The 115,343-nt window shown below is 47.7% G+C and carries 77 protein-coding genes, 1 tRNA gene and 1 pseudogene (2 of these 79 only partly in view); 36 read left to right on the top strand and 43 right to left on the bottom strand.

The window, feature by feature from the left end; all coding sequences use genetic code 11:
• Both S7335_RS13780 and S7335_RS27805 read left to right on the top strand, forming a co-directional pair.
• Window positions 1-780, top strand: partial view of a LysR family transcriptional regulator gene (locus S7335_RS13780; RefSeq protein WP_006455944.1) — the 3' portion only. It extends 90 nt beyond the left edge of the window; the window shows 780 of its 870 coding nt (coding positions 91-870); its start codon lies beyond the left edge, outside the window; its stop codon occupies window positions 778-780.
• Window positions 781-1,282: 502 nt separating this feature from the next.
• Window positions 1,283-1,453 carry a hypothetical protein gene (locus S7335_RS27805; protein WP_006454868.1) on the top strand — a complete coding sequence of 57 codons (171 nt, stop codon included), beginning with the start codon at window positions 1,283-1,285 and terminating at the stop codon, window positions 1,451-1,453.
• Window positions 1,454-1,621: 168 nt separating this feature from the next.
• Here the strand turns inward: S7335_RS27805 and S7335_RS13775 are convergent, their stop codons facing one another.
• The 4 genes from S7335_RS13775 to S7335_RS13760 form a co-directional block, all read right to left on the bottom strand.
• Window positions 1,622-1,975 (bottom strand): VOC family protein, encoded by a 354-nt coding sequence (locus tag S7335_RS13775; RefSeq protein WP_006456376.1) that lies wholly within the window; start codon window positions 1,973-1,975, stop codon window positions 1,622-1,624.
• Between the two features lie 12 nt (window positions 1,976-1,987).
• Window positions 1,988-3,400, bottom strand: a complete 1,413-nt coding sequence (locus S7335_RS13770) for an aldehyde dehydrogenase (RefSeq protein WP_006456928.1) — start codon at window positions 3,398-3,400, stop codon at window positions 1,988-1,990.
• Window positions 3,401-3,480: 80 nt separating this feature from the next.
• Window positions 3,481-3,912: a dUTP diphosphatase gene (dut, locus tag S7335_RS13765; protein WP_369791681.1), complete on the bottom strand. Its 432-nt coding sequence runs from the start codon at window positions 3,910-3,912 to the stop codon at window positions 3,481-3,483.
• 1,403 nt (window positions 3,913-5,315) lie between these two features.
• Entirely contained in the window at window positions 5,316-5,945 is a 630-nt protein-coding gene (locus S7335_RS13760; RefSeq protein ID WP_006456595.1) for an NAD(P)-dependent oxidoreductase, read from the bottom strand.
• A 330-nt stretch (window positions 5,946-6,275) separates the two neighbouring features.
• Between S7335_RS13760 and S7335_RS13755 the strand changes: the two genes are divergently transcribed.
• On the top strand, window positions 6,276-7,112 hold the full coding sequence (locus S7335_RS13755) for a helix-turn-helix domain-containing protein (RefSeq protein ID WP_006456421.1): 837 nt from the start codon (window positions 6,276-6,278) through the stop codon (window positions 7,110-7,112).
• Window positions 7,113-7,323: 211 nt separating this feature from the next.
• Here S7335_RS13755 and S7335_RS13750 read toward each other — a convergent pair whose 3' ends face one another.
• The 8 genes from S7335_RS13750 to S7335_RS13715 form a co-directional block, all read right to left on the bottom strand.
• Complete coding sequence (locus tag S7335_RS13750) at window positions 7,324-10,572, bottom strand: calcium-binding protein (RefSeq protein ID WP_006455114.1); 3,249 nt, start codon at window positions 10,570-10,572, stop codon at window positions 7,324-7,326.
• An 88-nt stretch (window positions 10,573-10,660) separates the two neighbouring features.
• Window positions 10,661-11,176, bottom strand: coding sequence for a toxin-activating lysine-acyltransferase (locus S7335_RS13745; protein ID WP_006454424.1), 516 nt, complete (start codon window positions 11,174-11,176; stop codon window positions 10,661-10,663).
• A 37-nt stretch (window positions 11,177-11,213) separates the two neighbouring features.
• The gene (locus S7335_RS13740; RefSeq protein WP_038016234.1) at window positions 11,214-11,396 is read right to left on the bottom strand and encodes a hypothetical protein; all 183 of its coding nucleotides are present in this window, start codon (window positions 11,394-11,396) and stop codon (window positions 11,214-11,216) included.
• 37 nt (window positions 11,397-11,433) lie between these two features.
• The gene (locus tag S7335_RS13735; RefSeq protein WP_006453831.1) at window positions 11,434-12,114 is read right to left on the bottom strand and encodes an SH3 domain-containing protein; all 681 of its coding nucleotides are present in this window, start codon (window positions 12,112-12,114) and stop codon (window positions 11,434-11,436) included.
• Between the two features lie 413 nt (window positions 12,115-12,527).
• A complete protein-coding gene (locus tag S7335_RS26015) occupies window positions 12,528-13,214 on the bottom strand; it encodes a hypothetical protein (RefSeq protein WP_006453448.1) in 687 nt (228 codons plus the stop codon).
• A gap of 143 nt (window positions 13,215-13,357) precedes the next feature.
• Window positions 13,358-15,484, bottom strand: a complete 2,127-nt coding sequence (locus tag S7335_RS13725; RefSeq protein ID WP_006453514.1) for a WD40 repeat domain-containing protein — start codon at window positions 15,482-15,484, stop codon at window positions 13,358-13,360.
• 69 nt (window positions 15,485-15,553) lie between these two features.
• On the bottom strand, window positions 15,554-17,158 hold the full coding sequence (locus S7335_RS13720; RefSeq protein ID WP_006457686.1) for an AAA-like domain-containing protein: 1,605 nt from the start codon (window positions 17,156-17,158) through the stop codon (window positions 15,554-15,556).
• Window positions 17,151-19,058, bottom strand: coding sequence for an AAA-like domain-containing protein (locus S7335_RS13715; protein ID WP_198011373.1), 1,908 nt, complete (start codon window positions 19,056-19,058; stop codon window positions 17,151-17,153). Before S7335_RS13715 ends, S7335_RS13720 begins: the two co-directional genes overlap by 8 nt.
• Window positions 19,059-20,019: 961 nt before the next feature.
• Here S7335_RS13715 and S7335_RS13705 point away from each other — a divergent pair.
• Complete coding sequence (locus S7335_RS13705) at window positions 20,020-23,091, top strand: response regulator (RefSeq protein ID WP_006454619.1); 3,072 nt, start codon at window positions 20,020-20,022, stop codon at window positions 23,089-23,091.
• A gap of 117 nt (window positions 23,092-23,208) precedes the next feature.
• Here the strand turns inward: S7335_RS13705 and S7335_RS13700 are convergent, their stop codons facing one another.
• Complete coding sequence (locus S7335_RS13700) at window positions 23,209-23,739, bottom strand: thioredoxin domain-containing protein (protein ID WP_006453475.1); 531 nt, start codon at window positions 23,737-23,739, stop codon at window positions 23,209-23,211.
• A gap of 758 nt (window positions 23,740-24,497) precedes the next feature.
• Here S7335_RS13700 and S7335_RS13695 point away from each other — a divergent pair.
• Window positions 24,498-25,472 (top strand): GGDEF domain-containing protein, encoded by a 975-nt coding sequence (locus S7335_RS13695; RefSeq protein ID WP_038016232.1) that lies wholly within the window; start codon window positions 24,498-24,500, stop codon window positions 25,470-25,472.
• Between the two features lie 266 nt (window positions 25,473-25,738).
• Here the strand turns inward: S7335_RS13695 and S7335_RS13690 are convergent, their stop codons facing one another.
• Complete coding sequence (locus S7335_RS13690) at window positions 25,739-28,168, bottom strand: response regulator (protein ID WP_050765880.1); 2,430 nt, start codon at window positions 28,166-28,168, stop codon at window positions 25,739-25,741.
• Between the two features lie 924 nt (window positions 28,169-29,092).
• On the opposite strand from S7335_RS13690, the gene S7335_RS13685 reads away from it, so the two are divergent.
• The 4 genes from S7335_RS13685 (at window position 29,093) to S7335_RS13670 (ending at window position 38,850) form a co-directional block, all read left to right on the top strand.
• Complete coding sequence (locus tag S7335_RS13685; protein WP_006454372.1) at window positions 29,093-31,102, top strand: FG-GAP repeat protein; 2,010 nt, start codon at window positions 29,093-29,095, stop codon at window positions 31,100-31,102.
• A 674-nt stretch (window positions 31,103-31,776) separates the two neighbouring features.
• The gene (locus S7335_RS26010) at window positions 31,777-34,116 is read left to right on the top strand and encodes a S8 family serine peptidase (RefSeq protein ID WP_006455951.1); all 2,340 of its coding nucleotides are present in this window, start codon (window positions 31,777-31,779) and stop codon (window positions 34,114-34,116) included.
• Window positions 34,117-34,228: 112 nt separating this feature from the next.
• Window positions 34,229-35,584: an efflux RND transporter periplasmic adaptor subunit gene (locus S7335_RS13675; RefSeq protein ID WP_157620233.1), complete on the top strand. Its 1,356-nt coding sequence runs from the start codon at window positions 34,229-34,231 to the stop codon at window positions 35,582-35,584.
• A complete protein-coding gene (locus S7335_RS13670; RefSeq protein ID WP_006455835.1) occupies window positions 35,581-38,850 on the top strand; it encodes an efflux RND transporter permease subunit in 3,270 nt (1,089 codons plus the stop codon). Before S7335_RS13675 ends, S7335_RS13670 begins: the two co-directional genes overlap by 4 nt.
• A 97-nt stretch (window positions 38,851-38,947) precedes the next feature.
• Here S7335_RS13670 and S7335_RS13665 read toward each other — a convergent pair whose 3' ends face one another.
• The 4 genes from S7335_RS13665 to S7335_RS13650 form a co-directional block, all read right to left on the bottom strand.
• Complete coding sequence (locus S7335_RS13665; protein ID WP_006456594.1) at window positions 38,948-39,844, bottom strand: sulfotransferase; 897 nt, start codon at window positions 39,842-39,844, stop codon at window positions 38,948-38,950.
• Between the two features lie 110 nt (window positions 39,845-39,954).
• Window positions 39,955-41,013: a glycosyltransferase family 4 protein gene (locus S7335_RS26005; RefSeq protein ID WP_006456976.1), complete on the bottom strand. Its 1,059-nt coding sequence runs from the start codon at window positions 41,011-41,013 to the stop codon at window positions 39,955-39,957.
• Between the two features lie 26 nt (window positions 41,014-41,039).
• A complete protein-coding gene (locus S7335_RS27800) occupies window positions 41,040-43,238 on the bottom strand; it encodes a glycosyltransferase (RefSeq protein ID WP_006454614.1) in 2,199 nt (732 codons plus the stop codon).
• Window positions 43,239-43,472: 234 nt separating this feature from the next.
• Window positions 43,473-44,414: a glycosyltransferase gene (locus S7335_RS13650; protein ID WP_006453913.1), complete on the bottom strand. Its 942-nt coding sequence runs from the start codon at window positions 44,412-44,414 to the stop codon at window positions 43,473-43,475.
• 581 nt (window positions 44,415-44,995) lie between these two features.
• On the opposite strand from S7335_RS13650, the gene S7335_RS13645 reads away from it, so the two are divergent.
• The 6 genes from S7335_RS13645 to S7335_RS13620 all read left to right on the top strand — a co-directional run bounded on the left by S7335_RS13645 (window position 44,996) and on the right by S7335_RS13620 (window position 52,609).
• Window positions 44,996-45,691, top strand: a complete 696-nt coding sequence (locus S7335_RS13645) for a cytidylyltransferase domain-containing protein (RefSeq protein ID WP_006455902.1) — start codon at window positions 44,996-44,998, stop codon at window positions 45,689-45,691.
• A gap of 17 nt (window positions 45,692-45,708) precedes the next feature.
• Window positions 45,709-47,958 (top strand): N-acetylneuraminate synthase family protein, encoded by a 2,250-nt coding sequence (locus S7335_RS13640; protein ID WP_006453572.1) that lies wholly within the window; start codon window positions 45,709-45,711, stop codon window positions 47,956-47,958.
• A gap of 35 nt (window positions 47,959-47,993) precedes the next feature.
• Window positions 47,994-49,466 carry a glycosyltransferase gene (locus S7335_RS13635; RefSeq protein WP_006454681.1) on the top strand — a complete coding sequence of 491 codons (1,473 nt, stop codon included), beginning with the start codon at window positions 47,994-47,996 and terminating at the stop codon, window positions 49,464-49,466.
• 16 nt (window positions 49,467-49,482) lie between these two features.
• Window positions 49,483-50,625, top strand: coding sequence for a glycosyltransferase family 4 protein (locus tag S7335_RS13630; protein WP_006454223.1), 1,143 nt, complete (start codon window positions 49,483-49,485; stop codon window positions 50,623-50,625).
• A 10-nt stretch (window positions 50,626-50,635) separates the two neighbouring features.
• Window positions 50,636-51,742, top strand: a complete 1,107-nt coding sequence (locus S7335_RS25995) for a glycosyltransferase family 4 protein (protein WP_050765875.1) — start codon at window positions 50,636-50,638, stop codon at window positions 51,740-51,742.
• A 135-nt stretch (window positions 51,743-51,877) separates the two neighbouring features.
• Entirely contained in the window at window positions 51,878-52,609 is a 732-nt protein-coding gene (locus S7335_RS13620) for a hypothetical protein (RefSeq protein WP_157620229.1), read from the top strand.
• Between the two features lie 88 nt (window positions 52,610-52,697).
• Here S7335_RS13620 and S7335_RS13615 read toward each other — a convergent pair whose 3' ends face one another.
• The 5 genes from S7335_RS13615 to S7335_RS13595 form a co-directional block, all read right to left on the bottom strand.
• Complete coding sequence (locus S7335_RS13615; RefSeq protein ID WP_006455699.1) at window positions 52,698-56,282, bottom strand: CHAT domain-containing protein; 3,585 nt, start codon at window positions 56,280-56,282, stop codon at window positions 52,698-52,700.
• A gap of 169 nt (window positions 56,283-56,451) precedes the next feature.
• Entirely contained in the window at window positions 56,452-56,985 is a 534-nt protein-coding gene (locus tag S7335_RS13610) for a universal stress protein (RefSeq protein WP_006457486.1), read from the bottom strand.
• Between the two features lie 152 nt (window positions 56,986-57,137).
• A complete protein-coding gene (locus tag S7335_RS13605) occupies window positions 57,138-60,260 on the bottom strand; it encodes a CHAT domain-containing tetratricopeptide repeat protein (protein ID WP_006454116.1) in 3,123 nt (1,040 codons plus the stop codon).
• A 519-nt stretch (window positions 60,261-60,779) separates the two neighbouring features.
• A complete protein-coding gene (locus S7335_RS13600) occupies window positions 60,780-61,598 on the bottom strand; it encodes a sulfotransferase domain-containing protein (protein WP_006457701.1) in 819 nt (272 codons plus the stop codon).
• Window positions 61,599-61,621: 23 nt separating this feature from the next.
• The gene (locus S7335_RS13595) at window positions 61,622-62,803 is read right to left on the bottom strand and encodes a zinc-dependent alcohol dehydrogenase (RefSeq protein WP_006453788.1); all 1,182 of its coding nucleotides are present in this window, start codon (window positions 62,801-62,803) and stop codon (window positions 61,622-61,624) included.
• A 294-nt stretch (window positions 62,804-63,097) separates the two neighbouring features.
• Here S7335_RS13595 and thrC point away from each other — a divergent pair, with 294 nt between their 5' ends.
• Entirely contained in the window at window positions 63,098-64,426 is a 1,329-nt protein-coding gene (gene thrC / locus S7335_RS13590; RefSeq protein ID WP_006457630.1) for a threonine synthase, read from the top strand.
• A gap of 43 nt (window positions 64,427-64,469) precedes the next feature.
• On the top strand, window positions 64,470-64,745 hold the full coding sequence (locus tag S7335_RS13585) for a MoaD/ThiS family protein (protein ID WP_006453408.1): 276 nt from the start codon (window positions 64,470-64,472) through the stop codon (window positions 64,743-64,745).
• Between the two features lie 238 nt (window positions 64,746-64,983).
• Here the strand turns inward: S7335_RS13585 and S7335_RS13580 are convergent, their stop codons facing one another.
• A complete protein-coding gene (locus S7335_RS13580) occupies window positions 64,984-66,060 on the bottom strand; it encodes a homocysteine S-methyltransferase family protein (RefSeq protein WP_006456765.1) in 1,077 nt (358 codons plus the stop codon).
• A gap of 576 nt (window positions 66,061-66,636) precedes the next feature.
• Between S7335_RS13580 and S7335_RS28880 the strand changes: the two genes are divergently transcribed.
• Complete coding sequence (locus S7335_RS28880; RefSeq protein ID WP_050765873.1) at window positions 66,637-68,595, top strand: cache domain-containing protein; 1,959 nt, start codon at window positions 66,637-66,639, stop codon at window positions 68,593-68,595.
• Window positions 68,596-68,601: 6 nt separating this feature from the next.
• Here the strand turns inward: S7335_RS28880 and S7335_RS13570 are convergent, their stop codons facing one another.
• Window positions 68,602-69,069 carry an ASCH domain-containing protein gene (locus S7335_RS13570; RefSeq protein ID WP_006457503.1) on the bottom strand — a complete coding sequence of 156 codons (468 nt, stop codon included), beginning with the start codon at window positions 69,067-69,069 and terminating at the stop codon, window positions 68,602-68,604.
• Between the two features lie 499 nt (window positions 69,070-69,568).
• Between S7335_RS13570 and S7335_RS13565 the strand changes: the two genes are divergently transcribed.
• From S7335_RS13565 to S7335_RS13540, 6 genes are all read left to right on the top strand, one after another.
• Window positions 69,569-69,994: a hypothetical protein gene (locus S7335_RS13565; protein ID WP_006455999.1), complete on the top strand. Its 426-nt coding sequence runs from the start codon at window positions 69,569-69,571 to the stop codon at window positions 69,992-69,994.
• Window positions 69,995-70,203: 209 nt separating this feature from the next.
• Complete coding sequence (locus S7335_RS13560; protein WP_006455637.1) at window positions 70,204-70,725, top strand: hypothetical protein; 522 nt, start codon at window positions 70,204-70,206, stop codon at window positions 70,723-70,725.
• Between the two features lie 150 nt (window positions 70,726-70,875).
• A complete protein-coding gene (locus tag S7335_RS13555; protein WP_006453909.1) occupies window positions 70,876-71,817 on the top strand; it encodes an alpha/beta hydrolase in 942 nt (313 codons plus the stop codon).
• Window positions 71,818-71,826: 9 nt separating this feature from the next.
• A complete protein-coding gene (locus S7335_RS13550) occupies window positions 71,827-72,438 on the top strand; it encodes a hypothetical protein (RefSeq protein WP_006456370.1) in 612 nt (203 codons plus the stop codon).
• Between the two features lie 404 nt (window positions 72,439-72,842).
• Window positions 72,843-73,973, top strand: a complete 1,131-nt coding sequence (locus tag S7335_RS13545; RefSeq protein WP_006455893.1) for a metallophosphoesterase — start codon at window positions 72,843-72,845, stop codon at window positions 73,971-73,973.
• A gap of 223 nt (window positions 73,974-74,196) precedes the next feature.
• Entirely contained in the window at window positions 74,197-76,002 is a 1,806-nt protein-coding gene (locus S7335_RS13540; protein WP_006454637.1) for a tetratricopeptide repeat protein, read from the top strand.
• 29 nt (window positions 76,003-76,031) lie between these two features.
• Here the strand turns inward: S7335_RS13540 and leuA are convergent, their stop codons facing one another.
• Window positions 76,032-77,753, bottom strand: coding sequence for a 2-isopropylmalate synthase (gene leuA / locus S7335_RS13535; RefSeq protein ID WP_006454091.1), 1,722 nt, complete (start codon window positions 77,751-77,753; stop codon window positions 76,032-76,034).
• A 1,209-nt stretch (window positions 77,754-78,962) separates the two neighbouring features.
• On the opposite strand from leuA, the gene S7335_RS13530 reads away from it, so the two are divergent.
• Window positions 78,963-79,685 carry a fasciclin domain-containing protein gene (locus S7335_RS13530; RefSeq protein ID WP_006454387.1) on the top strand — a complete coding sequence of 241 codons (723 nt, stop codon included), beginning with the start codon at window positions 78,963-78,965 and terminating at the stop codon, window positions 79,683-79,685.
• A gap of 345 nt (window positions 79,686-80,030) precedes the next feature.
• Here the strand turns inward: S7335_RS13530 and S7335_RS25990 are convergent, their stop codons facing one another.
• The gene (locus tag S7335_RS25990; protein ID WP_006454516.1) at window positions 80,031-82,994 is read right to left on the bottom strand and encodes a tetratricopeptide repeat protein; all 2,964 of its coding nucleotides are present in this window, start codon (window positions 82,992-82,994) and stop codon (window positions 80,031-80,033) included.
• Window positions 82,995-83,204: 210 nt separating this feature from the next.
• On the opposite strand from S7335_RS25990, the gene S7335_RS28435 reads away from it, so the two are divergent.
• A complete protein-coding gene (locus tag S7335_RS28435; RefSeq protein ID WP_006454821.1) occupies window positions 83,205-84,926 on the top strand; it encodes a SagB/ThcOx family dehydrogenase in 1,722 nt (573 codons plus the stop codon).
• A gap of 57 nt (window positions 84,927-84,983) precedes the next feature.
• Here S7335_RS28435 and S7335_RS13515 read toward each other — a convergent pair whose 3' ends face one another.
• The 4 genes from S7335_RS13515 to S7335_RS13500 all read right to left on the bottom strand — a co-directional run bounded on the left by S7335_RS13515 (window position 84,984) and on the right by S7335_RS13500 (window position 88,044).
• Window positions 84,984-85,859: an NAD(P)-dependent oxidoreductase gene (locus S7335_RS13515; protein WP_038018289.1), complete on the bottom strand. Its 876-nt coding sequence runs from the start codon at window positions 85,857-85,859 to the stop codon at window positions 84,984-84,986.
• Between the two features lie 544 nt (window positions 85,860-86,403).
• A complete protein-coding gene (locus tag S7335_RS13510; RefSeq protein WP_006455732.1) occupies window positions 86,404-86,595 on the bottom strand; it encodes a hypothetical protein in 192 nt (63 codons plus the stop codon).
• A 258-nt stretch (window positions 86,596-86,853) separates the two neighbouring features.
• Window positions 86,854-87,138, bottom strand: a complete 285-nt coding sequence (locus tag S7335_RS13505; protein ID WP_006455815.1) for a hypothetical protein — start codon at window positions 87,136-87,138, stop codon at window positions 86,854-86,856.
• 372 nt (window positions 87,139-87,510) lie between these two features.
• Complete coding sequence (locus tag S7335_RS13500; RefSeq protein ID WP_006453480.1) at window positions 87,511-88,044, bottom strand: metal-binding protein; 534 nt, start codon at window positions 88,042-88,044, stop codon at window positions 87,511-87,513.
• A 408-nt stretch (window positions 88,045-88,452) separates the two neighbouring features.
• Between S7335_RS13500 and S7335_RS13495 the strand changes: the two genes are divergently transcribed.
• Both S7335_RS13495 and S7335_RS13490 read left to right on the top strand, forming a co-directional pair.
• A tRNA-Val gene (locus S7335_RS13495) sits at window positions 88,453-88,525 on the top strand.
• 18 nt (window positions 88,526-88,543) lie between these two features.
• Window positions 88,544-89,842, top strand: a complete 1,299-nt coding sequence (locus S7335_RS13490) for an MFS transporter (protein WP_006457017.1) — start codon at window positions 88,544-88,546, stop codon at window positions 89,840-89,842.
• A 54-nt stretch (window positions 89,843-89,896) separates the two neighbouring features.
• Here S7335_RS13490 and S7335_RS13485 read toward each other — a convergent pair whose 3' ends face one another.
• Window positions 89,897-91,006 carry a CHAD domain-containing protein gene (locus S7335_RS13485; RefSeq protein WP_006456712.1) on the bottom strand — a complete coding sequence of 370 codons (1,110 nt, stop codon included), beginning with the start codon at window positions 91,004-91,006 and terminating at the stop codon, window positions 89,897-89,899.
• A 512-nt stretch (window positions 91,007-91,518) separates the two neighbouring features.
• Here S7335_RS13485 and S7335_RS13480 point away from each other — a divergent pair.
• Window positions 91,519-93,030, top strand: coding sequence for a UbiD family decarboxylase (locus S7335_RS13480; RefSeq protein ID WP_006455820.1), 1,512 nt, complete (start codon window positions 91,519-91,521; stop codon window positions 93,028-93,030).
• Window positions 93,031-93,075: 45 nt separating this feature from the next.
• Here the strand turns inward: S7335_RS13480 and S7335_RS13475 are convergent, their stop codons facing one another.
• Together S7335_RS13475 and S7335_RS13470 are read right to left on the bottom strand one after the other, a co-directional pair.
• Window positions 93,076-93,426 carry a hypothetical protein gene (locus tag S7335_RS13475; RefSeq protein WP_227499998.1) on the bottom strand — a complete coding sequence of 117 codons (351 nt, stop codon included), beginning with the start codon at window positions 93,424-93,426 and terminating at the stop codon, window positions 93,076-93,078.
• A gap of 186 nt (window positions 93,427-93,612) precedes the next feature.
• Window positions 93,613-95,370, bottom strand: a complete 1,758-nt coding sequence (locus S7335_RS13470) for an AarF/ABC1/UbiB kinase family protein (protein WP_006454145.1) — start codon at window positions 95,368-95,370, stop codon at window positions 93,613-93,615.
• A 141-nt stretch (window positions 95,371-95,511) separates the two neighbouring features.
• Between S7335_RS13470 and fetB the strand changes: the two genes are divergently transcribed.
• Window positions 95,512-96,288, top strand: coding sequence for an iron export ABC transporter permease subunit FetB (fetB, locus tag S7335_RS13465; RefSeq protein ID WP_006457327.1), 777 nt, complete (start codon window positions 95,512-95,514; stop codon window positions 96,286-96,288).
• Here fetB and S7335_RS13460 read toward each other — a convergent pair.
• The 3 genes and pseudogenes from S7335_RS13460 to S7335_RS13450 all read right to left on the bottom strand — a co-directional run.
• On the bottom strand, window positions 96,285-97,271 hold the full coding sequence (locus S7335_RS13460) for a glutathione S-transferase family protein (RefSeq protein ID WP_006456328.1): 987 nt from the start codon (window positions 97,269-97,271) through the stop codon (window positions 96,285-96,287). The two genes, fetB and S7335_RS13460, sit on opposite strands and share 4 nt — an antisense overlap.
• 146 nt (window positions 97,272-97,417) lie before the next feature.
• Window positions 97,418-97,777, bottom strand: coding sequence for a response regulator transcription factor (locus tag S7335_RS13455; protein ID WP_038018282.1), 360 nt, complete (start codon window positions 97,775-97,777; stop codon window positions 97,418-97,420).
• Window positions 97,778-97,971: 194 nt separating this feature from the next.
• Window positions 97,972-99,177 (bottom strand): annotated as a pseudogene (locus S7335_RS13450) (DUF790 family protein); the annotation flags it as partial.
• Window positions 99,178-99,368: 191 nt separating this feature from the next.
• On the opposite strand from S7335_RS13450, the gene S7335_RS13445 reads away from it, so the two are divergent.
• Both S7335_RS13445 and S7335_RS13440 read left to right on the top strand, forming a co-directional pair.
• On the top strand, window positions 99,369-101,765 hold the full coding sequence (locus tag S7335_RS13445; RefSeq protein WP_006457388.1) for an endonuclease MutS2: 2,397 nt from the start codon (window positions 99,369-99,371) through the stop codon (window positions 101,763-101,765).
• Between the two features lie 57 nt (window positions 101,766-101,822).
• Complete coding sequence (locus S7335_RS13440; RefSeq protein WP_006457110.1) at window positions 101,823-102,134, top strand: hypothetical protein; 312 nt, start codon at window positions 101,823-101,825, stop codon at window positions 102,132-102,134.
• Window positions 102,135-102,257: 123 nt separating this feature from the next.
• Here the strand turns inward: S7335_RS13440 and S7335_RS13435 are convergent, their stop codons facing one another.
• The 3 genes from S7335_RS13435 to S7335_RS13425 all read right to left on the bottom strand — a co-directional run bounded on the left by S7335_RS13435 (window position 102,258) and on the right by S7335_RS13425 (window position 104,469).
• Window positions 102,258-103,703, bottom strand: a complete 1,446-nt coding sequence (locus tag S7335_RS13435) for an NCS2 family permease (RefSeq protein ID WP_038018279.1) — start codon at window positions 103,701-103,703, stop codon at window positions 102,258-102,260.
• A gap of 193 nt (window positions 103,704-103,896) precedes the next feature.
• Window positions 103,897-104,151: a DUF1816 domain-containing protein gene (locus S7335_RS13430; RefSeq protein WP_006453799.1), complete on the bottom strand. Its 255-nt coding sequence runs from the start codon at window positions 104,149-104,151 to the stop codon at window positions 103,897-103,899.
• A 93-nt stretch (window positions 104,152-104,244) separates the two neighbouring features.
• On the bottom strand, window positions 104,245-104,469 hold the full coding sequence (locus S7335_RS13425) for a DUF2949 domain-containing protein (protein WP_006456433.1): 225 nt from the start codon (window positions 104,467-104,469) through the stop codon (window positions 104,245-104,247).
• A gap of 205 nt (window positions 104,470-104,674) precedes the next feature.
• On the opposite strand from S7335_RS13425, the gene S7335_RS13420 reads away from it, so the two are divergent.
• From S7335_RS13420 to S7335_RS13405, 4 genes are all read left to right on the top strand, one after another.
• Complete coding sequence (locus S7335_RS13420; protein ID WP_050765871.1) at window positions 104,675-107,128, top strand: PAS domain S-box protein; 2,454 nt, start codon at window positions 104,675-104,677, stop codon at window positions 107,126-107,128.
• Between the two features lie 619 nt (window positions 107,129-107,747).
• Window positions 107,748-110,378 carry a response regulator gene (locus tag S7335_RS13415; RefSeq protein ID WP_038016226.1) on the top strand — a complete coding sequence of 877 codons (2,631 nt, stop codon included), beginning with the start codon at window positions 107,748-107,750 and terminating at the stop codon, window positions 110,376-110,378.
• A 122-nt stretch (window positions 110,379-110,500) separates the two neighbouring features.
• Window positions 110,501-111,895, top strand: a complete 1,395-nt coding sequence (locus tag S7335_RS25985; protein WP_006456035.1) for an ATP-binding protein — start codon at window positions 110,501-110,503, stop codon at window positions 111,893-111,895.
• Window positions 111,861-112,331, top strand: coding sequence for a response regulator (locus S7335_RS13405; protein ID WP_006457691.1), 471 nt, complete (start codon window positions 111,861-111,863; stop codon window positions 112,329-112,331). The genes S7335_RS25985 and S7335_RS13405 overlap by 35 nt, the downstream gene beginning before the upstream one ends.
• 100 nt (window positions 112,332-112,431) lie before the next feature.
• Here the strand turns inward: S7335_RS13405 and S7335_RS13400 are convergent, their stop codons facing one another.
• The 3 genes from S7335_RS13400 to hisH all read right to left on the bottom strand — a co-directional run.
• The gene (locus S7335_RS13400; protein WP_006453986.1) at window positions 112,432-113,880 is read right to left on the bottom strand and encodes a glycoside hydrolase family 13 protein; all 1,449 of its coding nucleotides are present in this window, start codon (window positions 113,878-113,880) and stop codon (window positions 112,432-112,434) included.
• Between the two features lie 266 nt (window positions 113,881-114,146).
• Window positions 114,147-114,848: a M15 family metallopeptidase gene (locus S7335_RS13395; protein ID WP_006456710.1), complete on the bottom strand. Its 702-nt coding sequence runs from the start codon at window positions 114,846-114,848 to the stop codon at window positions 114,147-114,149.
• 19 nt (window positions 114,849-114,867) lie between these two features.
• Window positions 114,868-115,343: the 3' portion of an imidazole glycerol phosphate synthase subunit HisH gene (gene hisH, locus S7335_RS13390; protein ID WP_006457214.1), read on the bottom strand. Its footprint extends 169 nt past the window's final position; the window shows 476 of its 645 coding nt (coding positions 170-645); its start codon lies off the right edge, out of view — the gene reads right to left on this strand; the stop codon is at window positions 114,868-114,870.

Raw genomic sequence — 115,343 nt, 5'->3', positions numbered from 1 at the left:
CCGCTAAGTATGCAAATTAAACAGTTAGAATCTGATCTCGATGTGCAACTGTTTGAAAGAACACAAAGAAAGGTCAGCTTAACAGCCGCAGGTGAAGTTTTAAAGAAAGAAGCCGAACAAATACTTGAACGAATTGAAGTTGCTCGCCGAAAGACTCAGCAGGCGGATCGAGGAGAGACTGGGCAGATGGCGATCGCCTTTGTTAGCTCTGCCATGTACAGCATTCTACCGCCGTGGATTAGCGCCTTTCGCCAAAGCTATCCGCAAGTAGCGCTTACCTTTCAAGAGGCTACGGGCCTAGAGCAAATTTCGGGGCTGCTTTCACACCAAATCGACATTGGCTTTGTCAGGCCCCCAATTGAAGATGTTAGTATTTCAGACAAGGTTGTTTGGCGCGAGCCGTTGGTCGTAGCCCTGCCAGAAGGCCATCGTCTGAGCACTCACAAAGCAATTTCGATTAGCAGCCTTGAGCAAGAGCCTTTTATTCTCATTCAAAGACCGCTAGCGAGCGAGATGTACGACAAGATCATCAGCTTTTGCCAGCAGGCTTCATTTAGCCCTAACATTACCCAAACTGCGCAACAGCTACAAACTATTTTGGGCTTGGTTGCTGCGAATCTTGGCATCGCTATCCTACCAACTGCTGCTCAGAAGCTTCAGCGAGCAGGCATCTGCTACCGTCCTTTTATAGAAACTACCCCAGCCGTTGAATTAGTGATGATATGGAGAAAAGACGAAACTTCTCGGTTAAGAGAGAACTTCTTGAAATCTCGACCCTAAAATAAAATTTTGGGTTCTTACTGATTTCCTATAGCAGTCCTCGCCCTTTTCTAACTATATCTTCTAAAACAATAGAGAAAATAGACAAACAACTTTGTTCTTCGCTTTCTTGTCGATTCTCGTATATTTTGTTAGGCCTAAAATGATGAGCGATCGCATCAACCATTTCTAGTGATGTGTCGATACAAGTAATACCTGTTCTGTAAGACGATACTTACAGACGCCCTTAGATGAGTAGCACCATCTATCAAACCCGCACTGGCTCACATCCATAGACTCAAATCAATCTAAGTTAGATAATCAATAGAAATATAGACAAATAGCACTTATACCTATTGACTTTTTATTTTCTAATCGAGACGCAAATGTGTTACATTGCTTTACATAAGGACGAAGCGCTGCTCACTTATGGCCTTCAGTAGGTTTTAGGTTCTACCAGTAGCAGCAAAACGGCATTTTTGTCTTAGCGTCCGATACACATCCACGTAAGGAAATTCTAAAAATGGCTGTTGTTATAGCGCTCGTAATTGCTGGTTGGTTGGTTGCATTCGCACTTGGCGCACAAGCTGGGTTTGACAACGAGGCCGCCTCTGAACCGACACTGATTACTGAGCCTGTGAATACTGAGCTTGTTACCCCCGTATCTGCATCACGAAGTGTCTCTTTAGGTTAAGGAACGCTCTTCTCCTCGTACCTTATAATCTTATTGCTTCCTAAGGTCTCATAATACTCATTCGGATATCTAGATTCCTTTCCTACTAGATATCCGAATGAAGGTATTTGCAACGTCGTCAGGCTAGAACAGACGCTTATAGTTCGATTGCCAGGTTCAAATTACCAGTTAAGTGTCTGACCAAACACCGTATTCGTTACCACTAGGGTCGCTGAAATGGAACCGGCGCCCACCGGGAAAAGAAAAGATGGGCTTGGTAACCTTTCCACCTGCTTCCTCTATCTGAGACTGAGTCTCTTCTAAGGTCTCACTATAGAGAACAATCAGTACGCTGCCGCTTTCAGTAGAAACACTTTTGTCAGACTGAAAGAATCCACCCTCAACGCCAGCGTTGGAAAAGACTGTATAGTCAGAGCCAAAATCCTTAAACTTCCAATCAAATATTTGAGTGAAGAACGCTTTAGTCTTCTCTATGTCTTTGGTTGGCAATTTGAGGTAGTTGATCTTTCCATAGGTGTTCATAATTTCTCTTTATTAGGATAGGCTAACGATCTTCTTGAAGAAATCTAGTTTTTTAGCATAAGGTGGGTAGCGCCAATCGATGTCTAGCCAGAAAGGTTTCCTCAAGATGCTTTTCATATGTGAGAAGGTGTCAAAGCTGGTTTTTCCGTGGTAGGCGCCAATGCCGCTGTCACCGACACCACCAAAGGGCATCCCCCAAATAGCGACGTGCAAAAAGACATCGTTGATGCAAACACCGCCTGAAGAGGTCGAGGCAAGGACTTTTTCTTGCAGAGATCGACTATTTGAAAATAGATAAAGCGCCAGCGGTTTAGGTCTAGCAGCAATTTGCGCGATCGCCTCTTCAACATTTTGGTATTCCAGGATAGGCAAAATAGGACCAAAGATCTCTTCTTGCATCACAGGCGCGTCCCAGCTCACGTTGTTTAGCAAGGTAGGGGCCACGAACTTTTCGTTCCTATCAGTCTGCCCACCGATAACGATTTCTTCACCCTCTATTAAGCTAGCTACTCGATCGAATTGGCGATCGCTCACCAGCCTAGAGAAATCTTGACTCTGCAATGGATCATCGCCATAGAACTCAGACACAACCTGTCGCAACGCTTCCACAAACTCTGTTTTGATATCGCTATGAACTAGCAGATAGTCTGGAGCGACACAGGTTTGTCCGGCGTTGAGATACTTCCCCCAAGCAATCCGCTTAGCAGCGACCTTTACGTTGACATCTTTATCGATAATGCAGGGGCTCTTCCCACCTAGCTCCAAAGTGACGGGTGTCAGCTGCTTGGCGGCTGCTTCCATCACAATTTGACCAACACGGGTGCCGCCAGTAAAAAAGATATGATCGAACTTTTCAGCTAGCAGCGCCTGGGACGTTTCAACGCCGCCTTCTTTGACTGCGACATAGTTGGGCTCGAAAGTAGATGAGATCAGCTCAGCAACAACTTTTGAGGTAGCTGGCGCGATTTCGGAAGGTTTAATGATGGCACAGTTGCCAGCGGCGATCGCCCCAATCAAAGGTGAGATAACCAGCTGAAACGGATAGTTCCAAGGCCCAATAATCAATACGCAGCCTAAAGGCTCCGGCTGCACCCACGCCGAACCAGGAAGCTGAGAAATGGGCAAGCTAGCTTTTTGTGGCTTTACCCAAGACTTCAGCCGCTTGAGTACATAGCTCAACTCAGCGGTTACCCCAATCTCAAAGTATCCTTCGAACTCAGGACGCCCTAAATCTTCTTTCGCCGCTTGAATAATTGCATCTTGACGCGCAGTGATTGCTTCTCGTAATTTATTGAGCTGCTCTAATCGGTAGTCTAAGGGCTTCGTTTTTCCGGTCGCAAAAAAAGCCCGCTGATCCCGGACGAGATCTTGAAGCGATCGCTCCGAATTTTGAGCAGAATCAGGGCGTGCAGAAAGGGCTGTCATAAAAAGAAAAGATAGCAGTTACCCTCACTCTAATGAAACATCTGGGTGAATTCAACTGTCCATGCTTTACCAGCTCGTCTTCATAGGCCAGAAGAACCAAAGCCACCTCTGTCTCTAGCCGAGTTCGACAGATAGGCTACTTCCTCCAACTCTGCTCGAATCACAGGCATAATCACCATCTGAGCAATTCTCATTCCTGCTTCTACCTTAAAAGGGCGTTTAGCGTGGTTGATTAAAATAACTCGAATCTCTCCTCTATAGCCTGCGTCAATAGTGCCGGGCGTGTTGAGAACAGTGATGCCATGATTGAGCGCAAGACCACTACGAGGACGAATCTGAGCTTCAGTGCTAGGGGGAAGTTCGATGGCAATACCTGTCGGAACAAGGGCGGTTTCGCTAGGCTCTATAGTTTGAGGGGCGATCGCATACAAATCCATACCGGCATCGTCGTCATGCTCATACCTAGGTAGTTTAGCGTTCTGCGCTAATCGCAAGATTTTTACTCTCATCATGCTCGTTGTTTAGAAAATAGCTACGTTATAACGAACTAACACGAACGTCAGTTTGGGACAAGCAAAGTACTGCAATCCCTATCAGAGCAGGGGATTAGAAATTACCCATCCTCATCGATACCTATTAGTTCTCAATAAGCCTCACCAAACGAGGACATTTTCAATTTTTAGGGCTGATTAATCGAGCTTCAGATAGGCGGTTTGGCTAGAAGCCTATCACGTCAACTGATGCTAGCAATTCCTCATCTTGAACTCAGACTGACTTATGAACAATCGATTGGGCATTCGTTGGGCATTATTAGATTGAAAGCTTACACTACTGTCTGAGTCAGGGAAATAATTTTCCTTAGGTCAAAACCTGTTCGATATAGCGGCGAATAATCAGCAGTTGCTGATCGACGCTAAGTCCATTCGCCTGAATCAGCGAATCAAAACTCACACCATTACTCAAAGCCAGCAAAGCATTAGATTCTATTATCCTTTGTGGCTATTCACCTTTTCCATATCGGTTTAGTTGCCCTGTTGTTTCGCAATGGCGATTGGCTGTTCTTCAGCAGCGTGGCTGCTTATTTGCTAACAGCGGCATGTCTAATTCTATAGGTGCCGCTTTATTTACAGCGTCCGGTCGCGTTAGGATTGTATGGGTTGGCTCTGGTAGGCAATCACTATCTGTTGATACCCACACCAGGATTAGAGTGGCTTCTACCTTTATTCTTCCTGAAGCTCTTGGTCAGTCACTTACTGAATGAAACAGCTTATCTACCAGGCGATCGCTGATAGAACAATTCATTTTCTTCTGATCCGGCTAGAGGACTTATCAAAACGGCAATAGCAATCAACAAAACAATCTAGGCAGTACTCTCACCATTGACAATGGTAGTACATTTGAAAACCAGGATACTGGACTCTTTGCAGCCGTTACGATTGCTGTACTGCTAGGTATAGGCGTTATCGTTTTTGCCACACGTTCTGCTATGGCTCTATAAAATATGTCTGAGCGAGCCATTTCTTGCTGAAGGCCCATGGTTATGTATAGCAAGGTGCGGATGCATTCGTGCATTGCGAGTCACTTAGCCTATTGAAACACAAGGGTTATAGCCAATGACCATGCCGTAAGCTAAGTGACCAAAGCTATAGCTCCAACTCATGCTTTCAGGCCAAGCTCAAGACTAAACAAGGTCCCTGTCTGTTTCCAATTACGCAGTGCCGCTACTGCTAGCAACAGACAGACCACTACTGGACCAAAGGAAGCTGAGTAAAACCAGGGAGCGCACTGCTAATGACTGCGAAATGGATCAAGGAGAATTGAAGGTTGTGAAGAATCATTCCAAAGTTTCCTATGAATTGTTGCAGTGAGCTTTTGAAGTACTTCTGAAAAGAATGTTTGTGACGCTCAAAGAGTGCTAGTAAGACAGGCTAGGTGTTTTTCCTAAGTATGTATCTGTCGTCAGCTGTTTTAAGAGAAAATCTGCTACATCAGCTCGTGCGATTTTAAGCTGTGACGTTTTGTCATCGCCTGGAAATCCATGACGGTATGCACCTGTTTGAGGCCCATCAATAAAGGCACTCGGTCGCACAATCGTCCAATCTAGATGGCTCTGCTTCACGTAGCGCTCTTGTCTTTGATGGTCGGCAAATACCTTTCGCAAAATGAACCCAAACATGATGTACTTCCAGTAGAAGTCTAGATTGCCCCAGCTATCCCCTGCGCCTAGAGTCGACTGGCAGATCAACCGTCGAACGTCAGTTTGTTCCATAGCCCGAATGATTTGTTTAGTGCCTTCTGAGCGGATAGTACTCGTCAGGCTCTTGCCAGAGCCTAGAACACAGACAACGGCGTCTTGCCCTTCAACAGCTTGCTCTACGGATGAGAGGTTCATGACATCTCCCTGAAACAGTCTTAGGTTAGGGTGTTGGGTCTCTAGCTTAGCCGGGTCGCGGACAAAGGCAGTGACGGTGTGCTCCTGCGCAAGTGCCTGATCTACGACCTGCTGACCAATGCTTCCGGTTGCTCCAAAAATTACAAGTTTCATGCTGTTAGGCTCCGAAGTGTTGACGCTATTAGCTTAAAGAGACTGCAGCTCTTGAGCTTTCAACTTCTTGCGGAACTATCAAAATCTTGCGGTGTGTTTGCGAATTTTGCTCAAGGCTCATTTATGGCAATCTGCTGGTGCAACTGTGGATTGCTACACACTTAGCGCTTTGTAGAATAAGGATTTATCACTTCTAGTGATGGTTTAAGCCTAGTGATGGTTTAAGCTAAGTGCGGATTGCTATAGGTGCCCCTTCAAGCGATCCGTACTTAGAAAACATCGATATATTGAAAGTGAGATACATCGAACTGACCTGTGGAAAGAATCGCGGTGAAAACGACTCAAAATCAAACACCAGTTCAAAAAGCGCCGATCCAAATTCAGCAACTGCACAATCCCGCTGGGGAAGGGAGCTGCCATTTTAAGGGCAAGCACACGCTCTTTATGTCATTGTCTTCTCGTCCGGTGCATTACTTGCAAGCGCAGGATGGAAAGACTCATACGGGCTTGTACAGGCGAGGAGATATTTTGATTACACCGGCTGATACGCCGCTGTTTGTACGGTGGGAAGGAGATGAAGATTGTTTGCAAATTCAGCTAACAGATGAGTTTGTGAAAGAAGTTGCCAGGGAAACAGTAATTGGAGATAGCGATCACCTTTCGCTAATGCCCACCTTTCAAGCCCACAACCCGCAGCTAGAGTCTATCAGCCAGATGCTACTGAACGAATACCAACAGGGTAGTTTAGCCAATCAGCTATACCTAGATTCACTCACAAATGTTCTGACCGTCACTCTGCTAAGGGAACATACAATCACTCAACCCCAGCTGGCTGTTTATGAAGGAGGACTTCCTCAGTATCAGCTGCGTCGAATTTTAGAATATATTGACGCTCACTTGGATCAGGACATAAAGCTTGTAGATTTAGCAGGTTTGCTTGACATGAGCCAATTTCACTTCAGTCGCTTATTCAAGCAGTCTGTTGGTATCTCCCCATACCAGTATTTAATTCAGCAGCGGGTAGAAAGAGCAAAGCAGTTACTAAAGCAGACCGATCGGCTAATTACAGACATTGCTTTAGACTGTGGCTTCAGCAGTCATAGCCACTTGAGCAAACAGTTCCGTCAACTCACGGGGGTAACGCCAAAAGCCTTCAGATCGAGATAAGAGCGTAGAGGGCTACACCTATTTCGAAGGCACTAGCTTTATCCAAACGAATTACCTATTACGTCTTTCTTGCATATCAAGCTTTGGTCTACATAAGACTTGTCTTGCAAATCGCTGTAGCTAAAGAATTCAACGCTTGTTCTGCGGTTGTCGATGGCAGTCCATACCATCGGATATGGGTGATACCAACAGCCCTGAACTTAAACTAGCACTAGGCCCAAGTTAACTGAATCGTGTTGTGTAAAGCGGATTTGCTGCGATCGCCCTCACGAAACTCTGCCCAGGCATCGACAAGTCCCTCTACCTTAGACTGCTGTAAGCTAAAATCGCTGCCGAGTCGAATCTGGTCAATTCTCTCCGTGGCGCTGCTGCTGTACCAATCTTGCAAGATAAGATGCCGATTGGTGCCAAATAGCCCAATCTTTAAATCGCCATCTCCAGACCGTTGAAAGCTTACATCAGTAGCATCAATGTCGCCGCCGAATAGAAGTGTATCTGTCGTATCGGTATCACCCTCATTGTTAATATAGGTAGCTTGGTAGAGCGTCGAAGTCTGGAAAAAGGCTGCGTCAATCTTGTAGATATCGCTACCGCCTCCCCCGCTGAGCGTACTCAAGAGTCCACCCTTAGCGCCGCTGACTCTGATTAGGTCGTCGCCAGCACCACCACTCACCACGCTGCCAATGCCTTTCACCACGATAGTATCGTCACCTACGCCCGCATGAATCAAGTCAAGGTAGCCCGAGCTTTCAATTATGTCGTTGCCTGTCCCACCGCTGATCAGATTTCCTTTACCTGACGCTGAAATATCATCTGCACCATTACCGCCAAACAACACATTTCCTTTTCCCCTAGCTTGAAGCGTATCGTCACCGTCACCACCAACCAAAAGATTCATGTTGCTAGAGTCAACAACTGTTCTTTTTTGGAAGCCTTTTTTCTTGAGATTAGAAGGGGTGATTTTGCCGGCATGAAGCACATCATCACCCACGCCGCCGAATAAAATATTGTAGCTACCTAGTCCGACAGCGACGTCGTCACCATTGCCTGAGAAAGAAATATTCCAGCTGCCTGCCTTCTTATCACCTGTGCCAACGGCAACCGATAGATCATTACCATCACCGCTGGTCAAGACATTTTTGCTGCCGACGCTCAGCAGCATATCGTCGAAGTCGGCGCTGATGTCAAAGCCAAGGTTTGAGAAGTCTAAATCGGGTAGCTCGAAATTGAAATTTAGGTCGGGAAGGGAAAAGTGTGCATTTAAACCCGAGAGGTCTAAATCAGGAATAGCAAAGTCGAAACCGAGCCAGGAAAAGTCGAGGATTAGCGGATCGATCTCTAGGTCAAGAGCGGAAAGGTCGAGGGCGGGCAGTTCAAAGTCAAAGTCGAACATTGAAAAGTCAAATACAAGATTACTCAAGTCAGGAAGGGTAAAGCCATCTGTAAGTAGCTCATCGCCTATCACTAGATTGTTTTTACCCAGAGTGACAACAGTATCTGTACCCTCTCCGGCAAGCACAATATTGTTTTTACCAACGGTGATAATTAGGTCATCATCTTCGCCACCATGAACGAAGTTGTTTTGACCCACCGCGTAAGCTTGATCATTTCCACTATTGCCAAATAAGACGTTGTTTTTTCCGAGGCTCACAAGCGTATCAGAATTCGCATCCGAAAAGTCTAAGTTGAGCCTTGATAGGTCAGTATTCCACTCAGGCAGAGTGATACTAGGCCAGAAGGAGTCGAAGCTGAAGGTTGGAATTAAATCTTCAGGAGAGAAGTCTATTGTCCACTTTGGCCAAATAATTTCGGGTGTAAAGTCAAAGTTCCATTCAGGGAGAAGAATCTCAACACCCAAATCAATATCAAATTTAGGTGGAATAATATCAAGAGAGAAATCAAAATTCCAGCTAGGTAAAATCGCTTTTGCTCCAATGTTTGAGAGGCTAGACAAGTCCACCGAAAAGTTGGAGATGATGTCTGTCAGATTGTCACCAACGGCTACATTGTTCTGGCCTAGCGTTACAACCGTATCAGCGCCTCTCCCAGCAACAACGCCATTGTGTATGCCAGCGGTTACAATCAAGTCGTCGCCAGTAACATCCAGGGTAGCATCAAGCTTATCTACCATCGCTTGCCAGTTTGTATTGACGCTGACTTTCTCAGTTTTAGCCTGGCTACCGGCATTGCGAGTACTACTTTGCTTGAAAGCCTCTAAAGAGATTCCAAGAGAATCACCGAAAGCAAGATTGCCCTTGCCTACCATAAACACTTTGTCATCGCCAGCGCCCGCAACTGCCGCATTCAGAACTCCGACAGAGACTACTATATCCTGACTTTCTCCCCAGTTCGTAGCGATATTGTAGCTGCCGCCACTTAGCATGAGTGACTCTCCATCTCCCACTCTTGTGAGCAGGTTGCCTTTGCCAATACTCATAAGAACATCACGGCCATCACCTACCTTAGTCAGCGCGTTGAAAGCGCCGCCCGCTATCATGGTGGTGTCGCCATCACCGATCTTAGTCAGAGCGTTGAGACCACCAGCTGCGTACATCTTGTCGATACCGTTTCCGGTCTTAATCAAAATGTTGTTGCCACCGAAGCCCATCATTACGTTATCGCCGCCAGAACTGTAGAGGATGTTGGCTTTGCCTGCTGCATAAAGCTTGTCGTTCCCAGTACCTGAGGCAACGACATTCAGACCACCGCCAACGTGAATTGAATCGTCGCCAGAGCCAGTCGTTACAACGTTTAGTCCGCCAAGTGCGTGAATTATGTTATTGCCAGTGCCAGCAGTGATAACGTTTGCTACGCCCGCTGCAATAATGTTGTCGTTTCCAGCACCTGTTGTAACTACGTTAGCACCTAGATAACTGCGAACGGTGTTATTTCCGTAGAGGTCATAAACAACGTTGCCAGCTGCAAAGGCATAGAGGCTATCGTCTCCCTGTCCGCCTTGAATGTTGTTACCAGCGCCCCAAGCTTTGATTGTGTCGTCGCCCGCATCACCTCGGATTTGGTTATAGCCACCGTAGGCTTCTACATAGTCATTATCTCTACCGGCATAAATCTTGTTGTAACCGCCGAGCGCTTTGATATTATCGTTGCCGGACCCGCCGTATACGGTATTCTTCGCAGCAGTTACGTTGATGCGATCGCTGCCTGAACCCCCATCTACATAATTTGAAAGTCCAACCGCGTAGATATAGTCGCTACCGCTGCCGCCATAAAGCTTGCTCCGGCCAGAATAGGAATAAAGCTTGTCGTTACCGCTACCGCCGCTAAGCTTGACATACAGGGCGTAGGCTCTGAGCGTATCATGGCCGCCGTTGCCGTAAGCTGATCCTGCGCCATAGATCGTGTAATTGTCATTTCCGTTTCCTCCTTTTTTATAAAACGGATTTACGGAAGCGACTGTCTTTCTGACTGTTCTTTTGACGGACTTAACTGCCTTACCCATGGAATGAATGCCTCAAAATAAATGACGATAGGAATGATGAATCGGATAGATGGACTGCATCCTGGAATGGATCTGTTGTCAGAGATTATTAGAGTCGGTACTGACTGACTCCTTTGAAGTCACCTTCTGGTGAGATTCTGAGTGCTTTAGCAGGGGTGCCTTTTTCAAAAACATGAGTTCGCAAATCTCTGACGATTGCGTTTGTGTGGCCAAAGGGCGCAATGAATTCCGGGAACCAAAGCTGTGAACCGCCTTGCCACTCGTTCAGAGCTATCGTGTACTCTCCGGTAGAATATTTCTCGGCTAGCTCGTCTGTCAGCCAGGCCCAGTTGACGAAGCCCACCGGAGAGCCAGCGACTTCGTAGTAACGAAACTGACCGTGTATGAGACTAGCCACAAACTGTTCTTCTAACTCGTTTAGCGTATATCGACGATGTAGGGGGGAGTGCATTGCTAAATGAAGGAGCGAGCCCAGCAGGTGGATGCGGTTTTGTACATCGATAATGCTGTTCGGTAGGTTATCTGGAATAGTCACAGATGAAGGTGACTGCGCTTTAGTCATCTCGCTAACAATAGTGGATGCTGTGTTGTGAGTTGTTGTCATTTTCTTGTTGTTGATTTATATTTTTCTTTCAAGTTGCTTAGTAAGAAAGCAAGGACTGAATGGCTTCGGTTACGACATATTCAACAATCTGTGGTGCAAAGGTATAGACTATTTGGCGAGTCATCAGAGCTGTTGATAGGCTGAAGATGAAAAGAGCGATCGCACCAGTCATCATTCGCTTTGCGTTTGAGGGTAAAGCAGGCGTCAGTAGAGATTTCATAGTTGAAGCTTTGGAGGGGGTTAACTTTTTGAGGGCTTTAATCTAGTGAATTTGATGAATTCAATGAATTCGAAGATGGAGACAGACACCCTATGTCCACCCTGCCAGTCATCAACGGCATGTACACCCATCCTGTTTGTTCCGTGCCATTGAGCGTGATTTGGCACCAATCGAGGTCTACGTTGCAGGTCTGAATGTAGCCGCCTTCGTTAGGCGCAAGTGTCGTTTGAATAGTCGAGGTTAAAAAGGGCGCATTGCGTACGTTAATAGCGCCATGTGTGTTGTTGACGTAGTACGCTTCTGGCGAGTAGCGAGACATCCAATCGGGCTGATCTGCGAAGCCAGCGAAGAAGCTCATTTTTACCCAGCCGTTCGTGCCGTCGCCAAACCCTAAAAGACACCAATCAAGCGTTGTGTTGCAGCCTTCGATGATGCCACCTTCTCTATGTGCTAGCTGACGAATGACGGGTCGATCAGTCCCTGGGCCAGTGCGAACGTTCACTGGGCCGTCTGAAATATTACTGAACGGGACCTCACCTGCGTATCGTGTTGTCCAATCAACGGCGGCGGGCTCTTCAATGGGTGTATAGAGAGCCAGATGGTGGTTCGCTGATGCGGCAGGTGCAGAGCCAACTAGGGTTGTAGCGGCTAGAAGTAGGCCAGCAGAGACTGCTTTTAGACGGTGAGCGTTTGCGAATAGGTTTTGCTTGAAAGTCATGGTGAAATCCCTCTGTAGTGCTGTTTGAGTGAAGGTCAAATGCGCTGTGTTCAACGCTGTGACTTCAGTAAAACAGGCGCATGCTGAGGTTCTGCCGCGGTTAGAAGGCAGCTAGCTGGTAGAAAGCACTGACTTTGGCAGCTTTAAAGCAGAAGTTTGGCGGAAGCTGATATTCCGCGGACTTTTGTACGGTGATGACAACCAAAAAAAATGTGATCGCAACCTTCCAGTAGAGGAGTTATGCGATCGCATAAAGCTTTGAGTAGGGTTGTATAGCAATGCGCGGATGCATACTCAAAGGGAAAGCTGCGCCTACGTGCAATTGCTATGCACTTTGCGTTGTATGACAAGGGCTGTAGGCTTTCTTGGTGTAGTAAGAAAGTGCGAAAAGCGATAGAAGGGTAGCTGAAGCCTCAAAAATCATCTAAGCAGCTTCTGTCAGTCACCCAAACTGACTGAATCGTAGCCCCCCCGCGATATGACTGGGTCTGAAAATAAGGTCCTTCTTGAGGAGAATACACACCTGCCTCGTCGCCACTACCCGTACGAAAACCAATGTTTTCTGGCCCATTCTCAAAGGTGACAAACTCACGACTTTCAGCCTCATGGTGGTAGCTTAGGCTAGCCGGGCCATATGCGCGTTCGGCCTCTTCAATTAAGGTTCCAGGCCCAATCCCTTTTGCCGTTTGATAGTCTGGATTGGTTGTAACAAACAAGAGTAGCTTTTCATCCGGTTGAACGTCTCCATAGCTAGGTGCATAAAATGCAAGCTCTCCTGCCGCGTTGAGAACGACCACACCTGAAGCATCCGCTAGTAGCCCATCGTCTTGCCCGACGACGGTTGCTGTCATCATTGAGAGATCACGCTGAAGTTCTTCAAGCGACATACAGGTCTTCGCCTCACCTATGGAAGTTGGTGTTATTAGTGTCGCTTCATCAACAGTGACATCCTCAGTCATATGTGACGGCGACGGCGATGTAGGTTCTTGGGCAGTAGTCTGACCTATTGTGCAACTGCCTAATATAAACAGCACACCCATAGCTAGTAAGCCAGTGGTCCGGTAGTGAGGAGCAATGCGAACCTTATCATGGAAAGCCATCGTAAAACTCTTTATCAGATCGTAGATAGAACAGTATTGAACACTTGTCAAAGCATTACTGAGATCTTAGACCGTTGCGAAGAAAGATATTCTCTATTTAGCGAATTAGAACATAGTTTTTACACTTTTATGAAAACTATGTTCTAACGCTCTGCCACTGTGCTTAAAAAGCGAATGGTTCTAGACACCATGCTTAAGACACCTGAGTCTGTGGCGTTGCTAGTCGCGTCAAGCTCTTCAGCACACAGCCCCTTATCTGCTTCAGGAGTGGTTGGGTTAGTCATGTAGTCTCGCAGCCAATAGCAGGTTTTGTTCATAAGATCGTCTACGTCAAAATTCCAGATAATTACTCTACTGTTACCTTCTTCAATGTCTCCGTCTACTGAGACTAGGGCCTTTCCATTTGGTGAGAATCTGACGCTGCTGACCCGCCCCGAACCATCTACCAGCGTCTGTAATTCTTGACCTTCTAGATTCCATAGCTTCACCCTGCCATCTTTACTCGCTGAAGCTATCACCTCTCCATCTGGCGAAAAACTTACGTCATTAACGCCATCCGAGTGACCGATCAAGGTTTGCAGCGACTGACCACTTAGATTCCACAACTTTACTGTCCCGTCCTCACTCGCTGAAGCTATCACCTCTCCATCTGGCGAAAAACTCACGCCGTTGACGCCTCCAGAATGACCAGCGAAGGTTTTTAGTTCTTGGCCGTTCACATTCCACAACTTTACTGTGCCATCTTCGCTCGCTGAAGCTAGCATCTTTCCATTGGGTGAAAAACTCACGTCATAAACGTAATTTGAGTGACCAGCGAAGGTTTGTAGTTCTTGGCCGTTCACATTCCACAACTTTACTGTGCCGTTCAAGCTCGCAGTCGCTAAGGTCTCTCCATCTGGCGAAAAACTCACGCTCCTAATAGAAGTAGAATGCTTAATGACCGTTCGAGCTTGGCTATCCAGATTCCGGAGCTCTGCTGTACCGTCAGAGTACAGCAAAGCTAGCATCTCTCCATTTGGCGAAGCGCTCACGCTTTTAAGCCCATTGATATAACCAATTAAGTTCTGTAGCACCTCACCATTCAGATTCCAGAGCTTTACTGTATGGTTCTGCCCCAGGGAGACTATACTCTCTCCATCCGGCCAAAAACTCACATCGCTAGCCCATCTAGAGTGACCTGCCAGTGTTGGTAGTTCTTGTCGTTGTCGATGCCATAGCTTTATTGTATGGTTCTGCCCGACAGCCGCGATAGTCTCCCCGTCTGGCGAAAATCTTACAGTGCCACTACCGTCTAAGGTTTGTAGTTCTTGCCCACGCTTATCCCATAGCCTTACAGTGCCGTTCTGACTGACTGCAACAATGGTCTGTCCATTCGGTGAAAAGCTTGCGTCGAGAATGCTATCTGAACGTTCCCTGCTATCAAGATCGCCTACTAGACTTAGCACTTGCTGACCGTTTCTATCCCACAGCTTGACTAACCCATCCCCACCAGCTGAGATTAGCGTTTCTCCGTCTGCCGAAAAGCCCATGCTCTCAATATTTTGAAAATGCGCCGCAAATGTTGTCAATAGCTGTCCGCTTTTGTTCAGCAGCATAACTTCGTGGCCCTGAGCAATGGCTAGTGTTTCTCCATTGGGTGAAATGCTCACATCACGGATGTAAGCACCATCATATTCGAGCGTGCGAATTTCTTGGCCGTCTCTATTCCAGAGTTTCACCGTATTGTTCTGACTAACAGTAATCAGCATCTCTCCGTCTGGGAAAAAGTCCACGTTCGTGACCCGGCCATCATGCTCAAGCGTTTGGATATTACGACCGCTTCTATCCCACAGCTTTACTGTTTTATCTTCGCCTGCAGCGGCAATAGTTTCTCCATTTGGCGAAAAACTTACGCTGTGGACTCGGCCAGAGTGTTCGAGCGTGCGAATTTCTTGGCCGCGTTTGTCCCATAGCTTTACCGTGCCGTCTTCACTAGCAGAAACCAGTATCTCTCCATCTGGTGAAAAGCTCATACTAGTCACTCGGCTAGAGTGACCAATCAGGCGGTTGCTAAACAGGTAGCCGTCTAGATAGCCATCTAGATAGTAGAGCTTTTGCAAAGTAGAGATTGCTTGCAATCGAACGCTTTCGCTTAGAGACTTTTGTTGTTGATTTTGATGCTGTCCATTAATTTTTACAGAAGCGTACGGTTCGCTAGATAAGGTTTTTACTTGCTTGCCTAATGCTAAAGCAGCCCTGATTGCAGGCCAGGTAAGGTCAGCTGCTATCAAATTCTCTACCGTAAGACTGCCTGCTTGAATTTCTGCGTTTAAGGCCTGGATTTCCGCTTGCCTACGCGATCACGCTTCTGCAATCGTTGCCTCTTCTGCCAATCGCTGCTGCTGCCTGGCTACCTCAGCCTGACGATTCGCTTCTGCTTCTCCGGCTTCTGCTCGCTGCCGTTGCTCAGATTCCCCTTGCTGGGCGATCACGGCCTGCTGACGCTGTTCTTCTACCTGTGCTCTTGCCTGTTCGACTTCTCTAAGTCTATCTTCTGCGATCGCCTGCTGTTCTTTCGCATCATCTTCCGCGCTTCGTGCTCGGTTTCTCTCCGCTTCTGCCGCTGCCCTTTGTTCTTCTACCTGAACCAACCGCTCTTCCGCCAAACTCCTTTGAGTCTCCGCTTCCTGCTGCTCTACCTGCGCCGCTTCCTGTGCTGCTCTAGCCAATCGGGCCTGATTCTCAGCACGAACAAACAGGACACCCATCACAATCGCAGCACCCAGGGTTGCGGCAATGGGAACCATCGCCGGCTTCAGCTTCACCCACCAGCTCTCTTCTGGCCATTTTTCTTTTACCCACTGCCGATCAAACACAGTTTGATAGATAAGATTGCGGACAACCAGCTGCGACCCGGCTTGCTTCACCACACCTGAAAGCTTTAGTTGTGATTTAATGGTGGAATAGTCTTCATCGAGTACGGCTGTACGCGCTTTCCAAATCTCGCGGTAAGTGCCCAAAACCGCCATCTGATACTTCGGATCATTCGCATTTATACCCGTCAGTCGCTCTTGAACAAACTTCAAATGCCCATCTTTGTTGCGCCTATCGCCAAAGAACAACCCAGCGACCACATCTTCAACATCTGTCTCAGTCCACTCAGCGGCTGGCTGCCGGGCAATCTCTATACATACCCGCTGAGTCAGGTAAGGATGTCCCTCGGTCCAATCGAGCACCCATTGCAGTACTGCGCTCTGTTGTTCTTTCGCAACCTCCAACCCCAAGGCAAGCGGCAGCGCCTCTTCAAACGTAAAATCCGTCAAATCGATCTGATGACCAATATTAAAAGGTGTTCGCCGACTATCTTTAATTAAATCACTAGGTGTCGCTACTCCGACCAGTACAAAAGAGAGTCGATTTAACGCTGGATTTTCACTACGCTCTGTATAAAGCGAGCGAATAGCAATAAAGAAATCGTCCGTAAAATCTAGCTTCAACGTTGTGTCAATTTCATCGACAAAGACCACCACCTGCGATTCGATACGCTCTAGTACCACCGTCTCAAAAAATAGACCTAGCCGCTGAGTCGGCCCCAAGTGAGCCTGAGACTGCCACCAGTCAGATACCTTCATCCGCAGGCGCAGCTTTCTCACCAGCAGCTCCAAAAATCCCTGGTACCACGCTTCTGCAGTTGGTGTATCGCTGCCTAGCCGCTGCAGATCGACAACCGCCGCCCTGAGGCCACTTTGTTTGAGCTGATTGGCCGTCTCTCGCATCAGGCTAGACTTACCCATTTGCCGTGAGGTCAGCACATAGGCATACTCTCCTCGCCGACACAGCGCCAGTAGCTCTGCATCTGCCGTCCTCGTGATATAAGTTCCACCAGAAGCCTGAACATCTCCGCCCACCGTGAACACAATGGGCTTGCTTTTAGACTCGCTTCCGGGCTCGATAGGCTCATGCACGCAAGTGCTCTCCAAAGTACTCTGCATATAGCCTACAGCGAGGTATGACCTGACGTCCCTCCCTTCGCTGTACCAGCCCAGCCCCCTCTAGTCGCCGTAGTACCTGCTCATCTTTACAGCTTTGATCGTCAATGACTTGTAACATTCCCTCTACAAGAGAAGACTTGTTCTCCATTCGTAACAGGTGATAGCGCAGATGTCCCCCAAAAGGTCCTCGACTTTGCACCGCTTGGCCAAACACCTCTGCTGCGCTCATCTGTCCGCTCGCAACTAAATACAGAGACTTACGTGTCAGGTAGGGATGGCCATTTACCCACTCCATTAGAGCGGCTAGCTGGGCCTCTGATAGCGGTGCTCCATGTCGTTGATTTAGCTCTACGGTTTCGGCAAAGGTAAAGTCTCGTAGTCCAACAGAAGTTCCCACATTAAACGGAGACTGATCCATGTCTTGAATCAGCTGGTACGGCTCTGTAGAGGTAACCATCACTAGGTCAAACTGTCTCCAGGGTGAGTCAAAGTCAGCTCGGTCATTGTGCCAACTGCGCAGCATAGAGAAGAAGCTATCTCGAAAGGGTGACTTGATTAGGCGATCAACTTCATCCATTGCGAGAAAGATAGGCTGACTGATTTCTGGCAAAAGATAATCTTCTAAGTAGCAGGTGCATTGCATAGGATTATCTAGGCCTTCATTGTCTTGCCAAAATGCTTCTACACGATTTTTGAGGCGCACCTTCCGCGTCAGCCAGCTGCAAAATCGCTGAAAGAAACGATCTGCATTCTCCAATGTTGTAGATTCAAACTGTTGAAAATCGAGGAAGATAACTTTTTTGTTTTGTTCTCGGGCGATCGCTATTGTGCGAAACAGCAGCGAACTTTTCCCCATCTGACGTGGCCCTAGAATAGTGACGGTACCACCGCCTTGCTGCTGAAGTGCAGATATAGCAACCACATCTGAGCTTCTTTGAATATAAAATTGAGAGTTCGGATCCATCGTGCCTTCTGGCCGTTCTAGCGTGATCGCATCACTTTGTTCGATCGGCGGCTGCGCCATCGGATCTGGAGGCAGCATTGGTGGCTGATCAGACTGCGACCGAACTGTAAACGACTGACTAAGCAGCTTGCGCTTAGCCGTCTCAGTTTCAATCGGTAAGGATTTTCCGACGAGTGCGTTCTGAATTTCTGCAATCAATCTAGGGGTGTCTTCTTCGCTATTCCAAAAAGCCCACTGCAACGGGTCGAGTGCTTCGTTTAGCGGATAGCGAAAGGGCGCGGTATAGCGCAGTCGTACGGGTAGAATCAGTGGTAGTCCTTGCCGGAGCGCAGCTGATTCTCTAGCCAGCTCAATTTCCTGCTGAACCATTTCGCTTTGTGCTGATTGTTCTGATAGCAGCACGATCAGCGCATCCGCCTGAAAAATCTCTTTTCTAATAGTTTCTGCCCACGGCGTGCCAATTGGCATTTCCTGATCGATAAAAATATTGTGTTGCTTACGCAACGCGTTATGTAGATCCAACGCCACCAGCTCATCGGGGCGAATATTGCGGTTGTAGCTTAAGAAGATACGACAATTCGCGCTCTGATTGCTATCAGCAGATTGTTTTGATCTATCGGCACCTTCAAGGGGCGCCGTCTCCGAAGCCTGCGTAGTGACAGAACTGTCATCAGCAAAAGCCATTTCACACCAGTCAAGCTCTAACCCTTCACATAGGTCTTGAAAGTTGCTGCGAGAGATGGCCTTCCCTTTTAGAAATTTTCGCACTGTGTCTACAGAAACTCCCATCGCTTCAGCAAAGCCTCTCTGAGTGCCAGCGACTTTATGCATAAAAGTCTGATTTACCCAGCTGATTTTGTTCGGATGGACCTTGAGCGATCGCGACAATCTAGAAGGGAAAGAACCCATAACAAGAAAAACTGATGACGAGAAAGAGGCAATATAGAAGTACTCTATACAATGAATGGAACTAAGCGATTATAGAACTAGCTTCCTGAAGGTTTTACAAAGCTTCATTACGAATGAGTCGCCTTACGCAGTTCTTCGCTATTGATCAAGATACCGACTATTCAACCTGAACAAAGCAAAATACCCACTTTCATATTGAGAATTTATCCACATCTTTACCAGGTCTTAACGATTAAAAGCCGCTCGCGATAACCTAGATGGCGCTGACTAACAATTTAGCAGCTAGAAAGTTCAGGCTGCTGCTGTCCCTGTCTTCGTCAAGACTAAGTCAGTCAAAGATCTTTTTAAGATTACTTCATTGCCTAACCTTATTGCTTTTACCCTATGACGATTTCCAAGTAGAAATTTTCGATCGATACGGAAACTCTGAATCTATCGCTTTCAGTCAAGATTAGTGTGATAGATATCTTCCTGAAACTACCAGTGTGAACAGGTTTTAGAGCTTGGATCACATCGTTGACAACAGTGCAATCACTTATTTCCGCTTATATAAGGATTGAGTATGAAGCAAGAGATTCGTAGATTGTTCGGAAAGTAACAGACGTTATGTAGCCTCTTTGTTGGATACAATTTGGATACAAGAAGAAAAGACTTAAATATGTTGATATCTCTAGAAAGAGCGTTTGCTTCCCAAACTGAAGGGCGTAGATTCGAACGCTATCAGCCATCTATGTTTGCTCAGACTAGATTGGCAGCAGGTGAGTCTGAGCTACTGTCTTGGAAAGTGTTCAAAGTGGGTAACCTATTACCAGTATACATTCGTAGAAGCTATAGATGAGATATAGAAAAATGTGGCTCTAACTGCAATTAGTCCTTACGTACACTATTATCCTCCTCGTCTACTAGCCCTCTCGTACTTCTAGCTATCAGGTCGGTTACTGACCTCTCGTATATTTAGGTTATGCAATCGATTGACAACCCATTCTCGCTACTCAAAGACCTAACCGTAAAGGTAGATACTTCTCCAGATTTGGCCTCGGCTCTTCACATCGTTGTTCAAACAATTTGTCAACGGTGTCATTGGAGCTATGGCGAGGCTTGGCAACTAGATCCTCAAACCAATTGTCTCGTTAATCAAGCAACGTTTTGCAATATCAATGGTGAACTTGGTACTAGCGATATAGCGACCAATTGTAAGTCCTTTGAACAGCTTAGTCAGGGGTGTACCTTTGCCCCAGGAGAAGGCATCCCAGGACGAGTATGGGCCTCTCAGCAATGGGAGTGGCATACCAATGTCTCAACCGTCGATGAGGCGGTCTTTCTGCGAACTGAAGCTGCGATCGCCTACGGCTTTAAAGCAGCGTTCTGTGTACCCTTGGTAGCGAAAGATCAGACACTAGCAGTCTTACTATTTTCTAGTACCAAAGCCTTACCAGAAAGTCCGCAGCTTATCGAGATTATTGAGATCTTCTCTATCATCCTAGGAAGACTACTTCAGCGCCGTCAAAGTGAAGAGCGTCTGCGAGATAGCGAAGCTCGATTTCGAGCTTTTATGAATAATACCGACGCGATGGTCTTTATGAAAGACTCGCAAGGCTGCTTTACTTATGTTAATCGCCCCCTAGAAGCTGAGTTTAAACTCCAGCCAGATGAGTTAGTGGGGAAAGACGACTTTTATCTATCGTCCGAAGAGGTAGCAAAGCAGGTACGTGAAAATGATGCCAGAGTGCTATCGAACAACCAATCTCAATCTCTTGTCGAAGTAGTACCCACCCCAGATGGGATCAGCAGATATTGGAAAGTAAACAAGTTTCCTTTTACTGACCATTCAGGACAAAAACATGTGGGTGGTACGGCATTTGATATCACTCAACAAAAGCAACTAGAGAAGCGGCTGACTCTAGAAAAACTAGAACAACAGCGTATTAATGAGTCGTTAGCGATCGCGATCAAAGCTGCTGAAGCTGCTAGTCAGGCCAAAAGCAGCTTCTTAGCGATGATGAGTCACGAGATTCGCACGCCAATGAACGCAATGCTTGGTATGGCAGAGCTGCTAGATGGCACCGAGCTTAGCCCTCAGCAACAAGATTTCATTAACATCATCCGCACAGGCGGTAATACATTACTGACTGTTATTAACGACATTCTTGATTTCTCTAAGATTGAATCAAACAATCTAGAGCTAGAAATTAGTCGCTTCGACCTATATGAGTGCATAGAACAAGTTCTGACATTATTTTCAAATCAAGCAGAGGAAAAGCAGCTGTCGCTGACTTCCATTGTTGAACCCATTGAATTAGACCGTATTCCTACGTACTTCAAAGGCGATGTAACTCGCCTTCAACAAATCCTATCTAATCTAGTTAGCAATAGCATAAAGTTTACTCAGGAAGGCGAGGTCAGCTTGCAAGTTAAAGTCGGAGCTGTTGCTAGCGAAGAACGAGCTGAAGAACCATCATCTAACTACGAACTTCAGTTTCTGGTCACAGATACAGGGATTGGCATTGCCGAAGAGAAGATACCGTATCTTTTCCAGCCATTTTCTCAGGTGGACGCCTCTATGACGCGTCGATATGGTGGAACAGGATTAGGATTAGCTATCAGTAAGCAACTGGTTGAACTGATGGGTGGCGAGATGGGTATGGTGAGCAAGGTAGGAAGCGGATCTACTTTTCACTTCTGTATCAGGCTTAAAGCTTGTAATGAAACATACCAAGGCAGCTCCGCTGGTGATCAAATTAATCTAGCAAGCAAGCGTGTGTTGATAGTAGATAGTAATGCTACTAGGTGTAAGTCGCTCATGCTACAGGCCCGGTCATGGTCTTTGAAAGTAGAGGTAGCAGCATCGGCAGAAGCTGCACTTATCAAGCTATTCCGCAGCGAACGGTTTGATGTGATCGTTATTAGTGGGCTAATTAGTGATCTAAGTAGCTCCTACCTGGTGTCTCAGATCCGAAACTTTCCTGACTACTTATCAGTACCTTTGATTCTGCTACAGGCCCGTGGAGAGAGTTCACTACCATCTTCGTATCTTCAAGATAGCAAGATGAAGTTGCTGCATACCCCTGTTAGACGCTCTCAGTTCTACAATACGCTAGTACAGCTTCTGCAGCCTGATTCAGTCAGCCTCAAAGAAACGACTAACACTCAATCAAATGACATTCAATTAAAAACCGAAAACACTTCGAAGATAGCTGCAGATTACAATCTCCCGCAGGAAAAGCCCTTACGCATCTTGCTAACAGAAGATATTCTGCTAAATCAAACCGTAGCCTTACAAATGCTATCTTCTTACGGCTATCAAGCTGATGTTGCGAACAACGGCAAAGAAGCGGTTGCCGCTCTGAAAGAACAGCCGTACGATCTAGTGCTTATGGATGTACAAATGCCAGAAATGGACGGGTTAGAAGCCACTCGAACTATCCGAGCTGAGACAACTATAGAACAACCCTATATTGTTGCGATGACGGCACATGCAATGCAAGGCGATCGCGAACGATGTCTCGGCGCAGGAATGAATGATTACGTTAGAAAGCCCATTCGCAGACGAGATGTTGCGGCGGTTCTACAACAGTGTCCGTCTAGTAGAGACGCCAAGCAGAAACAGGTTCCAAAAGAGCCCTCCTTACCCTCATTGGCTAAAATACCAGCAAAAACGCATAGTGAGCCTCGAATGCCAGACACTGCAGACACGCCGACGCTAGACACTACGAGCATGGAAAGCCTCAGTACAGATAGAGAGTTCTTAGAGGAGATCTGCAACAGCTTTTTAGACGACGCGCCAGGGCGAGTAAGGGAGCTGCGAATGGCGGTTGACACAGCAGATGCTCCAACTATAGCAACCACTGCTCACGCGCTAAAGTCACTCAGCGGCTGTATTGGAGCAATGTCCCTCTTCCAACTTTGTCAATCTATAGAAGCCAATGCCAAGAGCAACTACGTTGAGCCTGTAGCATCCTCGCTAGCTCAAGTCATTACCGAATATGACAAGGTTCAACTGGCTGTAGAAGCCTACAAATCAACACTTTCATAGCTATAGCAAGGTGCGGATGCATTCGCGCATTGCGAGTCACTTAGCCTGTTGAAACACAAGGGTTATAGCCAATGACTATCCCGTAAGCTAAGTGACCAAAGTTATATAATTCAAATTCTAACCAGCGTTTTTAAGTGCCACGGTTAAGATCTGCTGAACTAACGTCTCTAGTTTTTCGGTGCCCTGATGACGAACGCTAATAAAAAAGGTTGGAGACTTTTTAACACCATATTGCTTGGCGCTATCGATGTCAGACTGAATTCGCGAGGCATGAAGGTGATAGCCTAGCTCGTGTAGAAATTGAGGAACATCTAGACCAAGCTCATCTGCATACTCAACCAGAGAAGCATCGTCTAACTTATCTGTGTTGTCGAATAGTTTGTCGTGCATCTCCCAGAATTTTCCTTGGCTACCTGCAGCTTCAGCCGTCTCAGCGGCCTTGCGCGATTGAGGATAGATATCGGGCTGCGGAAAATGACGAAAGACAAAGCAGAATTGATCGCCTAGGGATTGACACAGCTTTTGAGTTGTCTTGTGTGCCTGCTCTGAGTAAGGGCATTGATAAGTTCCGTAGGTCATCATTAGCAGCGCTGCAGACAGCGAACCCCTAGTGTGGTCGGTTTCCTTCAAAATGGGCATTGCGTCCATACTTTGTTGTCTAGAACCTCCGACGAAAATGATGTATGTAGTCAGCCTGTCTGTCTATTGTGGAACTAATCGAGATAAAAAACGACTAACTAGTCTATGGGCTGTTTGCTAGCTATCGATCGAGTGACTTCCCCTACCGATCAGATAGGTATTGATAAATAGATATTGTCTTTTAAGTAGAAACTCAATGTTGAAGCTGAGTGCTGAAGAGCTATACAACCGCTAAAGGTTTAATTTTTCTTCTCGAACGACATCTTTCTAACTTGATTAACTACGCTCTAGTCAAAGTCTTTTGAGACTAGCGTTTTGGGTATACTCTATCCAGATAGAGCCTTCTTGGAATTGGTTAGTTTGGTAGCAACTCTTGACTCTTTGAAGGTAATTAAGTGGCTTAATTTTTTAAAAAGCTTTTTTTATAGAATCTAATCCCGCCAGGGCAAATCCCGACAATTGTTCGAGCTTTAAAATGACGACCGTTAGTATGATTTGTCTTATCGATTTAACAAAGCTTCCTAGAGATCGCTTGTTCCTGCTTGTCAAATAAGTGATTTTGCGGAGTAGATATCAGCGGATTTGAGAAGTCACCTATCAGATCTCGTCCTTTTGACTGCTAGAGCAGAATCTTCTATAGCGTTGACAAAAGTTGGCTTGATAGCGCTGTACATCGCGATAGAGATTACCGAAGTTTTAACAACACCTCTTCAACTGTCAAGTGAGTGAACAAGACCTACTAACAGTTCTATAAAAAACAACTAAAGATGGAAAGAAGATTCACAGGCAAGTTATCCTTCGACTGCTTTGAAAGCGCTAGTCGAACTATTCTAAGGTTTCTGCATAAGCGCTTTGACTTTGATCTTTGGCTAGTGACCCGCAAGCAAGGAGACTTCTGGTTTCTTCTTCACACTGAAGGCGATGGATATCAGGAAACAGCATCAAAGCAGGTCTTCAGGTGGGCCGACTCATTCTGCTCTGAAATGGTGAAGGGTAACGGTCCGAACATTGCTCTTCAATCGGATCTAGTCGAGGCTTATCGAACCACGACCCTAGCACGTCATCTGAAGATAAAAGCATACGTCGGATTTCCTATATATCACACAGATGGAACCCTTTTTGGAACACTCTGTGGTCTCGATCCGTTGCCGAAATCAACCGAACTGCTAGCTGAGCATGACCTATTCGAAATGCTCTCATCCGTACTGACGACAGTACTTCAAACTGAGCTTAGGGTGGTAGCCTCTAGCCGTCGCTTAGAGCGTCTACAGCTAGAGGCACTAACCGATTCGCTCACCCAATTGTTTAACCGGCGCGCGTGGGATGAGTTTCTAGCTGCTGAGGAAATTCGCTGCCGTCGCTATGGTGGTGTGGTAACTGTGCTAATCCTTGACCTTAATGGGCTTAAGCAAGAGAATGATACCAAAGGACATGCCGCTGGTGACGCACTGCTCCAGCGTACAGGTCGCGTTTTGCGTCAGGTAGCGAGAGAGAATGATATGGTAGCTCGGCTAGGCGGTGATGAGTTTGGCATTATTGCGGTAGAGTGCAGTCTTGCAGATGGAGGTCAAGAATTACTCAAGCGGGTCCGTAACGCGCTCGCCGCAGAAGGCATTAAAGCCTCTGTAGGCATTGCAGAAGGAACGTCTTCGACGGGACTAAAGAAGACCTGGGAAAAAGCCGACCAGCGGATGTATGAAGAGAAGCAATCTCTTTATACCGAGAACGCGCTGGTCAGCTAATACACTCTACGATTCTCACTTTTTGTTGTAGCCTTTCTAAAAGGCACACTCATAGAGAAGGCTACGCCTACTAGGGATGCAATTTGCTTATTCTGTTGTTTTTTCTAAGGCTTTTAGCCATACAACTATACTTAGCCAAGTAGAAAAAACTCGTTATTTACTCATTAGAGAGGTTTTCTTCAGAAGTATAATCTCTGATAGCGTTCTAGCCCCGGTGGTCTAAGCATAGTGGTCTATGCACAGTGTTCTAGGCCACTTCACTAAAGCTATTGAAGCGGTGATGCTAGGTCTCTGGATGAAAGAGTTTCAAGCGTCTTGTCTAATTGTGGACATTGCTGCAGCGTTTTAAGTAATTCATCCTTAGTGATAGGTTTCCTAATGTAGCCATTCATTCCAGCAGAAAGGCATTCTTCGCGATCTCCTTGCAGCGCATGGGCAGTCATTGCCACAATATGAGGCTGAACAATATTTGAATTGGCGCGAATTATTCGGGTCGCTTCTAATCCATCCATCTCTGGCATTTGAACATCCATCAATACCAAATCATAAGCGTGGGATTGTAGTGCTTCGACCGCTTCTTTTCCATTGTTGGCGACATCAGCCTGATAACCGAAGGAAGTGATCATGTAGAGTGCCACTTTTTGGTTGAGAGCAATATCTTCCGCAAGCAGAATGCGTAGGGGATTTTGAATGCTGATAGTAGATTCTGTTTTAGGCTGTTCCGGTAGCGTAGTAGAGTCAGTAGCAAAGGGCTTTTTATCAACTAGTAGTCTTACAAGTGCGTTGTAAAATTGAGAGCGCCTAACCGGCTTTCTCAATACGGCTACATTGCCTTTGAGCGAGTCTACAGGCGTTGTATGGGTGTGCTTTCGAGACTTCATAACAATCAACGGCACTATTTGATACCCCGGTAGTTCTCGAATTCGTAGAGCCATTTCCATCAGCCCTAAGCCGTGCAGTGGTTTTTGAATGGCTACGATATCAAACCGCGGCTTGGCCCTGAGTTCGACTAAGGCCGCTTCTGGCGAGGCTGCCTGACTTACGTTAAGTCCCCACGATTCAGCTTGTAGAGCAAGATGTGCTAGGTTCGTCTGGTTACTAGTAATAATCAACAAATTCTTTTGGCTTAAGCCATGAGCTTGCAGATTCGGAGTTTGGCAAGCATTTTCATAGGCTGGCAACTGAATTGAAAAATGGAATGTAGAACTGCAGCCTAGTTCGCTCTCAACCCACATTTGCCCTCCCATTAGCTCAACCAGGCGTTTACAAATAGATAGCCCAAGTCCAGTGCCACCGTGTTTGCGGGTTACTGAAGAGTCAACCTGGCTAAATGGCTTGAAGAGCTTATCAAGCTTGTGTTTGGGGATACCGATGCCGGTATCTTTGACCGCAAACTGAAGCTGATAGTATGAACGCTTCTCGGATAATGCCTCAGCTTCTATGGGGCTAATCGTTACGTGAATGCTTATCTCTCCCTTTTTAGTAAACTTAATACTATTGCTAATTAAATTGCTTAAAATTTGTCGCATGCGTACCGGATCGCCTGTGAAAACGGTCGGCATCGTCGCTGGCTCAACCAGAGAAGAGAGCATTAATGATTTCTCGTCTGCTTGGTTTGAAAATAGAATGAGCACATCCTCTATGCACTCGTATAAATCTAGATATCCTTCTTCGAGTACTAAATTACCGGACTCAACCTTAGAGAAATCAAGAATATCATTAATAATCGTTAGAAGGGTTTTGCCGCTAGAGCGGATGATACTAACGAACTCTTTCTGCTGAACGGTGAGAGCAGTACTCTCTAGTAGCTCCGCCATACCGAGCAAGGCGTTCATTGGGGTGCGAATTTCATGGCTCATCATCGCTAGGAAACTGCTCTTAGATTTGCTTGCGACTTCAGCCTCTTGCTGCGCTGCTTTTAGAGCAGCATTGACTCGATGCTGCTCTGATACATCTTCAATGTGAGCAACGAAAAATTGTGGATCGCCATTAGCATCTCTTAAAAGGGAGACGCTGATTCGTACGTAGACAATATGGCCTGACTTATGGAAGTATCTTTTTTCGAGCTGGTATAATCGACGCGAGCCCTGCATCAGCTGATCAACAAGGTCAAGGTCTTCCTGCAAGTCGTCTGGGTGCGTAATAGATTGAAAATCGACTGCGCATAACTCCTCTTCAGAGTAGCCTGTAATTTGAGCCGTACTTTTGTTGACTTTCAGAAATTTCCCAACAAGGGAAACTAACGCCACGCCGATAGGAGCATCATGAAAGGCATCTCTGAAAACCTGTCGACTTTTTTCTAGCGCTTTTTGAGCAGCCGCTTCTTTCTTCTGCGACTCCCTAAGTGCCAAGAACTGCGGAAGTAATACAACCAACTCCATCGCAGTGTAACAAGAGACTAAAGCTGTTAACGCCTTAACGATGCCGGAAATCCAGTAGATCGGAAACCATAGCGTTGCAATATCAATCAAATGGCCAAATCCGCAAAGAAAAATGAAGCTCCCAAATAACAGAGTTAGAGAAGTTGGGAAGTCCTGCTGACGTTGACGAATGAAATAGATAAGTGTTAGGGGAATAGAAAAGTAGGCCACAGCAATTAATAAATCGCTGATAACATGCAGTCCTACTAAAGGCGTTTGCCAAAGGTAACAATGTCCATGAGGGATATACTGTGCTAAAAATAAATCTGGAAGCATTTTATAAGACTTGAAGAAGAACCCTTACAGACAACTTTCGAAAACGGACAATATTAGTCGGCAGGCAAGTTGATACTGTCAGAAGATACTGCGGTTGAAAACAGACTATTAGCCTTGAGTCAGGCCTGGTTACCAGCCTAATTAGTGGTCAAATTTAATTGTTTTTGTTGGATTTAGGCTAGATAGGGTTGTACTGTTTGTCTTATTCTATGTAGCCCAACACGGTGCAAAAACGCTCAGCAAAGGCTAGATTGATCTATGGTAACGATGGCAATGATCGGCCAGCTCTCTATTAGCGCTAACGATAGTGATGTGTTGGTCACTGCCGGTGATGAACCCTAGACATTCGAAATGTAACCGTTGATGTCTTCACTAGGCCGATATTCGCTTCCATTTAGTTCTGTTGTTTAATAGTATCTTCTCTATCCTTACTCTTTGAATGATGCTGTAAGTAGAAGATTCTTGCTGTAGGTAGAAGAAAGTAAAGCTTGTCACCTCAGATAATGCTCTATCGAAGTATTACAGTCACCTACATTCATCAAAGAAATCACGCATCACTCAAAGAGAACTTGTAGCTGCTATCAACGAAGTAGTTGAGTCTGAAAGTATTGTCAGTGCATTTCCTGAACTACAGTATATCTTCGATCCAGGTATTGTTGTCCTGGTTACTCTGGTGATAGCAGGTTGGCAGTGCGGGGTACACAGTAGTAAGCAACTAGAGTAGACATCTACAGCGATCGCCACTTTGCTCCACACACTCTCTTATGTGAAACCCTAGTCATAGAAGACCAAAGTGGTCAGCCGGCGTACGGGTGCATCCGACGCCGGCTATACATGCTTCGTTTAGGTGATGACAAAACCGGCCTACGTTCATAAACCGCTGTAGTTGTCACGCAACAGGACGACAACTAACAGGACAACAGTATGGCTTTCTCAGCACAGTTTGACTTAGATTCACTCGATGGTGGTAATGGTTTCGCACTTATTGGGGCTGATTCATTTGAATTCTTCGGTCGTTCAGTAAGCGGTGCGGGAGATATCAATGGCGACGGTTTTGATGATTTGATTATTGGCACTTCAGTCAACAGCTACGTGGTGTTTGGCAGCGATACGGGCTTTGATGCGGTGCTCGATCTATCTAACCTAAATGGTAATAGTGGCTTCGCCATCAATCGCTCCGGCTATTCGGTGAGCGGCGCAGGAGATATTAACGGCGATGGCTACGATGATTTGGTTATGGGAGCACCCTTTACTAGCCCAAATGGCCGCCATTCAGGTGAGAGCTACGTAGTATTTGGCAGCGGTGCGGACTTTGATGCAGCGCTCGATCTATCTAGCCTAGACGGGCGTAACGGCTTTGTTATCAACGGTATTGATGAGTTTGATAGATCTGGTTATTCAGTCAGCGGTGCGGGAGATATCAATGGCGACGGCTTCGATGATCTGATTGTCGGCGCATCCTATGCTGATCCTAACGGCATCTATTCGGGTGAAAGCTATGTGGTGTTCGGTAGCGATGCGGGCTTTAACCCTACGGTTGAGCTTTCTAGCTTGGATGGTAGCAACGGCTTTGTGCTAAGGGGTATGAATGCCTACGAGGAATCCGGGTATTCAGTCAGCGGTGCAGGGGATATCAATAGCGATGGCTTCGATGATCTGATTATTAGTGCACCCTATTCCAACTCTAACGGCGTCTACTCAGGTAAGACCTATGTAGTGTTTGGCAGCAATGCGGACTTTGGCACTGCTTTAGAGCTTTCTACTCTAGATGGCAGCAACGGCTTCGTTATAACTTCTACTGTTGAGCATGATTTTTCTATTTCTGTGAGTGGTGCAGGGGATATCAACGGCGATGGCTTCGATGATCTGATTATTGGTGCACCTACTGCTGATCCGAATGGTGACAATTCAGGTCAAAGCTATGTAGTGTTTGGCAGTGGTGTGGGCTTTGGTGCGGCGCTCGATCTATCTAGCCTAGATGGCAGCAACGGCTTCGTCATCAATGGCAATGACGGCGATGATGGTTTTGGTCGTTCGGTAAGCGGTGCGGGTGATGTCAACGGCGATGGGATCGACGACCTAATCATTGGCGCATATCATGATCAGCCTAGAAGCCAATCCTCAGGTCAGAGCTATGTGGTGTTTGGCAGCAATGCGGGCTTTGGTGCTGTGCTCGATCTATCTAGCCTAGATGGCAGCAGCGGCTTCGTCATCAATGGCAATGACGGCGATGATGGTTTTGGTCGTTCGGTGAGCGGGACAGGTGATGTCAACGGTGATGAAATCGACGACCTAATTATTGGCGCACCCGCTGCCGCACCCACTGGCGAACGTTCGGGCAAAAGCTACGTGATATTTGGTGCTGCTATGGGTGAACTTCTCATAGGTACCCAGGGCAAAGATACCCTTATTGGTGGTAAGGGGGATGACTTGCTTGATGGTAGAGACAGCAACGATTTCCTTGATGGTAATGAAGGCGACGACTTTCTCCTCGGCGGAGACGATCGAGACATTCTTATCGGCGGAGATGATAATGACATTCTCCTTGGTGAGCAGGGCTTTGATACGCTCTATGGTGGTAACGGTGAAGACACGCTCTTCGGCGACAACGGTAAAGACACGCTCTTCGGCGGGGATGGTAACGACAGTCTTGATGGCGGGGTCGGCAAAGATACGCTGATTGGCGGTAGGGGTAACGATACGCTCACGGGTGGTGGCGGCAAAGATACCTTTGTCTTGGCAGTTGGAAACGGTACAGACACTATTACTGACTTTAGTGGCCAAGACCTGATTGGTTTGGCGAGTGGACTAGGTATCGGTGAGCTTTCCTTCGTCGGTAATAACATCATCTTTACGGATACAAACGAGGTACTGGCTACCCTTACTAATGTAGATACCACTAGCTTAAATAAGACTCAGTTCGTGCTGGTCTAGGAAGAGAATAAACAGTTCTTTGGGCTGCTACATATACGTCCAAAAGCTGCAACTTTCACTAGAAAAGCAGCCCGATTCGCAAATCCTCAAAGGCATCAGGGCTGTTATCTACACATACGAGCAAAGAACACTTCTCTACAGCTTCAGCAGGTCTTAAAAAATTTGCGTAACCTTTCTTCTATGCTTTCAACCGAGACTATTGATTATAAAAACATCAAACGCACTTTAATCACGTCTTACTAGTCTCTTAACTTTCAGCCAGAGACAATATGACATAGATACTGATAGTTCACACATCAGTGTATCTCCGTAGTTAATCACTGTACATCTTCAACTGAGTTGGTCTTTATCAGCATCAGAGGCATTAGAGAAAGGCCATAGTTCCTGGCTGTAACGAAATTAAACAACAAGTTTCTTTAGTCCAAGACTTAGACCGTGGCGGTTAGCGAGTCTTGGGCTTTTTTATGCTACGTTTTGATCCAATTGCCTGAATAGGGTGGGCCTACCTAGAAGAAGGTATGACTAGCGAGTGGATGCATACTCAAAGAGACTATCCGCGCTAGTTAGCCACTTTTCCTTTGAACACAAGGGTTTTGCCCTTTTTACCCTTTGGAAAAGGCCCAAAGAAAAGTGGCGACTGCTGTACATATAAACATGTGAGGAACTTTTGCTCAATGCTAAAGCGACTATTACCCTTCGTCTTGTTAATGACCGGCGGCTTCTGGGGAGCGACTAATCTATCAGCGGCGCTAAAATTAAATCTAGCTGCCAATGCTCAAGCTGATGTGCAAGAGATAACAGGCGAAAGCGATGAGCCAGAAGGTCTTTACTACACCTTCTTTGACGAGCGTATCTTGCTAGACGAGCGCACCGATCAAATCGCCGTCCAGTTCACCGAAGAATCAGCTACTAGAGGTGGAATCGATGGCCTCACGCCTGCCTACTTGCAGCTGCGCCAAGACGTTGAAGCCGCTCTAGCCGAGACTAGAGACATCTCACAGACACCTGTGGATATAGACATCAGCCCATTGGGCAATAGTTATGCGCTGATCACTTTGCCAGAAAGTGGCACCCGCAGCCTCACGAACAACATTACGCGGCAGCTAGATCAACCCTATGTAGCAGCGACCCTACCTGTGGTCACTCGCCAAGGCAGCAATGAGTCAATTGTGATCACCCCTGAAGTCGTTGTCAGTTTTGCCCCCGAAACGACCCAGGCTGAGGCTGAAGAGATGGTTAGCGAATACGGGATGGAAATGGTTCGCCCGCTGCAGTTTAGTCCTGGCCGATTTCTCATGAGGGCAACCGCCGCAACGGGCACGGCTATTCTAGCAACCGCTAACCAGCTAGACAGCGTACCGGGTGTTCAATCTGCGACCCCCAACTTTGTTCAGTCAGTAGCCTATCAAAGAGATGTAAACCTTGGCGAGATGGACTTTGGCGCACCTGAGCGGGGTGAAGAGAATGCTTCAGAAGATGAACCAGACAACGACATAGATGAGCAGCTCTCAGAAGAGAAGCTTGAAGAGACTCTAAACGAGGGACTAGAGGAGACTTCAAATGAAGCGGCAGACGAGACGACGGACGAAGCGGTAGACGAAGCATCTACGACATCTGAGGAAGTTCCTGATGCGACAGAAGCCGATGAGTCATCGACTAGAGCCTTTGCTTTCCCGAACTCCCTACTGCCTTGGCAGTGGCTGCTTAATAGTTTTCCAATGCGCCCTAACGCAGATAGGACGGATATCTATGCGCTAGAGGCCTGGCTTAAAAGTGATAGTGGTGAGGGCGTTACTGTTGCTGTGGTCGATAGCCTATTGCAATGGGATCATCCCGATCTTATCAACAGTGTCTATAGGCTGCCATCGACCGTTTCTAATCCTTTACCAGGTGAAGTCAGCGGCTGGGATTTTTCTAGCGATGTGGTTACCTGCGAGGTTACAAACAGCAACAACTGCGCATATGGCGATCCAGACACCCGGATCAGTAATGAGGAAGTCGCTGTCTACAAACAAGAATTTCAGGACTCTGTTGCACTTTCTGACGAAGAATTGCTATCGACCTACGCTGATTTTGACGAATATCTACAATATCAGGCTCCTGAATCTACGCCTACGGAGAGAGCTAACTATATGCGGTTTGTTTTCCAAAGCACGCCCTCCGGTGAATTCCACGGAACCTGGTCTGCAGGTGTTATCACCGCTCGCCCTCAGACCAATATTGGCCTAGTTGGGGTAGCACCCAATGCTCAGTTTCTGCCGGTTAGAGTCTTTGGTCTCAATGGCAAGATTACGCCGAGTGCTCTGATTGAAGCCTCCGGCTATGCGGCAGCTAGAGGGGTCGATGTGATCAATTTTAGTTTGAGCAGCTCAGCGCCAGTTGAAGAATTCGAGACGATGCTCAACGATATTATGCGAGCCGACCCAAATTTGGTGATTGTTGCTTCTGCAGGTAATCTCAACGTCAACCGAGCTTCGTTCCCGGCGGGCGGACCAAATGTTATTGCTGTAGGTTCTACAAATATCTACGGTGGCCGTTCCTTTTATAGCAGCTATGGTCAAGGCTTAGATGTTGTAGCACCTGGTGGAGACGTCAGTAATTCTTTGGTCGAAGGGATTCTGACTACTGGAGGGGCTTGGGTCTCCGGCTTCTGGGAAGGGCTGAGCAGCGGCAATCTAGAAGCGAGCTATTCAGCTATAGATGATAGAGGTCAGTACGTAGGCGTACAGGGGACTTCTTTTTCTGCGCCTGCTGTTTCCGGTATTGTCGCGCTAATGAAGGATGCAGACGATAATGATGTTCTTACCCGTGATCAAATCACCGAACTATTGATCCGCTCCGCAGACTATAACGAGCTACAGATTAGCACTGAGGAAATGGCAGAGTATCAGCAGTTTCAAGAACAGACTGGCAGCACTATCTCGGCACAAGAGTATTTCTTTGGCCGGGGATTGGTTAACGCTGAAGTAGCGGTTGATGGAGTGAGAAACGCTGTACGCTCGGTGGCTCCGTGAAACTGACTACTTAGAAGCAAGTCTACTGACAACAAAACAGCAGCGCCAACGAGTTATTTGTGCTTTCCTATTACTACAAAAGTACGAAAGCATAAGCTCGTTGGCGAATACTATGCGCATCAGAATGCGATCGCCCCAGAGGCAACTTAGAGTAAGCGCAACTCAGTTTGGACTATGGCTGCCCTTGCTACTGACGGTAACCGGCTGTGGTCTGCTACCAGCTAGTGAGGCCCAGCCAGAACAAGGGCATGGTCAGCCGACCAGGTCCGAAGAGGCGATCGCCGTCCAGACGAGGCTAGCAGAAACTGGATCGATTGCGGGTCTGTTGACCTATACAGGAACGACTCGTCCGATTCAGCAAGTGGCGCTACGGGCTCAGGTTTCTGGAGAAGTCATTAATCTGTTAGTCGACGTAGGTGATGTGGTTGCGCAAGACATGCTGCTAGCTCAGCTTGATAGTGATCTGCAGACCACAACAGTTAACCAGGCCCAAGCAGAACTTTCTGCTAGGCAAGCGGAGACCGCTCAAGCGGCAGTGTCAATCAGCGAAGCAAGGGCTGCTGTCGTTCAGGCTGAGGCGACGCTATCACAGGCTCAAACGGACGCTCAACGACTGCGACAGCTGGCAAACAAAGGGGCGATCGCACTCCAGGCAGCCGAGGCTGCCGAACTAGCCGTCACCAACGCACAGCAAGCCCTTCGCTCTGCTCAAGCGAGAGTAGACGCCCAGGCGCAAGCTGCTGCCTCAGCCGCCGATCGAATTGATGCCCAGCAGGCGATCGTCACCCAAACACAAAAACAGCTTTCATATGCCGACTTACGCTCACCCCTAACTGGCATTGTCCTTTCCAAACAAGTGGATATTGGCAGCTTTGTCGAATCGGGTGCCACAATCCTAGAATTAGGAGACATCAGTAGCCTAGAAGTCACCATTCAAGTCTCCGAGTTAGACATCAGTCGGTTAAGCATCGGTCAATCGGCCAGTGTTACGCTAGATGCCTTTCCTGAAGAAGGCGCTATCTCGGGCCGCATCACGCAGATTGCGCCATTAGCCGATGAGGTCTCGCGGCTGGTTCCTGTTCAGGTCACTATTCCCAATCTTAGCGGTTCAAATTCTCAGAAAATGGGGAGCGGTTTACTTGCTCGTGTGCAATTTTCGCCCACCCAACAGAGCCGAGTGGTTGTGCCTGCGACTGCCTTGACGCTGAGTAAATCTGGTAAAGATAGCACGCTCTTTGTGATTGAAGAGCAAAGCGAGCAGACAGTCGCGATCGCTCGCTCAGTCAAAACCGGTGATCGCGCTCAAGACCAGATAGAGATTGTCTCGGGTCTAGCCCCTGGAGAAGCGTTTATCACGCAGAGCGATCACCCGCTCACTTCCGGTCAAGCCGTTAGACTCAGCATACTATCCGAGTCAGACCCTGAGCTGATAACCGAACCCGCCGAAGCAGGAGAGAGCCACCAATGACACTGCCTTCTTCGTCTTCAAAAGCTTCGTCACCAAAATCAGCCGCCGATCCAACAATATCGAACAGAAGATCAAACATAGCGACGGACTCTACGGCTGGCTTCAGCCTTAGCAGGCTTGCCATTCGACGACATATCGCTACGCTGATGCTAACGGTTGCAGTGATCGTCCTGGGAGTATTCTTTGTGCGATCGCTTCCGGTTGATTTACTGCCTTCTATCACCTATCCCCGCATCGGTGTGAGAGCCGACGCACCCGGCGTTTCCCCCGAAGTCGCGGTTGACGAGGTGACTCGCCCGTTAGAACAAGCACTAGCGGCAACTGAAGGCGTCGTCCAAATTGTCTCTCAAACTAGAGAAGGTAGAATCAGCTTAGACCTGTACTTTCAGCCCGGTGGCAATATTGATCAGGCACTCAACGATGCAACCGCTGCGCTCAACCGGGCTCGTAGTAGTCTACCTGAAACCATTGGCCAACCAAGACTGTTCAAGTTTGACCCGTCACAGCTACCCGTCTATGAAATTGCGCTCATCTCAGACTCGCTTCAAGGCGTGGACCTAAGAGTCTTTGCAGAACAAGAGCTATCGCGTGAACTCAATACCCTACCGGGCGTAGCTAGCGCTGATGTCTCTGGTGGTATAAATGAGGAGATTCGAATCAACCTTGACCCAGCCAGATTGCAGTCGTTAGGTTTGGGCATCAACGAAGTCTTAGACGCACTGTCAGAACGGAACCAAGATACCTCTGGCGGGCGGATAGAAGGGCCTAATGATGAGCCGCTAACTCGCGTGGCCGGACGATTTGAAAATGCAGACGAAATTCGTAATTTGATCTTTGAAGTAGGAGAATCAGCGGCGCAGCAGCAGGTTTATCTACGAGACTTCGCCGAAGTAATTGATGGCATTGAAGAGCAGCGCATCTTTGTGAACCTCAACGGCCAGCCTGCAGTCAAAGTGAGTATTCAGAAGCAGCCTACGGCGAATACGATCACAGTTGTGAATGGGATCAAGCAAAAGCTAGCGGAATTAGAAGCATCCGGGCTAGTGCCAGAAGATTTGATGATCAATACCACACTAGACGAATCGATCTTTGTTCAAAACGCGGTTCGTAATGTCGCTATCTCTGGGCTAACTGGGGCAGGGTTGGCGGCGATCGCAGTTCTCCTTTTTCTAGGTTCGCTTCGGCAAACCTTCATCATCGTGATCGCCATTCCACTAGCAGCGTTGGTGGCGATTCTAACAATGGGAATATTCGGCCTTTCTCTAAACGTGTTTAGTCTGGGGGGTCTAGCACTCGGGGTTGGCATCGTTGTAGATAACGCAATTGTGATGCTAGAAAACATCACTAAGGGCGTCGCGGCCAGCAACAAAAACAGCAATAGAAAAGATGGCGGAAAAGGAAACCACAGATCTGTCATTCGCCAAGCAGAAGTCAGCAGCCGCGAACTAGAGTCGGCGCTGCTCGCCTCAACCACAACAAACCTAGTTGCCGTCCTGCCTTTTCTCCTCATTGGCGGCTTTATCTCTTTACTATTTAGTGAACTGATACTGACCGTCAGCTTTGCTGTTGCCGCCTCCCTAGTCGTCGCCCTGACGATCGTACCGACCTTGGCCGCTAGGCTACTCGCGGTGCCTCAATCGAGCGGCGTTAGTGAATTTTGGCTAATTCGCCAGTTTGATCTGTGCTTGCAGTTCGCAACTTGGCGCTATGCCCAGTGGCTAGGCTGGGTGCTACAGCGACGGATTTTGGTGATTGCGATCGCCTTTTCTATTCTCGGTGGCGGCAGTTTGCTAACCGTACAACAAATTCCTCAAGAGATCCTACCGAGTATTGCCACTGGCCAGGCTGACTTATGGGCGCAGTTTCCACCTGGCACGACGCTAGAAGAAAACCGCCGAGTGATGAACGCGATTGACGAATTGCTCCTCGCTCAACCAGAAACCAAATATGTCTTTAGTACGGCTGGTGGCTTTCTATTTGGCAACAGCAGTAGTGAAAATGCCCTGCGTGGCACTAGCAAACTCACGCTCGTACCTGGGACTCATGTAGAAGCTTTTTGCGATCGCCTCAACCAAGAATTTCAGCAGTTTAACCTTGTTAATACCCGATTGCGACTTTTCCCGGGTAGAGTGCGCGGTTTGATTTTAGGCAATTCTCCGGTACGCAGTGATGTGGATGTCATTCTTCAAGGGACCAATACCGATGACCTAAACGCCGCCGGACAGCAGGTGCTAGCCGCTTTAGATGCGCAGGCAGCCCTTGCTAGCTACTCTCCTGATGCCGACCCTTCTCAGCCAGAAGTTCAAATTCGCCCTAACTGGGAGCGAGCCGCTGATCTAGACTTGTCTGCTGAAGCGATTGGGCGCACCGTGCAGACGGTGCTTTCTGGCTCAGTTCCTACCCAACTCCAGCGGGGCGATCGCCTGGTGGACGTGCGCGTACAGACGCCCAACACGCTGGTTCGTAATCTAGGCGAGCTTGCCCAGCTACCGCTTTTGAATGGCGATGGTCAGGCCGTTAGACTTGGCAATGTTGCCCAAATTGAAGAAGGTCAAGCCCCCGGAGAAATTCAGCGGATCAGCCAGCGCCAGGTCTTTATCATCGAAGGCGACCTAGCCGAAAATGTCAGTTTAGGAGATGCCCTAGCAGAACTCGATCAGATTATGGCAACCGTGAGTCTACCTGAGGGGGTCACCCGTCTACCTAGCTTCAGCGCTCAAAGCAACGCTGATATTCAAGATGGGCTGGGCATTCTAGGTGGCCTTGCTGCCTTCTTGGTATTTACCGTGATGGCCGTACAGTACAACTCACTGGTCGATCCGCTGATCATCATGCTAACTGTACCGCTGGCCCTAGCAGGGGGTATCTTTGGTCTGTTCATCACACAGACGGCTATCGGCGCAACGGTCGTTGTCGGTGCTGTGCTACTAGTTGGCATCGTGGTAAACAATGCCATCATCTTGGTAGAGCTAGCCAACCAAATCTACGCCGAAGAGAAATTCGTTGGTGAAGCTTCTCCGGCAGAGAATCGCGTAACAGCCATTTGCAAAGCGGCCCCTCAGCGCCTGCGACCGATCCTGATGACGACAATCACCACTGTATTGGGAATGTTCCCGCTCGCACTCGGCATCGGTCAAGGCTCAGAGTTTTTGCAGCCGCTAGGCGTTGTCGTTTTTTCAGGTCTCTCTCTAGCTACGCTGCTGACGCTGTTCATCATTCCCTGTTTCTACACGTTGTTTCACGGGCAATGGAAAACTGCGAAGTAAACTCCATCGTATGCCTAAAACCAGTCTTGGATAAGCGATCAGGTAAAAAAGAGCATATCTGTAATGCTGATTTGAAACGGTGATCTGTCGCCATTTCTTAGGATGTGTTTTCGAGCACAAGGCGGGCTTGGTCCAGCCAATTCGAGGTTACGCCACCAAAACGTTCAGCTAACAGCTGAAGTTCTTCTAGATAGATGTTGGAGAATATTGCTTCGATATCGGAGGGGATCGCTAACTGAATCGGTTTTTGGTTGTACCGGGTCTCTAGATTGATCTGATTGCCCAAAGACCCTCTCACCTGCAAGAACGTACAAATTTCTTCTAGAAATCGTCGAGGATTCTGTTTAAGGTCATCGTAAAAGCCGACAAAGATTTGCTCAGGGGGAAAGTACTTTTCCCATCGACTCAGATTTTTGGTGTAGTGTCCGTTTGAAAATAGCCACTGGTCATCTAAATCGCGATCAAACACGGTCTTGCGAACCAGTTCCTCAGTTAGGTTTTCGGGCTGCCAGTCCACTAAGCTGATGCACCTAAGCAGAATGTGGGACCAGGTGCGATCAATGGGATTACGCAGCATATATATAATTTTGAGATCTGGGAAATCCTTCTGGATAGCCGCAATCTGGCTCTCGTCCATAGGAGCGTATAAAGGGGTGACATCTCCAGTTACCTGGTCCTTACCTGGTGCAAATAGAGACTCGTACCATTGGGCACTGCGAGGGAGCAAAAAATAATTTAGATGCCATCTGAAATAGCCAGGACGTAGCCAGGCTCTTTTATGATGCAGAAAATTTCTAACTTGTATTCGCCAGTATTCGTAGCGTTTTTTATCTTTGCCAAACAGCCGCTCTCTCAGGTTGTATTCGGGTTCGTTGAAATAGCGTAATTCTTTAAGCGGTGGCAACCAAACGCCGGGATGCTGCTGAAGATTGTAGTGCAGCCAGGTTGTACCGCTCTTGATAGCGCCAATACAGATAAAGGTAGGACCAGCCATTTGCTCACGTGAGTAGAGGTGTTGTTAAAGTAGATAAATTGTGAAACACGAACGGTTGTAGCGATCAGATACCTGGGATATCTGGGCTACTAACTAGGAACTCTGGGCTACTAACTAGGAACTTTGTGGTTCCACCAGTCAACTGCCTTCGCAAATCGATGGCCAAATGCTTCGGGTGTATAGCGCTGCAGGTACCACTGGCGACGCCTGTTCTGTTCGTCGGCGCTGATAGGAGGGGCTTGTTGATGTCGGCGCAAGGCTTGAACAAATGCGGACACATCACCGGGGGGAATGCTCACGCCAAGCTGCCCCAAAAGATCAGCGACGCCCCCAACGTCAAACGCAATGCAAGATTTTCCTAGGGCTAGTGCCTCCATCAAAACTTTGGGAAGTGGATCATCACGGCTGGTGAGCAAAAAGGCACTGGCTTTAGCAAGAATCGGGGTAGGGTCTTGCTGTTCACCCGTAAATGTGACGGCATGTTCGAGTCCTTGGTCACGGATTGACGCCGCGATCGCCGCCTCTGAAAATTGACCGCTGCGCTCAAAAGAGCCAATCCAAACAAATTTTGCTTTGGGATTATAGGCGAGTGTTTGCTTAGCAATCTCTAGAAATAAATCGGGTCCCTTTCGGGCTTTCACACGGCCACAGGCGACGTATAGGTAGGGCTCGCTCGGCAGAGGTAAGGAATAGCGAAGCAATCGGCTAGAGTCTGAAATGTTTGGGAGCAGATAGAGGTTGTCCGGCTTTACCGCATATTGCTTTGCAAGCGTGTCTAAGCCCGCTTGGCAAACGTGAAAATGCCTAACATGCGGGTCTTTTAGCGCATATCGTACAGACGGATAGCGACGCGAGCACTTTGCAATTCCAGCTTCAATTTCCCATTCTGTTTCATGCCAGTAAACGGCTATCTTTTTACCTGAGAACTTGGCTAGAGCATGGAGCTTGGGGCCATACCAAAAGGCTAACGCGCCGATACTATCAAAAACAACCCACCGAGCAGGTAGGAGTTTCCTCAGGCTGTTAGCCTTGCCATTCCACACAAACTTGAGCTGAAGACCGTGCTGAAGACAGGCTGCTTGTGAAAACCAAAGCGAGTCTAGCGGCTTGCCGCCAGCAGCCCAGTGATGGGACACCACGTAAATCGATTTCAGGCTAGGCTTAGGCACGAATTTTGCTTCTCCTGCAAACGCAGCTAATGGAAAATTAGAATCTTCAAAATGACTAGAGTTCGATAGATCAAGGAGTGGTGCGCTCGCTCCATCTGCTGTAGTTGGCTGTTTGCAAACCTGAGGATCCGGCGCGATCGCTTTTCCCAGGTATACCGCTGAACATCTTGAGCGGCGCGGATAACAATCTGCTCACTCAGCGCCGGATCGGCCAATAGTTTAGCGATCGCCTCTTTAAACGAGTGCGGATTGTCGGGTTCAGCTAGCAGGGCGTTGTCATGATCTCGCAGTACGGTGACAATATTAGGTAGCGCTGAGGCCACAATCGGCCGCCTGATTGCCATGTACTCAAATAGTTTAAGCGGACTAGTAGTGGTGGCCAATCTCCAACTACGGCTGTTAGGAATGACTAAGACATCGGCAGCATAAAGATAAGTAGCCAGCTGCGAGTGCTCCACATGACCCATCAAGGAAACGTTATCGACGGCTTTAGCCTGACAAAATGTCCGAGTGCGCTCAACATCTGCCTCCCAACCGCCGACTAAAACGAACCGATGTTGAGGCAACAGCTGAGCAGTTTCGATCAGTGTTGGGATACCTTTATACTCATACAAATGCCCGGCGTAGAGAACGATTTTCTCATCTTGAGGTAGCCCTAGTTTCTGCCGAGCAACTGACTTTTCCTGATTGGGGCGAAAGCTCTCTAAATCAACGCCGCTATGAGCAATCATCACCTTTTCAGGACTTAGTCCGGCTTCGATATACCCTTGGGCGATGTCTTTAGAAAGGGTCACAAAGCCAACAAGATCTTTGTGAGTTAAGCGATCAGTTAAGTGCTTCGGAAAAGGCGGTGTCAGCAGCTCATGCTCTTCCCACAAAACAGGCACCTGTAGTGCCAGCATGAAGTCCACCACTTTGGGCGATCGCGTATAGACAAGCTCGGGGGACCTCCAGTAGGTATACAGCGACGCTACCCTACAGAAAAAGGGGTTGACATGATCAATTGGAAAAGGGTAGTCGAATTTTCGGTACAGAGGTAGGCGCACCAGTCTATATGGTGAGTGTATCCCGTACCATTCTCGAAACGCCTCATCCATTCCTCTTAAGAATGAAGCAATATCACCTGCAGTAACAAGTTCAAAGGAGTTGACGCATTTAGACAATGCCTGAGACATCTTGGCCACCTGAATGTTGTGGGCCATTTTAGAGGGCAGGTTGCCGTTAGAGACGTAGATCAGACTCTCTAAGTCAGGATCAGGCGCGCTCTTAGCTCGAGAGACATCTACTGTAACCTTGTCACTGGGTTGAGCCTTGTTACTGACTTCGCTCAGGCTATCCTGGCTGCCTTTTAACAGCGTATCCACCTCATACTGGTATCCCAGCTTGGCAGCAACTGCAGCAACTGCTGACTCAAACTCAGCAATTTCTGTTGGGTTCCACATATCAACTGTAAAAGCAGCGCGCGGCCCTGTACCGGAAGCTTGAGCAATTTTTTCCTGATATGACGTGTGACTAGTGGCATTAGGACGACGGGTGGCAAGCTGCTGATACTCGCCCTCAGAAACATGTGAGGGGAAGCCAATGAACTGAGCAATCTCTAGATACTGTGTATAGGAGAGATCTTCTAGCTTCTGGATGCGCCAGTGGGACTGGGGAATCGCTGAAAATTGCTGTAGAACCTGACGGTTCAGCTCATTCCAATACCAAGCTAGTTTCCCTACCTGGGTCATTTTACGCCAGCGCTCAAATACCTCACCAGAGGGGAAAATGCGCCCTAAAAAGTGATGCGATTCATGGCTACTCTGATAGCTTGGCGGTAAATGAATATCGCTTCGGACAACAGGCTGACTGTACCACCCCTTATAGCGATAGGAATTCACAACTTGGTCAGGGCGGCGAACTAACAAAACGAACTTAGCGTTGAAGCGCTCATAAAGCTCTTTGATCGAAAGCGACAAATGAGCGCTAGATTCGACTGAAAAGGCATAGCGCTCAAAGTCGGCTTGAATCTCTTGCTCTTTAGTCTGCAAGAATCCTTCGTGATCGATGGGTATCCCATACCACTTGCAATATCGATGAAAGGTTTCATTGAACGGATTACGCTCATGGACCGATGCAACCTTTGGTTCTAGGCTTAAAATCCTCGATAGGAACTGAGTGCCGCAACGGCCCGTACCCACCGTGAAGGCAACATTCTGATAGCTGGTTTGAAACTTGGTTTCCATTCACTTAGATCGCAGACTGAGGGCAGTGTTGATATCTTCATACCTTTAGCTAGCTCAAAGATTAATGCATAGGCTTTATGTCTTCGCCACTAATGATGGTATCGAAGATGCTACCCTCAGCGTCTTCAAACCAAACCGATTTCAAATCTAGCCCTAAGCTATCATTCGATGAAGTGGTCGAACAGTCTAGATATGATGCAGCTTAGACACCCAGAATCACTCGACCAACTGAATCTAGCCTCTAAGCTGGTCGATTAACTGCTGCGACTGGCGCGGTAGCAGTAGAGCAGCTAGAATTTTCAGGAAGAGGACTGAGGTCAGGCGCGGCTGCTGTATCGCTATTTGAGGGCTGTGAGCTAGCGATTGCCAAAGATAATGCAATGCTGATGCCCCCTTTGGTCGATGGAGTGATCCATGCATCGCTTTGAAGCTTAGATACTGATAAAGCTGGCCAAGACTCCGCTGCTTAAGCGGCTGCAGGGCGGGCGGTGCCTGTTCATACGCACGGTCGAGCACCGTAAGACACTCTTTCTCTTGAATGGCAAGGTTGGCAGACATCGAGCTGCTCAAAAGTCGATAAAGGACGCCCAGATGAGGTACCGCAACGAAGGAATAGTGCTTTGCTAGGCGCAGAAAGAAGTCCCAGTCAGCAGCCCCTGTCAGAGATAGGTCAAACCCACCAAACTCCAGAAACACCTGATGGCGGATGGTCACGTTTGAAGCACTTTCCAAAAAGTCGCGAAGCAGTAGCTCAGCATAGACATCTCCACTGAAGTCGACCCGCTGGGCTTTGTCAATAAAGCGACCCTCTTGATCGATGTAGTTCGTCCAACTGTAGGCTACCGCGGCCTCAGGTGTACTTTCTAATGCTTCGAGTTGAAGCGCGAGTTTCTTCGGTGTCCAAAGATCGTCTGCATCTATGAACGAGATGTACTTACCCGAGGCATGATCAACTCCGCGATTGCGAGATGTAGCGACGCCTGCATTGCAATAGGAAAAGACTCTAAGTCGGGGATCATCAAACTTGGAAACAACTTCCAACGTCGAATCAGTAGAGCCATCATCAATAACAATTAGCTCAAAATCTTGGGCAGTCTGTTGAAAAACTGATTCAAGTGTTGCATGAATTGTTTGTGCACCATTGTACACAGGGACAATTACTGAAGCTAAAGGCATAGCCTTATCAATTCCTACGTAGTTCCTACATGAGGCTGGTTAATATTCTTAACCCTATTTCCTAGTTACACTCAGTATGAGTAGTTGCGTGAGCCGTATTTTTACCAAATGATGAATTTCTCAGAAACCCAGTGGAAATAGACATGTACAGAGATGGTTCATGGTGTCAGATACTATCAGCAATGTCGCTAGTCCACATACCTCGAATGTTAGACGAATGCTTGTAATAGGCTGCTGTGGTGAAGTGTTAGCCTATGTCGTATCGATTTATACCTTTTCGATCTATACCTATTAGTTCTATGCCTAATTAGTCCATACAGTATTAGTCCATACAGTGCGCTTCTTCGTAGCTAATACTTTTAGCTACGATTCTAAAATAGGTTTCACAAGGTAGATATGCATTTGGAGCGCTTGAGGCAAAACTTACCTGTAATTATGAAGTGCTATATAGGCCAGTTGAGGCGATCGCGTCATTTGATTCAAGGGATACTGACAGATTGACTAGCCTCACAAGAACTCGCATGGTGATTGCTGATTTGCAATCCAAGTAGCCCAATATCGCCAGCCCCTAACATACTTACGTGGATAATCAATCATCTTCTCTAAACATCGCTGCAGTGATTCCGGCTAGGGGTAATTCTAAAGGAATTCCTCGTAAGAATGTGCGACCTATTGCTGGCTTGCCTCTGGTAGCTCATTCCATTTTGGACTGCCGCGAGTCGCAGCTAGTAGATCGGGCATTTGTCTCAACCGATGACCTTGAGATCAAGCAGGTTGCTGAGCAGTATGGGGCAACGGTCATTCAACGCCCAGCGGCGATCGCAGGCGATAACGCTTCTTCTGAATCTGCTCTTATTCATGCGCTTAAGGAAATCGAAGCCAGGTACTTTCAGCCCGATTTGATTGTATTTTTGCAGTGTACTTCGCCTGTTCGAAGTGGGGACGATATTGATCAGGCCATTCACCAATTGCAAACTACGGACGCAGATTCTCTGCTATCAGTATCGCCATCGCATCGTTTTCTGTGGCAAGCGAAGGAAGGTGAGGTAGTCTCAATTAATTATGACTATCGGCAAAGGCAGCGCCGTCAAGATCTAGCACCTCAGTATGTTGAAAACGGCTCAATTTATATCTTTAAGCCTTGGGTATTGAAAACTTTGAAAAATCGATTAGGAGGCAAAATTTCTCTCTTTTGTATGGATGAAAAGGCAGCTTGGGAGATCGATTCTCTGCTGGATTGGAAAATTTTGGAATTGCTATTGACGAGTGACAATTAGCGGAGATTCTTAGAAGCATGATCATCGATAAAGATATCAAGAAGTACATTGTTTTTTCAGAAGACAGCATTGTCAACGGACTGCAAAAGATCAGCGACAACAAAAGCAGAATTATCTTTTCGGTCACTGAATCCGGCATCCTTGAAGGTATTGTCACAGATGGCGATTTTCGCCGCTGGCTGGTGAACCAAACGGTGATTGATCTCAATCAGCCTATCGCTAACGTCTCGAATAAGTATTTCAAGTATTGTTTTGCCGACGAAGCGCGTGACAAGATTCAAGCGGGTTTCTCCGATCAAGTCGAGTTCATTCCCCTTCTAGATCGAAATCACCGCCTAGTGGCGATCGCCCGTAGCCGTCCGGGAGGCATTCAGATTGGTAAGTTTGTGATCAACGCTCAGTCACCTGCGTTTGTGATTGCTGAAATTGGGAACAACCACAATGGCAGTTTGGATAGAGCTAAGGTTCTCATTGATGCAGCGGTTGCGGCAGGGGCTGACTGTGCCAAGTTTCAGATGCGGCACTTGGCCTCGCTCTATCGCAATGGGGGCAATCCTGAGGACGCTAGTGAAGATCTCGGATCGCAGTACACGCTAGATCTGTTAAACCGATTCCAGCTGAGTACTGAGGAGATGTTCGAGGCATTTGACTACTGCAAGCAGCAGGGTATTCTACCGCTTTGTACGCCCTGGGATTCCGAAAGCTTGAAGCTGCTGGAGGGATACGGCATGCCAGCTTATAAGGTCGCTTCGGCCGATCTGACCAACCACGACCTGCTCACTGCGATCGTCAAAACGGGCAAGCCGCTCATTTGTTCGACTGGAATGTCTACTGAGACAGAGATTAGGGAAACAGTCAGCTTGCTCAAGTCGCTAGGAGGTCTGTATGTACTGCTGCACTGCAACTCTACCTATCCAACCCCCTTCAAAGACGTTCAGCTCAACTATCTAGATCGATTAAAAGAGCTCGGAGACTGTCCGGTAGGATATTCCGGTCATGAGCGAGGGGTGCATGTGGCGATCGCAGCGGTTGCCAAAGGTGCAAAGGTCATTGAAAAACACCTAACCGACGATAAAACATCCGAGGGGAACGACCACAAGGTCAGTTTGTTGCCAGAAGAATTCAAGGATCTGATGACAGGAATTCGCCAGGTTGAATCGGCCCTTGGGTCGGCCGACACGCGTCAGATGACTCAAGGTGAAAGCATGAATCGCGAAACCTTGGCTAAGAGTCTGGTGACTAAGTGCGACTTAGCACCAGGGGATGTGATCACAGCTGAGATGATCGATGTCAGAAGTCCTGGTCAGGGGCTACAGCCCAATCGCAAGGCTGAACTCATCGGTCTACGGATTAAGCGATCAATACAGGCAGGAGACTTTTTCTTTCCGAGCGACTTGCACTCTGAGCAGGTTCAGGCTCGGTCTTATCGCTTTCAACGGCCCTGGGGTATTCCCGTGCGCTATCACGATTTTGGTGCGATCGCGACGAAAACTAATCCATCCTTACTGGAGTTTCACCTCAGCTATAAGGATATGGAGGAGGAACTGAGTCAGTACTTCAGCCACACCTACGATTTAGGGCTGGTAGTTCACAGCCCCGAGCTGTTTGCTAATGACCATGTCTTAGACCTGTGCTCAGAACAGGAACCCTACCGCCGCCAGTCGGTGGCATACCTGCAGCAGGTGGTCGACATCACCCAGCAGATCAAGCCGTTCTTTAAGTCAGAACGACCGCTGATCGTGACTAACGTCGGCGGATTCACCACTGATGCGCCTCTATCAGAAGCGCAACGCCAAAAGCGCTACGACACTCTGGTTCAGAGCCTATCCGAGGTGAATGCAGCCGGGGTCGAAATCATCCCCCAAACTATGCCGCCTTTTCCATGGCACTTTGGCGGACAGCAGTATCACAATCTCTTTCTTAACCCGCAAGATATTGCCGATTTCTGCAGGGCAAACGGCTACCGCATCTGCTTCGATGTGTCCCATTCAAAGCTCGCCTGCAACCATCACGACTGGTCATTTCAGGCGTTTGTCGAGCAGGTCGTCCCTTACACTGCTCACATGCACATCGCTGATGCCAAGGACGTTGATGGCGAAGGGCTGCCCATTGGAGAGGGTGAAATCGACTTTTTTGCTTTATCGAGAACCCTCAACCAAATGGACTCAACCGCCTCGTTCATCCCCGAGATCTGGCAGGGACACAAGAATCAAGGTGAAGGTTTTTGGGTCGCCCTAGAAAAACTAGAGGCCCAATCTGAACTTTGATGTGAATCTTTAGAGCGAGTGGAGTCTTTGCGACCGTGCTAGCCAACTTTAATTTTCCTAATCGAGGTGTTGCCGAAGCCTTTGCTAAGGCGCAGATTGTGCTATATCAAGCTTCCCCTCATTTTCAACACTATTTCTACAGTCTTCAGAAGCACGTTAGCTTCGATACAAGTCCCCAAGCTGAAGTCCTAGCATCACCATGGACGCCAATAGCGACGTTAGCTCGCACCGCTCAATCGCTGAGCGAACTGGCGCCTAGGCGCCATTACCGAGTTGATGTGTTGTTTTGCGGCATTTGGCTATGGACGCGGCGGCAAGAAGACAAGCTGGTGGTGCGCCTGCTGCAGAACCTACTGGAGCAAGGCGCTAGTGTCCTCTGTTTGCTACACAAGGGAACAAGCGATCGCATCAAGCAGCAATTACAATCAGTCGTTGAGCCAGTCGCTCTAGATAGGCTTCATTTTCTTGATCCCGCTGGGCGCCTTGGCCGCTTGGATGCGCGCTTTGAACTAGGAACGTCGCGCCACCGGGCTCACGCTGATTTTAACCACGCCCAACAGCTGCTAGCACCGCATGGTATCCAGATCCAGGCCAGTGCCCTGCCAGAGTTTGAATGGGCAGCAGCGCGGCTAATCGAGTGGGAGGCGTGGGCTCCTTTTATTGAGTTTGAGACTGCTCTAGTGCGGTGTCACTGGCTGCCGCTGTGTAGTGCTGTTGCCCATACCGCCTTAGCGCGGCAGAAGAAAGCGGTGACGCTACAGCAGGGAGTCATCGGACATAGCTTAGATGTGCCAATTATCGCTCATCAGTACCTTTGCTTTGGGAGCAGCTCCAAACGAATGTCCAGCGAGATGGATTCGGCTTTTGCTGAAGCAACTGGGCGAAGCCCTGTCTGTGAAGACTATGTGCCTGTAGGATCACTTTTCGACCCCATACTGGACTTATCCGATAATTTCAGTCGGCGGACCGTGTTGGTGTTGGATCAGTCTACGCGCTGGGCCAACCACTTATATGGACTAGAAGAGCAGACAGCGGCCCTAATTGAGCTAGTCACACTGCTGTGTGAGGCAAGTGCGCTACACAAGGTTATCATTCGGCCTCATCCTGCCTCGACGGATAGTCGGCAGTGGCAGCAGCTAGCAGCTCGGTTTCCCAAACGATGTGAAATCTCGCCGACGAACCAGAGCTTAGCCGATGATTTTGGTCGAGCCGCGATCGCCGTCAGCCTTTTCAGTGGCGCATCGGTGACTGCGGCAGCAAGTGGGCTGCCTTCCTTTTTTCTCAAAACGGCTAACGGCTATTACACCAGAGATCTAGCTTGCTGCAATGATCAGTTTCTCGATGTCGAGTCGCTGCGCCGCACCATAGAGCAACTATGCACTGATAAGGAAACCTATCGGTCATGGCAGCGCCGCTGCCGTCAGAACGCAAGCGCCTACTATGATAAAAACCAAGTTTGCCAGTTTGAACCTGAGCTAATGCGAAAAATTCTAGCCAAGGCGGGCTGACAATGAGATTAGACATATGAGATTAGGCATCTATTCAACCGTCGATGGTCTACCCTGGGGAGCTTCCGAATATCTCTGGTCACAGACAGCTTTGGTGCTACAGCAGCAGGGTCACACTATTGGTGTCAACTACCAGTGGTTTCCTAGAACCCCACCGCGGCTAGCTGAGATCCAGGAGCGGGGCGGTTCTATATTTTGGCGTAATCAGCCCGGCCCAGAACTGCTCCGGCTGCCTAGGCGATTTACCGACAAGGTGCTGCAGTTTGGGCAGCGCTATCACGATCTGTGGTTGCGGCAGTTCAGGCCAGATTTTGTGCTGATCTCAATTAGCTATCACACAGATGATGTCAGTATCGCCAATGCCTGCTTGCGCTACGGTATTCCGTTTGCTACGTTGCTACACTGTGCTAGCACCTACGATTGGATCACCATTCACCACCTCGAGACCTATCGCAATGCCTACACCCGGGGTAACCGTAGCTTTTTTGTCTCAGAGGCCAATCACACCATCATGGAACTGCTGCTAGCAGCCAAAATTCCACAGGCTAAGACAGTCCACAATCCCCTCAAAGTGGCAGCGGCACCCCTACCTTGGACTGAGCCCGACCCGGTCTGGCAGCTCGCTTGCGTCGGCAGAATTCACTTTCGTTCTAAGGGGCAGGATCTAATCCTACAGGTGCTGCGTCGCGAGCAGTGGCGCGATCGCCCTATCAAAATTGTCTTTTGGGGTAAGGATCAAGGCAATCAACGCCAGCTTGAAGACCTTGCTGACTGGTATGGCGTTCGTAACAAGATCCAGTTGGGGGGGTATGCTCACTCGCCCGCCGATATCTGGGCACAAAGTCACGGTCTGCTTTTGCCGTCGCGTTTTGAAGGCATGCCAATGGTCACAGCTGAGGCGATGCTATGTGGCCGCATCGCGATTGTGACCGACTGTGGTCGCAATTCAGAGTGGGTCGATGAGGGCGAAACCGGATTTTTAGCGGCGGCACCTACGGTAGATGATTTAGAGGCTACGCTAGAGCGAGCTTGGCAGCATCGACAGGACTGGCAGGCTATGGGAAGGCTGGCAGCTGAGCGGCTGCAGCAGCGCTATAGCGCCGATCCTATCGCCGAGTTCATGACTGAGCTAGACAAACTCTATCCCCTAAAGCCATAATCCTAAAACTATGAGAATCGGATTTTACTCAGCGATGACGGGCATTCCTTGGGGGGCCAGCGAATATCTCTGGTCCGAGGCGGCTCAGCTGCTTCAGCGAAGAGGTCATACTATCGGCATCAACTTTCAGCGGCAGTGGCGGTGCCCTGCGCCACTAGCAGACTTGCGATCGCGTGGCAGTAACATCTTTTGGCGCTACGGTCCCATCGATCAGGTTCGCAACAAGCTAACGGGCGAACTACCCTGGCAAAAGCGCCATCAGCAGTGGCTACAGAAATTTTCACCTGACTTCTTTTTAATCTCTGCAGGCTCTCACACCGACGATGTCAGTATCGGCAGCGTTGCTCATCAAATGGGCATTCCGTTCGCCACCCTGGTTCATTCTGCCAGTACGCGCAACTGGATCGAGGGCGAGGCCTTGGAGCGCTACCGGCAGACCTATCAACACGCTCAGCAATGCTATTTCGTCTCGCAAGAAAATTGCGACATCCTAGAAGTTCACTTGGCCGCTGCCCTACCGCAGGCCCAGGTTGTAGAAAATCCTCTCAAGGTTAGCCTAACTGAGCCGCTACCTTGGCCTGACTCGTCTCAGCCTTGGCGTTTGGCCTGCGTTGCTCGGCTCGGCTGCTGGCAAAAAGGACAGGATCTCATCTTGGAAGTGTTAAAACAACCTCAGTGGCGCGATCGCGCTGTTGAAGTTACCTTTTGGGGTCAAGATCACGGCAATCAACGCCAGCTAGAGGATCTCATTACGCTGTACGGACTACAGTCTCAGGTTCGCTTTGGTGGCTTTTCATCGCCCCTCGATATCTGGCGTCACAGCCATGCGCTGCTGCTGCCATCTCGCTATGAGGGAATGCCAATGGTAACCGCTGAAGCCATGATGTGTGGACGCATTGCGATTGTGACCAACTGTGGTCGTAACCCCGAATGGGTCGATGAGGGAGACACTGGATTTTTGGCAACTCCAACAGTTGCCTCGCTTGCTGAGGCTCTAGAGAGAGCTTGGTCTTGTCGCCACGATTGGCAGGCAATGGGTGTGCTAGCAGCTCAGCGCATTCGTGAACGCTATAGCCCTGACCCGGTAACCGCATTTGCTGAAAAGCTTGAGGGTTAAACTCGTTGTTTAATAGGTTCGACTTTTGAAAGATTTTAGAGGTAGAAAATTGGCAGCATGTTAGCCCTCTTTCAAGGTTCTCTCGAAACTCTCTTAACACTTCCTAGGTTTCAACCATCGCTAGGCCAAGTCGCGATGCTGCATTACGGGCGCTGCGGTAGCTCGGTCCTTTGTGATTTGCTTGGACAGCACCCCGATATCTTCTGGGATGAGGAAGTTTTTGAGCGCATGTTTCGCAAACAATTGCGCGAGGCCCGCTTTATTCGCGACCCAATGCTGCTACTGCGCCTACGGATGGCACTTGCAGGTAACCGCTACTATGGTTTCGAAACTAAATGTCATTCGGCATATCACCTAAGTGCCCCGGTACTAGACACAAGTAGTTCGAGCTATATCGCTAGCCTGAAGCAAATGGGCTACAGCTACTTCATTATTCTCAAACGGCAAAACTATCTCAGGCAGCAGGTTTCCGAAGAGGTGGGGCGACAAAAAGGGGGGGTATGGCACCAGGCGGCAGGCGCTGCGGCATCGCTACAGCAGGTCACGATTGACGTAGACTGCGTCCGTTTTGGTGGATATCGCGTTGCTTTGCTAGATAGCTTCGTTGAGCGCGATCAAGGGTATGCCGACCTAGCTTCTTTGCTCGCTGATGCTCAGACGCTCTGGTTGACCTATGAGGATCATATACTCCCTGACCCTGTCAAAGGCTATCAGCAGGCATGCAAATTTATCGGAATCGTGCCTCACGAAGTCACCATTGAACGCAGTCGAACAAACCCCTTTCCTCTAAAGGACATGATCCAAAATTTTGCCGAAGTTGAAGCCCATCTTCAGAACACCAAATACGAGTGGATGTTACACAGCTAAGCGATTAAAAAACTGGTTGCAAACTATCGCGCTTGAATGGCTTTGGGAATTAAAGCGTTCTAAGTCACCCCCCTGACAACCGCGCCGGTTATTCTATCGGGCGCCAATCGCCTGAGAAAATAAAGGAAGACCAGTAGTAAGGGTGTGCGTAGGTGCCCGTGCTCATCAACGCCAACTGTGCGTTTCGTAATGCTTCGCTGCGGCCTTGGCCTTCGTTTATTAAATTCTCGTAGTAGACTTGCATCAGTTCGCTGGTGCCATAGTCATCTACCTGCCACAAGCTCATCAGCTGACTTTCGGCTCCGGCAATGGCAAAAGCTCGTCGCAAGCCGTGTACGCCATCGCCATCGCTGGTGGCGCCGAGCCCGGTTTCGCAGGCACTGAGAACGACTAGCTGAGTGCCTTCGAGGTTAAGGTTAGACGCTTCGAGGGCGGTGAAAACGCCGTCTTCGGTTAGATTGCCGCCGCCGCTGCGGCGAGCGTTTACGCCCGCCAACGCCAGACCAGAGCGCAGTAAAGGGTTCTCGATTTCGTAATCGTTGGGGATAAGTGCTGCTTCGAGTTCAGTATCGACAACCTCTAGGCTAGCACCGAGCTTGCCGCGGCTGTCGGCATCGCTGGTGGCGTCGTATGTTGTATCTGGAAGGAAAAAGCCGTGAGTAGCGATATGAAGAATGCTAGGAGCTACTAACTGCTTGAGCCGGCTTTCGGTGGCTTGACGCTGCGTCAGAATAGTGGGATTAGGAAGCAGCGGGGCGATCGCATTGGCCTCTTCAGCCGTTCCGGGTAGCGCAGAAAAACTCAACCCCTCTACATCTGCTGAGCGCTGGTTAACAGATTGCGTAGTGGCTGTGTTGGCTATGCTGGCTTCTGTTGTGCTATTCACAGCGCCAGCGTAGTCTGGGTTGGCAATGATGACAGACGAATGAGCGCTAGCTGTTGAGGATTGCAGCTTTAGCAAGTCACGGCCCGAAGTAAGATAGCTAATTTGATAAGATTCGATTAGATAGCGGTCTTGCTCGTCGATTAACGCATCGAAAGGCATGACGTTGAGCTGTCCATCAGGAGATATGAGTAAGTGCGTTTTCTCTCCTAATAGGGGTCTAATCGGAGCCATTAAGGTCTCATCTAGTTCTCTCGAGATAGTTTGAAGCTGAGAGGATTGCGTTCTTAGCGCTTGCCTGTATTTAGCAACTTGCTGGTCGATAGCTGCTCGCTCACCTAGGTCCACAGCCTGTATTGTTCCAGAGCGCGTCAGGATATAAGCCGCGTAGCGAACCGGATCTTGATCGCGTCTGAGGAATCCCTCTAGATGATAAGGCTGGTAGCTAACTAGCTCTATCAGAGCTGCATCGGTAGGAATCAGCCTACGAACGGCATCAATCGAGCTGACTTTCATCTGGGCGACGGCTTGAGCCTGCGCGGAATTGTTTTCTATTCTGCTGAGACTGACATTTAAGTTTGTCAGCCTAGATTCTAGCGTTCGCTTATCTTCCTCATAGGCGTCTGTTTGACCGCTGGCAGCGGCTTCATAATAGAGATTAGCAAGCTGGGTATTGATCTCTTTAATCTCCGCGAGGGTTGCTAAATCCGTCTCGGTCTCAGCATCTGACGTACCTCTAGCCGAATGCAGAACTAAACCGTCCAATACTCGACCTTTTCGCCGCAGAATATTTAAAAGCGAGAGTCTAGCTGCTGTATCGTTCTCAGGTAGTTTGTTTAAATGAGCAGTGATAGCAGCGTTCGTCTGGTTTGCACTTATGGCTAGATCGAGTCTTAATAGCGTTTCTACCTGTCCGAACGAATAGAGGAGGTCAGAGGTTTCTTCTTCTCTAAGCGTACTGAGCTGCTCTAGGTAGTAAACTGCTCGGTCAATATCACCTTTGTTCCAGTTCAGCTGAAACAGTCTGTTGGTAATATTTTCTAAGTTATCAATGAAGTATGAATCTTCTTCTGCTTTAATGTCTACTTCCGCGCTGTTATGCAAGAAAAGAGCATCTTCGTGTGCTGAGATGATTGCACTTATATCTACTTCTGTCTGTTCTTGATAGGTTCCTCTCGCCTGTTTGAGCGTATTGTTGACAGAATAGAGTAAGTCTCTCTTTCCGGCATTGTCTTTTAGGTCTGCGCTTTGACGATAATAGCGTAGCGCCTGATCGTATGCGCCGCGATCGCCATACGATATCCCTAGTAGCATCAGCACGTACGATTCATGGACCGGATCAGACAGTCTTTGGTTGAGATCTAGACTCTGCTGATAAGCGTCCGTAGCTTTCTCGTAATTTTGAATAGTGTTGTACGTAAAGCCCATTCTTCTGTGCAAACGCTCTGCGCTGTGCAGATCTGCTAGTGCTCGTGCGATCGCCAAACTCTGTTCAAAGTAATCAAGCGCTGCCGAATAATCCTCTAGCGCTCGATAAGCTACCCCGATATACTCTAGGCTAAGTGCCTGTTCTTCTCTATTTCCAAGTGTTTTCTCTATTGCCAAACTCTGTTGATAATAGTCTATTGCTTCCTGGTATTTCTCTAGTGATTCAGATGAAAGACCAATATTTCTAAGTGCGATCGCCTCACTGCTTTTCCTGTCGATTTCGCGGTAGATAGATAGACTCTGTAAATAAGAGTCAATAGCGCCGTTATGCTTACCTAAAGCCGCTTGAATGTTTCCAATAGATAGATTGAAGTCGGCTTCTAACGGCTTATCACCTAAGCGCTTGGCTTTGTTCAATCCCCATGTATAGTAGGTGATTGCGTCTTCGTAGCGATTTGCAGACTTACTCGTATCGCCCATGAGCCAGAGTATGTCTAATTCCTTGTCAGAATCGTTCAGGCTTTTGGCGATCGCTAGTCCTTTCTCATAACTTTCAATTGCCTCTTCGTAGCGCTCTAGCTGAGAGTAGGCAGCTCCTACTCGCTTGGTCGCTGTAAACACAGTGACTGGATTACCTAGCGATTCTCTAATCGCTAACTCGCGCTGATAGGTGTCTAATGCCTGCGTGTAGTCTTCTCGCTGATACTGTACGTATCCTATGTTTCCTAGCGATCTAGCCTGGCCTATTTTGTAGTCGATATCCTGACTGAGCGCTAGGCTTTGGGTGTAATACGAGAGCGCCTCTGACAGATTGTCCTGGGTCACTTGCAGACTGCCCAAGTGGTCTAGGTTGTCAGCTTCGCCCTGGTGATTAGCAATGCTGCGGTTGATAGAAAGACTCTCTTCTAACGTCGCAAGCGCTTCTACAGGTTTGTTCTGAAAGGCATAGGTAATACCGATACCATCTAGGGCGTTAGCAATCTCTTCTTGCTGATTAAGGCGACGGGCGATGGTAAGGCTTTCTTCATGCCGCCGGATAGCTTCGGGATATTGACGCAGATAACTATGGGCAAGTGCAATCCGATTTAGAACAACGGCTTCCTTTTCTTGATCTCCGCTGGCCCGATACGCTGCTAGCGCCGCCTCCCAGCTTTGAATGCTCGCTTCATATTGACCTAGGGCTAGCGCGTCTTCTCCTGCCTGAAACTGCGCGTTTACACCACCGTGCGACTGGCTAATCAGCGCTGCGCTAACAGTTGAACTGCCTTTACTAGGGTCACTGAGTTCAGCGGCTACAGGCGTTGCGCAGAGCGCTAATGTGAGCGAGGCAGCAAATAAAAAAACTAGCTTTTGATTCGACATGGTCACGCAAGGGGCTGTCGCAGAATATCTTTCTTCTGCATGTGCGCCTATTCTATAGCGTTGGCCACTTGAAGAAGCGTTAGCCACTTGAAGAATAGATCACTTGGCTAGGCTACAGCTCTCTTACTGAAAGCTTTGTGTAGTAGCATGCCAAGTGACTAGCGTTTCTCTACGCAACAGCAGCAACTCGGGAGTCGCTAGAGGGAAGCGCTGTTTCCGAGTGAGTCTTGGGATGGACGACTGTGACTGAACAAGGAGCATGGTGAACTAGGTAGTTGCTGACGCTGCCATTATCTAGCTCTCTTTGGTTAGTGCGATCGCGATTGCCTACCAAAATGAGATCAATATCCTCTGTTCTGGCAATTTCACAGACTTTGAGCCCTGGAACGCCCTGGGTTTGTATGCAGGTCGTTGCGACGCCGGCAGCTTCAGCCTCTGACTGTCTCTGCCTGAGCAAAGCGCTATGGCGATCTACAAACTGCTGCCACTCTTGTTCATAGGCTTTTTGGGCAGAATCTCCTAGATCTGTTGAGAAGGTCTCAACCAAAACACAAGGGTGCTTGGGGCTATTCGTTGAGAAAGCATCTAGCACGTGAACTAAAACCAACTCAGCATTAAGTGGCTTAGCCATCGCTAAAGCCGTGTCAAAGGCCCACTCACTAGAAGCCGACTCATCGATAGCAACCAAGATCTTATCAAGCATTTTAGAACTCCTAACGCGCAATTTTTTCTGTATACTACGCTACTAAATTACAATAACGATGTAGTAATCAGGGAATATAATGTAGAGAACCTAACAATTCGTTATCGTTCTATAGCTTTGGTTACTTTGCCTGCTGTCAGTCTTGTCTGCTGTCAGTCTAGAGGTCGCCAATCACCCGACAAGATAAACGACGACCAGTAGTAAGGATGTCGATAGGTGCCCGTATTTAACAGTTCTAGCTGCGCGTTTCGTAGCGCCTCGCTGCGACCCTGTTTCTTCTCTATCAAATTTTTGTAATACAGCTCCATCAGCTCACTAGTGCCAATATCGCCCACTTGCCACAGGCTCATTAGCTGACTTTGTGCGCCTGCTATGGCAAAGGTCCTTCTTAACCCATATACGCCTTCACCGTTACTAACCGCGCCTACTCCTGTCTCGCAGGCGCTAAGCACCACGAGCTGAGTACCATTGAGTTTGAGGCTAGAGGCTTCTAGCGCGGTGAAGATGCCGTCCTCCGCTCCGCTACTTCGCCTGTTCGCCCCTGCTAGGGCAAGTCCCGATCTCAAAAGCGGATTTTCTAAATTACTAGGGGTTGTTTGTGAGGCTTTTGTTTCGACTAGGCTAAAGCTTGCACCTAGACCACTGCGACTGTCACGACGACGCTCGGAGCTGGCAGGGGGAATGAACTCTACGTCTGGAAGAAAGAAGCCATGCGTAGCAATGTGGAGAATGCTAGGCGCATTGACTTGTTTGAGACTCGCTTCTGTTGCTCGTGCCTGAGTAAGGGTAGTCGCTTCTGGTAAGAGAGTAGCGATCGCTTCTGCTTCTTGAGCAGTTCCTGGCAGAGGAGAAAATACTAGACCGCTAGCGTCTACCGAGCGCCGAGAGCGATCGATGTTTTGTTCTAAGCTATTTTGTGGCTTACTAGCTGATGCATAGTCTGGGTTCGCGAGGATGAGCGGTGGCTGTTGGCTGGGTGGCTGTTCGGTTTGCAGCTTGAGTAAATCCCTACCGGAGGAGAGATAGCTAATTTGGTAAGTTTCGATCAGATAGCTATCTTCGTTGTCAATCAGCGCATCAAACGGAATCAGATTGAGCTGGCTGTCTGGGGAGAGCAGTAGCTGCTCCTTGTTGTTTAGAAAAGGGCGCAGCGGCGCGATCAGCTTTTCGTCTAGCTGACGAGCGATCGCACTAGCCTTGGCGGAGCGGCTACTAAGTGCAGCTCGAAATGCTAGGACTAATGGATCGATATCTGCGATCACGCCTAGATCTACCGCGTTTATCTCATCTTGAGTCAGCACGTACGCTGCATAGCGAGGAGCCTGCCAGCGGTCTTTTATTTTGGGCTCTGCAGCATAGGGAGAATAGCGCACAAATTCTACTAGAGCCGCATTCTGGGGAATCAGCGGTTGGATGGCGTCTACAGAAACAGGCAATGTCTCTAGTCTAAAGGCAGCACTACTGCGAGCGAGCTGATCTTCTAGAATCTCTGCTCTGTCAGTTAGCCTATCAAGTTCGCTTTGATAGGCTAACTGACTGCGGTTGCCTAACCCTTCAAACCTTAGCTTCGCGATCTCAGTGCGAACATCGCTCAGCTCGTCTAGTCGCTGCTGGTTTTCTGCGGTTAGATTTGCTCGTATCTGCTCAAATCTAACCGCAGCAGCCTCTAGAACTCTGCCTTTTCGCTGAAGAACGTTCGTCAGTGCTAGTTTGAGCGTATCTGCCTGATCTGATTTACCTGCTGCATTAAAATCTTCTAGGCTAAAGGAGACTCTAAGGTTCGTTGTTGCTAATAGCTGCTTTATGTACTGTTGGATTCTGATTTCAGATGCACCTAAAAACAGATCGCTAAGGTTTTGTTCTTCTATTTGAAGGGTCTGCCTGTAGAGCGATCGCGCTGCTTCGTGATTGCCTTGAATGAACTGTAAGGAGGCAATATTGTTGAGGTTGATAGCAACGTCAGGGTGATTCTCACCTAGAATAGCTTTGTAAATTCCTGTAGATTGCTCGTACAGATCCAACGCTGTCGCAGTCTCTCCTTGATCGTTGTATAGAACGCCTATGCGATTCAAACTGTCTGCAACAGCAGGATGATCTTCGCCAAAGGTAATTCTATTAATGGATAGCGCCCTTTCATATAGCGGCAGGGCTAACTCATAGTCTCCCTGATCTTGATACAGCGTACCTAAACTGTTCAAAGTCACGGCAACATGAGGATGGTTTTCACCCAAAGTCAGCTCTCTAATCTCTAGCGCTCGTTCGTATAGCAGCCTAGAAACTTGATAGAGTTCCTGTTCTCTGTACACAGAAGCAGCGTTACTCAAACCAGCCGCTACTATAGGATGGTTCTCACCCAAAGCGACTTTGAATATTTCTATGGCGCGAACGAACAGCGGAGCAGCGTCGTCATAGTTGTATTGTTTGTAGTACAGCACCGCTAGGTTGTGCAAGCTATTACCCACTTCAAAATGGTCTTCATCTAGCGATTTTTCTCTGATCGCTAAGGCACGCTTATGTAGCTGTAGCGATTTCTCGTAGTCTCCCTTATCTTGATAGAGCAGAGCTAGACTGTTAAGCGTGGTAGCAACTGCCAGATGGTCTGGTCCTAGAGCGGCTTCCTTTATAGCTAGAGCACGGTCGTATAGCGGTAGGGCGATCTCATACTTTCCTAGGGCTCGATGAACTGCGCCTAGCCCGTTCAAGACATCGGCTACGTCAGGATGATTACCTCCAAGCAGGGTTTCTCTAATCGCTAGTGCCCTTTCATATAAAGGAATCGCTTCTAGATAGCTGCCTTGATACCAGTAGAGAGTAGCTAGGTTGTCTAGACTAATAGCTGTATCAAGATGATTTTCTTCTAAGATCTCTTCGCGTATACTTAGCGCTTGCTCATAGCGTGACTGTGCTTTGGCATAGTTGCCAGAGTCTGTGTATAGATTTCCTAATATATTCAGCTTCTCAGCGATCGTAGGATCTTTTTCTCCTAAAGCTGTTTCGTAGATAGTTAAGGCCCGTTCGTAGGCTGTGATCGCCTCCGCATAGTTATTTAAGGCATCGTGCAGCGCTCCCAAATTACTGAGACTATCTGCAACAAAACGATGATCATCGCCAATCGCTCTTTCTCTGATTGCGATGACTTCTTCAGCAAATGGAATGGCTTCCTCGTAGCGTTCCTCTTGATAGAGCGCAACTACTTGGTTACTTAGCTCATCTGCGCGCGCTAGCTCGTCACTATTAAGTTCTGATATGTCTACTTTAAGATCTAGCAGTTGCATAGACGTAACTACTTGTGCGTTTACCGAGACGGACCTGGTTCCTAGAGATATCAAGCAGCTCCCTAGAAGCGAAAAGAGCCGTAATTTGTTCACTCTCTTGCTGTTCTGCGTCGCACTCATTAACAACCCTCTCTATCTCTCTACTTTAAGAGTTGCCAATTACCAGAAAAGATAAACAAAGACCAGTAGTAAGGGTGCTGCTATGTCGGATCTCTAGCAATACTGGCCGCGCGTTCCTAACCGCCTCGCTGCGACCTTGCTTTTTCTCTATCGCTCTTCAATGACTCTCGTAGAATAATGATTGGAACGACGTGGACTGTTTACTCAACAACCAATGCTTATACCAGGCTCTCAGCGATTATAGCGCTTGAATTTCCCCTGATCATACGGCAGTAGACGCGGCTCGTCAGATGAACGATGACGGCTTTGGTGCCTACAAGTGCCTATGATCAAGGGGTTATCAATATAGACTATTACTTTTGGTCTTTACCACTTGAGGAGAGGTCAGTAGATCATGAACTATAGACTAGGGTCTAGGAAGCGACTAAACGCTATTTCGAGCAACCCTTCCTCTCGCAGCTGCGCCTCGAATTCTGGCCAATTAGAGATCTTATTCTTCACTGACTGATTTTTATCTTGCTTCCGAATCTTTAGCTCGATATCTGAATCGAACGCATCTAGCTCAATGCCTGTAGCAGCATTGAGCTTTTTACAAACGAAGTTGAGATTTTCTACATTCGTGCCGCAGGTGAATTCCTCGTATTCGATCACCTCTACCCTTTTATGATGAGTTACTAGGTATTGACTGGCGCAGGTCTGATAGTAATCATAGCGATCGCAATACCAAGCAACAAAATCGTCAATATGCAGCCTCGGTTTGATTTGAGTTGTATCTAACCTCAGCCAATCGTCCGTTTCTATTGCCTTCACAAAAGAGATATACGTGTCAATTATTCTGCGGGTAACAACGATTACGTCATAGTCGACAATTGATTGATTCAGCGCTTTCGGCGGTAAGTGATTCTGAAATAGTTTGAACGAACAGATCTTCTTTTCAGCTGAAAACCTTTGCACGATAAGCTCTACGATTCGAGCATGGTTATCTTCAAACTGTTTAATTAGTTTTGGATGGCTTCTATCTACAAAAGGCAAACTTTGGATTTTACACAAAGTCTCTACTTCCGCATCGCTCATCATGACAGCAACATTAGAGAAAATCTCATAGTAAGCCGCTATCTGAGGATGCTGACTTAGCAGCGCACATAGGTAGTTCGTGCCTGTTCGTTCAGTAGCAACAATCACCAAAGGTCTAGCTAGTGCATGATTGCGTTGAGACATCGTGCGGGGGGCGGCCAAAGTAGCTATGGCGTCATCACAACTTTGACGCAGTTGTCTCTCTTCTCCTGAAAGATTTTGTAACCTTCTGGCGCATCATCTAAGGAAAGTCGGTGGGTAATAATAGCTGTTAGATCGATATCCCCCTGCTCAACTTTTTCCATTAAAGGCTGCATGTACTTCTGCATATGAGTTTGTCCCATTTTCCAGTTCAGGCCTTTGTTCATCGCTGGCCCCATGGGGAACATGTTCAAAAATCCGGTATAGACGCCCGGTACAGAAATATTTCCGCCTTTACGACAGCACTTGACTATCTGCTGCAAGACGTAAGGATGCTGAAGCTGTTTATCTAGTTTCGCGCTGCTCTTGATGCTATCGAGAATGCCTGTCATCGCTCCACTGCCATGCGCTTCCATACCCACCGCGTCAATACAAGCTGCTGGCCCCATACCGTCGGTCATCTCCATCAGCTGCTCATACACCTGATCAGCATCGAAGCTATCAATCGTTTCAACGTTTGCATAGCTTCTAGCTAGACGCAGTCGTTCAGGCACATGATCAATGGCAATTACTCGACCAGCGCCCAGCATCCACGCGCTCTTCATAGCAAACAAACCAACCGGACCACATCCCCAGATAGCAACCGTATCGCCTTCTTTTATATTCGCGTTTTCCGCACCCATGTAGCCGGTCGGAAAGATATCAGAAAGAAAAAGGACCTTCTCATCAGGTAGATGACTCGGAACTTTAACCGGGCCGACGTCTGCATAGGGAACCCGTACATATTCTGCCTGCCCACCAGCAAAGCCCCCGGTAATATGGCCATAGCCAAAGATTCCAGCCGGAGCATGACCCATCTCACTTCTGGCGATGTCTTCATTTGGGTTTGAGACGTCGCAGAGCGAATAGAGGTCCTGATTGCAAAAGAAGCAGTTGCCGCAAGAGATAGTAAAGGGAACAACAACGCGATCACCTTTCTTCAGATTCGAGACAGCCGAGCCGGTCTCCACCACCTCGCCCATGAACTCATGACCCAGTATGTCACCTTCCTTAAGTGTCGCTACCTTGCCACCGTACAGGTGCAGATCCGAGCCACAGATAGCGGTAGCTGTCACTCGGACAATGGCATCTCCAGTCGCCTCAATTTTTGGATCAGGCACGTTGTCTACTCGTACATCTTCCTTTCCATGCCAACGCAGTGCCTTCATACTCGGTTAGTCCTTATCTATTGCTATTCATCAGCTTCGGGCTATAGAACAAATTGAGCATCTTCCTTGAGCAGTACATCTTCAAATAGGGCTAAGACAACCCTAGAGTAGAGCACCAAGACAAATTACTCTTATAAATGCTCCCATGCAAATAGATGTCTATCCATACCCGACTAATAAAGTCGGGATTGTTTGCGACCGGATTACCTCCGTGTTACTATCAGTCCACTTCACTGGAAATAGGCTCGTAGACCTGTTTCACTTCTTTCCGCTCTTACCGTAGGGAAACGCATTATGACACAGGCTATTGATCGGCTCGCTGGTTCTCAAGGTCTTTCTGAAGGACTTTCTAAGAAAACATTTACTACATTGCGATGTAAGGAATGCGGAGAAGAGTATGGTTTAGGCGCAAAGCATGTCTGCGAAGACGTGTGCTTTGGTCCATTAGAGATTGCCTACGACTACGCAGCTATCAAGCGCCAAGTCTCCAGAGAAACTATCGCCGCTGGGCCTCACTCTATCTGGCGCTACAAGGCCTTTTTACCTGTTGAAACGGATACGCCGATTGATGTTGGTACGGGGATGACTCCGCTGGTCAAAGCCAATCGCCTCGCCCGTCAGCTAGGGCTTAAAGAGCTTTATATCAAGAATGACGCGGTGAATATGCCGACATTGAGCTTCAAAGATCGGGTGGTTTCCGTAGCACTCACTCGTGCTAAAGAGCTGGGATTTACCACTGTTTCTTGTGCTAGTACTGGCAACTTAGCGAACTCTACAGCGGCGATCGCGGCCCACGCAGGCTTAGAGTGCTGCGTTTTCATTCCTGCTGATCTTGAAGCAGGCAAGATCCTCGGCACTTTGATTTACGATCCTACCTTGATGGCGGTCAAGGGCAACTATGACCAGGTTAATCGCCTTTGCTCTGAAGTCGCTAATACCCACGGATGGGGCTTCGTCAACATTAACCTACGTCCTTACTATTCTGAAGGCTCAAAAACGCTAGGTTTTGAAGTTGCTGAACAGCTTGGCTGGGAATTGCCAGACCATATTGTTGCCCCTTTAGCCTCTGGTTCTCTCTTCACTAAAATCTACAAAGGTTTCCAAGAGTTCATCAAAACCGATCTAGTAAAAGCTAAAGATGTGCGCTTTAGCGGCGCCCAGGCAGAAGGATGCTCTCCTATCTCTCAAGCTTTCAAAGAAGGTCGTGACTTCATCACGCCTGTGAAACCCAACACTATTGCCAAATCTATTGCTATTGGGAATCCTGCCGATGGTATGTACGCTCTCGATGTTGCTCGCAAAACGAACGGTAATATTGAAGATGTGACTGACGAAGAAGTTATTGCAGGGATGAAGCTACTCGCTGAAACTGAAGGCATCTTCACCGAGACTGCTGGTGGTACTACGATTGCAGTTCTAAAGAAGCTAGTCGAAGCTGGTAAAATCAATCCTGATGAGAAAACAGTTGTCTTCATCACCGGCAACGGATTGAAGACACAAGAGGCCGTTCACGGGTATATTGGTGAGCCTCACACTATCGAGCCTAAGTTAGAAAGCTTCGAGCGAGCTTGGGAGCGAGCCAACACCTTGAATCGTCTAGAGTGGCAGCAAACTCAGGTTTAGACCCACTTTTTTGTTTAACTACTTCAGCAACTTATCAACACACATGTCTGTCAAAGTTCTCATTCCTACCCCCTTACAGAAGTTCACTAAAGACGAAGCCGCCGTAGAATGCGAGGGCAGCAACATTAGCGAATTGATGGATACCCTAGAAGCTAAATTTCCTGGTATCAAAAAGCGTCTTTGCGACGATCAAGGTGAGCTCCGTCGATTCATCAATTTCTATGTCAACAGTGAAGATATTCGGTTTCTAGACAACAAAAACACCGCTTTAAAAGATGGCGATGAAGTGAGCATCGTTCCTGCGGTTGCGGGCGGTTAGTTCAAATTTTCCATGACAAATTCGATGGTCGAATTTGCCGTCTACGAGTTCCTACAAAAGAACGATAAAAGGCTCAGTTGCTCTGAGCCTTTTTCTATGTTCATTCAGAGATGCTCGATTGCAGATGCAACAATAGCAAACAGCCAAATGTATCTTGCTTTTTGCTAAGCACTTATCTTTATAGGAAAAGGACGATTGCGTTTGAGTATGCTGCAAGCTGTAGACGGAATTGCAATAGCTAAAAGGATCTATCAAAAAGAGTTATTTCCTTGTGATAGTCGATAGCTGAACTATCCTCAATTGGGCTCTTTTGACTAGGAGTGATACTGTGATCCATGGAAGAACAGTAGGCTTGACAAATGGCTTCGATATGACGATAGTCCGTACCACAGCAACCGCCTAATACAGCTAAATTAGGTAGGCTTTTGGCTAATTCTACAGACTGCCAACCTAGCTCGACAGGACTGCCCTGATCTAGAGTGTCTGAGTCATCTAGTTCAGCGTGACTTTTGCGAGAAGCATTTGAGCGGATACCATAGATGCGCTCAGTCCAAGGTTCGTCGACGGCGACTGTTTGCTGAAAATGAGTTGGATGTGCACAGTTAATCATATAGTAGGCTGGCGCACAGTCTGTAGCTTGATCAACTTGCTCGATCGCTGATCTAAGAGACTGACCAGATGGTAAGCGGCCATCTGTTTCTACGGTAAATGAAATGGTCACCGGGATACGAGCCTTTCGAGCCGCGAAAGCGATGCCAATAGCCTCTTCAACATAGGTCATAGTCAGTGCGCTAACCATATCGGCTCTATTCGCAGCGCAGCTTAAGGCAAAGGTTTCAACCTGAGCAGTGTGATATTCCTGAGCGCTCTGAATATCCATTTGGCTACTGGGACTGTAGCCATCACCCCTAGGGCCGATGCAACCGCTAATTACAACAGAAGTTGGGTTTTGAGCTTCTAAGCGAATAGTGTGAAGCAGCGTGATCGCCTGTTGATTGACCCGTGCTAGCGCCTCAGCATCATAGCCTAAGCGATCGCCCCAATCGCTGTTCGCCCGCCAGGTTGGGCTTTCTAGTATCAGACCAACGCCATATCTATGAGCGATCGCCACGTACTTTTCAAAATAGCGTCTAAGGGCCGCAACACCCATCACATCGTTCAATAGTACAAAGGCTGCAAAGTCAGGCAAATGTATTCCCTGCTGAAAAATAAGATCTGTTTCTAGACCGCCATCAGTGATAAATAAGCGATTTTCACTTTGTTGGGTTTTATCAAGAAAGTTTAGCTGAGGGAGATGATAGGTGTTAGTAGTCATGGTAAGTATCCTTTATTCTTGGATATAGCTGTCGGACGCAAGCTGAAGAAGGCTATGACTGCCACGAGCTGTGGCCAAAGCTATGGATAGTAGAGTTATGAAGAGTGCTTTGGTGATCAAAGAATGATGGTCAAAGAGTTAAGTACCTGTGTTTAAAACCCAGGGGAAAAGCCTAGAAGGTTGGACTAGTGGGTAATTTTGTCTGAATTGTTTCGTTACCTATCGCTGACTGAAAAGCATCAGAAGAAGAGTAACCAGATGCGTTCAGAGAGATTTGAGATGATATGACTTTCCCTGAAAGGCTTTTTACCAACGAAGGCGTATAAAACAGCAATGTGGCGATAGAAAAGATAAAAGCGCGATAAATCATTATTGATACTCCGAGATGGCTCAATAACAGAGATAGGGATGAGACAGTGATAGTCACCGTCATCAACAGTTAAAAGATAAAAAACAATCGAGAACTAAACGAGAAGAAAGTAGCTGTTCATACCTTCCCGGTTTCTTCCCGATCATCTGCTATGTTCGTGAAAGGGTCTTCGTAGCAAAGCTAATTAGCAGCCTCTGAACAGCCATATGTCAGCAAAAGTGCCTCTTTCTCTGATTTCTCCACTATCGAATCTAAGCCGCAGGTCCCGGTCACTTCGATCTGTGCTGGTCATTCCTTTCTTGATTCAGATATTTGCGGTTGTTGGGCTAACAGGTTATTTCTCGCTGCGGAATGGACAGCGGGCCGTGAACCAGGTGGCTTCTCGGCTAAGAAGTGAAGTTTCTGATCGGATTCTGGCCGAGCTAGCCAATTATGCTGAGCGTCCTCATCTATTGAATCAAATCAATGCAGATGCCGTTCGCCGCAATACTCTCCAAACTCAAAACCGCAGCAGTGAGCAGTATCTTTGGCAGCAGATGCAGTTTCTCGATAACATCACCTGGCTCTATTTTGGTTCTCAAGCAGAAGGAGCATTTGTAGGCGTTACCCGCACAGTCGAGAACAACTTTAATGCGGTAGTAAATGAACCTGCAACTGACTTTAAAGGACAGGTCTATGAATTGAATGAGCGAGGTGATCGCACACAGCTACTAGAAGCCCGCTTAGATACCTACGATGCTCGTACTCGTCCTTGGTATCAGGCAGCGGTGGCAGCTCAAGACGAAGTTTGGACCGATATCTACCTAGAGTGGGAGCTACAGCAGCTTACCTTAAGTGCAGCACTGCCAGTGTATAGTCTCAGCGATGAGCTGCTGGGAGTCGTTGCCACAGATTTTTCTTTGGATGATATCAGTCAAGTGTTGAGTGGCCTGGATATTGGTACGCAGGGACAGGCTTTTATTATGGAAAGCTCTGGGCTGCTTGTGGCTACTTCAACCGATGAAACCCCCTATCTTAGAACTGAAGCAGGCAGAGTTCAAAGACTGCAGGCAGTTGACAGCGCTAATGCCATCACTCGCCAAACAGCGCAGGGGGTAGATGAAGCGATCTCTATGAACAGCTTGACCAATACTGCTCAGTTAGAATTCTCAATCGATGGTCAGAATCAGTTTGTTCAGGTCTCACGCTTCAATGACCTGCGCGGAATTGACTGGTTAGTAGTAGTGGTTATTCCAGAAGCAGAATTCATGGGAGATATTCGTCGCAACACTCGTACGACTATTCTGTTGTGCCTAGCAGCTTTGCTATTAGCTTCCCTTATTGGTTGGCTAACGGCACGGCGCATCAATCAGCCCATACTAGCGCTCAACCAGATTGCTCAAGCGATCGCCCAAAGAGCACAAACAGGTCCTCTACAAACAGATCTAAGCGCAGATAATTTTCCACCACAAATTTCATCTAACCCGTCGTCTCAAAACCAAAGTATCGCTCGTCAGACATTTTCTCAAGGCATTAGAGAAGTTGACGCTCTAGCTGATTCGCTAAGTCAGATGGCCAGCCAGCTACAAGACTCACTGGTAGCTCTAGAAAATAACAACGAAGCGCTAGAAGCCCGCATTCAGCAACGGACGATTGACCTCGAGCAGGCAAAGCAACAGGCCGATGCTTCCAATCAAGCAAAAAGTGCCTTTCTAGCAAACATGAGCCACGAGTTACGAACCCCCCTCAATGCTATCTTGGGCTTCTCTCAGGTGTTGATTAGCCACGACAACCTTACAGCAGAACAAAAAGATAACCTTTCTATTATCTACCGGAGCGGCAATCAGCTTCTCACGACCATAAACGAAGTTCTTCATCTCTCTAGCATTGAAGCGAGTAACACTACCTTGAGTGAGCAGACAGAAGCATTGAATCAGCTGCTAGACGTACTGAAAAAAAGAACCGTTGCTCAGACTTCGCTGTTGGAGGTCGAGGAGATTGCTGTGATGCCTGCCGAATGGGTGCGATCGCTACACACTGCTGCTACCCAGGTTGATGGAGATCGCTTGCATCAACTTATCGAAGCAATACCCTCACAGCACAGTCTGCTCAGACAAAAATTAGAGATCCTCGTTGATGGCTTTTGCTACGACCATATTCTAGAGGTAACGCAGGCAATCCGGTAGAATCTGTTACACAGAGTATAGAACTTGAAACCGTTCGCAGACCAGAGGCATTGTCGGTGTCGGGGTCTTACCAATCTTTGGTAGAACCCTAGAAAAATATTTCCAGTGTTCTCGCCGCCAAGATTCCAAACTACGGTTATCTTCTCCTTCGTCATAGGCAAACTTCCTATCGACCTGGTTGAACGGACAAACAATGATCTCCGTTGTCTCTACAATGCAAGCTGGGTTTTGAGCACTATCTAGAATGACAGTCTTACTGCCCACCTTTGGTAGCGGACTTTGTTCAGCTTCCCATTCCCATAACGCAGAGCAGGTAGCTGTTTTCACCCGATTAAGAACTAGCCCAGTCAGCTCATTCGTAAGCGCAGGACTATCTCCAAACTGGTCAATCAAGTAAGACCTATCTATTTTTTGTTGACTAGGCAAAGTGCCTAAATAGCTTTGCCAATATTGATCGATTTTGACTTTGTTCATGACATTCTTATTTTCTATCGTACAGATTGATAGCTAGTTCACTAGTCCTGACTACCTTCAGTAGCACTCTCTTTAGAAATGTTCTAGAAGTTTAGAAATGTTCTAGAAGATAGAGACTCTCAATGGTTTAATCTGGCAGGTGCGATATTCGAAAGAGTCTTCACGACACCTCGGCTATTCAGCTTGCCTTAAGACTGAATGCCTCGTTAGGCGTGGTGTAGCGATTAAATTGAAATCTCAGCAACAGGTCCCTTTTCTGGATATTTCATGCCATATTCCATGCCACCTATAGAGCAAGACTCTATCGCCTAACTCTATTGTCTAAATGGGAAGATAGGGAGAAGATACACAACTTCAACGATTTTTATGCTATGGAATTTAGGTTCCTTCTCTAAGCAATGTAAAAAAACAGAAATCTCTTTCTTTAGAGGCAAGCAACTAACACATTTTAGTGATGCAATATCTACATACTGTCTAGGAAAAGGACCATGGAAACGTCATGACTTTCTTTCAACGCAGCCGTCGCTGGATTACAGCGATCGCGCTTGTACTACTTCTTACCGTTTCAACCACCGCCTGCTCTACAGCAACTACCGAAGCGCCAGCAGGTTCTATGGTCGGCTACTCCCAGCTAGAGCGGGGTAATTCTGCCAAGGGTCAAGAATATGGTGACTGGGTTGTTAGTGCTGCTCAAGGGCTAGTCTCTGATGCCTATGTCAAAGATAACAATAAACTTGGTGTTGTCATTACTGAAGAGGTAGCGCCGAACGAAGTCAAGGAACTTTCTAGGTCTCTGCTTCAAGGATTTCGGAAGAGCTTTCCCAACAAGGATTTGAAGGTGCTTGTCTTTGCTCCTGACAAGGCTCCTATCCTAGTAGCCGACTACGACTCACAATCTGGTCAGGTTGAATACAGCACGCCGTAGGATCTATAGAAGTCAGAAATAGAAAAGAAGTCAGAAATAGAAATCAGAAATAGAAAGCAGTTCGGAAAGACACCCAGAAAATAGAGAGGACTGCATCTAAAAAATTACATCTTAGAAGAACTGTGTTCTAGAAAACCAGTGGAGAAACTGAGTTCAACACACGAACTTCTTCATTCATACACAAACCCCACGCCAATTTGGAGAGCCCTATGTCTACAAGCAGCGATAAGTACAAGCGTGAGATCATGAAAGACCTCGCAGGTGGCAACAAGGAGATCTTAGAACCTAACGGTGACGATGCCCTCAGCGAGAAATACAAAAGCTTTGATGATTTTGCCGATAGATCCTCCCGCGACGAGCGACATGGTTTGCTCAGAAGAGCTTTCCACCCTGAACGAGTCCCAGCAGCCCAGATGGACCCTGAGTTGCGAAGCGCAATTGAAAAGATCAAGCCTAATGAGCGCGATGACGTTGCTCGTGAGTTCTTTAAGCACTTCAAAGAAAGAGGGTTAAGTGATCGTGACCTTGAAAGACAGCTCGGACTCTCTACCCATCGCGCTCGTAAGATGAATGCGGATGATGTGGGTAAGCTCGCTTCTTTTGCCTACACTGCCCATCCTGATATCTTTCAAGAGGTGCTCGCCGATCAGCCTGCTATCTTAAAGTTTCTCAGCAATCCGTTAGTGGGCGCAGCTATCGGTGCGATCGCATCCAAGTGGCTTCGTAAATAGACATCTTGAATCGCAATTCACAACGTCCCTGATTTCTATCTGAAGATTGGGGCGTGTAGGTTAAAAAGGTGCCCATAGGCACCTTTTTTGTTAGCAGCTGAGCGGTAAACTATAGTCACCACACAGTTGATAGGTTGCATCTCGTCACTCATGCTCGGTCCCCAAAATTTATTCTCCCTTCCTGCTCTTGCGACCAAAGTACCCAAAGATTTTTCGGCAACATTATGGGCCAGTAGCGCTGCTGCGATCGCCTATGTAGGCGCTTGTTTTGCTCTCTACAGCATCCAAACTAAGCTGATCTATCGCCCTTTAGCGCAGCTTATCAAGACCCCGGCTGACGTAGGGTTAGCCTATGAAGACATTTGGATCCCTATCAGCGATGGCTGCGGTGAAAGTCAAAGTGAGTACCTCCATGCCTGGTGGGTCCCTAACCCTCACAGCAGCCGCGTTATGCTGTTTTGTCACGGCAACTACGGGAACATCAGCTATAACACCGAGCGTATCCGATTCCATCATGCTCAAGGTTGCTCTGTCCTCGCTTTTGACTACCGTGGCTATGGGCTGAGTAGTGGGCCTGCGCCGAACGAAGCAAACATCTTTGCTGATGCCGACGCAGCTTTTAACTATCTAACGCTTAGCCGTAAGGTATCACCAGAGAACATTGTTTTATCAGGTCATTCTATCGGAGGTGCCGTTGCTATCGACCTAGCTAGTCATCATCTTGAAATTAATCGCCTTATCGTCGAAAGTAGCTTCACTACTATGAGGGATGCTGTTGAGGCAAAAGCTATCTATCGGTTCTTTCCCATCGAAATTCTATTAACTGAGCCCTTCGACTCTCTAAGCAAAGTCAAGGAACTAAAGATGCCGGTCCTTTATGTTCATGGCGACCAGGATTTCGATGTTCCCCCTAGATTTAGTCGTCAGCTCTACGCCGCAACCCCTAGCCCTAAGCAAATTTTTATTGCTCGTGGCGCAGATCACAATATGGAGACGCTGGCAGGCGATGCTTATGCCTCTGTTCTTCAAAATTTCTACAATGGGACTGACCGTGTCGCTCAACACATTGAAGAGCTACAACTCGCCTCGTAGCCCCAACCCATGGTTTCTTTTCTTTTAGACTGGGTAGCCAAATACTTCTCACTAGGGGCCTTTTCCAAACACAAAAAGACCTTGACGCCTCAGGTGGATTTGATGCCTCAGTTAGACGAGAAAGCTATCACGCCCGTTGATCGGACTTCTATTAATAGCTTTTTGTCCGACGAGCTTCAAACAGAGATTCGAGCTGAGCGAAAGTTCTCTCTCGCTGAAGCAATCGGTAGAGAGAGCGGCAGCTTTATGAAAGGTGAATCAGCTATTCCTAGACCCGTTAGGGCCGCTAATGAGATAAAACAGTTTATTGCTAACCATAGCTCGGAGCCATCAGGGGTTTTAGCGACTGAGCTAGCCAACTGGTGTATCGCAGATATTCGGCTTAGCCGCCAGCTTGAGACCCCATTGACTGCGCTTTCTCAAGTTATTGAAAGTCTACTGAATGAGTCAACATCTTTCTACGAATTTTACAGGCAAGTGGCGATCGCTCAGTCTAAGATGACCGGTGAGCGTCCTTACTTTCAGCAGCCGGATCAACCACCTCATCCTAGAGCTGAGCACACTCACAGCTCTATTTACAATTATCTGTTAAAGATAGCAAAGCTTCTCCAAGAGACCTGAGACCTGAGACCTAGAACCTAACTGTTTAATAGCCACCGCTGCTGCTCTTTTGGGAATTCCCCTAGAGATTAGTTTAGAAGGATTAAAGTCTGTAACAACGTCAGTTCTTAGAAGCCCAAGGCTAGCTGTTATAACAATCCGCTGACTGTATTTAGGGGGTTAGAATTAGTGGATTGCTAGGTGCAGATTGCGTGTACCCGATACATTAGATACACGTAATCCACTTTGCCTGTTGTGCTGCGAGGTTTCTAACCTGCAATTGTGGACTTCAGCAAAGTGAGGCACGTAGATAGTACGCAAGCTTGCTTTTATGCACGAAAGACTATTGTCGTTAAGTCTGTGTTATGGACTTTCTTCCTAAGATGCCCTTACTATTTAAGTGAAACGCTGCTCAAAAAGCCATCATGAGACTCAATTTCAAATTTGCCGTTGTCAGCGATTTGCACATTGCCCTGCCACATACTATCTGGGATGCTCCAAATCGATTTCATCTGGTTGAGGTCAGTATTCCAGCTTTTGAGCAGATTCTAGATCAGCTAGTTGCCGATCGACCAGATTTTTTATTACTACCTGGAGATTTAGTACAACATGGTGAAAGAGACAATCATCAGTGGTTAGCCAATCGACTAGCACAATTACCTTTCCCAGTCTATGTTGTCCCCGGCAACCATGATGTGCCTAGAAAAGAGCGAACTCTAGCTAACAATAATCAAACTATTTCTAGAGTTGCGTTGACTGATTTTCCGCAAATCTATCGACAGTTCGGCTACACGGATAGCAAGCAGCTTTACTATCAACAAGAAATTTTGCCAGGTGTTCATCTAATTGGATTGAATTCCAATACTTTTGATGAGTCAGGAGAGCAAATCGGCACAGGTTTTATTGATGAAGAACAGTTTTCATGGCTAGATGCCCAACTAAAAAAACTTGCTGGTAAGTTTGTGATGGTGATGGTCCATCACAACGTGTTGGAGCATCTACCCAATCAAGCAAAATCAAAGCTGGGTCAACGCTACATGATCAAAAATGCACCTAAGCTAGTTTCAAGACTTCAAGCAGCAAAAGTACCACTTGCATTCACCGGACATCTGCACGTACAAGACATTGCTAAATCAGGTAATTTCTACGCAATTACGACAGGTTCGTTGGTTAGCTATCCCCATCCATATCGATTGATGTCTGTTTCAACAAACGCACAGGGGCTGCGGCAGGTAAACATAGAAACCAGGCGAGTAGAATCTCTCGCCGATTGGCCAACATTGCAACAAACTTCCAAGCAGTGGATGGGCGATCGCTCTTTTCCCTTCATTCTACGCCTGATGACTGACCCACCGCTTTCCCTATCGCCAGAACAGGCAGAAAGCTATGCGCCCTATGTCAAAGATTTTTGGGCAACCGTCGCAGCAGGAGATGCGTGGTTCGACTACAAAAAACTACCAGAGAAGGTGCAGAGATATTTTCGACGGTTCAATGCTGTTGGAGAAGATGGTAAGGAAAAGTTTATAGATAACAATGCAGTATTGTTGCTGAGGTAAGCAAGCTAGTTTGAGAATTGCTTGGGCGGCTCACTATCCTACCTCGGTGCTGACTCGGTGCTGATAAGAACTAGCATAGGGTAATCACGACTTCAAAGAGAAAATGGCTATCGGTTTTTGGATTAGCTTTTTAAGCTGTATAGCTTCAAGAAGGGCGTTTACAATTAGGTCAAGCTACTTTGATAGGTAGCTTAGCTAAAGCGGTTTTAGTAGGAAGGTTAGGGTGAGCGGATCTTTGGTAGAGCAGTACCTAGCTCTGATTGATAGGATCGTAGAGCAGACGCTAAAAGGAAATGTGCGCTCAAAAGAGCAAGTGCGATCGCAGTTAGAGGCTGCGGTAGAAACGGGTACAGGTGAGATTTTTGAGCGATCGCTTGGCACTCGTATCACCGAAATCGAAGCTCAGCTAGAAGGTTCGCTCAAAGCGGCGCGCATTTTACGAGCGCTAAAGACGATTGAAAGCGAGTGGCAAAAAGGCCAAAAAGACCGTCAGGCGGCTAGTGGAATCGTGATCGCAGCAGACCAGCTCCGTCAGGCAGAAGCCGCCGAGCGGCCTAATATCTTCCTAAGTTTCATCGACCCTAATCAGCCTAATAATCTTAATCGCAAGCAGCTCAAACAGTTAGCTAAAAGCCTATCAGAAGATGAGCTAGCCCCTTGGCAGCGAGGAATCCTATCTGGACTAGCAAACTACGAACGGATAGAGCCAGAACTGGTTAGCTGGTTGTATACGTCTGCGGGTCAGCCGATTGGATTTGGGGAACGCGCTCAAGGCGGACCTTGGGTAGTTTGGCAAAAGGCCTCCACTGGATTGCCAAGCTTGTTATTTACAGCGCTAGCAAAAAACGAACCTGTAGAAGCAATCACTCGCACGGCAGTAGATGTGGCGAGCTGGATAGATCTAGCTGTAACCTTACACTTCTTGCAGCGCAGTTTGATCGTCTGGTTTGACAAACAGCCCTACAGTGCTAAGGCCGGAAAGCAGCTCTCTTACAGTACTTCTCTAATCTTTGCCGCAATTTGGGGACGATTATCTCAGGGATTCATCACTGCAGGTAGTTCGTCTTACCGAACGCTAGGCGATGGCTGCTTTCAACTAATGCTACAGATCTTAAGAACATTTTCTCAGCGAGACGATTTTCCCCTATACGGTGGTGTATTTGCATCTTTTTCAGGAGACTATCTACAAGATACGCTTGACTATTTTAGTGAGCCGCTCACCCAGGTAGAGGGGACCCAGGAAAAGGCAAGAATTCTGACATTGTTGGGGTATTCAAAACAGATGCTAGGCCGAGCTAGTGAAGCAAAGGCGTTCTACGAGCAAGCTTTGAAGATTGCTAGATCAGCCGAAGATTTAGCTTGTGAGACGGCAGATCTTTGCCACCTAGCGCGAAACGCAGTATTAGAGAAAGACTATGAACAAGGTGTAGAAATCAGTCAGAGAGCGTTGATTCTAGCTAGGCAAAGAGGCGATCAGATCGGAACCGCAAATGCATTGGTCAATCTGGGTTATGCACAGGTGCTGCAGGCGCGAGCGAATGATATCGGAGATACGGCAGTTTACGACAGCGCGATCGCCTACCTAGAACAAGGTCTAGCACTTGCTGGCAAACAAGGAGATTTTCAAAGTCAGGCACTGGCCTACAATAGTCTAGGAATTGGCTATGTGATGTGCGATCGCCCCCAAGATGGTCTCAATATCTTAACTAAAGGGGCAGAGGCTGTTAAAGGGTCTGGCAACATCTATCTACAAGGACTTTACACGCTATATACTGCCGAAGCCCATCACGCGCTAAGACATTCAGACGAAGCTATCTTCTACAGCGTTCTATCGATGCATCTACTGAATAGCATTGGTTCGGAAGACTGGCGACAAGCCGCTGGGCTCGCCTCCATCCTCCAGGGTCAGTTAGGAGAAGAGGCTTTCCAACAAACCCTAGAGAAATATCGTCGTCAGCTCACCCCAGTGATGAGTATGGAGGGCTACGAAGCGCTGACTGCTCTGCTAGAGAAATACCGAGAGCAATAGGGTGCGTAGCCCCAACATAAGCACCAGACTTAAGCACGCGTCGCTAAAGACTGCGAGTCTGACAAACAGATCCGATCAGACAAGCGATTTAGCGCACTGACGATTGCCTGAAAAGACGCGATAACGATGCTTTTATGAATACCAATACCATAGCTGCTGCCTTGATCGGTGACAACTTCAATTAGTGCGATCGCCTCTCCTTGACTACCATTGCGCAGCGATCGCTCCTCATAGTGCCAGACCTCAATCTCACCAAAATTACGTAAAGCCTCTACCTGGTTTAGCCCTTTGACAAATGCCTCGATCGGGCCATCACCCTGAGCCACGCTGACAACTTCAGCTCCTTCGAAAACGAGATTAGCAACAACACTCACCTGTTGAGTCTCAATTTGATTGGCGGATTGAGAAGATCGATGTGAAACATATTGCAGCGGCTCAATAACTTGCTGATACTCCTGACAAAAAACGTCCCAAATTGCTTGTGCCGTTATCTCTTTGCCGCTAGCATCTACTGCCTGCTGCACAACCGAACTAAACTCTATCTGCAACTTTCTGGGCAAAGAGAGTCCGTAATCCCGCTCTAGCAAAAAGGCAATTCCTCCTTTCCCTGACTGACTATTGACTCTAACAACAGAAGCATAAGAGCGACCTACATCAGCCGGGTCCATCGGTAGATAAGGAACAGACCAAACATCGTTAGGACTTCTAGCAGCAAAGCCTTTTCTGATAGCGTCTTGATGAGAACCAGAAAAGGCCGTGAAAACCAGCTCACCTGCATAAGGATGACGAGGATGGACAGGCAGCTGAGTACAGTCCTCTGCCACTCGGACAATATCATCGATACAAGAAAAATCAAGTCCAGGAGAAATACCTTGAGTATAAAGATTCATCGCTAGCGTGACTAGATCTACATTCCCTGTCCGTTCGCCATTACCAAACAGACAACCTTCTACCCTTTGAGCTCCCGCCATTTGAGCCAATTCAGCAGCTGCGACGCTACAGCCTCGATCGTTATGAGGGTGAACGCATAGAACAACTGCTTCGCGATGATGAAGCTCCCGGTGCATCCATTCCACCTGATCAGCAAAAATATTAGGCGTAGAGACTTCTACGCTAGCTGGCAAATTAATAATTGCCTTAGCCTCTAGCGTAGGTTGCCAGATATCTAGGACAGCGTTGCAAATTTCTTTAGCAAAGGGAAGTTCTGTAGAGGTAAAGACTTCAGGGGAATATTGAAAGCGCCAGTTTGTCTCTATTTGCGCTTGAGCAATGGTCTTGATTAGCTCAGCAGCTTCAGTCGCCAAGCGAATAGTCCCAGGCTTATCTAAGTTAAACACCACTTGACGAAACGTAGGGGCGGTAGCGTTATAGACATGAACAATGACGTTCAAAGCACCACGCACGGCTTCAAAGGTTCGGCAGATAAGCGATTCACGGGCAGGCGTTAGTACCTGAATAGTCACATCGGACGGAATCAGATTATGGTCGATTAGATGGCGGGCGAAGTCAAACTCAATTTGAGAGGCGGAAGGAAAGCCAATCTCGATCTCTTTGAAGCCAATATCTACTAGCGTGCGAAAGAGACGAAGTTTACGGCCAATATCCATTGGTTCAATCAGCGCTTGATTACCGTCGCGTAGATCAGTGCTAAGCCAAATAGGAGGAGTCGTAATCGTTTGGTCTGGCCAGGTGCGACTAAAAAGATCAATCGGCGCAAAGGCAGCGTATTTATCGGAAGGGTTGTTCAACATTGTTGGTTTTGGATGACTTAGGGTGGTTTGTATTTTTGCGTTTTTATTTCGCTGTTTGGCATATGGGATAGGTCAGGGCTGTCAGGATGCCAGCGTTGAATCTGACAGCCCTGTGGTAGTCGCAGACTAAGAAGTAAGAGAACGAAGGTTTTCATAATTAATGTCGTGGCAAGGGAATGTTTGTTTGAGGTGAGCTCTCTTACTAGAGCTTTTGGGGATACGTGTATAGCACTTACGGCCAACGTTGAACAGTAGGCTACTCGCAAAATCTTCTCATCTTTTACAAATGCTGAGCTACGCGCAGACATAATCCACGTACAGAGGCTGTAAGAAAGTCCGCCTCTACTCTTTTGCTTTTGCTACGGGTCTATAAGCCTTTTTAGCGGTGATAACACCCACACTTGGCCTTCGGCGATAGATGTCACAAAAGCAGAACTCTGCGAATTGTGGTAGCTACCAAGACTAGCGAAATATTTTTAGTAGGAAGAAGGATAGTATGATGCGCGCCCGCGCAGCAGTAGCAGCCCGCTTAGGCTGTTATTAAAGACGTAGCGTGTGGGTTGCTGGGCGTTCATCTAGTTTGAGCGTCTAGTGTCTTACTTTGACTTCTTTGCGGCTTTTTCCGACGTAACTCCTGCGAATTTAGCCTGTAGGGCGATAAGTGTCAAGTAGGAATCAGCCGGAATGGGACTATTTCGTGCGGATTTAGTGCAGGCTTTTTATGTTGTTTGAAGAAAGTCTTTTGTGATTCTGTCGTACCTGGCCAGTATGCCAATACCCAGTATGCCAAAACTAAGTGTCTTAAGCTTTTCACCAGGTAGACACTATCCCCATTACGGTGATGAATACCAAAGACGACCTATCTATCAACAACATATAACAGCAGTATCAGCCTCTATATACTAATTACTCCAACAGTCTCTTTTCATCAATGTGCATCAGCATTTCAAATCGGAAAATTCGAAAGCGATCGCATTAAAAAACTTTTCCTCGCGTGAAACTTTCGTAAGTAAAATTACAATTCTGTAATCAAGAGTCTAGGTAAATTCCGAATTTTGACTCTACAATAATCACAACAGTTACTTAATCGTCCTAAAAACAACGCCCTAGAGACGAGCCCTGCGTTGTTTATCTTCAAAGGACTTACGCGCTAACCCAAGAACTAAGACATTTGGTCCAATTTAATTTTTTCCTATCTTGAGGAGAACTATGCGTTTTTCTAAACTGACCCTGCCTTTCAACCGATTGGCTGGCCTCGCCGCAGCTTTAATGATTCTGCCTGTAGCGGTAGCCTGTGATACACCATCCGACGAGGTCTCCGAGGCGCCTACTGAAATGCCAGGAGATCCAGGAGTCGAAGGCGAAGCAACAGATGGAACAATTGTAGATGCTGCTATTGATAGCGACTCTTTTAGCACACTAGTATCTGCTGTTCAGGCCGCTGGGCTTGAAGAGGCACTTAGTAGTGAAGGGCCCTTCACGGTTTTTGCACCTACTAATGAGGCGTTTGAAGCGCTACCACCTGGCGCACTAGATCAACTGCTATTACCTGAAAACAAAGGCACTTTGACTCAGGTGTTGGCCTACCATGTTGTTCCGGGCGCGATTACTTCTGATCAAATTCAGACTGGAACAGTCACTAGTATCGAAGAAAGTGACCTAGACCTAGTTGCAGATGATATGGGTGTCACAGTCAATGGCGCTAACGTTGTCAGCCCAGATATGGTGACTAGCAACGGAGTTATTCACGCTATTGATGCGGTACTCTTACCCCCTTCTTTGACGGGTGAGCCGCCTGCTGAGGAGATGCCTGGTGAAGTAGCGCCTCCTACTGAGGGCGTTCCCCCTGTCGAGGAGGTACCTGGTGAGGGAGTGCCTCCCGCTGGAGTTCCTCCTGTCGAGGAGATTCCTCCTACTGAGCCTCTTGAGTAGAGCCAAGCTTCACTGTTGAGTAGGTTTCTAAGCGCTTAGCTATGTTAAGTCAAAGGTTGCAGCCTTCGGTATCGGGGTTGCAACCTTTGATAATAGTAAAAACTGAGCGCTATGTTGCCTTGTCTATCACACTGCAAGCTGTGACTATGTACGTCAGCTGACCCCTTTTTCTCTTTACATTTACTTCTGCAACCATGTGTCACGGCTGAAGGGCCTCCGAAACGAGGAGAGTGCGAAGCAAAGTGGCGATCGCCATTCCCCCCTTGCGATGATCGAAGCTAAGAGCTAGTCAAAACTAGAAGCTAATTGACACTTCTTTTGAGAAGATCATCCCACGAGTCAATGTCAGCTTACTAGTTCCTTGAACCAGTCGTCACTCCAAATCTCTTCGAAGATCTCATCGGCAAGTGCTTCTTGTTTATAGCTAGGTTCTAAGCGAACCGCCTGCTGGAGATTTTCTAAAGCCAGGTCGTTGTCTCTTTGTAGAGCATAGCAAAGAGCCCTGTTGTAGTAAGCCTTAGCGTAATTTGGATTGACCGCAATAGCCTTGTCGAAGCTCTTTAGAGCATCTAAATCCCTACCTAATCGCATCAATACGTAGCCGCGATTATCCCAAGCTTTAGCTAATTTTGGATTAAACCTAGTAGCTTTTTCAAAAGAGGCTACGGCTTCTTCGTATCGCTCTAACTCTGTTAGGGCCAGTCCACGATTGAGCCAGGCTACAGCATCATTAGCCTGTAACGTCACAGCCATGTCAAAAGATTCAAAAGCTTTGTCATGAGCTTGTAATATCCCGAAAGCAACGCCCCGATTGACCCAAGCTTCGTGATAGTCAGGGTTTATATCTAAAGCGCGATCAAAAGCGGCGATCGCCTCTTCTCTTTTCCGTAATCGGCTCAATGTCATCCCTTTGTTCAACCAGACTCTAGCATCAATAGGATCTTGTTCTATTGCTTGTTCAAACGCTTCTAAAGCAGATTGATACTGGCGTAGCTCACGAAGCAAACGTCCTTTCTGATACCAGGCTTCAATTCTACTAGGGGTAAGTTTGGTGACTTCATCTAGCGCAGCGAGAGCCTCTTCTTTTCTATCTAACTCCAACAAAACTTTACTACGGCTAAACCACAGTTCTGCGTTAGATGGCTGAACGTCTAACGCCCGGTCATAGGCACTTAGAGCCGCTTCGTATTGTTTATTAGCTAGCTGCTGATCGCCTTCTTCAATAAATTCATCTGCAGTTAGAAATAGCTCAGGTCGGTTATCTTCTAGTCGATTTATTTTCTCTGTAAGCTCCCCGAGCTGCTTTTGCGAGGTACTCATAAACGAGTCAGCGACATAGTCAGGGGCAATCCTACCTAGCTCCTTCATAATCTGCTGCTTCTCACTTTCAGCCTCTGTCTGTAGCTTGCTCAGCTTTGCTTGGATCTCGTCTTTCACACTCACAATCTCGTCAATAGCCTGTGACTGTTTGTCATTTAGACCACCTTGTAAAGCTTTTAGATTCTCACTAAACTTCTCTTCTATCTGTTCTAGTCTCTCTTGAGCAGATTGCTGTCGATTGGCAGCAGCTTCAGCAAGTTCACCAATTTGTTCGCCTAGCCTGGCATCAAAGCTATTTAGTTTACTGATAATGACATCGCGCCTACCAAAAACAGCGTTACGAACGCTAGAGAGTTCACCGTTGAAGCTGTTCTCTACTTCCAAGAGCGATCGCATCAACTGTTCCTTCTCACTGCTGATGCCTGACTGTAGCGCGTCCATTTCTTGAGTAAATTCTTCCTGCAGCTTCTGAACTACTTCGAGGGTTTGACTACGCTCTTCACCGAGATCGGCTTGTAGCTCCGTTAGCTGATTGGCAAAGGTTCGGGCAGTTTCAGAAAGCTCAGTGTATAGCTGCGACCTACGAGTGTCTATATCACCGCTCATATTGGCTAGTTGCGCTCGAAAGCCGTCGGCAGTAGATTGCAGCTGCATAATTGTATGCTTGCGCTCTTCGCTAACCCCCGCTTGCAGCTCAGAAATTTGACTTTGAAAGTCACTAGCAATCCGGTCCATATCTCCTAGCAAAGTGCCTTTGCGCCCTTCTACATCAGCTTTTAGCGTAGCGAACTGAGCGAGAAAGCCATCGGCGGACTGACGAAAGCTCTGCATCATGTCAGCTTTACGTGCTGCTACTTCATTGCGAATAGTGTTGAACTGCTGCTGTAATTCTTCGGTAGAGCGTTGAATATTTTGCAGTGCTAAATCCTTGTGTCCAAGCGCACTAGCCTGAATTTCTTCTAAACTCTCTGAAACACTCGTTTCGGATGCCTTTAGCTGTTCTATAGAGAGATCTCTCTGCTCTTCGATTTGAGCTTTAGCAGCCGCTTCTACTTCTGAGAGCTTTGGACCAAAATCATTGCTTGCCTGACTAAGTGCAGCGAGTATACGGTCTTGTTCTGCCAGGGTCTCGGCCTGCACACTACCCATCTGGTCTGATAGAACGGACTCTTTTCGATCTAGCTCGTCAAAAAAAGCACTCTTGCGGCGCTGGGTTTCTTCTTTGATCACGCCAATGTGACGAGAAAATTCTGCCTCCGAAGTCGTGAAGCGTTGCAGAATGCGCTGTCCTTCAACTTCAGCTTCGGTTTTCAGTCCTTCTAGCCGATGTTTGGTTTGCTCGCGTAAGGCGATCGCAGCTTGGTCAAAATCCGTTACCGTTGCTTCTAGCTTGCCATTGACCTCTTCTATCTGCTGCTCCCAATTCTTGGCAGTTTGCACCTTGAAGGTGTTTAGGTCTTCAACTAGAGCGTACAAAATGTCTCTTTGCTCAGCGATTTCCCTTTGGAAATTACTAGATCGGCCTTGTAATTCTCCTGACAAGTCGTCTGCTTCTGCTAGAACGCGATTAAGGCTACGAGTAGCGTTGTATACCTTATTCTCTAGCTCAGTCATCTCATTGAGTTGAGTGCGCACAACAGTAGCCACCTCGTTGATAACCGACCGTCGGAGTAGCCACAGCGTTAGCAGGCCACCCCCTAGAACGATGACTAATGCGCCAATGGTGATTGAGAGCAGTGCATAGGCGCGCTCAAGCGTATTTTCTGCGCTGCGCTGCTGTTCGAGAGTAAGCGGATTAACCGGCGACTCGGGTATAGGAGCAGGCGCAGTAGGGCTAGGATTAGCAGGCAGGGGGGCAGTTTGAGCATAGAGAGGTTTGGGCTGTGCCCAGACCCAGTAGGCAGGGGTAATTCCTACCAGCATCAGCCAGCTAACTAGCCAACGACTACTCGACATCATCAACCGTCCTGTTTTTTGATTCCCCTGCATAGGTGACCTCTTGTGGACATAGCCAATGGTTTGCTTTTGAATGGTTTCTTTTGATCCACCCGCCGAGCAGGCTAGTCGCGGTATTTACTAGCATCTTACCCGAATCGTCAGGGTAGCAGATTCTTTGACCGCTGACGTTGATTCGATCAAGGAGAACACGCCAAACCCGTTACAATTATCAAAAAATAGCCGCCACCAAAACGCTTTTCCATGGCAGATGTTTCCATCGCCCAGCACTACCATCAACGCACTAAGTACTATCCTGAAACGCTTGCCGCTAAAAGCCAAAGTAGCGGTTTAGACTGGTCTCAGCAGCCTGTTCCCTACAAAGACTACAAAATTGGTCACAGCATTGACCTAAAGCCGTACTTAGGAAAGCACCCCGAAGAAAAGGACACAAAAGATAAGGCTTCTAGAAGTCAACTAGAGTCTGCAGATCAGTCTTGGTATCAATGGCAAAGGCTCTCGCGGCTGTTAATTGATAGCTATGGTCTCACAGCAAAGGTGATGACCTTTTCGGGTGAGCCAATGTATTTGCGCTCTGCGCCTTCGGCCGGCGGCCTATACCCAGCAGAACTGTATCTGGTCTCAAAAGGGACGCCACTGTTACCTGCTGGATTGTATAACTATCAGGTGCGTACACATTCTTTATGGCGCTTTTGGGATGATTACCCTTGGCAGGATTTACAGGCGGCATGCTTTTGGCATCCATCGCTAGAAACGACACAGCTTGCGTTAGTCGTCACCACTATTTTCCAGCGCTCAGCCTGGCGCTATCATGACCGGGCCTATCGCCGGGTGCTTTTAGATGCGGGGCATCTACTAGGCAATTTAGAGATTGCTGGAACGCTCTGCGACTATCGACCTCATTTGATTGGTGGGTTCGCCGATGAGCTAATGAATCAACTGCTTTACTTGAATAGTGAAGTAGAAAGCGCGATCGCCATACTAGCCCTAGCAGATCTCTTCAAAATAGAACAAAACCTGCCTCGTGCCCGCAGTACTCTTCCGGGTCCTATTCACACTGATGTTGCTGCGCTCTCTGATGGCCAGCTACTTAGCTATCTTCACCAACACACCCTAATCTCCAGTGATTCTGGGTTTAGCCAACAGCAACAACAAGATCTTAGTACGCCCATCTTTCCAGGGGAATCCGCTTCAGCAGCGGCGCCAGACACAGCGCCTATTGATACGGATAACCTAGATAAACCCGACTTAGAAGATACTGCCAAACCATACGACAATGAGTCTACCGATACTAAAACGCCATCAATCAATCAGGCATCCGCTGATAAGTACAATTTTCCTTTCGACATCGCGGCTTCGACCAAGACACTGCCCATCGACTGGGGGGAGCATCTTACAGAACTAGAGCAGGCCCTGCTAACTCGGCGCTCGACTCGGCGCTATACCCAAGCCCCCTTACAAAAGGCCGACTTGTTCGCCTTGCTTGACTTTACTTACCATCCAGAACACTACCAGCAGCAAACGTTTGACACCTGCCCTGACTACTTTGATCTAAGCTTGATTGAAACTTTCATTGCCATCTCAAATGTAGATGGACTAGAGCCTGGCTGTTACTACTACGCTCCGCATGCTGAAGAGCTACGCCAGATTCGGTTTAACCAGTTCTATAAAGACCTTCATTTCCTATGCTTGGGCCAAGATTTAGGGCGAGACGCGGGCGCGGTGATATTTCATACCGCAGATCTAGCGCAGGCGATCGCGAAATACGGAGACAGAGTATACCGCTACTTACACATGGACGCCGGACACCTAGGCCAAAGGCTCAATTTAGCCGCTACCCGCAGGCAAATTGGTGTTAGTGGTATCGCTGGATTCTTTGATGATCAGGTGAATGAACTGCTAAGCATTCCAGCAGAAGAGGCTGTTTTGTACATCACCACTATCGGCAGGAAACCAAGTCGATAGGCAATAAATGGAATAGCACAAATTGTGACGAAGTAGGCTACACCGTTAGGCGATAGACTATTTGACTGCCCCTGAATCCCTAACAGCTCGGGCCACTGCTGAGATATCCTCATCGCCATAGCCTTTAGCCATTAGGCCAGTCTCTACCTGTTCGACATAGGCTGCTACAGGTAACGGCAATCCCAGTTCACGTGCGGCTTCTAGCGCAATCTTTAGATCCTTTTGATGCAGCCGAACTCGAAAGCCCAGCGGATATTCGTTGTCAATCATATTGCTAGAACGGTTTGTCAGTCCCCAAGAGCTGGCCGCACCGCTACCCACCGCCCGAACGACTTTCTCCATATCCAAGCCAGCCTTTAGACCTAGCGTGATCCCTTCGGCGACAGACCAGTAGGTGCCAGCTACGATAATTTGATTGATGGCTTTTGTGGTTTGTCCTGCACCAATCGCGCCAACGTGCGTAATTGTGTCGCCCATCGCCGATAGAACAGGTCTAGCTTTCTCGACATCTTCTACTTCGCCGCCAATCATGATTGATAGTGTCCCTTTATGAGCGCCTTCTGAACCCCCAGAAACAGGCGCATCTATCATGCGGATGTTTTTCTGGGCCAGCTGAGCTGCGATATCACCAGTCACACTCGGACTGATTGTAGACATATCAATGACTAGAGCACCAGACTGTGCGCCTTCGATGATGCCTGATTCTCCGAGGACAACGGCTTCTACATCAGGGGTGTCACTGACACAAACAATGATGATATCAGCACTAATAGCAGCAGACTGCGGAGTAGAGGCAGCGATCGCACCTGCTGCTACCAAAGGCTGCTCCTTCTCTCGAGTACGATTATGCACAGTAACTTGATATCCTGCTTTTAGCAGGTTCAACGCCATCGGCGTGCCCATTGTCCCGAGTCCTACAAATGCAATATTCATAAGCTTTACGCGTAGGTAACAAGATATATGGTTAGCGTACAAATCTAGCTTACAAGGCGCAAGGTAAGGGATGGCTATATAGCAAGCTTCAGATTGCATACTCTACAAGAAATCTACACCTACGATGCTTGCGTATCACTTAGGCCGCTTGTACATATAAGGGTCTAGTTGTTGCAAGTGCCCCAAACTATAGCAATGGTCCGATGCATACTCTGCGAGAAGGCAAAACCTACGGTCATTGACAACCACTTAGCTCCTCGTGCATCAAGGGTTTCAGCCCTAGAAAGAAGATGCGCAGAGCTAAGTGGCAAAAGCTGTAAGTAATCAAAGCTATAGAAGAAAATTTCTATAGCTTTGATTATTCAGAGCACAGAATAATCGCTATCAATCAGACACTGCAGACAGAAACAGAGTCCCTAGCCAAAGACCAGGGACTCCGTTAATCCAAAATATTAGTGCAAGGCTAAGCTCAGCAGTTAGCTGAGCAAATCAGACAGTCAGGTAAAGAGAAGCTAAAGCAAATAGCCTGTCAACCTCAAGGGACTTACTCAGCCGCGCAAGGATCGGCAGCACATGGGTCAGCCGCACACGGATCGACTTCTACCTCATCAATTTCATCAGTCTCTACCTCTTCAACTGAATCAGTTTCAACAGTTGTGTCTGGTGTACAGCTAGCGAGCGTACCAAGACCGAGAACAGAAGCAGCAGCTACAGCAGCTAGGTATTTAACTTTCATTTTGAACTCCTAAATTAAGGTCTAATAGATAGGTTATTTTGAGCTGGGACCAACTGGCTTTAGTGGAGATCTATCCTTGTAGGTAGACGCTACTAAAACAGTGTGTTCGATTCGTTGAACGAAGACTTAAGAAAAGAGCCGAATCTAGTACAAGTAGAAACAATAAAGTTCGATCACTGAACGGTAAGCTCTATCTTTCTCTTTCGCTGCATACAAAATACTAGACTAGATAGCAGGCTGCTAGAATCAGCATTCCATCTATTCAACGGCTTCATCCACGTCTTCAGCGGCTTCATCAACAGCTTCATCCGTTGTTTCAGCAGCTCCATCAACAGCTTCACCTGTATCTTCAATAGCTTCGTCTGTTGCTTCGACTGCATCGTCAACGGCTTCATCTGTTGCTTCACCCGCATCTTCGATAGCTTCGCCTGTGTCTTCTACAGCATCATCGACAGCTTCGGGCACGTCAGTATTACAGCCGCTTAGCGTAGTTAGACCGAGCATAGAAGCAGCCACTACTGCCACCAAATACTTGAATCTCATTACTGTAATTCCTCCTAGTTTGACAAAACCTTAAATCGATGGCGTTAGATTGACGGTGCTATACCCCACAGCTACACTCCATAGAGTGATACTAGTAGCATCGACACCATAATCTTGAGGATACTACTCGTTATCGCTTGCGAAAGAACAGCTTCACTACCATGGACATAAAGTTAATTCTTGTTGCTAAGAGTGTCAAGTCACGGTAGAACAACAAAACTCATAGAACCTTTTACCTTAGCCACTTCGAGAGAATTATTACTCTTTAGTCATTTTCTATTCTGCTGTTCTTCATCTGTCTGTTGCTGCGGTGCTTGTAAGGTTTCGTCTCCCTTTAGACAGAGATTTTAACTTTCTTACTTCGCTCTTCTACTAGTCTTTCCTAGTATTCTTTCTCTTTCTTCTACGCTTTCTTTTATTGATTTTGCTACCGAAGACATCGCTAATAGAGTGACTGATCGATCCAATTTCCAATCCAATCACGACGGCAAGCCATTCGGATAGATATTGCCCAAACATCAGACGAAAGGGTCTGATTAAGGTTTGCCATGTAATTTGGGCATCCCACAGTATATTTAAAAGGCCTATGCCAATAAGCATAAACAGGGATAGCCACACTGCTAGATAAGCTACTCTTAGAGCGGTACCGATGACAGGCCCATGTGAAAGCTGTGAGCGGTGTTTGATTGTAATCTGATAGGGCAGCCAGATCCAGCGTAATAGACCCCAGCGAACGTACTGAATAGAACGAATGTCTAGATCAGGGCCTAGCATAAATCCGCCCACCAAGAAAGAGAGTGAAACGATCACGGTAAGCGGCACACTGTAGGTAAGTCCAAAGGCGCTGACAGTCACAAAAGGTAAGCACCAGAGCGTGATCCGATCGTGAGTGCGGCCTGAGGGCATAATTAGGTTACTCGTAAGCTTGTAAGGTAATGCCCTCTAGTAATACAAATGAATTGATTACTGTCAAGGCGTTGTAGGGATTGCTTCTATCGCCATAAGTAATCTTTGTACGAAGGGGATTAGGTTATGTAGCAGAGCTTTAAGATGTTCAAGTAGAGAAAGCAATCTAGCAGCTAATTATCACTAAGCTATCTTTGAGTGTCATTACTGAGCTATCTTTGGGCATCTGGTAGAAGGATCAAAAGGGCATAGATCTGTAGTCTATGGCCATGAATTAGCCTGATAGTACACAAGCACTGTAAGCGCAAAATTAGGGAACGAAGAACCAGTAAACGTTTTCTTGTGCAAAAAGGGGCCTTGACCTGTTATTATCAAAATCCTGAAGCACGGTTGCAGTGTGACAGTTTCGGGCGATTAGCTCAGTTGGTAGAGCGCCTGCCTTACAAGCAGGATGTCACTGGTTCGAGTCCAGTATCGCCCATATTAATTTCATATCTATATGCCTTCCAAATCTAAGGATGAGAAGCCGCGCTTACCGCTGCAGTTTTGGATAGTTGCTCTGATCGCATTTATCAATTCTGTTAGCTTTACCATTATCATCCCGACACTATATCCCTATGCCAAACAGTTCGGACTGAGCGATTTTGAAGCAAGTCTACTGACAACGGCATACTCGCTATCGCAGTTTGTCGGAACGCCTATCCTAGGGCAGCTCTCTGATCGGTGGGGAAGAAAGCCGCTATTAGTCATTAGCCTGATAGGTACGGTGATTTCTAACTTACTTGCAGCGATCGCAGGCGTTCCTGGGCTGCTTTTTTGCGCTCGCATCTTCGACGGACTCACCGGCGGTAATAACTCTGTTGCTCAAGCGGTGATTAGTGATATCACAACGCCTGAGCAGCGCACCCAGGCGTTTGGGATTTACAGCGGGCTGTTTCGTCTAGGCTTTGTCGCTGGGCCACCGATGAGCTATTTAGCGCAGCTAGCGCCGCCCATCCAAGTTGGAGGTTTAGAGGTGTCGTCTTTGGGAATGAGTTTTTTAGTGTCGGCGGCGATCGCCTTAGTTGCTGCGGCTATGTGCTTTTTCTTCCTAAAAGAAACCCAAGTCGATCACCAGAGCATTGATACAACCGATACAGTAGAGAGCTCCTCTACCGGCTCAACGCCGACTAGATCGCTACCAACAAAAAGAATTACGAAGAAGTTCGACTTTGTTAGCCTTTTTACGGCGTTAGGCCGCCCGGTCATAGGCCGCATTTTACTCATGACCTTTCTCAACGGGGCAACATTTACGATCTTCACCTTTGCGTTCCAGCCGTTCTTTATCAACGTACTCGGACAAGACGCTAAGAATCTGGCGATCGCATTTGTAGCTTTTGGCATCTTAGCTTTTGTTTCTCAAGTATTTGCCCTAGAGCCCTTACGTAAACGCTTTACCCTAGTCAATGTCTTAGTAGGCGCCCTGATTGCTAGAGGCTTTTTGTTCTTGCTGATGCCTGCGCTACCTAACATAGTGGCTTTCTCATTGCTGCTAGCATGCTTCGGATTGGTGAACGCCTTTCCAATGCCGCTAATTGATTCGATTTTATCGACCCGCAGCAACCAGGCAGAGCAGGGAGAAGTGCTCGGACTGAATGCATCGTATCTAAGCATTTCAAACGCGATAGGACCCGCGATCTCAGGGCTGCTCGTGACTACTTTCGGCTATTCCTTTCCCTTCTGGGTAGCAGGCGCCCTAACGATGATGGTGGCAGGATTTGCGCTGACGCTTAAACAACCTGAAACCAAAGCAATCTGAAGCTTAGGAGTAAGACTCAAGAAATAGGATGGAATGGACATTAAAAATTAGCAGTTAGGCTACAGTCGTCTCAGTCTCTTGCTGAGTCTTGGTTGAAGCATCTGAGCGTTGATGCAGCCCTAAATACTTTTCTTGTAGGGGCTGCCATTGTCTCCATAGGTCCAGTCTAGCGGACTGAAATGTCTGGTTGAGCGTCGGCAGTTTACTAGCCCAGTTCGATCCCAGTTCTTGGGTCAAAAATTCACTGACCACTAGCTGATCTTGTATCTGACCTAGAACATTCTGAAGCGATCGCAACTCTCTGATTTGGGCCGCGTAGTGAATTCCGTACAAACTTCGAAAAAACTCAGTTTGATAGCGCACCCCTTTGATCTGTTTACGTAGGTCGTGAAGCTGCTGGCCGTACTGACTGAGCTGCTGATTCAGCTCATCAAGTGATATCTGCTTAAGGATCTGTCGCTGGGTAGCGCCTATTTCTGCCGTAGTCTGTGTAGCTGGTTTGGTAGCAACCTGCCAGCCGGGATGATGCAAAAGTTCAGCAAGCGGTTCAACGATTCTTTGAATGGCACTACTAGCTGCTGATTGCTTTGCAGCCGGACTGAACTTAGGCTGCTTAGTCCAGCCTTTGCACTGCTTCCTCAGCTTCTTATAAGCAGAACTATTTAGCGCGGAATCCATTCGAGAAAACTGCTTTTTACGCTGTTTCTTCAGTGTTTTTAACAAGGACTGAATGACCTTTTTTTCTTTCTTGCTAAAGGCATGGCCCAGAGCAGCAACCGAATCCTGAGTTTGACTGTCCTTGATATCATTAGCAGTATCGAGCATCTGTTCAAACCACTGCTGCATCACATCGATATCACGAACCTTTCCCAGAGCCTTTGTTAGTTTGGCGACTGAGCGTGATAGCTTCGCCGGGGTGGTGCCTTCAAGCTCAATCGTGTCAGAAAATAGCAAAAGCGCCGAGCGCAGCCGCCGAGTACTCACTCGCATTTGATGCAGATTTTCAGGATCACTATCAGATAGGACAAGCGATCGCAGCTTAAACACCTGCTTCGATTGCTTACGAATCGTTTGGTAAGCATATCCACCGATTAGCCCGCTATCTTCAGCGATCTGAGCCCCAGTGATCGATTGAGAGGCATTCTGTTTAGCAATATCCTTCATCTTTCCTATGTTTCACCTCTTACGCCGACGTTTCCTCATAGGCTGGCTCTTATAGCGACTGAGCTAGCGGTTTATTAGAGCGCACCATTAGCAACTATGGCTGGCCAACTCGGTTCAGAGTAATTCAGTGAAATCATTCAGGCAACTGTCATTAATGCTACTGGTAGGCTCAGTAAGCCTGGCACCCTAGCGGCGACTCTTAAGCTTTAATACTCAAGCTTTGATACTCAGAATTCCAATGGTCATACCACCTTCAATTCTAACGAAGTCAACGAAATCTATTAATCAAACCTTAACCTTACGATACCGCTAGACCTCTCTGACCTTTCTAGGTTTTTCCTAGAGCGCCAGGCTGTGTGCATAGATCGATTGGGAGCCTGGCTACCACAAAGACAGAGTCTTATAGAGATTAGAGAACTCATAGCTTCTAATCTCTCAGGGAAAATATGCTTTTGCTCCGCTAGAAGTGTTACATTCCGTCATAGCTTGTATAGGATAATTTCCGACGGACTATGGCAAAGGATTTACGAGAGTTTCTAAAGACAGTTAAAGCTCGCGGACAGCTCCGAACTGTCACTGCTCAGGTAGATCCAAATTTAGAGATTGCCGAAATTTCGAATCGCCTGCTACAAGCGGGCGGGCCTGCTGTCTTGTTTCAAAATGTTAAAGGCTCTCCCCATCCTGTTGTCGTCAACTTGCTAGGCACCGTAGAGCGGGTGTGCTGGGCAATGGGCATGGAGCAGCCTCAAGAGCTAGAAACCCTGGGTAAAAAGCTAGGCATGCTGCAGCAGCCAAAGCCGCCAAAGAAAATCTCTCAGGCGATTGATTTGGGCAAAGTTTTATTTGACGTGGTGAAAGCTAAACCTTCTCGCGACTGGCTACCGGCCTGTCAGCAGGTGATTAAGCTAGATGATAAGGTCGATCTCACTACCATTCCAATGATCCGCCCGTACCCTAAAGATGGCGGCAGAGTGGTAACGCTGGGGTTGGTGATTACGAAGGACTGCGAAACCGGGGTCCCTAATGTAGGTGTATACCGTCTACAGCTTCAAAGCCGAAATACGATGTCGGTACAGTGGCTGTCAGTGCGCGGTGGAGCGCGGCACTTGCGTAAGGCGGCTGAGCGGGGCAAGAACTTAGAAATTGCGATCGCTATCGGTGTCGACCCACTGATTATCTTAGCCGCAGCTACTCCGATTCCGGTTGATTTATCCGAGTGGCTATTTGCTGGCCTCTACGGCGGCAGAGGCGTCGCATTGGCTAAATGTAAAACCGTCGATCTAGAAGTCCCTTCGATGTCAGAGTTCGTCCTTGAAGGGACAATCACCCCCGGCGAAACCGCCACAGATGGCCCCTTTGGCGATCACATGGGTTACTACGGCGGCATCAATACTGATGCACCGCTAATTCGCTTTCACTGCATGACGCATCGCAAAGCGCCGATCTATCTGACCACCTTCAGCGGTCGCCCACCTAAGGAAGAAGCGATGATGGCGATCGCACTCAACCGTATCTACACACCTATCCTTCGGCAGCAAGTCACTGAGATTGTTGACTTCTTCCTTCCTATGGAAGCACTCAGCTACAAAGCCGCCATCATCTCTATCGACAAATCCTATCCAGGTCAGGCTCGCCGCGCCGCCATGGCTTTCTGGACCGCCCTTCCACAGTTTACCTACACCAAATTTGTGATCGTCGTTGATAAAGACATTAATATCCGCGATCCGCGCCAAGTCGTTTGGGCTGTCTCTTCCAAAGTCGATCCCATTCGCGACGTCTTTATCTTGCCAGATAGCCCTTTTGACTCTCTAGACTTTGCCAATGAGAGACTAGGCCTTGGTAGCCGTATGGGCATAGATGCCACGACCAAAGTACCGCCTGAAACCGAGCACGAATGGGGTGAACAGCTAGAGTCTGATTCGAACATGGCCGAGCTAGTAAAGCGTCGCTGGAAAGAATACGGACTAGACGATATCAAACTTGGCGAAGCTGATGCCAATGTGTTTGGCTATGACATTCACTAGCTTATAAACCCAAGTGAATAGCGCGAGAGGATAGTCCTCTTGGACCTATACGTCTAGCTCAAAAGCGCGAGGGTTACCACTTTCTAATAAGACGAGATTACTCTTGAGCTGCTTCCACACTAGACCAGCGCTTAGGAGTACGAGCGGGGCAGCCATTGCGTAGGCAATCTTAGCAGGGAACCCGAAGATGCTCATACCAGAAGCTAGAAAGACGCAGCTACCGATACAAATGCCAAGGAAAGGAAACTGCAGGTCAAAGCCTTGGAGTTTTGAGATTGAGCGGGTGGACTTCTTCTGATACCAATCACCCACAGCTTCTTTCAAAACTGCACCGAAAGCAAAACCAGACGTAATAGCAATAAAGAGACCCGCCGCTAGCAGAAAGTAGGGAGGCATTCCGAGATAATACATAGGGGCAGGAGCTGTTGAATGTTTTTGAACAACGGATCGCTGCTCATAATGAGCTAATTATAAAGTACAAGCAATAGCTTAGTTAGCTCACTCAAAGATGAGTAGCTAGCTTGCGTAGCTAGTCTGGGCTAGAAAGATCGACTGCGCTATCGGTCGTCCTATTGAGTCGCTCTATTGGTTGGTCAACTGTAATGCACCTGCTAGTTCTGTAGGCACTAGAGCTACGGCGCGTTCTCTAGAGAAATCCGTGATCGCACTCCAGGCAGCTTCTATCAATCTATTCGGCTGCAAGTCGTCCTTGACCAGTGCCCACAAACGCTGCACCTCTTCGGTATGTAGACGATTATCTTCTGTCAAGGCCAGCAGAATCTGCTTTCTGAGGTATTGTCCTTCCTCAGTCATCAGGAACTGAATGCCTAATCCAGCAGTTGGAATGATGTCAAAGCTTTGATCAGAGCGGGCAATCAGCAATAGATTTTCTAGACGTTGCCACTGGAACTTGCCATCTTTGAACAGTACCTCAATCAGGCGACGGCGAAGAGCAGGGGTTTCAGCTGTCAAGAGACGACGAGCAACATATGGGTAAGCAACTTCTAAAATCTTGAAGTTAGGATCTAGGCTCAGTGCTAGTCCCTCTTGAGTCACGAGAGAGCGAATAATCAGCGCAAACTTAGCAGGGACTCGGAAAGGATACTCATACATAACCTCCGAGAATTTATCGGTAACGGATTTGAAGTTAAAGTTACCAACACTCGCTCCAATAGCATCTTGAAAAACGGCCTCTAGAGCAGGAACTAGCGGGCGAACATCTACATCTGGCATCAAAAAGCCCAGCTTCACAAAATCGTTGGCCAAATCTACATAGTCACGGTTGATGAGATGAACCACAGAATCAACCAGCGTCTCCTTTGTATGCTGGTCAAGCTGATCGGTCATACCAAAGTCGATATAGGCCATTCGACCATCGGGGGTGGCAAACAGGTTGCCAGGGTGAGGGTCAGCGTGGAAAAACCCAAATTCTAAGAGCTGACGTAGACCAGAAGAAACACCAATCTCGACCAGATCATTCGTCGCTAGGCCTGCGGCTTTGACCTTATCGGTATCAGTTAGCTTAAAGCCATGAATCCACTCCATCGTTAGCACATGAGTGCTGCAATAGCGCCAATAGATAGAAGGTACCTTGACGAGGGGTTCATCTTGGAAGTTAGCTGCAAATTTCTCAGCATTTCGGCCTTCGTTTAAGTAGTCAATTTCTTCAAAAAGTTTGCTACCAAATTCGTCCACAATCAGTCTGAGGTCGTGTCCCAAATTGAGAGGGAGGAAAGGGGCTATCCAGCCAGCAGCCCACCGTAGGATGTAGAGATCGCGGCGGATGACAGGCACTAGGTTAGGTCTTTGAACCTTGACAGCGACTTCTTCGCCCGTGTAAAGACGAGCTTTGTAAACTTGGCCTAAGCTAGCCGCCGCTACCGGCTCAGCGGCGAAGAAGCTATACATTTCTTCGGGCGTACGCTCAAAATCGGAGTAGATAATCTGCCTGGCAACGTCGCTAGAAAAAGGCGGAAGTTGATCTTGGAGCTTGATTAACTCGTCTAAAAAGCGAGGTTTGATCAGATCAGGGCGAGTTGAAAGTGCCTGGCCAACCTTTATGAAAGTAGGACCCAGGTGAGTCAGGATCTGACGCAATCGAGCAGCACGGCGGTTCTGAGTAGCTTCTGAACGACCAAACAGATGATCCAAAACAAGGGCGATCGCAAAACTGCCTAACATCCAGGCCACTGTCAGGGCTCGCCACAATACGGTCAGTGGACGCTTCCTGTAGTATCTAGCGATCTCTCTCCAATCGTATTGTTGCTTTGAATAAGCATTAAAGTCGCGCTCAAAGCTGTCACACTCAAAGCTATTCTCAGGATTAGTGAAGTCTGTCATGATGGCCTTACCGTGGCGCTAGTCAGACCACAGTTTTACTTTTCGTTCATCCTAGTATACAAAACTACAAATAAAGTTAGCTCAGTAAATAGATTTAAACAGATTTATTTCACTAGAAGTAGCTGTAAGCACAGAAGAGACATGATTACTCCTAGCGCAATCGGCATGCTGTGGGCGATCGGAATGATGGTGATCGCGATCGGGTTGGCCAGCTGGCAGCGATTAGGACTCACTCAGACACTGGTAATCGCTACCTTTAGAACGATTGCACAGCTACTATTCGTAGGGGTATTTCTCTCTGCGATCTTTGCTAGCCGTCAGCCACTAGCTATTTTTGCGGTGCTGCTGGTGATGGCTTCAATTGCAGCAGCAGTCGCCCGCGGCCGCATAGATAAAGAACTACCGAAGCTATTGAAGTGGGTCTGGCTAGCTATTTTTACTAGCGGACTAGTTACGATGCTGTATGTCACCTTGCTAGTCGTTCAGCTCAATCCCTGGTATGACCCGCGCTATCTCATTCCACTGACCGGGATCGTGTTAGGTAATGCGATGAACGCTGCTTCTATCTCCGGTGAGCGGTTAGCCACCGCCCTGCGAAACAATCGAATTGAAATCGAAACGCATCTAAGTCTGGGGGCAACGCCACAGCAGGCGATCGCGACCTATCGCCAAGCCGCTATCAAAGCCGGACTCATTCCCATTGTCAATGCCATGATGGTTGTCGGTCTAGTGACCTTACCAGGTACCATCACCGGCCAGATCTTAGCTGGCGCTGATCCATTGGTTGCAGCAATCTATCAAATTCTGATTATGTTTATGCTCGCGTTAGCTAATCTAATTGCTGCACTAGTGGTGACCTACGGGATCACTCAGCAGTTCTTCACGCCCGCCATGCAGTTGGTAATACCCCAAAGCTAGGCGGTGAGGGCTCTTCCATGGGGCTGCTTTAGATTATCCCAGCCCGGCCCGATCGGAACAATGCCACCGGGGTTCAAAGGAAACAGATTACCGAAATAGTCTCGTTTTACTGCGTCAATATCGCAAGTCTGGGCAATACCAGGCATTTGATAGATCTCTGCTAAGTACCCATTCAGGTGTGCGTAGTCGCTGATGCGGCGGCGATTGCATTTGAAGATGCCGTGATAGGCTACATCGAAGCGAATCAGCGTAGTGAACAAGCGAACGTCAGCTAGCGTTAGAGTATCGCCACAGAGATAGCGATTAGTAGCCAGGATTTCATCGAGTTCGTCTAAGGTCGCAAACAGGTTAGTGACAGCTTGATCATAGGCAGATTGAGTCTGTGCAAACCCACACTTGTATACGCCGTTATTCACGTTGGTATAGATCTTTTGATTGAGGGAGTCGATATCTGCTTTAAGCACAGCGGGGTAGAGATCTGGGCCAGTCGCCAGCTTTCCAAATTCGCTGTTTAGCAGCTCAATAATCTCGGCGCTTTCGTTGTTGACGATGGTATTCGCTATGCTATCCCACAAAACCGGAACGGTGGCTCGCCCCTTGTATCCAGGACTCGCTTCACTATAAAAATCTGGAAGGCTCCGGCAATCAGTAAAAGGCAGATCGGTCTGCGTGGTATCGAACAGCCACCTACCCTCGTCAGTGGAGGGATAAACAATCGTCAGAGCGATCGCATCTTCCAATCCTTTCAGAGCCCGAGTCACCAACGTGCGATGTGCCCACGGACAGCTCATACCGACAATTAATCGGTAGCGTCCTGCTTCTGGAAGAATTTCTCTGCCACGAAATGAGCTTTCAGGCCGAACATAGTCACCCTTTTGGTTGCGCGGAGCCATTTGCGACATCATTGCATGCCACATCGTGTTCCACACAAACTTTCCAGTACGGACAATCAGTCCCGGCGGCAGAGCTGCTCGTTTGGGCATCGTTCCTATCCAAAGCAATCTGCACTTAGCTTATAGCATGCTTAAACGCTACACACATCACCCTACAAAGCTCAGTGGTTAGCGCTGCCTGCATCAACAGTTCTACCTGTCGCGAGTAGGATTATATAAAGCTAAATGGCGATCGCTCATAGTAGCGATTTGATAGTATTCAGAAGTTCATCAGGTTGGAAAGGCTTAATGATATAGGCATCTGCGCCCTGCTTAATACCCCAGTAAAGATCGAATTCTTCGCTCTTTGAAGAGCATAGAACCACCAGAATATCCTGGGTGGCTTCGTTGCTTTTTATCCAGCGGCAAAGCTCGTACCCATTCATTTTAGGCATGACCACATCTAGCACCACTAGATCAGGCAGCTCGGCAGTAATTTTTGCTTGAGCTTCAGAGCCATCTTTAGCCACAGATACACTCCAACCTAAGTCCATTAATAGGCTAGAGAGCATATCACGGAGCATAGGGCTGTCATCTACGATTAGTACTGAGCTCATAGCTTTAAGGTGATTTAATAGCCGCATTCATAAAGATTGTCCCAACTCAAGTTCAAGAATGCGTACGAAAGTGCGTGAAAGTATGGGTCGGCATTCATCGTGTAGATGCCGAGTGTAGATGCCAAGTTCTAGATTTAGTTGGCTCAACCTAGATAGAACCGATGTTAGGACAATGCCGCTTCTAATATGCCCACCTATACCTGCATAAGCGCTGCAAGCACAGACTTCGGCTGAAGCTTATCTTTAAACCAGACAATTCTGGCAGGCACATTAGTCGTATCTACTCCCGCCTTTTCTAGATTCAACCTTTCCGATATAGCCAGTATTAGGTTCTTACTCTCAGCTTGCTTGACCTGATAAAACTTTTTGCGTAAGTATTCTGGCCGCCAGTAGCCTACGATTTCAAGCAAGTAAACCTGACCATCGGGGTGGACAATACGAAAGTCTGGAATCATAACGCTGCCTGGAATGGGAATAAGATCGACTTCTCGCTCTAGTTTCCAGTCGGTTTTAGCCTTTGCCCATTTTTCAGCAAAGGCTTGTTCTAGCATGCTATCAAACGGCTTACCAGGGGGGTAATGACTCACAAGATCGCAGCTATCGGTCAGGGTAAAACTTTTTTCTTGAGCGAGTTTGGTGTAGGGATTTTTCCACTGGAGCGTGGCGGTGAGCTGCCAGCGGGTGACGTGGAGTATAGCCGGGATGAGTTTGGCAATATCTACCCCGTAGCGAGTGCTAGCCTTAAATAGACTAGCAGGACCGTCAATAGTAATCGTAAAGCCCTGATCAGCCTCCCCTTCGATATAGGTCATCAGGCGAAAAAGCTTGAGGTATTTGAACATCAACTTGTACTCACCTGGGTCGTTGCGGTGCAGGTGAATCACCATATGACTAGCCTTATAGAAGATGCCTTGGACCTGAGAAAGGTTGTATCGGTGAATAAGGGCTTCCAGCTCGGGCGCATCAAAGCTGGTGAGGATGCGGTTTTCTTTGAGGTCAGCGTAGAGCCCCTGTTTGAGATGTACGGGCTCGATGGGCTTGTCTAGCTCTGAGCTAAGCTGAGCGGCTAAAGTATCTAGGTGCTGCTTTGCAGCTGTAGGTGTGGCGGGTGTAGTGGCTGCGAGGCTAAAAAGGCGATCGCGTAATTCACTAGGCTCTATCGGGCTGACAATCTCAAAGTTACTAAAGCTGTTGCGCAGAATATGAGCAAGTCCTCGTTTGACGCGGTAGTCAGTAGCTTCACCCTCATCGATTTGAAGCTGCTGGTCGAGGTAGCCTTGAGTTTTGCCAACGGCAGAGTGAAACAGGTCGATCAACGCCTGAGCAGTGTTGAGGTTAGCAGGCTTAAGGGCAAGCTTTTTAGGAATGAGCGAGTCGCCACTATATTTTTGAATGAGTAGAGGAGTCGGTAGCGTGGTTCAAAGTCTCCTGACTAATGCACCTTCAATACAAAGTAGTGCATCTGAGCTATACACCCGGTCAATACGTTTTCGGCGAATGCGTCTGATGGGCGTGTTTTTACGGGATTGTCTTATTTATAATAGAGAACGCACTGACCTTTATCGTTTGATTCTCTCTTATCACCTCCCCCTTGATTCAATCTGAAACGCTTACGCTGCTAGAATGGCCCCGGCTATGTCGTCACTTAGCGACGTTTACCGCAACGAACATTGGCAATGTAGCCGCGCAGCGACTGCTGATTCCAATCAGCCAGGCAGAAAGTGAAGCGTTGCTATCTCAGACCACCGAAGCGACCCAGCTAGAATCTACGTCAGCAGGACTGCAGTTTGGTGGCATCCGTGATATTGGCGTGGCATTAGAGCGATCGCGTCTTCAAGGAATCCTCTCTGGCGACGAGCTGCTAGATATTGCGACTACGCTGGCCGGAGCGAGGCGGTTGCGTCGCCAGATAGACGCACAAGAAGATCTACCCGTCTTGCAGGCACTCGTTGAAGACTTACGGACGTTTCCTGAACTTGAGCAGGAGATTCATCGCTGCATTGACGATAGAGGACAAGTTGCTGATCGAGCAAGTACGAAATTAGGAAATGTGCGCCAGCAGCTCAAAGTAATTCGCGATCGCATCTACAGCAAGCTGCAGCGAATCATTCAGCGCCAAGGGGGAGCGCTACAAGAGGCCCTGATTACCCAGCGAAACGATCGCTTTGTCTTACCTGTAAAAGCAGCGCAAAAAGATGCCGTACCGGGGATTGTTCACGATGTTTCGACTAGCGGATCAACGCTGTATGTAGAGCCTCACAGCATCGTAGACAATGGTAATAAGCGCCGCGCCCTAAGGAAAGAAGAGGAAGTCGAATCAGAAGCTATTCGCCAGATGCTGACCTATCAAGTCGCTGAGGCATTTCCTGATCTAGAGCACCTGATGATCACGATCGTAAAGCTTGATCTCGCTGCCGCGCGGGCTCGCTATGGTTTATGGATGGAGGGTAATGCGCCTCGGTTTGTCAACCAAGAACAGATCACCTTGCGGCAACTAACCCATCCTCTGTTGTTATGGCAGCAGGAAAAAGAACAAAAAGATAAGGTAGTCCCCACGGATTTGGTGATGCGACCGGAGCTGCGAGTAGTTGCTATCACCGGACCCAATACAGGCGGTAAAACAGTTACGCTAAAGACGCTAGGGTTAACTGCGCTGATGGCAAAAGTGGGAATGTTTATTCCAGCCAAAGAACCCGTCGAACTGCCTTGGTTTGACTCTGTTTTAGCTGATATCGGTGACGAACAGTCAATTGAACAAAGCTTGTCTACTTTCTCAGGGCACGTTAAGCGGATCGGTCGTATTCTAGACACGATCGATGAGCTAAAAGGAGAAAACGAAGTTGCCAACTCGCTGGTGCTATTAGATGAAGTTGGCGCAGGAACCGACCCCTCTGAAGGCAGTGCTTTAGCGATCGCCCTGCTAAAGCACCTAGCAAACAATACCCGGCTGACCGTAGCGACAACTCACTACGGCGAACTCAAGTCTTTAAAGTACGAAGACGAGCGATTTGAAAATGCCTCCGTCGAGTTTGATGATGAAAAGCTTGCACCGACCTATCGTTTGCTATGGGGAATTCCAGGCCGCTCTAACGCGCTCTCAATCGCCAGACGATTAGGCTTAAAGCACAGCGTTCTAGAACAGGCCAAAGCGCAAATGGGTGGCACAAATGACAATGTGAATACCGTTATTGAGGGATTAGAAGCGCAGCGGCAAAAGCAAGAAAAACGAGCGGCTGAAGCAGAAAAGCTGGTGGCCAGGGCAGAGAAGTTCTACAAAGAAGTAGAAGCGCGGGCTCAAAGTCTACGCGATCGCGAGCAGAAGCTAAAGCGCCAGCAGGAAAAAAGCGTAGAAACCTCGCTGCTGCACGCTAGAGCAGAAGTCGCCAAAGTCATTCGAGATCTACAAAAAGGCGGACTTACAGGGCAAGACGCTCAAAGGGCAACAGAAGAGCTGAACCGAATCGAAGAAAAGCGGCTGCCTACCGGTGATCACCCAGCGAAGGTAAAATCAGCAGACACGGGCTATCGACCCAAAGTAAGCGAAAGAGTACGGCTAGCTAGCTTAGGAAATCAAGTTGCGGAAGTGATCGAAGAAGCAGACGACGACGGTAAGGTAGCCGTCCGGTTTGGCTTAATGAAAATGACTGTAGATCTCTCAGATATTGAATCGCTAAAAGGAGAAAAGGCAGAACCGATTGAGAGAAAGCCAAAAGCGCAGCCTGTACCGAAAACTCTGCCAGAAGCGCCAATGGTGAAGACCGAGAGTAATACGGTGGACTTGCGCGGTATGCGAGTTAATGAGGCGGAAAGTGTAATTGAAGAAGCGATCGCCAAAGCAAAGGGGCCATTGTGGCTGATTCACGGACACGGTACTGGCAAGCTACGACGCGGCGTTCAAGCGTACTTGAAAACACATCCGCAGGTCAAAAGTTTTGAAGCTGCTGACCAAGTGGACGGTGGTAAAGGTGTAACCGTTGCTAAAATCTGAACTACTAGATCTGATCTAAGCTGACAGTATGAACGATCTTAACCAGGAGAAACTTCAATGGCAGATCTATCTAACCAGCCTTCTAATAATCCGCTAGGCGCTGAGTCTGCAGATAATATACTCTCGGCACCAACCTCTACTCTCACTGGTAGACAGATGTTTGTATTGAGCGCGATCACAGGTGGTCTGCTATCCTTTGCGAGCATCGCGCTATCCATGCAGATGACTCAGACTGCAATCACCGATCTCAGCCCGGTGACTGTAGGAATTGCCCTCGCCATGCCTTTTGTTTTTGGCGCACTTGGCTTCAAGTTCAAGCAGCCATTTTTAGATGCACTGAGCGCAATGATGAATTCTCTTCCTTACTGAGCTTTCTTATTGACTGCGCCGACTATCTCCATTGTGTTAGCTGCCTACTGTACTAGTTGTCTACTGCGCTAGATATTCTCTATATAAATGACCTCCAGATGATGAGACTGTATAGTCTCTCAATTAACCGAAGCGCAAGGTTTCGAAAGCAAATCGGAAGATAAAGATAGCGGCTAGCACCCACGTAATCACTGGAATCTCATGAGAGCGTCCAGCGGCTACTTTGGTAAATGGATAGAGAACTAGCCCAGCAGAGAGTCCTGCAGCAATCGAAAAACCTAGCGGAATAAAGAATATAGTGACAAAAGCAGGAATCGCTTCTGATAGATCGTCCCAGCGAATGCTCAGTACGCTAGACATCATTAGTATTCCTACAATTAATAAAGCAGGCGCGGTAGCAAAAGCAGGAACGGCCTCAAAGATGGGAACAAACAACAGGGCCACAATAAACATCAGCCCCGCGACAACAGCCGTCAGTCCAGTGCGTCCGCCTTCTGCTACGCCAGCTGCAGATTCAGCGAAGGTCGTAACCGTCGAAGTGCCCATGACTGCACCAGCAGTCGTGGCGATCGCATCTGCTGATAGCGCCTGGTTTGCCCGGGGGAGCTCACCTCTATCGTCAATGTAGCCGGCCTGTGTGCCGACCCCCATTAAGGTACCAATCGTGTCGAACATATCAACGAACAGGAAGACTAGCAGAATCGCTAGAAAGTCAATAATGTTGCTGCCGTTGATACCCCCTAGGCCAACAAACGCTTGACCAACGAGATCTGAAGGAAATTCTGGAATAGCTACGATTTCGCTAGGAGCCTGCGCTGCGCCAAACATCCAACCTAAAATAGCGGTGCCACCAATCCCCCAAAGCAGCGCTCCTTTAATTCTTCTAATGATAAAAAAGATAGAAAGAAAAATGCCAAAGGTCGCCAGCAAAGTAGCCGGTTCCCTAAAGCTACCAAATGCTGTTTTTGTCACCTCGTTGGCAACAATCAAACCTGCCCCACCAACTGCAGTATCTCCACTCAGGCCAATGTAAGCTAGAAACATTCCAATTCCAACCGTTGTAGAAGCCTTAATGCAGTGAGGAACAGCTGCAATCAAATGTCGACGAACATCAGTAACTGTTAGGCCAATAAAAATGATGCCTTCGATTAGAACCGCAGCCATCGCGACTCGCCAATCGATACCCAGGCCCAAGACAACTGAATAGGCAAAAAAAGCGTTAGTTCCCATGCCAGGTGCCTGTACAAATGGATACTTGGCATAGAGACCCATCACTAGCGTCCCAATAGCAGCAGCCACTCCAGTCACCACCACTAGCTCACGAAACAGATCACCCGGCTCCTGCAGGAAAACTGCATCGGACATGATGAGCGGATGCACTACTAGGATGTAGGCCATGGTCATAAAGGTCGTTAACCCAGCCAAGATCTCCGTACGGAAGTTGGTTCGATAGTGCTCAAACCGGAAATAGTTTGCAACCGACGCTTGCCATCCCGAATAAGGAGGTGGAGGAGAGCCAGGCGGTTTTCTAGGTTGCTTTGGCTGAAGCTCTAGATCAGGCTGAGTCATGAGAATCCCCCACAGAACAAGAAAAACGTCTGAAGTGAAGCGGCCAAAGCTGTCATGGCCTACCAACACACGTAATTCGCATACTGTATACAGGCAAAAGGCTCACCATTGTGATGGATGCTACAGTTCATCCTGCATCGGCACAATGAAGAGCCTCTCATATGAATCTAGTTAAACGACAATGCCAAACCATCTAGTAAAACCGACAGCTAGTGAGCGTAGTAGGGTGGGTTTTCTCAAGAGCAACACTCACATTCTGCGCTCCTTCTTGTGTTAAGTCGTCAACGTATCCCATCTGAGAGAACTCAGCTTCTTTTCTACTTTCAAAGGGGCCAAAATAGTAGGTGCACTCCGGTATCTGTGTCTGAACCTTTATCCACCAAGGCTGCTTAGCCCTACGTAGCTTGTCATTACGGATTACAGAAGAAAACGGTCTAAAGATGTTCATACTAATTTTGTATGTAGATTTCTTTGAGCTGGTTTCTTATGAGCTAAGTTTTCTATGAATTAATCTTGAGTTGATCTTTAATCTTGAGTTGATCTAAGGAGGAGCGAAATCTGTGGCCGGCTCTGTCGCTACATCAGCGAGCCAGTCAAACATCGCGCTGACTTTATCTATGGTGACCAGCTCATGTTTCCACAGGGTTATTGGCAGCAACCTAATGTCGGCATGATGATGCTGTAGCGCTACGAGAACTGCCTCACGCGAGAGCATCAACTCTTTTTCTAGAAACAGAAAGAATTTGTGTTCTAGCCTTTCGGTCATATCAAATGTCTCCGTAGCTGAAGCTCTAAGAATTATGGAGATTAGTTGTGAAGAAACTGTGAAGTGCGCCAACATGAATAAATCTCTAGATAGATCTCAGGTAACAGACGCGTAAAGATACTTAACTAATCTCTGCGTGATAATTCATTAGGTAAGCCAGGTCAATCAAAAGGCCTTCTAGGAAGGCCGCACTCCGAGCTTCATTATGAAGATTATGATCGTTGAGACAGGCACAGAAGTTGTGGATCTCCTTCAGGACTGGTCTGATTGCTGCGGTCATACAATAGAAACAGTGGCAAATGGAGAGTTGGCATGGCAGAGCGCAACAGTTTCTAAGCACGATCTAATAGTGATAGGACATTCAATTGCGCACCAAGACGCACTTAGTCTGTGCCAGCGGTTGTGTACTAGGGGTGAGCGACCAACGGTGTTGCTACTCATCGAGGTAGATGAGCATATCGAGCTTAGTTCGATTGCTATCGAGGCAGAGGCTGACGATTATTTTGCCAAGCCGCGCGCGCAACCCATTCACCCACAGGCATTGATTGCGCGCATTACATTTTTGCTACACAAGAAGGAGCTAGCTGAGCGCTCTGTCATAACCTCTGTCGCATCAAACGGTAGACCTAAAGCTCAGCTGCCAGAGATGAGTGCGGCTTTGAGCTACGCAGTTGAAGGCATTTCTCGCCTAGATTCACAAGGACAGTATCTTTTTGTGAATGATGCCTATGCGCAGATGGTGGGCTGTACACCGTTGGAGATGATTGGAAAAAGCTGGCAAGTGACTGTTCATCCAGATGATGTTAGCCAGGCGATCGCTGCCTATGAGCAGATGCTCAGCCGAGGAAAAGTGGAGCTAGAGATCAAAGGGTTAAAAAAAGATGGCACTTGCTTCGATAAGTCACTAGTGATGGTCGCGATCTACGACGAACAGCGGCGGTTTACCGGGCACTATTGCTTTATGAAAGATGTCAGCGAGCGTCATCAAGCAGCCACTAAGCTTAGGCGACAGCTAGAGCGAGAGCGTTTAATTACCAGAATCACTGATTCTATCCGTCAAACACTTGATCTAGATCAAATTTTGCATACCGCTGTCGATCAAGTTCGGCGTCTGCTGCAAACAGATCGGGTGATTATCTTTCGATTCTTACCTAACTGGCAAGGCGTTGTCGAAGCTGAGTCTGTTGCAGCTGGGTGGATCAAAACATTAGGAATGCAGCTTGAAGATTCTTGCTTTGATGAGCTTTACACCCAAAGCTTCAAAGAAGGCAGAGTAAGCGCGATCGCTGACATAAACACAGAAGATCTTAACCCCTGTCATGTAGAGCTTTTAAGCAGCTTTCAGGTCCAGGCGAATCTGGTAGTGCCAATTTTACAGGGTTCGGTTCTGTGGGGATTGTTGATTGCTCACCACTGCCGCCAGCCAAGACAATGGGAAGTAGAAAGCACTCAGCTATTAAAGCAGGTTGCTACTCAGGTGGGAATCGCCATTAGCCAGGCGGAGCTGTACCGCAAAACTCGCGAACAGGCGGCGCTAATTGACATTGCAACCGATGCCATCTTCGTGCGCGATCTTACTGGCCAAATTGTGCTGTGGAGCCAAGGAGCCGAAAGACTCTACGGTTGGAGCAAGGAAGAAGCTATTGGCAAGAAAGCCCATCAACTATTAAAGAAAAGAAGCCAACAAGACTTCAGCAAAATTATTAATACTACGCTAGAGCAAGGCTTTTGGCAGGGAGAAATGACTCAAACCACCAAAGCTGGTAGAGAGATACTGGTTGCCAGCCGATGGACCTTGGTCAGAGATAGGGCAGGACGTCCGCAGTCTTTCTTAGAGGTGAATACAGATATTACTGAGAAAAAACAGCTGGAAGCCCAGTTCTATCGGGCCCAGCGATTAGAAAGCTTGGGACGGCTAGCCAGCGGCATTGCTCACGATTTGAATAACATCTTGACGCCTATCTTAGGTATCGCTCAGCTACTACGTATCACTCAAAAAGACGCAAGTGCAGCAACTCATGAACATATCGATATTCTAGAACAAAGTGCTAGACGAGGCGCTAGCATGGTCAAGCAAATTCTTACCTTTGCCCAAGGCAGCTCTGGTGATAGAGCCACCGTGGACGTCTTAGCGCTGCTGCAAGAGGTAATAGACGTAGTGAGACAGGGTGTTCCTAGTAACATCGAGATTCAATTGGAAACGTCTACCCACCCAGATCCACATCAGACAAGAAAGCTGGTTTCAGCTGATGCAACCCATCTGCATCAGGTCTTTATGAATCTATGCGTCAACGCCTGTGATGCGATGCCTGAAGGTGGTGTTTTAACGCTTTCGGTAGATAGTGTCTGGCTCGACGAAACAGCGATTAGTCAATATCGAGATCTACAGCAACTAGACAAGGCAGCTAATCACTATGTATTAGTTACAGTTAGTGATACGGGTGTAGGGATAGCAGCAGATGTATGCGATCGCATATTCGATCCCTTCTTCACGACCAAACCACCTGATAAGGGTACTGGCTTAGGACTAGCCACTGCGTTAGGTATCGTCAAAAGTGCGGGTGGCTTCATGCACGTCACTAGCGAAGTTAATCAGGGTACGCAGATTGAGGTGTACTTACCTACAATCGATCCGTCCGATACCGATCTAAACAGTTAACTCCTTAAGTAAACCCCTAAGTAACTGATTCATAGCGTTCCAGCAGCAATACGGTTCAACATAGGCAGTTGGTATGTCTTTAGAAGCTGCTCAATAGTTCGCATTGCCCGGTCAAATTCTCTTGCGTGATTACTCTACGCTCGTATCAAGCAAGGTAACCGAAAGTTGTGAAGACCCTGTGAGAGTAAAGATCAATTTCTTGGTAAAAGAAACATATAGTCAAAGGAATATTTGAATTGAGAAAACTACATAAAAGTAATTGGCGCTCTCCATAAATTCCTCATATTTGTACCGTAGTCTTAGGACTATAAAAGAACGAACAAAATCTTCTGCTGAAGTCCCTGTTTTAATATGCCTTTAAGACATCCCTATAGCTTGCCTCCTCCATAGACGTATTTTCTTAACCTTGGGAGAATATTTCTATAGGGCGAGGCGAGCCTCAAATAGAAGTGAGTACAAATAGAAGCCCATAAATTAGAAGTCAATAGAAGTTAAGTACATACAAAGCAATTAGTGCAAGGCTAATACAGAGCAGTCAGGCATATGTATTAGTACGAAATTACTAACTTAGAAGATTCAAAGAAACTTTAAGGTCGAAGGAACAACGAAACAAAGGTAAATGAAATTCTTACTAGTGGAAGATGATCGGGCTCTAGCAGGGGCCATAGAGCAGCTACTGCTATCGCACCACTATGTAATGGATTTAGCAACCGATGGTATTGAAGGGCGAGGGATGGCTGAGGTTTTCCCCTATGATCTGATCCTGATGGATTGGATGCTACCCAAGCTAGACGGTATGCAGCTGTGTCAACAGCTAAGAAATGAGGGCAATAGCACCCCTATTATCCTGCTAACGGCGCGTGATGCTAGTACAGATAGAGTTGCGGGACTAGATGCGGGTGCAGATGATTACCTCGTCAAGCCGTTCGAATTTGAAGAGCTACTTGCTCGCATTCGCGCTCTACTGCGGCGTTCAGAAGGTATTGTTTCACCAGTTCTACAGTGGGGCGACTTACAGCTTGATCCGTGCAGTAGCAGGGTAACTTGTGGTGACGTTCCTATTGCTCTGACTCCAAAAGAATATGCACTGCTAGAACTATTCTTACGTAATCCTGAGCGCATTTTTAGCTTAGATAGTCTACTAGACAAAGTCTGGCCGTTCGAGGATACACCAACGGTTGCTTCGGTGCGTACCCACATCAAGGGACTTCGCCAAAAGCTTAGGCAGGTAGGACTATCAGATGTGATTTCTACCGTATACGGTCTAGGATATCGCCTACGAACGGCTGCTCCACCGAAGGCTACCACTCCAAGAACGAAAGCTACCTACGCATCGACTTCTCGCACGGCGGCTGCGCGTCCCAATAGCGGAGCTAATCAAGCAGCTATAGAGCAAGTAAACACGCGTCCAATAGGGATAGAGCAAACAGATACGAACCCTATAGATAAAAGCAACCGACCTCAGCAGTTAGATCTAGCATCACTTTGGCAGGGGGTCAGCGATAGTTATCTTCAGCGGATCACAAAAGTTAGTGATGTGTTCCGTAGATTGCAACCAGGGCAGCCAGACCTAACCGTCCGGCAGCAGCTCCTATCAGAGGCTCACGCTTTAGCAGGATCTTTGGGCAGCTTTGGGTTCAAAGATGTTGCGATTCAGTGGCGAGAGATAGAGAGCACTCTGCGTACCCACGATGATTTGAGCGCTGAATTGCTCCGTCAGTTGGAAGAGCGAATAGCACTCATTTCTCAGTCTCTTAGACAAGCCTCTAGACAACCGCGATCGCCTACCTCATCTCATCTCTCAATCCCTGTCATAACAGAACCTCATTCGACAGAACCAGTGGTTTCTGCTTCTGTTTTAACCGAGCTACCGTCAGGTCAGCCATTTGAGCTGCTAGTTGTAGATTCAATAGATAGGCCTTCCCAAAACAAGGATTCTGTTCCCAGTTGGATACAAACGCTTGAAGAAGTTGCTGTTCGCTATCAGGTAAAAGTCAGTATTGCGAATAGTATCGGCCAGGCTAGAGATCTCATATTTCTAAGTGAAGATGTCAACGGAGATGCGAATAGATCGGCATCTCAACCTCATATTGCGCTATTCAACTTTGATGGCCCTCCTGAGCTACCGGCCAGCGATAGTGATGAATTTAAGTTGCTCGCTGAGCTAAGAGCTGCGCAATCATCGCTACCGGTAATTGTATTAGCCGCAGAAGCCAGCTTTGAAAATCGAGTGAGGGTAGCTAGGTTAGGTGTCTCTAGATTGCTACAGGCTCCTACATCACCCGCTGAAATTCTCGAAACGGCAGTGCGAATCCTGCAAAAACGGACTCCGCCGACCGCTACACTACTGGTGGTAGATGATGACTCATCTATGCTGACTTTGCTACAGAAATTGCTTCAACCTTGGGGTTTTAAGATAGAGATCCTTTGCGATCCCAGCCAGTTTTGGCAAACCCTTGAAAAGGTCGAGCCAGACCTGCTACTGCTTGACATTAAAATGCCTCAGCTCAGTGGGTTCGATCTGTGTCAGGTTGTCCGCAGTGACCCTCGCTGGCATGAGCTGCCTATCCTGTTTATGTCAGCGCATACCGATGAAAAAACCATTCAAGAGGTATTTTCAGTAGGAGCTGATGACTACATTCGTAAGCCCATTGTGGCACCCGAGTTAGTAGCACGGGTGCTAGGCTGGCTAGCGCGATCGCGAGATCGACGACTTAGAACAGAAATTGATAGCCTAACAGGTCTCTACAATCGAAGAAAATCGACCCAATCACTTAATCGTCTTTTAAGACTAGCGAGGCGCCAGCGGCAACCACTGTGTTTTGCGCTGATTGATTTAGACCATTTCAAACAGATCAATGACCAATATGGCCATTTAGTGGGCGACTATGTCCTTAGGCGATTCGGCATATGCTTGCGTTCGACGTTTCGTAGCGAGGATGTCGTCGCTCGTTGGGGAGGAGAAGAATTTGTTATAGGGCTCTATGGGGTAGACGCGTTAGAAGGTACTGAGCGGCTGCGCCAGCTTGTTCAAGTTTGGCAAAATGAAACGCTTGATATATGTAAAGATCTGTTTCTAGAAAGTTCAACAGGAACAGCCCAAACAAGTCACATTATAGCTACTTTCTCGGCTGGTATAGCAGTCTTTCCTCAAGCTGCCGACAGCTTGCAAACGCTATACATAGCCGCTGATAGAGCTTTGCATGATGCTAAAAAGATGGGTCGTAATCGAGTCAAGCTTGCCGTATAGAAATTCCTAAACTCATGACTATCAAGACTAAAGATAAAGGCCAGCCTGACTCACGCAAAGTTGTCATTGTTCACGAAGTGACTAAGAAGTAGGATAGCAAAAGCAACCAGGGATGAAATGAGATGCGTACGGAGTCGCAGGTGCCTGCTTTAATTGATCGCGTTATGATTCCGATCTCTGGGATAGTCTCGGCTGAGACGCCTATTGAAGATGCGCTCGCACAGATGCACGATACCCAAGATAGCTGCGTTCTAATCACTCAAGATCAGCGTCCAATAGGCACTTTCACCGACCGAAACCTTCTTTGCTCAGTAGCGCTAACTCGAACGTTTTTCCAAGAACCTATCTCAACTGTGATGGTTCCCATAAAGGTCACCATTTGTATCGCCGAGATCGAAGATGCCTTTGTCGTTTTTCAGAAGATGCAACAGGAGCATTTATATCACTTACCCGTTATTGACAATACGCAAGATGTCATTGGAACAATTACACAGCACAGCTTAAAGAGAGCCTTTTACCCTGTCAATATGCCGTTAATTTCACTAGATCGAAAGCTTTCCAAGGAAGATATTGAGGAAGGTAGCCCAGAAAACGTTACTAGGAGTACACCTGAACAGTTTCTAGTTGAAAAGATAAAAGGTGAGTTCATTGCCATGGTCAGCCACGAACTACGAACACCTCTGACATCGATTCATGGCGGTATTAAGCTTTTATCCGAAGGAATTGTTCCAAGCGAATCAGCTCAGGGACAGTATCTGTTGCAAGTTGCCGCTGAGAACTCTGAAAGACTAGTCAAGCTCTGCACTGACATTTTGGAGCTAGAACGGCTAGAGTCGCGTATGTCCTCTTTCCAAAAGCGGTTAATCAATACGCAAGAACTGACCCAGCAGGTGTCGGAGCTATCGGACGCTTTAGTCAAGAAGAAAGAAATTAGGTTGGACATCGTAGATGAAGGCGTTCAGATTGTGGCTGATAGCGATCGCCTTATTCAGGTGCTCACACATTTACTCGACAACGCTATTCGATTTTCGACGGCGGGCTCTACTATCAACCTCAAAGTCACCCTATTAACGTCGTATATAGAAGAAGATACGCTAGTGGATAGCTCTGCCCAGTCCGATACTCATCAACAATCCGATACTCATCAACAATCCGATACTCATCAACAAAGCGAAGCTAATGCCCTCTTTACCATATGCGATCAGGGTATAGGAATTTCTCCAGAGCAACGCCATAGAATATTTGAGAGATTTGTTCAAGGTGATCGTCGCTATACTCACTCAAACTTTCAAACAGACGCTTCGAGAACTTCTAGAAATATACCAACAGAATCGGTAAGTTTAGGGGGCACAGGTCTGGGATTGAGTATTTGTCGAAACATTGTTGAACAGCACAATGGTAAAATTTGGGTGGAAAGCCAGGTAGGAAGAGGAAGCTGCTTCCACTTTACACTACCGACTAGATGTGAACAACGAAGTGGACATGACCCCGCCGCTAGGCAAGCGCTCACCAAGTGATCGATCCTCAAACGCTCAAGCTTTAAACGAGAAGGCTACGGATATTCAGACTTCAGATATTGGAACAAATCGGCGGCTTTTAGTTGTTGATGACGAAGCCGCGATTCGGATTATTCTTAAGGCGACGCTAGAGCTGACGGCCAAATGGACTATTTTAGTTGCCGCTTCTGGTCAAGAAGGCATGAGTATGGCGCAGACCGAGCAGCCCGATGCGATCTTGCTAGATGTGATGATGCCGAATATTGACGGTATCACGCTGTTTCATCAGCTAAAAGAGCAGCCGACAACCCAGCATATCCCAGTGGTTTTTCTGACGGCACAAGCTAGAGAAGTTGAGCGTAAGCAGCTTGAGAGGCTAGGAGTTGGCGTCATATTGAAGCCGTTTGAACCAGAGAAGATCGCCATTCAAATTCAGGAGTTACTAGGCTGGGAATAACAGCCATTTGTACTTAAAGCCATGCGTTGAATATATCCAGTACATGGCTATGACGTATGGCTTTAAACAACTGCAGACACGATCGCCCGGCTGACGATATCTATACATCTCCTAGAATCATGCCTGAGCGTGCCGGAACCTCTAGCATTGCGGTGCGATCGCCTAGCCATTCTACGCTGCCTTCACCGTAGAGCACCTTGCCACTTTCTGCTTCCATATCCGCTAGACGCACCTGTACAGCCGTTTCACCTGTATTGACCGCCACTACAATTATCTCTTTCTCTAATATTCTAGAGAAAACATAGCAGTCTTCTTCTGCTGCCAAAGTTTGATATTTTCCCGTTCGCAGCGCCGGGTGTGCCTGCCTAAGCGCAATTAGCACTTTATGCGTCTCTAAGACCTTTTGATTCCACGCTTCTTCCTTGGGAAATACACGGCGACAGTCCGGGTCTAGCTTGCCAGGTAAGCCTACCTCGTCTCCGTAGTAAATGCTAGGCGCTCCAGGAAAGGTTAAGAGCAGCAATGTTGCTAGCAAGAAACTGGATATATCTTCACCAGCGACGCTTAAAGCTCTAGCAATGTCGTGGCTAGAGAGCAGATTTAGCTGAGTTTGCTGTATCTCCCAATCGTATAGGTTGAGTAGCGCTTCAACTTTCTCTGCATAACCTTTAGCATCTAGAGCTGGGTAAGGGGTGTAGGAAACGCTTTCGACTAAGGGCATAGATACTCTGTCTTTAGCAGTAAAGGCGATCGCAGGCCCAGTAAACAGATAGTTCATCACCCCATCGAACTGATCGCCCTGTAGCCATTCGCTAGCATCAGTCCATACCTCACCGACGATATACGCCTCTGGATTGATCGCTTTGACTCGCGAGCGAAACTCCACCCAAAACCCTTCTGTCGTTACATCAAAAGGCACGTCCAACCGCCAGCCATCTATCCCCTGCTCGATCCAGTACTCTCCAATCCGCATAATATACTCTCTAGCCTGTGGATTGTCGTGATTGAACTCGGGCAAAGCGCGATTATTCCACCAGCCTTCATAGTTAGCAGGCTTATCGCCATCGTAAGCAGATAACGGCCAGCCTTCGATATTGAACCAGTCCAACCAAGGGGAGTGAGGACCATTTTCAAGGATATCGTTGAAGTAGAAAAAGCCCCGGCTGGCGTGGTTAAAAACGCCGTCTAGGACAACTTTGAGGTTGCGATCATGTGCGGCTTCGAGTAGCTCAAAAAAGGCTTCGTTGCCTCCTAGCAGCGGGTCAATTTGGTAGTAATCGTGGGTGTGATAGCGGTGGTTACAGGCTGATTGAAAGATAGGAGTGAAATATATCGCCGTAACGCCAAGATCCTGGATGTAGTCTAGCCGCTCAGCAACTCCCCAAAGATCCCCGCCCTTATAGCCTTGAATAGTAGGAGCGCCATCCCAGTCTTCTAGCGGGACTTGCATAGCAGGGGGTAAGGGGGTGCGGCTGGTACGGGCAAATCGATCGGGGAAGATCTGGTAGAAGATGGCGTGCTTAACCCAGTCTGGCGTTTGAATTGGCATTTTGCGTTTAAAGTCAGGTGTTTTTGAGGCTATCGCTAATGTCGGACGTATCCCTCCTCGAAAACGTCCAAAGCGAACAAAGCTATAGCTTAAAGGATCGCATCGATTGAGCAGTCGAAGCTAGGCGCTGTTGGCTGAATTTTGCACCCAAATCGCTTGATCTCTTTCAAAAGGCTACTTTTCAAGAGCTAAAAGCTAGAAATCTTTTGACTCAGTTAGACTACGCTTAGATAGCCCAGTCAGGTCCTCTATTCAGTGCGGCTAGGTCAAATGACTTGACTAGCGTCGCCATAGTAAGCGATCACACCTTTCCCCACTTGCCAAGCCCATAGCTGATCGCCAACTGAAAAGTGCCACCATTCCTTGGGATGCTGTACAAACCCAGCGGTCGCCATTACCTCAGCTAGCAAGCTACGGTGATAGTGAGCTTGTTGTTGGGCGATATCATGACTATCTGCAAAGTGCTGAGGATAAGAGCGGGGTGAGATCTCATCAATAGGCGAGCCCATATCGACCGTTCTGCCGGTGGCATCTGTCAAGCTAAGATCAATAGCGCTACCGGTACTATGAGGTGGTGGAGTCTTGGGATCTAAGCTAGGAACGGCCCAGAATTCAAGGACCTCGGCTTGGATATCCGAACGCCCTTCCTCATTCAACGTCCTAGGATCTAATCCCTTTGAGCGAACTAGCTGGTCGAAAGTGTAGTTCACCATAAATTGCTGTACTGCTACTGGTCGGTAGGCATCGAAAATTTGTAGATGCCAACCAGGCTGCTGAGCCCTCAAAACTCTCTGAGCTTGTAAGAGCTTCTCTAGGACCCCCAACCGTAAAAAGTAGGGAGAATAGTCTCCATAGGGTGCGCCTAAAGATTGATAGGGATGAGGAGAGACAATAGTGAACTGCTCAAGCGGAATAGCGGTTATGGGTTCTTTACAGTCTTGAATAGGAATTTTCTGGTAGGGTTTCACGGATACTAGGAAGCAGTGACTAGACTGCTGCAACTAGAGACTGCTCGCGAACGTAAGTGACGAAATTACCCAAAATTTGTAAACCGGCCTTCGAAGACTTTTCTGGATGGAACTGTACTGCCATCAGGTTACCTTGGCTAATCGCAGCGGTGACTGTCTGGCTACCGTGAGTGATTGTAGCTGCATTGATACTAGTGTCGGCAGGGGCAGCGTAGTAGGAATGGACAAAGTAAACCCACGTTTCAGGTAGAATATCCTGCAAGATAGGAGAGTTTTGCTGAACCAAATCTAGTTGATTCCAGCCCATATGCGGAATGGTAATGTCAGGTTCTGGTTTAAATTGGCGGATGGTACCTGAAAGCACGCCCAAACCTGCTTCACTGCCTTCTTCGCTACTTTCGAATAGAACCTGTAAGCCTACGCAAATGCCTAAGAAGGGTTTACCGCTCTTGGCGATCCGGCGAATGGGTTCAATGAGGTTGCGTGATCGCAAGT

Source organism: Synechococcus sp. PCC 7335 (genome assembly GCF_000155595.1).
GTDB lineage: Bacteria > Cyanobacteriota > Cyanobacteriia > Phormidesmidales > Phormidesmidaceae > Phormidesmis.
The sequence above is the reverse complement of the archived record's forward strand: the minus strand, read 5'-3'. Positions and strand labels throughout refer to the sequence as shown.

Coding starts and splice junctions, on each gene's coding strand:
- S7335_RS27805 (WP_006454868.1), top strand. CDS start 1,283: ATGGCTGTTGTTATAGCGCTCGTAATTGCTGGTTGGTTGGTTGCATTC.
- S7335_RS13775 (WP_006456376.1), bottom strand. CDS start 1,975: ATGAACACCTATGGAAAGATCAACTACCTCAAATTGCCAACCAAAGAC.
- S7335_RS13770 (WP_006456928.1), bottom strand. CDS start 3,400: ATGACAGCCCTTTCTGCACGCCCTGATTCTGCTCAAAATTCGGAGCGA.
- dut (WP_369791681.1), bottom strand. CDS start 3,912: ATGATGAGAGTAAAAATCTTGCGATTAGCGCAGAACGCTAAACTACCT.
- S7335_RS13760 (WP_006456595.1), bottom strand. CDS start 5,945: ATGAAACTTGTAATTTTTGGAGCAACCGGAAGCATTGGTCAGCAGGTC.
- S7335_RS13750 (WP_006455114.1), bottom strand. CDS start 10,572: ATGGGTAAGGCAGTTAAGTCCGTCAAAAGAACAGTCAGAAAGACAGTC.
- S7335_RS13745 (WP_006454424.1), bottom strand. CDS start 11,176: ATGACAACAACTCACAACACAGCATCCACTATTGTTAGCGAGATGACT.
- S7335_RS13740 (WP_038016234.1), bottom strand. CDS start 11,396: ATGAAATCTCTACTGACGCCTGCTTTACCCTCAAACGCAAAGCGAATG.
- S7335_RS13735 (WP_006453831.1), bottom strand. CDS start 12,114: ATGACTTTCAAGCAAAACCTATTCGCAAACGCTCACCGTCTAAAAGCA.
- S7335_RS26015 (WP_006453448.1), bottom strand. CDS start 13,214: ATGGCTTTCCATGATAAGGTTCGCATTGCTCCTCACTACCGGACCACT.
- S7335_RS13715 (WP_198011373.1), bottom strand. CDS start 19,058: ATGGGTTCTTTCCCTTCTAGATTGTCGCGATCGCTCAAGGTCCATCCG.
- S7335_RS13705 (WP_006454619.1), top strand. CDS start 20,020: ATGCAATCGATTGACAACCCATTCTCGCTACTCAAAGACCTAACCGTA.
- S7335_RS13700 (WP_006453475.1), bottom strand. CDS start 23,739: ATGGACGCAATGCCCATTTTGAAGGAAACCGACCACACTAGGGGTTCG.
- S7335_RS13695 (WP_038016232.1), top strand. CDS start 24,498: ATGGAAAGAAGATTCACAGGCAAGTTATCCTTCGACTGCTTTGAAAGC.
- S7335_RS13690 (WP_050765880.1), bottom strand. CDS start 28,168: ATGCTTCCAGATTTATTTTTAGCACAGTATATCCCTCATGGACATTGT.
- S7335_RS13685 (WP_006454372.1), top strand. CDS start 29,093: ATGGCTTTCTCAGCACAGTTTGACTTAGATTCACTCGATGGTGGTAAT.
- S7335_RS26010 (WP_006455951.1), top strand. CDS start 31,777: ATGCTAAAGCGACTATTACCCTTCGTCTTGTTAATGACCGGCGGCTTC.
- S7335_RS13675 (WP_157620233.1), top strand. CDS start 34,229: ATGCGCATCAGAATGCGATCGCCCCAGAGGCAACTTAGAGTAAGCGCA.
- S7335_RS13670 (WP_006455835.1), top strand. CDS start 35,581: ATGACACTGCCTTCTTCGTCTTCAAAAGCTTCGTCACCAAAATCAGCC.
- S7335_RS13665 (WP_006456594.1), bottom strand. CDS start 39,844: ATGGCTGGTCCTACCTTTATCTGTATTGGCGCTATCAAGAGCGGTACA.
- S7335_RS27800 (WP_006454614.1), bottom strand. CDS start 43,238: ATGGAAACCAAGTTTCAAACCAGCTATCAGAATGTTGCCTTCACGGTG.
- S7335_RS13650 (WP_006453913.1), bottom strand. CDS start 44,414: ATGCCTTTAGCTTCAGTAATTGTCCCTGTGTACAATGGTGCACAAACA.
- S7335_RS13640 (WP_006453572.1), top strand. CDS start 45,709: ATGATCATCGATAAAGATATCAAGAAGTACATTGTTTTTTCAGAAGAC.
- S7335_RS13630 (WP_006454223.1), top strand. CDS start 49,483: ATGAGATTAGGCATCTATTCAACCGTCGATGGTCTACCCTGGGGAGCT.
- S7335_RS25995 (WP_050765875.1), top strand. CDS start 50,636: ATGAGAATCGGATTTTACTCAGCGATGACGGGCATTCCTTGGGGGGCC.
- S7335_RS13620 (WP_157620229.1), top strand. CDS start 51,878: ATGCTGCATTACGGGCGCTGCGGTAGCTCGGTCCTTTGTGATTTGCTT.
- S7335_RS13615 (WP_006455699.1), bottom strand. CDS start 56,282: ATGTCGAATCAAAAGCTAGTTTTTTTATTTGCTGCCTCGCTCACATTA.
- S7335_RS13610 (WP_006457486.1), bottom strand. CDS start 56,985: ATGCTTGATAAGATCTTGGTTGCTATCGATGAGTCGGCTTCTAGTGAG.
- S7335_RS13605 (WP_006454116.1), bottom strand. CDS start 60,260: ATGCAACTGCTAGATCTTAAAGTAGACATATCAGAACTTAATAGTGAC.
- S7335_RS13600 (WP_006457701.1), bottom strand. CDS start 61,598: ATGTCTCAACGCAATCATGCACTAGCTAGACCTTTGGTGATTGTTGCT.
- S7335_RS13595 (WP_006453788.1), bottom strand. CDS start 62,803: ATGAAGGCACTGCGTTGGCATGGAAAGGAAGATGTACGAGTAGACAAC.
- thrC (WP_006457630.1), top strand. CDS start 63,098: ATGACACAGGCTATTGATCGGCTCGCTGGTTCTCAAGGTCTTTCTGAA.
- S7335_RS13585 (WP_006453408.1), top strand. CDS start 64,470: ATGTCTGTCAAAGTTCTCATTCCTACCCCCTTACAGAAGTTCACTAAA.
- S7335_RS13580 (WP_006456765.1), bottom strand. CDS start 66,060: ATGACTACTAACACCTATCATCTCCCTCAGCTAAACTTTCTTGATAAA.
- S7335_RS28880 (WP_050765873.1), top strand. CDS start 66,637: ATGTCAGCAAAAGTGCCTCTTTCTCTGATTTCTCCACTATCGAATCTA.
- S7335_RS13570 (WP_006457503.1), bottom strand. CDS start 69,069: ATGAACAAAGTCAAAATCGATCAATATTGGCAAAGCTATTTAGGCACT.
- S7335_RS13565 (WP_006455999.1), top strand. CDS start 69,569: ATGACTTTCTTTCAACGCAGCCGTCGCTGGATTACAGCGATCGCGCTT.
- S7335_RS13560 (WP_006455637.1), top strand. CDS start 70,204: ATGTCTACAAGCAGCGATAAGTACAAGCGTGAGATCATGAAAGACCTC.
- S7335_RS13555 (WP_006453909.1), top strand. CDS start 70,876: ATGCTCGGTCCCCAAAATTTATTCTCCCTTCCTGCTCTTGCGACCAAA.
- S7335_RS13550 (WP_006456370.1), top strand. CDS start 71,827: ATGGTTTCTTTTCTTTTAGACTGGGTAGCCAAATACTTCTCACTAGGG.
- S7335_RS13545 (WP_006455893.1), top strand. CDS start 72,843: ATGAGACTCAATTTCAAATTTGCCGTTGTCAGCGATTTGCACATTGCC.
- leuA (WP_006454091.1), bottom strand. CDS start 77,753: ATGTTGAACAACCCTTCCGATAAATACGCTGCCTTTGCGCCGATTGAT.
- S7335_RS13530 (WP_006454387.1), top strand. CDS start 78,963: ATGCGTTTTTCTAAACTGACCCTGCCTTTCAACCGATTGGCTGGCCTC.
- S7335_RS25990 (WP_006454516.1), bottom strand. CDS start 82,994: ATGCAGGGGAATCAAAAAACAGGACGGTTGATGATGTCGAGTAGTCGT.
- S7335_RS28435 (WP_006454821.1), top strand. CDS start 83,205: ATGGCAGATGTTTCCATCGCCCAGCACTACCATCAACGCACTAAGTAC.
- S7335_RS13515 (WP_038018289.1), bottom strand. CDS start 85,859: ATGAATATTGCATTTGTAGGACTCGGGACAATGGGCACGCCGATGGCG.
- S7335_RS13510 (WP_006455732.1), bottom strand. CDS start 86,595: ATGAAAGTTAAATACCTAGCTGCTGTAGCTGCTGCTTCTGTTCTCGGT.
- S7335_RS13505 (WP_006455815.1), bottom strand. CDS start 87,138: ATGAGATTCAAGTATTTGGTGGCAGTAGTGGCTGCTTCTATGCTCGGT.
- S7335_RS13500 (WP_006453480.1), bottom strand. CDS start 88,044: ATGCCCTCAGGCCGCACTCACGATCGGATCACGCTCTGGTGCTTACCT.
- S7335_RS13490 (WP_006457017.1), top strand. CDS start 88,544: ATGCCTTCCAAATCTAAGGATGAGAAGCCGCGCTTACCGCTGCAGTTT.
- S7335_RS13485 (WP_006456712.1), bottom strand. CDS start 91,006: ATGAAGGATATTGCTAAACAGAATGCCTCTCAATCGATCACTGGGGCT.
- S7335_RS13480 (WP_006455820.1), top strand. CDS start 91,519: ATGGCAAAGGATTTACGAGAGTTTCTAAAGACAGTTAAAGCTCGCGGA.
- S7335_RS13475 (WP_227499998.1), bottom strand. CDS start 93,426: ATGCCTCCCTACTTTCTGCTAGCGGCGGGTCTCTTTATTGCTATTACG.
- S7335_RS13470 (WP_006454145.1), bottom strand. CDS start 95,370: ATGACAGACTTCACTAATCCTGAGAATAGCTTTGAGTGTGACAGCTTT.
- fetB (WP_006457327.1), top strand. CDS start 95,512: ATGATTACTCCTAGCGCAATCGGCATGCTGTGGGCGATCGGAATGATG.
- S7335_RS13460 (WP_006456328.1), bottom strand. CDS start 97,271: ATGCCCAAACGAGCAGCTCTGCCGCCGGGACTGATTGTCCGTACTGGA.
- S7335_RS13455 (WP_038018282.1), bottom strand. CDS start 97,777: ATGAGCTCAGTACTAATCGTAGATGACAGCCCTATGCTCCGTGATATG.
- S7335_RS13440 (WP_006457110.1), top strand. CDS start 101,823: ATGGCAGATCTATCTAACCAGCCTTCTAATAATCCGCTAGGCGCTGAG.
- S7335_RS13435 (WP_038018279.1), bottom strand. CDS start 103,703: ATGACTCAGCCTGATCTAGAGCTTCAGCCAAAGCAACCTAGAAAACCG.
- S7335_RS13430 (WP_006453799.1), bottom strand. CDS start 104,151: ATGAACATCTTTAGACCGTTTTCTTCTGTAATCCGTAATGACAAGCTA.
- S7335_RS13425 (WP_006456433.1), bottom strand. CDS start 104,469: ATGACCGAAAGGCTAGAACACAAATTCTTTCTGTTTCTAGAAAAAGAG.
- S7335_RS13420 (WP_050765871.1), top strand. CDS start 104,675: ATGAAGATTATGATCGTTGAGACAGGCACAGAAGTTGTGGATCTCCTT.
- S7335_RS13415 (WP_038016226.1), top strand. CDS start 107,748: ATGAAATTCTTACTAGTGGAAGATGATCGGGCTCTAGCAGGGGCCATA.
- S7335_RS25985 (WP_006456035.1), top strand. CDS start 110,501: ATGCGTACGGAGTCGCAGGTGCCTGCTTTAATTGATCGCGTTATGATT.
- S7335_RS13405 (WP_006457691.1), top strand. CDS start 111,861: ATGACCCCGCCGCTAGGCAAGCGCTCACCAAGTGATCGATCCTCAAAC.
- S7335_RS13400 (WP_006453986.1), bottom strand. CDS start 113,880: ATGCCAATTCAAACGCCAGACTGGGTTAAGCACGCCATCTTCTACCAG.